Annotated in this window: 117 protein-coding genes and 3 pseudogenes (2 of these 120 only partly in view); 58 read left to right on the plus strand and 62 right to left on the minus strand. The window is 59.0% G+C overall.

Annotation, left to right across the window (positions count from 1 at the left end; all coding sequences use genetic code 11):
* Positions 1-342, minus strand: the 5' portion of a protein-coding gene (locus LG374_RS01940) for an SMI1/KNR4 family protein (RefSeq protein WP_225756126.1). Its footprint begins 243 nt before the window's first position; the window shows 342 of its 585 coding nt (coding positions 1-342); the start codon lies at positions 340-342; its stop codon lies off the left edge, out of view.
* Between the two features lie 14 nt (positions 343-356).
* The gene (locus LG374_RS01945; protein ID WP_225756127.1) at positions 357-965 is read right to left on the minus strand and encodes a hypothetical protein; all 609 of its coding nucleotides are present in this window, start codon (positions 963-965) and stop codon (positions 357-359) included.
* A gap of 306 nt (positions 966-1271) precedes the next feature.
* Here LG374_RS01945 and LG374_RS01950 point away from each other — a divergent pair, with 306 nt between their 5' ends.
* Positions 1272-2672, plus strand: coding sequence for an MBOAT family protein (locus LG374_RS01950; protein WP_225756128.1), 1401 nt, complete (start codon positions 1272-1274; stop codon positions 2670-2672).
* 347 nt (positions 2673-3019) lie between these two features.
* On the plus strand, positions 3020-4183 hold the full coding sequence (locus tag LG374_RS01955; RefSeq protein ID WP_225756129.1) for an SGNH family hydrolase: 1164 nt from the start codon (positions 3020-3022) through the stop codon (positions 4181-4183).
* A gap of 49 nt (positions 4184-4232) precedes the next feature.
* Here LG374_RS01955 and LG374_RS01960 read toward each other — a convergent pair whose 3' ends face one another.
* From LG374_RS01960 to LG374_RS01970, 3 genes are all read right to left on the minus strand, one after another.
* Entirely contained in the window at positions 4233-4583 is a 351-nt protein-coding gene (locus LG374_RS01960; protein ID WP_225756130.1) for a DUF4267 domain-containing protein, read from the minus strand.
* On the minus strand, positions 4580-5023 hold the full coding sequence (locus tag LG374_RS01965; protein WP_225756131.1) for a MarR family winged helix-turn-helix transcriptional regulator: 444 nt from the start codon (positions 5021-5023) through the stop codon (positions 4580-4582). Before LG374_RS01965 ends, LG374_RS01960 begins: the two co-directional genes overlap by 4 nt.
* A 136-nt stretch (positions 5024-5159) precedes the next feature.
* On the minus strand, positions 5160-5777 hold the full coding sequence (locus LG374_RS01970; protein ID WP_225756132.1) for a hypothetical protein: 618 nt from the start codon (positions 5775-5777) through the stop codon (positions 5160-5162).
* A gap of 249 nt (positions 5778-6026) precedes the next feature.
* Here LG374_RS01970 and putP point away from each other — a divergent pair, with 249 nt between their 5' ends.
* Both putP and putA read left to right on the plus strand, forming a co-directional pair.
* Positions 6027-7568, plus strand: coding sequence for a sodium/proline symporter PutP (gene putP / locus LG374_RS01975; protein WP_225756133.1), 1542 nt, complete (start codon positions 6027-6029; stop codon positions 7566-7568).
* A gap of 55 nt (positions 7569-7623) precedes the next feature.
* Positions 7624-11232: a bifunctional proline dehydrogenase/L-glutamate gamma-semialdehyde dehydrogenase PutA gene (gene putA, locus LG374_RS01980; RefSeq protein WP_225756134.1), complete on the plus strand. Its 3609-nt coding sequence runs from the start codon at positions 7624-7626 to the stop codon at positions 11230-11232.
* Positions 11233-11507: 275 nt separating this feature from the next.
* Here the strand turns inward: putA and LG374_RS01985 are convergent, their stop codons facing one another.
* A complete protein-coding gene (locus tag LG374_RS01985) occupies positions 11508-12371 on the minus strand; it encodes an HlyC/CorC family transporter (RefSeq protein WP_225756135.1) in 864 nt (287 codons plus the stop codon).
* A 77-nt stretch (positions 12372-12448) separates the two neighbouring features.
* On the minus strand, positions 12449-13471 hold the full coding sequence (gene bioB / locus LG374_RS01990; RefSeq protein ID WP_225756136.1) for a biotin synthase BioB: 1023 nt from the start codon (positions 13469-13471) through the stop codon (positions 12449-12451).
* Positions 13472-13559: 88 nt separating this feature from the next.
* Between bioB and LG374_RS01995 the strand changes: the two genes are divergently transcribed.
* Together LG374_RS01995 and fghA are read left to right on the plus strand one after the other, a co-directional pair.
* Positions 13560-14678 carry an S-(hydroxymethyl)glutathione dehydrogenase/class III alcohol dehydrogenase gene (locus LG374_RS01995; protein WP_048715003.1) on the plus strand — a complete coding sequence of 373 codons (1119 nt, stop codon included), beginning with the start codon at positions 13560-13562 and terminating at the stop codon, positions 14676-14678.
* 7 nt (positions 14679-14685) lie between these two features.
* Positions 14686-15531, plus strand: a complete 846-nt coding sequence (gene fghA, locus LG374_RS02000; protein WP_225756137.1) for an S-formylglutathione hydrolase — start codon at positions 14686-14688, stop codon at positions 15529-15531.
* 122 nt (positions 15532-15653) lie between these two features.
* Here fghA and LG374_RS02005 read toward each other — a convergent pair whose 3' ends face one another.
* Genes LG374_RS02005 through nhaC form a run of 3 tightly spaced genes read right to left on the minus strand, consistent with a single transcriptional unit; the run spans position 15654 to position 19467 of the window.
* Positions 15654-16895 (minus strand): FAD-binding oxidoreductase, encoded by a 1242-nt coding sequence (locus tag LG374_RS02005; RefSeq protein WP_225756138.1) that lies wholly within the window; start codon positions 16893-16895, stop codon positions 15654-15656.
* Positions 16896-16948: 53 nt separating this feature from the next.
* On the minus strand, positions 16949-17980 hold the full coding sequence (locus LG374_RS02010) for an Ldh family oxidoreductase (RefSeq protein WP_225756139.1): 1032 nt from the start codon (positions 17978-17980) through the stop codon (positions 16949-16951).
* Positions 17981-17997: 17 nt separating this feature from the next.
* Entirely contained in the window at positions 17998-19467 is a 1470-nt protein-coding gene (gene nhaC / locus LG374_RS02015; RefSeq protein ID WP_225756140.1) for a Na+/H+ antiporter NhaC, read from the minus strand.
* Positions 19468-19984: 517 nt separating this feature from the next.
* On the opposite strand from nhaC, the gene LG374_RS02020 reads away from it, so the two are divergent.
* The 5 genes and pseudogenes from LG374_RS02020 (at position 19985) to LG374_RS02040 (ending at position 25380) form a co-directional block, all read left to right on the plus strand.
* Complete coding sequence (locus tag LG374_RS02020) at positions 19985-20542, plus strand: hypothetical protein (RefSeq protein ID WP_225756141.1); 558 nt, start codon at positions 19985-19987, stop codon at positions 20540-20542.
* Between the two features lie 30 nt (positions 20543-20572).
* Positions 20573-20719: pseudogene (locus tag LG374_RS02025) on the plus strand (Tex-like N-terminal domain-containing protein); the annotation flags it as partial.
* A gap of 118 nt (positions 20720-20837) precedes the next feature.
* Positions 20838-21527 carry an SMI1/KNR4 family protein gene (locus LG374_RS02030; protein WP_225756143.1) on the plus strand — a complete coding sequence of 230 codons (690 nt, stop codon included), beginning with the start codon at positions 20838-20840 and terminating at the stop codon, positions 21525-21527.
* Positions 21528-21573: 46 nt separating this feature from the next.
* Positions 21574-23823, plus strand: coding sequence for a Tex family protein (locus LG374_RS02035; protein WP_225756144.1), 2250 nt, complete (start codon positions 21574-21576; stop codon positions 23821-23823).
* Positions 23824-24213: 390 nt separating this feature from the next.
* On the plus strand, positions 24214-25380 hold the full coding sequence (locus LG374_RS02040; RefSeq protein WP_225756145.1) for a putative phage abortive infection protein: 1167 nt from the start codon (positions 24214-24216) through the stop codon (positions 25378-25380).
* A 1195-nt stretch (positions 25381-26575) separates the two neighbouring features.
* Here LG374_RS02040 and LG374_RS02045 read toward each other — a convergent pair.
* Complete coding sequence (locus LG374_RS02045) at positions 26576-27430, minus strand: LysR family transcriptional regulator (RefSeq protein WP_225756146.1); 855 nt, start codon at positions 27428-27430, stop codon at positions 26576-26578.
* 125 nt (positions 27431-27555) lie between these two features.
* Complete coding sequence (locus tag LG374_RS02050) at positions 27556-28032, minus strand: hypothetical protein (RefSeq protein ID WP_225756147.1); 477 nt, start codon at positions 28030-28032, stop codon at positions 27556-27558.
* 237 nt (positions 28033-28269) lie between these two features.
* Here LG374_RS02050 and LG374_RS02055 point away from each other — a divergent pair, with 237 nt between their 5' ends.
* Both LG374_RS02055 and LG374_RS02060 read left to right on the plus strand, forming a co-directional pair.
* The gene (locus LG374_RS02055; protein WP_225756148.1) at positions 28270-28500 is read left to right on the plus strand and encodes a DUF2798 domain-containing protein; all 231 of its coding nucleotides are present in this window, start codon (positions 28270-28272) and stop codon (positions 28498-28500) included.
* Positions 28501-28902: 402 nt separating this feature from the next.
* Positions 28903-29478, plus strand: coding sequence for a tetratricopeptide repeat protein (locus LG374_RS02060; protein WP_225756149.1), 576 nt, complete (start codon positions 28903-28905; stop codon positions 29476-29478).
* A 14-nt stretch (positions 29479-29492) separates the two neighbouring features.
* Here the strand turns inward: LG374_RS02060 and LG374_RS02065 are convergent, their stop codons facing one another.
* Complete coding sequence (locus LG374_RS02065; protein ID WP_225756150.1) at positions 29493-29783, minus strand: hypothetical protein; 291 nt, start codon at positions 29781-29783, stop codon at positions 29493-29495.
* A gap of 169 nt (positions 29784-29952) precedes the next feature.
* Here LG374_RS02065 and LG374_RS02070 point away from each other — a divergent pair, with 169 nt between their 5' ends.
* Positions 29953-30231, plus strand: coding sequence for a hypothetical protein (locus tag LG374_RS02070; protein WP_225756151.1), 279 nt, complete (start codon positions 29953-29955; stop codon positions 30229-30231).
* 64 nt (positions 30232-30295) lie between these two features.
* Positions 30296-31621, plus strand: coding sequence for an MATE family efflux transporter (locus LG374_RS02075; RefSeq protein WP_225756152.1), 1326 nt, complete (start codon positions 30296-30298; stop codon positions 31619-31621).
* Between the two features lie 200 nt (positions 31622-31821).
* On the opposite strand, the gene LG374_RS02080 is transcribed toward LG374_RS02075, so the two are convergent.
* The 6 genes from LG374_RS02080 to LG374_RS02105 are packed head-to-tail and all read right to left on the minus strand — an operon-like array spanning position 31822 to position 37978.
* Positions 31822-32781: a prohibitin family protein gene (locus tag LG374_RS02080; RefSeq protein WP_225756153.1), complete on the minus strand. Its 960-nt coding sequence runs from the start codon at positions 32779-32781 to the stop codon at positions 31822-31824.
* A gap of 9 nt (positions 32782-32790) precedes the next feature.
* Entirely contained in the window at positions 32791-32961 is a 171-nt protein-coding gene (locus LG374_RS02085) for a hypothetical protein (protein WP_225756154.1), read from the minus strand.
* A 59-nt stretch (positions 32962-33020) separates the two neighbouring features.
* Positions 33021-34472: a decarboxylating NADP(+)-dependent phosphogluconate dehydrogenase gene (gnd, locus tag LG374_RS02090; RefSeq protein ID WP_225756155.1), complete on the minus strand. Its 1452-nt coding sequence runs from the start codon at positions 34470-34472 to the stop codon at positions 33021-33023.
* Positions 34473-34506: 34 nt separating this feature from the next.
* Positions 34507-35199: a 6-phosphogluconolactonase gene (pgl, locus tag LG374_RS02095; RefSeq protein WP_225756156.1), complete on the minus strand. Its 693-nt coding sequence runs from the start codon at positions 35197-35199 to the stop codon at positions 34507-34509.
* 17 nt (positions 35200-35216) lie between these two features.
* Positions 35217-36686 carry a glucose-6-phosphate dehydrogenase gene (zwf, locus tag LG374_RS02100; protein ID WP_225756157.1) on the minus strand — a complete coding sequence of 490 codons (1470 nt, stop codon included), beginning with the start codon at positions 36684-36686 and terminating at the stop codon, positions 35217-35219.
* Between the two features lie 53 nt (positions 36687-36739).
* Positions 36740-37978, minus strand: coding sequence for an MFS transporter (locus LG374_RS02105; protein ID WP_225756158.1), 1239 nt, complete (start codon positions 37976-37978; stop codon positions 36740-36742).
* A 235-nt stretch (positions 37979-38213) separates the two neighbouring features.
* On the opposite strand from LG374_RS02105, the gene LG374_RS02110 reads away from it, so the two are divergent.
* From LG374_RS02110 to LG374_RS02145, 8 genes are all read left to right on the plus strand, one after another.
* Positions 38214-38756, plus strand: a complete 543-nt coding sequence (locus tag LG374_RS02110) for a hypothetical protein (protein ID WP_225756159.1) — start codon at positions 38214-38216, stop codon at positions 38754-38756.
* A 421-nt stretch (positions 38757-39177) separates the two neighbouring features.
* Positions 39178-39495, plus strand: a complete 318-nt coding sequence (locus LG374_RS02115; RefSeq protein WP_225756160.1) for a hypothetical protein — start codon at positions 39178-39180, stop codon at positions 39493-39495.
* Between the two features lie 142 nt (positions 39496-39637).
* Positions 39638-39976, plus strand: coding sequence for a C39 family peptidase (locus LG374_RS02120; protein WP_225756161.1), 339 nt, complete (start codon positions 39638-39640; stop codon positions 39974-39976).
* Between the two features lie 222 nt (positions 39977-40198).
* A complete protein-coding gene (locus tag LG374_RS02125; RefSeq protein ID WP_225756162.1) occupies positions 40199-40495 on the plus strand; it encodes a hypothetical protein in 297 nt (98 codons plus the stop codon).
* 2 nt (positions 40496-40497) lie between these two features.
* Positions 40498-41184: a CPBP family intramembrane glutamic endopeptidase gene (locus tag LG374_RS02130; RefSeq protein WP_225756163.1), complete on the plus strand. Its 687-nt coding sequence runs from the start codon at positions 40498-40500 to the stop codon at positions 41182-41184.
* A gap of 195 nt (positions 41185-41379) precedes the next feature.
* On the plus strand, positions 41380-41544 hold the full coding sequence (locus LG374_RS02135; RefSeq protein ID WP_225756164.1) for a hypothetical protein: 165 nt from the start codon (positions 41380-41382) through the stop codon (positions 41542-41544).
* 13 nt (positions 41545-41557) lie between these two features.
* Complete coding sequence (locus LG374_RS02140; RefSeq protein WP_225756165.1) at positions 41558-42340, plus strand: hypothetical protein; 783 nt, start codon at positions 41558-41560, stop codon at positions 42338-42340.
* A gap of 42 nt (positions 42341-42382) precedes the next feature.
* Positions 42383-43042 (plus strand): NAD(P)H-dependent oxidoreductase, encoded by a 660-nt coding sequence (locus LG374_RS02145; RefSeq protein WP_225756166.1) that lies wholly within the window; start codon positions 42383-42385, stop codon positions 43040-43042.
* A gap of 191 nt (positions 43043-43233) precedes the next feature.
* Here the strand turns inward: LG374_RS02145 and LG374_RS02150 are convergent, their stop codons facing one another.
* From LG374_RS02150 to argH, 3 genes are all read right to left on the minus strand, one after another.
* The gene (locus LG374_RS02150; protein WP_225756167.1) at positions 43234-43539 is read right to left on the minus strand and encodes a flagellar biosynthesis protein FlgH; all 306 of its coding nucleotides are present in this window, start codon (positions 43537-43539) and stop codon (positions 43234-43236) included.
* 9 nt (positions 43540-43548) lie between these two features.
* Positions 43549-43908 (minus strand): glycine zipper 2TM domain-containing protein, encoded by a 360-nt coding sequence (locus tag LG374_RS02155; RefSeq protein WP_225756168.1) that lies wholly within the window; start codon positions 43906-43908, stop codon positions 43549-43551.
* A 70-nt stretch (positions 43909-43978) separates the two neighbouring features.
* Complete coding sequence (gene argH / locus LG374_RS02160; protein WP_225756169.1) at positions 43979-45370, minus strand: argininosuccinate lyase; 1392 nt, start codon at positions 45368-45370, stop codon at positions 43979-43981.
* A gap of 43 nt (positions 45371-45413) precedes the next feature.
* On the opposite strand from argH, the gene hemC reads away from it, so the two are divergent.
* The 5 genes from hemC to LG374_RS02185 all read left to right on the plus strand — a co-directional run bounded on the left by hemC (position 45414) and on the right by LG374_RS02185 (position 50378).
* Positions 45414-46346, plus strand: a complete 933-nt coding sequence (hemC, locus tag LG374_RS02165) for a hydroxymethylbilane synthase (protein WP_225756170.1) — start codon at positions 45414-45416, stop codon at positions 46344-46346.
* Positions 46339-47076, plus strand: coding sequence for a uroporphyrinogen-III synthase (locus LG374_RS02170; RefSeq protein ID WP_225756171.1), 738 nt, complete (start codon positions 46339-46341; stop codon positions 47074-47076). Before hemC ends, LG374_RS02170 begins: the two co-directional genes overlap by 8 nt.
* Positions 47073-48332 (plus strand): uroporphyrinogen-III C-methyltransferase, encoded by a 1260-nt coding sequence (locus LG374_RS02175; protein ID WP_225756172.1) that lies wholly within the window; start codon positions 47073-47075, stop codon positions 48330-48332. Before LG374_RS02170 ends, LG374_RS02175 begins: the two co-directional genes overlap by 4 nt.
* Positions 48333-48336: 4 nt before the next feature.
* Positions 48337-49662, plus strand: coding sequence for a heme biosynthesis HemY N-terminal domain-containing protein (locus LG374_RS02180; protein WP_225756173.1), 1326 nt, complete (start codon positions 48337-48339; stop codon positions 49660-49662).
* A gap of 77 nt (positions 49663-49739) precedes the next feature.
* Positions 49740-50378 (plus strand): SMI1/KNR4 family protein, encoded by a 639-nt coding sequence (locus LG374_RS02185; protein ID WP_225756174.1) that lies wholly within the window; start codon positions 49740-49742, stop codon positions 50376-50378.
* A 76-nt stretch (positions 50379-50454) separates the two neighbouring features.
* Here the strand turns inward: LG374_RS02185 and LG374_RS02190 are convergent, their stop codons facing one another.
* A complete protein-coding gene (locus LG374_RS02190; protein ID WP_225756175.1) occupies positions 50455-50877 on the minus strand; it encodes a diacylglycerol kinase in 423 nt (140 codons plus the stop codon).
* A gap of 60 nt (positions 50878-50937) precedes the next feature.
* Complete coding sequence (rpsT, locus tag LG374_RS02195; RefSeq protein ID WP_225756176.1) at positions 50938-51204, minus strand: 30S ribosomal protein S20; 267 nt, start codon at positions 51202-51204, stop codon at positions 50938-50940.
* A 175-nt stretch (positions 51205-51379) separates the two neighbouring features.
* Here rpsT and hemL point away from each other — a divergent pair, with 175 nt between their 5' ends.
* The 6 genes from hemL to tadA are packed head-to-tail and all read left to right on the plus strand — an operon-like array spanning position 51380 to position 55677.
* On the plus strand, positions 51380-52669 hold the full coding sequence (hemL, locus tag LG374_RS02200) for a glutamate-1-semialdehyde 2,1-aminomutase (protein WP_225756177.1): 1290 nt from the start codon (positions 51380-51382) through the stop codon (positions 52667-52669).
* A gap of 2 nt (positions 52670-52671) precedes the next feature.
* Complete coding sequence (gene pdxH / locus LG374_RS02205) at positions 52672-53310, plus strand: pyridoxamine 5'-phosphate oxidase (protein ID WP_225756178.1); 639 nt, start codon at positions 52672-52674, stop codon at positions 53308-53310.
* A 10-nt stretch (positions 53311-53320) separates the two neighbouring features.
* Positions 53321-54211, plus strand: coding sequence for a methylenetetrahydrofolate reductase (locus LG374_RS02210; RefSeq protein ID WP_225756179.1), 891 nt, complete (start codon positions 53321-53323; stop codon positions 54209-54211).
* A gap of 52 nt (positions 54212-54263) precedes the next feature.
* Positions 54264-54647, plus strand: a complete 384-nt coding sequence (locus LG374_RS02215; protein WP_225756180.1) for a hypothetical protein — start codon at positions 54264-54266, stop codon at positions 54645-54647.
* A 3-nt stretch (positions 54648-54650) separates the two neighbouring features.
* Positions 54651-55217, plus strand: coding sequence for a hypothetical protein (locus LG374_RS02220; RefSeq protein WP_225756181.1), 567 nt, complete (start codon positions 54651-54653; stop codon positions 55215-55217).
* 1 nt (position 55218) lies between these two features.
* Positions 55219-55677 carry a tRNA adenosine(34) deaminase TadA gene (gene tadA, locus LG374_RS02225; RefSeq protein ID WP_225756182.1) on the plus strand — a complete coding sequence of 153 codons (459 nt, stop codon included), beginning with the start codon at positions 55219-55221 and terminating at the stop codon, positions 55675-55677.
* 458 nt (positions 55678-56135) lie between these two features.
* On the opposite strand, the gene LG374_RS02230 is transcribed toward tadA, so the two are convergent.
* The 15 genes from LG374_RS02230 to surE all read right to left on the minus strand — a co-directional run bounded on the left by LG374_RS02230 (position 56136) and on the right by surE (position 72228).
* Positions 56136-57107 carry a hypothetical protein gene (locus LG374_RS02230; RefSeq protein WP_225756183.1) on the minus strand — a complete coding sequence of 324 codons (972 nt, stop codon included), beginning with the start codon at positions 57105-57107 and terminating at the stop codon, positions 56136-56138.
* A 45-nt stretch (positions 57108-57152) separates the two neighbouring features.
* Positions 57153-58403: a putative lipid II flippase FtsW gene (ftsW, locus tag LG374_RS02235; protein WP_225756184.1), complete on the minus strand. Its 1251-nt coding sequence runs from the start codon at positions 58401-58403 to the stop codon at positions 57153-57155.
* Entirely contained in the window at positions 58394-59704 is a 1311-nt protein-coding gene (gene murD / locus LG374_RS02240) for a UDP-N-acetylmuramoyl-L-alanine--D-glutamate ligase (protein WP_225756185.1), read from the minus strand. Before murD ends, ftsW begins: the two co-directional genes overlap by 10 nt.
* A 12-nt stretch (positions 59705-59716) precedes the next feature.
* A complete protein-coding gene (mraY, locus tag LG374_RS02245) occupies positions 59717-60799 on the minus strand; it encodes a phospho-N-acetylmuramoyl-pentapeptide-transferase (protein ID WP_225756186.1) in 1083 nt (360 codons plus the stop codon).
* 6 nt (positions 60800-60805) lie between these two features.
* Positions 60806-62242 (minus strand): UDP-N-acetylmuramoyl-tripeptide--D-alanyl-D-alanine ligase, encoded by a 1437-nt coding sequence (gene murF, locus LG374_RS02250; protein WP_225756187.1) that lies wholly within the window; start codon positions 62240-62242, stop codon positions 60806-60808.
* Complete coding sequence (locus tag LG374_RS02255; protein WP_225756188.1) at positions 62224-63711, minus strand: UDP-N-acetylmuramoyl-L-alanyl-D-glutamate--2,6-diaminopimelate ligase; 1488 nt, start codon at positions 63709-63711, stop codon at positions 62224-62226. The genes murF and LG374_RS02255 overlap by 19 nt, the downstream gene beginning before the upstream one ends.
* Positions 63683-65569 (minus strand): penicillin-binding protein 2, encoded by a 1887-nt coding sequence (locus tag LG374_RS02260; protein ID WP_225756189.1) that lies wholly within the window; start codon positions 65567-65569, stop codon positions 63683-63685. The genes LG374_RS02255 and LG374_RS02260 overlap by 29 nt, the downstream gene beginning before the upstream one ends.
* Positions 65570-65573: 4 nt before the next feature.
* Positions 65574-65831: a cell division protein FtsL gene (locus LG374_RS02265; RefSeq protein WP_225756190.1), complete on the minus strand. Its 258-nt coding sequence runs from the start codon at positions 65829-65831 to the stop codon at positions 65574-65576.
* Between the two features lie 5 nt (positions 65832-65836).
* Positions 65837-66757 (minus strand): 16S rRNA (cytosine(1402)-N(4))-methyltransferase RsmH, encoded by a 921-nt coding sequence (rsmH, locus tag LG374_RS02270; protein WP_225756191.1) that lies wholly within the window; start codon positions 66755-66757, stop codon positions 65837-65839.
* On the minus strand, positions 66754-67209 hold the full coding sequence (gene mraZ / locus LG374_RS02275) for a division/cell wall cluster transcriptional repressor MraZ (RefSeq protein ID WP_225756192.1): 456 nt from the start codon (positions 67207-67209) through the stop codon (positions 66754-66756). Before mraZ ends, rsmH begins: the two co-directional genes overlap by 4 nt.
* A 422-nt stretch (positions 67210-67631) precedes the next feature.
* Positions 67632-68480 (minus strand): SPFH domain-containing protein, encoded by an 849-nt coding sequence (locus LG374_RS02280; RefSeq protein WP_225756193.1) that lies wholly within the window; start codon positions 68478-68480, stop codon positions 67632-67634.
* Positions 68481-68508: 28 nt separating this feature from the next.
* Positions 68509-70158 carry an ankyrin repeat domain-containing protein gene (locus tag LG374_RS02285; RefSeq protein WP_225756194.1) on the minus strand — a complete coding sequence of 550 codons (1650 nt, stop codon included), beginning with the start codon at positions 70156-70158 and terminating at the stop codon, positions 68509-68511.
* A complete protein-coding gene (locus LG374_RS02290) occupies positions 70155-70775 on the minus strand; it encodes an NUDIX domain-containing protein (RefSeq protein ID WP_225756195.1) in 621 nt (206 codons plus the stop codon). Before LG374_RS02290 ends, LG374_RS02285 begins: the two co-directional genes overlap by 4 nt.
* 8 nt (positions 70776-70783) lie before the next feature.
* Complete coding sequence (locus tag LG374_RS02295) at positions 70784-71479, minus strand: peptidoglycan DD-metalloendopeptidase family protein (RefSeq protein ID WP_225756196.1); 696 nt, start codon at positions 71477-71479, stop codon at positions 70784-70786.
* Positions 71476-72228 (minus strand): 5'/3'-nucleotidase SurE, encoded by a 753-nt coding sequence (gene surE / locus LG374_RS02300; protein WP_225756197.1) that lies wholly within the window; start codon positions 72226-72228, stop codon positions 71476-71478. Before surE ends, LG374_RS02295 begins: the two co-directional genes overlap by 4 nt.
* Before the next feature lie 189 nt (positions 72229-72417).
* Here surE and alr point away from each other — a divergent pair, with 189 nt between their 5' ends.
* The 13 genes from alr to lpxC all read left to right on the plus strand — a co-directional run bounded on the left by alr (position 72418) and on the right by lpxC (position 87420).
* A complete protein-coding gene (alr, locus tag LG374_RS02305) occupies positions 72418-73479 on the plus strand; it encodes an alanine racemase (protein ID WP_225756198.1) in 1062 nt (353 codons plus the stop codon).
* Positions 73472-74848, plus strand: a complete 1377-nt coding sequence (gene radA / locus LG374_RS02310) for a DNA repair protein RadA (RefSeq protein WP_225756199.1) — start codon at positions 73472-73474, stop codon at positions 74846-74848. Before alr ends, radA begins: the two co-directional genes overlap by 8 nt.
* A 16-nt stretch (positions 74849-74864) precedes the next feature.
* Complete coding sequence (gene galU, locus LG374_RS02315; protein WP_225756200.1) at positions 74865-75743, plus strand: UTP--glucose-1-phosphate uridylyltransferase GalU; 879 nt, start codon at positions 74865-74867, stop codon at positions 75741-75743.
* Between the two features lie 103 nt (positions 75744-75846).
* A complete protein-coding gene (gene hemH / locus LG374_RS02320; RefSeq protein WP_225756201.1) occupies positions 75847-76836 on the plus strand; it encodes a ferrochelatase in 990 nt (329 codons plus the stop codon).
* 197 nt (positions 76837-77033) lie between these two features.
* Positions 77034-77900, plus strand: coding sequence for an SDR family NAD(P)-dependent oxidoreductase (locus LG374_RS02325; protein WP_225756202.1), 867 nt, complete (start codon positions 77034-77036; stop codon positions 77898-77900).
* A 314-nt stretch (positions 77901-78214) separates the two neighbouring features.
* A complete protein-coding gene (locus tag LG374_RS02330) occupies positions 78215-79150 on the plus strand; it encodes a hypothetical protein (RefSeq protein WP_225756203.1) in 936 nt (311 codons plus the stop codon).
* A 352-nt stretch (positions 79151-79502) separates the two neighbouring features.
* Complete coding sequence (gene murG, locus LG374_RS02335) at positions 79503-80630, plus strand: undecaprenyldiphospho-muramoylpentapeptide beta-N-acetylglucosaminyltransferase (protein WP_225756204.1); 1128 nt, start codon at positions 79503-79505, stop codon at positions 80628-80630.
* Between the two features lie 207 nt (positions 80631-80837).
* Positions 80838-82277 (plus strand): UDP-N-acetylmuramate--L-alanine ligase, encoded by a 1440-nt coding sequence (gene murC / locus LG374_RS02340; protein ID WP_225756205.1) that lies wholly within the window; start codon positions 80838-80840, stop codon positions 82275-82277.
* Positions 82274-83194: a D-alanine--D-alanine ligase gene (locus LG374_RS02345; protein WP_225756206.1), complete on the plus strand. Its 921-nt coding sequence runs from the start codon at positions 82274-82276 to the stop codon at positions 83192-83194. The genes murC and LG374_RS02345 overlap by 4 nt, the downstream gene beginning before the upstream one ends.
* Before the next feature lie 30 nt (positions 83195-83224).
* A complete protein-coding gene (locus tag LG374_RS02350) occupies positions 83225-84025 on the plus strand; it encodes a cell division protein FtsQ/DivIB (protein ID WP_225756207.1) in 801 nt (266 codons plus the stop codon).
* A complete protein-coding gene (ftsA, locus tag LG374_RS02355; RefSeq protein WP_225756208.1) occupies positions 84022-85248 on the plus strand; it encodes a cell division protein FtsA in 1227 nt (408 codons plus the stop codon). The genes LG374_RS02350 and ftsA overlap by 4 nt, the downstream gene beginning before the upstream one ends.
* A gap of 40 nt (positions 85249-85288) precedes the next feature.
* Positions 85289-86497, plus strand: a complete 1209-nt coding sequence (gene ftsZ, locus LG374_RS02360; RefSeq protein WP_225756209.1) for a cell division protein FtsZ — start codon at positions 85289-85291, stop codon at positions 86495-86497.
* Positions 86497-87420: a UDP-3-O-acyl-N-acetylglucosamine deacetylase gene (gene lpxC, locus LG374_RS02365; RefSeq protein ID WP_225756210.1), complete on the plus strand. Its 924-nt coding sequence runs from the start codon at positions 86497-86499 to the stop codon at positions 87418-87420. Before ftsZ ends, lpxC begins: the two co-directional genes overlap by 1 nt.
* A 184-nt stretch (positions 87421-87604) precedes the next feature.
* Here the strand turns inward: lpxC and LG374_RS02370 are convergent, their stop codons facing one another.
* Positions 87605-88444 (minus strand): type II CAAX prenyl endopeptidase Rce1 family protein, encoded by an 840-nt coding sequence (locus LG374_RS02370; RefSeq protein WP_225756211.1) that lies wholly within the window; start codon positions 88442-88444, stop codon positions 87605-87607.
* Between the two features lie 255 nt (positions 88445-88699).
* Between LG374_RS02370 and LG374_RS02375 the strand changes: the two are divergent.
* The 3 genes and pseudogenes from LG374_RS02375 to araD form a co-directional block, all read left to right on the plus strand.
* Positions 88700-88783, plus strand: a pseudogene (locus tag LG374_RS02375) (IS5/IS1182 family transposase); the annotation flags it as partial.
* Positions 88780-88953 (plus strand): annotated as a pseudogene (locus LG374_RS12480) (TIM barrel protein); the annotation flags it as partial. The pseudogenes LG374_RS02375 and LG374_RS12480, both read left to right, overlap by 4 nt.
* Positions 88947-89642: an L-ribulose-5-phosphate 4-epimerase gene (gene araD / locus LG374_RS02385; protein ID WP_225756212.1), complete on the plus strand. Its 696-nt coding sequence runs from the start codon at positions 88947-88949 to the stop codon at positions 89640-89642. The pseudogene LG374_RS12480 and the gene araD, both read left to right, overlap by 7 nt.
* Positions 89643-89741: 99 nt before the next feature.
* On the opposite strand, the gene LG374_RS02390 is transcribed toward araD, so the two are convergent.
* The 5 genes from LG374_RS02390 to LG374_RS02410 form a co-directional block, all read right to left on the minus strand.
* A protein-coding gene (locus LG374_RS02390; RefSeq protein ID WP_225756001.1) for an IS5 family transposase occupies positions 89742-90534 on the minus strand; the annotation gives its coding sequence in 2 pieces (ribosomal slippage) (positions 89742-90269 and positions 90271-90534; 792 coding nt in all).
* A gap of 84 nt (positions 90535-90618) precedes the next feature.
* Positions 90619-91368: an amino acid ABC transporter ATP-binding protein gene (locus LG374_RS02395; protein WP_225756213.1), complete on the minus strand. Its 750-nt coding sequence runs from the start codon at positions 91366-91368 to the stop codon at positions 90619-90621.
* A gap of 11 nt (positions 91369-91379) precedes the next feature.
* Entirely contained in the window at positions 91380-92096 is a 717-nt protein-coding gene (locus LG374_RS02400; protein ID WP_370639303.1) for an amino acid ABC transporter permease, read from the minus strand.
* The gene (locus LG374_RS02405) at positions 92086-92871 is read right to left on the minus strand and encodes an amino acid ABC transporter substrate-binding protein (RefSeq protein ID WP_225756215.1); all 786 of its coding nucleotides are present in this window, start codon (positions 92869-92871) and stop codon (positions 92086-92088) included. Before LG374_RS02405 ends, LG374_RS02400 begins: the two co-directional genes overlap by 11 nt.
* A 147-nt stretch (positions 92872-93018) precedes the next feature.
* Positions 93019-93387 (minus strand): helix-turn-helix domain-containing protein, encoded by a 369-nt coding sequence (locus LG374_RS02410; RefSeq protein WP_225756216.1) that lies wholly within the window; start codon positions 93385-93387, stop codon positions 93019-93021.
* Between the two features lie 87 nt (positions 93388-93474).
* Between LG374_RS02410 and LG374_RS02415 the strand changes: the two genes are divergently transcribed.
* Positions 93475-94026 carry an NAD(P)H-dependent oxidoreductase gene (locus LG374_RS02415; protein ID WP_225756217.1) on the plus strand — a complete coding sequence of 184 codons (552 nt, stop codon included), beginning with the start codon at positions 93475-93477 and terminating at the stop codon, positions 94024-94026.
* A 363-nt stretch (positions 94027-94389) separates the two neighbouring features.
* Here the strand turns inward: LG374_RS02415 and LG374_RS02420 are convergent, their stop codons facing one another.
* From LG374_RS02420 to LG374_RS02480, 13 genes are all read right to left on the minus strand, one after another.
* Positions 94390-95025: a bifunctional 4-hydroxy-2-oxoglutarate aldolase/2-dehydro-3-deoxy-phosphogluconate aldolase gene (locus tag LG374_RS02420; protein WP_225756218.1), complete on the minus strand. Its 636-nt coding sequence runs from the start codon at positions 95023-95025 to the stop codon at positions 94390-94392.
* 66 nt (positions 95026-95091) lie between these two features.
* Positions 95092-95884 (minus strand): IS5 family transposase gene (locus LG374_RS02425; protein WP_225756219.1). Its coding sequence is split into 2 segments (ribosomal slippage): positions 95092-95619 and positions 95621-95884, totalling 792 coding nucleotides; the frame shifts between segments, so codons are not numbered across the junction.
* 41 nt (positions 95885-95925) lie between these two features.
* Positions 95926-96840 (minus strand): sugar kinase, encoded by a 915-nt coding sequence (locus LG374_RS02430; protein ID WP_225756220.1) that lies wholly within the window; start codon positions 96838-96840, stop codon positions 95926-95928.
* A 26-nt stretch (positions 96841-96866) separates the two neighbouring features.
* On the minus strand, positions 96867-97739 hold the full coding sequence (locus LG374_RS02435; RefSeq protein ID WP_225756221.1) for a hypothetical protein: 873 nt from the start codon (positions 97737-97739) through the stop codon (positions 96867-96869).
* Positions 97740-97800: 61 nt separating this feature from the next.
* Positions 97801-98943 (minus strand): DUF1176 domain-containing protein, encoded by a 1143-nt coding sequence (locus tag LG374_RS02440; protein ID WP_225756222.1) that lies wholly within the window; start codon positions 98941-98943, stop codon positions 97801-97803.
* A gap of 268 nt (positions 98944-99211) precedes the next feature.
* Positions 99212-100795, minus strand: coding sequence for a mannitol dehydrogenase family protein (locus LG374_RS02445; RefSeq protein WP_225756223.1), 1584 nt, complete (start codon positions 100793-100795; stop codon positions 99212-99214).
* 27 nt (positions 100796-100822) lie between these two features.
* Complete coding sequence (locus tag LG374_RS02450; RefSeq protein ID WP_225756224.1) at positions 100823-101644, minus strand: hypothetical protein; 822 nt, start codon at positions 101642-101644, stop codon at positions 100823-100825.
* Between the two features lie 11 nt (positions 101645-101655).
* Positions 101656-101826, minus strand: a complete 171-nt coding sequence (locus LG374_RS02455) for a hypothetical protein (RefSeq protein WP_225756225.1) — start codon at positions 101824-101826, stop codon at positions 101656-101658.
* Positions 101827-101852: 26 nt separating this feature from the next.
* A complete protein-coding gene (locus LG374_RS02460; protein WP_225756226.1) occupies positions 101853-102668 on the minus strand; it encodes a hypothetical protein in 816 nt (271 codons plus the stop codon).
* 11 nt (positions 102669-102679) lie between these two features.
* On the minus strand, positions 102680-102850 hold the full coding sequence (locus LG374_RS02465) for a hypothetical protein (RefSeq protein WP_225756227.1): 171 nt from the start codon (positions 102848-102850) through the stop codon (positions 102680-102682).
* Positions 102851-102880: 30 nt separating this feature from the next.
* On the minus strand, positions 102881-103450 hold the full coding sequence (locus LG374_RS02470) for a hypothetical protein (protein WP_225756228.1): 570 nt from the start codon (positions 103448-103450) through the stop codon (positions 102881-102883).
* Between the two features lie 175 nt (positions 103451-103625).
* The gene (uxuA, locus tag LG374_RS02475) at positions 103626-104705 is read right to left on the minus strand and encodes a mannonate dehydratase (RefSeq protein WP_225756229.1); all 1080 of its coding nucleotides are present in this window, start codon (positions 104703-104705) and stop codon (positions 103626-103628) included.
* A gap of 178 nt (positions 104706-104883) precedes the next feature.
* Positions 104884-105432, minus strand: a complete 549-nt coding sequence (locus tag LG374_RS02480) for an NAD(P)H-dependent oxidoreductase (protein ID WP_225756230.1) — start codon at positions 105430-105432, stop codon at positions 104884-104886.
* Positions 105433-105531: 99 nt separating this feature from the next.
* Here LG374_RS02480 and LG374_RS02485 point away from each other — a divergent pair, with 99 nt between their 5' ends.
* The 7 genes from LG374_RS02485 to LG374_RS02515 all read left to right on the plus strand — a co-directional run bounded on the left by LG374_RS02485 (position 105532) and on the right by LG374_RS02515 (position 109716).
* Positions 105532-105879: a helix-turn-helix domain-containing protein gene (locus LG374_RS02485; protein ID WP_225756231.1), complete on the plus strand. Its 348-nt coding sequence runs from the start codon at positions 105532-105534 to the stop codon at positions 105877-105879.
* A 151-nt stretch (positions 105880-106030) separates the two neighbouring features.
* The gene (locus tag LG374_RS02490; protein WP_225756232.1) at positions 106031-106624 is read left to right on the plus strand and encodes a DUF2157 domain-containing protein; all 594 of its coding nucleotides are present in this window, start codon (positions 106031-106033) and stop codon (positions 106622-106624) included.
* Positions 106621-107413 (plus strand): IS5 family transposase gene (locus LG374_RS02495; RefSeq protein WP_225756001.1). Its coding sequence is split into 2 segments (ribosomal slippage): positions 106621-106884 and positions 106886-107413, totalling 792 coding nucleotides; the frame shifts between segments, so codons are not numbered across the junction. The genes LG374_RS02490 and LG374_RS02495 overlap by 4 nt, the downstream gene beginning before the upstream one ends.
* Positions 107410-108162: a hypothetical protein gene (locus LG374_RS02500; RefSeq protein WP_225756233.1), complete on the plus strand. Its 753-nt coding sequence runs from the start codon at positions 107410-107412 to the stop codon at positions 108160-108162. Before LG374_RS02495 ends, LG374_RS02500 begins: the two co-directional genes overlap by 4 nt.
* Positions 108159-108749 (plus strand): GDYXXLXY domain-containing protein, encoded by a 591-nt coding sequence (locus LG374_RS02505; RefSeq protein ID WP_225756234.1) that lies wholly within the window; start codon positions 108159-108161, stop codon positions 108747-108749. Before LG374_RS02500 ends, LG374_RS02505 begins: the two co-directional genes overlap by 4 nt.
* A gap of 16 nt (positions 108750-108765) precedes the next feature.
* The gene (locus LG374_RS02510; RefSeq protein ID WP_225756235.1) at positions 108766-109173 is read left to right on the plus strand and encodes an OsmC family protein; all 408 of its coding nucleotides are present in this window, start codon (positions 108766-108768) and stop codon (positions 109171-109173) included.
* 129 nt (positions 109174-109302) lie between these two features.
* Positions 109303-109716, plus strand: a complete 414-nt coding sequence (locus tag LG374_RS02515; RefSeq protein WP_225756236.1) for a nuclear transport factor 2 family protein — start codon at positions 109303-109305, stop codon at positions 109714-109716.
* Between the two features lie 120 nt (positions 109717-109836).
* Here LG374_RS02515 and LG374_RS02520 read toward each other — a convergent pair whose 3' ends face one another.
* From LG374_RS02520 to LG374_RS02535, 4 genes are all read right to left on the minus strand, one after another.
* Entirely contained in the window at positions 109837-110658 is an 822-nt protein-coding gene (locus tag LG374_RS02520; RefSeq protein ID WP_225756237.1) for a DUF2262 domain-containing protein, read from the minus strand.
* Between the two features lie 66 nt (positions 110659-110724).
* A complete protein-coding gene (locus LG374_RS02525; protein ID WP_225756238.1) occupies positions 110725-110961 on the minus strand; it encodes a hypothetical protein in 237 nt (78 codons plus the stop codon).
* 100 nt (positions 110962-111061) lie between these two features.
* A complete protein-coding gene (locus LG374_RS02530) occupies positions 111062-111928 on the minus strand; it encodes an alpha/beta fold hydrolase (RefSeq protein WP_225756239.1) in 867 nt (288 codons plus the stop codon).
* Positions 111929-111934: 6 nt separating this feature from the next.
* Positions 111935-112043 carry the end of a homoserine O-succinyltransferase gene (locus LG374_RS02535; protein WP_225756240.1) on the minus strand. Its footprint extends 944 nt past the window's final position, so the window shows 109 of its 1053 coding nt (coding positions 945-1053); its start codon lies beyond the right edge, outside the window — the gene reads right to left on this strand; the stop codon is at positions 111935-111937.

Below are 112043 nucleotides of genomic sequence, written 5' to 3' on the forward strand. Positions count from 1 at the left end.
GACGCCGTACACCGCATCACCGTCCTCGCAGTTTTCGTCATCCGTCAGCAGCCATTCATAGAGCGCTGCCTTTTCTTCTGCCATGTGCGCGAGCGGCAGGAAGAAAAAGCATTCGTCGCTATCAGCACGGTTGGCGAAAAGCTGCAAACCGTCACTTTCCCGATAGAGCGCGGGCAAGACCGTATCGCTGCCCTGCAAGGCGTCTTCCAGCGCGGCAACAGCGATTGCGGACGCAGGCGGGAAAGTGATGTGGCTAAGTGGGATGATGTCGCCGCCTGCTTCTGCACGGTTGACAAAATGCGGATTGGACGCGGCCAGCAGGGTGTTTAGGGGTTCAAGCATATTTAGAGACAGAGTTAATTATTGCCAAAAATCACTCTATTGTTGCCTGCCAATAGACGTTTTTTTGCGTCGTTTATATTGAACGGCCCAGATGACAATGGAATTAAAATAAATACGTAATAAAGTAGATAAAGTATAAAGAAGATATACATATTACTTATTTTAGAATATTCTAAATAATAAAGAAGATAAGCTAGAACTGGAATTGAAGCAATCCCTAAAGGAATTATTATTTTTTCCATAAACGGAACCTTTCTCTCTTCATAATGCTTATTGCTTTCATTCCATACAATGGCTGCTAAGTCTCTATTAAAGCCACCTTTAGCTATAATAACATCAAATATTCCATGAAGATCTATATTACTATCGATTAAAAAATCAAGTTCATATACCGTAATATCTCTAAGATAAGGTATTTTCATCTGCTCTATTTGCCTTAAAATAATACTTGAACCATTTGCGATCATTTTGGGACGAACAACTTCAATATAGTTTCCGATGAGTTTAAGCTCTTCTACATCAGGTTCTAATATCCCATTCAGATATTTTTTTAGACCTTTCCGGGAAAATAATGGTCTAACTAACTTTATAATTGCATTCAGAAAATTATCTATAGCATCCATATTTAATTCCATCACTGTTGCAAATACAGGAAAAACGTCCCCTGCGGCACGACAGGCCAATATTCCGGATAGGAATCCTGCCGGGTTTTATCCGGTTCAATCTGCGTCATAGCGAAAAAAACCAAATTCATCAACGACTTCAACATGCGTACTCCCACTAAAAACGCGGCGCATCATGCCGATCGAGAAGACTAATGTCAATAAATCTCATTTGGATGCGGGCCTCCATACAGGACGCAAAATGGCGTAAATCTTGCTGATGTTTTACAGATTGTTAATATTCGACCTTTCCGCGATAATAAGCCCATGAATTACCTCGCCCCCGAATTCATTGCCGCCTTCCTGCTTTTCCTTGCGCTGTACTGGAGCCAGCGCGAGCGCGTCGTCGTGCAAAACCGTCTGCTGCTCGCTGCCAGCTACCTGCTGGTCGCGACATACAGCTTCCTTTTTGTCCTCGAACTCGTCGCCTACTCCGCTTTCATCTACCTCGCCGCGCGTCACATCCAGCGCAGCCGCAACAAAAAACACCTCGCTGCCGCCATCGCCATTGCCGTTGCCCACCTCGCGCTGATGAAATACCTCGACTTCTTCCGCAGCGCCAGCCAGACCCTGCTGCACGTCGTCGGCATCCGCTGGAACCTGCCCGCCGCTGAAATCGCCCTGCCCATCGGCATCTCCTACTACACCTTCCAGTCCATCACCTACCTCGTCGCCGCCTGGCGCGTACAAATCGTTGTCGAAAAACCCGAACGCCTTGCCCTCTACCTCGCCTTCTTTCCCACCCTGCTGGCCGGCCCCATCTGCCGCGCTGGCGACATGCTGCCGCAATACGCCGCCACCGCGCCGCGCGCCGTCGGCGAGACCGGCCGCATCTTCATTCTCCTGATCAGCGCCCTCGTCAAACTGCTGTGGTTGAACGCCTGGCTGGAAGAAAACTGGACGACGCCCATCCTCGGCAACCCTGAGCAATACCAGCCCATCGAAGTCCTCGCCGGCCTCTACGCCTACACCCTCTACATCTACCTCAACTTTTCCGGCTACACCGAACTCGTCACCGCCTTTGCCCTGCTCCTCGGTATCCGCATCGCCGACAACTTCAACATGCCCTACGCCGCCACCAACCTGCGCGATTTCTGGCAGCGCTGGCACATCAGCCTCTCCACCTGGATACGCGACTACCTCTACATCCCGCTCGGCGGCAACCGCCACGGCTACCTGCGCACCCAAGCAAACCTCACCATCGCCATGCTGCTTTCGGGCCTGTGGCACGGCGCGAGCGGCAACTACCTCCTCTGGGGCGCGATGCACGCCGTCGGCATCATCGTGCTCAACAGCTGTGACCGCCTCATGGGCAAAAACGCCGTCGCCACCCTGAGCCCGGCGCTGGCGCGCTACGGCACCATCCACTACATCGTCCTCACCTGGGCCGTCTTCTACAAAAACGACGCCGACAACACCCGCGCCATCTTCCGCGCCCTCGGCGGCAACCTTACCCTGGACGCACCCGCGCGTGCGCTCACCTTCGTCCTCGCCTTCAACCTCATCCTCTACTTCTACCCGAAAAGCGCGGGCTGGCAGACACTCGCCGCCAACCTGTGGCGCCGCCTGCCGTGGTACAGTCAAGCGCTCACCTTCACCCTCATCCTCGTGACCATCGCCGCCTACGCCCCCGGCGGCATCCCGAATATCCTCTACGCCGATTACTGAGAAACGACCATGCCGATCCGCACCCTGAAAATCCTCGCCACCCTCTGCACCACCTTCATCCTTGCCTTGTGGCTGATGCAGCACGGCATCGAACAATACTGGCAACAAACCTACTACCGCGCCTCGCCGCTCGCCGGATTACAGCGCTTTGCCGTGTGGCGCAGCGGCGACCGCCTCAAAAACGCCCTCTACACCCTGCTGGGCGCGGGCAACAGCGCGCCACACGAACCCGTCACCATCCCGAAAACCATCGCTGCCCCCAAACCACAGCCTGCACCTGCCGTAGCGGCAGAGTCCGCAGCCCCAAAACCTGCCCCCGCCGCCCCATTACCCCGCCCGAACCCGACTTGCCCGCGCCGGAAGACAACCACCGCGCCCTGTGGGCGGCCGTTACCCCTGCCGAACTGCCCGCCATCACCACCGACACCTATACCCGCCAATACGACCCGCTCGCCCTGGCCCGCCTGCGCCCGTTGGCTGAAGAAAGCGTCGCAGAAGACGACGACACGCAAACCCTCATGGCAGACAGCGCCGAAACACCGGCAAAAGAAGAAGATGACGGCGACTGGCGCCACCGCCTCGCCACCGAACTCGCCCATACCCACCCCATCTATGCCCGCACCTACCTCGCCAACAACGACAGCTGGCACACCAACATCATCAACAGCACCCCAACACACGCCTTTGCCGCCACCACTACGCCCCCGGCACCCGCGCCCGGCCTGCTCGACCTCGTCATCCCTGGCGCCACCGCCGCGCCGACCCCGCCGCTGGCCTGGCAAGACGAAGATGACGACAGCAACGATGCCACCGATCCGCCCGCCGCAGACGACGACAACAAAACGACCGCCCCAACCGCCGCTCCTTCTGGCCCCATCCGGCTTGGTGCTGACGACCGCGTCCTGCTCATCGGCGACTCCATGATGAAATCACTCGCGCCGCACATCCAGCGCGAACTGCTCAGCCGCCACCACATCAAAAGCATGAACCACGGCAAACCCAGCAGCGGCCTGCGCTACCCCGATTACTACAACTGGCCGGAAAACCTCGCCACCCTGCTTGATGAAAACCCGGACGTGCGCCTCATCGTTGTCATGCTCGGCGCGAACGACCCGCAGAACACGCCGAACCCCGCCGCACCCGCAGAAAATCTGCACTTCGGCACCCCCGAATGGGAAACCTACTACCGTGGCGAAATCCGCAAAATCCTCACGATTGCCGCCGCGCACAACGTCAAAACCCTATGGATCGGCCCACCGCTGATGAAAAGTCCGAAATACAGCAACAAAATCAGCTACCTGGATGGCCTTATCGCCGATGAAGTCGAAAAAGCCAGCCAGCACTACCAAAACACCAACCGCCTCTTCGCCCAAGCGGACGGCAGCTACACCACCTACCTGCCGGACGAACGCGGCAAACCGGTAGCGGTGCGTAAAAGCGACGGCATTCACTTCACCACCCAGGGCGAAAAAATCCTCACGCAGCACGTTCTCGCCCGCATCAATCCCTGAACGCATACCGTCCGCAAGATAGCAGTTCCCCCGCTTGGCAGCCGTCCTTTCACACCATCACAAAATGAGCGGCAGCCAAGTGAACAGCCGCGCAAAAGCCGGGGAAAATCACCATGCCCCATTCGCGGCGACGCCAGCCGATCAGCGCGTCGCCGAGCTGAGTCAGGGCAAAGGCAATCAGCAACAGACGCACCGCGCCGTTATGGAAGAAAAACGGCGCCAGCGCTGCCGTCAAGCCGAAGGGGATGGCGCGGGCGGCATACATTTGTGCATAGAAACGGGCATCAGTACTGACGCTTTGCGCGCGCGGCATCAGCTCAGGGCGCATCAAGGCAAGCAGGGCGGCGGTTACGGCCAGCAGGGCGCAGAGGGTGTTGGCAATGAGCAGGACAGGATTCATGGCTGCTCCGGAGACTGGATTTGGCGGGACAGCGTTTCCAAGACGGTAAGCGCAGCGGCCAGTGCTTCGGGCGGGTAATCCTGCGCCCAAACGCTTGCCTGCGCGCGCCAGCGGGCGCTGATGTCATCCAGTAGCGCCTGACCGCTAGCGGTGAGGGTGTAGCAGGGCGAACGCTTGTGGGCGGCGTTGTCCTGGGCATTGACCAGTTGCTCCGCCAGCAACAGATTGAGCTGCTTTTGCACACCCTGGCGGCTGATACCCATGCGTTCAGCGATTTGTGGCGCGGTAGGCGGTGTTTCGTCACTGGCGATAGCGCCCAGCACTTGCCAGCGCGCGGTGGTGAGTTGACTGGCAGCGGCAAAACGATCGCCCCAAGCGGCAATTTGGCCGTTCAGGCGAAAAATGCCCAGCACCAGCTGGCTTACGGCTTGATGGTTCATAAGGTCTCCGGTAAGAAAATAGACAACCAGTTTTCATTATATGAAAACTGGTTGTCAAAAATACACCGCTATGTTCTCTGCGTGAGTGCCGGGCAGTTTGTAGAGAAACCCTGTGTTTATCCCGCTTGGCGGCGTTTTATTTTGCCGGATTCTGGCAGCCCGACTGTGGCTCTGCGGCGCAGGGCTGGCAGTTATCGCGTTCGTAGTAGCTGGCGGCAAGTTCGAGCAATGCCGCTTTGCCGGCGGTGCGATCAGCGTTTTTGCCCAGTTGCAGCACGAAGTAGTTGAGGGTCTGTTTGCCGGGGAAGTAGACAACCATTTCTTCGATGCCCGGGGTCGGGTAGCCGGTGTAATGCCACAGTTCACCGGGTGCGCCGTCTTTGCCCGTCACATCGGCTTCTTTGACGGCGCTGGGCTGCTTGGCTGCCTCTTTATAGAGGGCAATGGTGTCATCCACTTGTCGGCGGATGGCGCCCTGCGGATCGCTTGCATCACCGTCTCCGGGACGGGTGTAAATGCGTGCATTGCTCAAGCCAGGCTGCTCTACGGGCAGGAAGGTCATCGGTACCCCTTCGGCAGCCAGCGCGGTGTTATCCATTGTCCAGCCTTGCGGCGCGGTGAAGGCATAGCAATGGTTCGTGCCGTGAACGTAGCCTTCAAACGGATTATTGATGCCGCTATTGGTGAGTTCGTCGGCAGCGTGTGCGCCTGCGGCAAGGGCAAGCAAGGCGGCGGTGAGGAGGGTTTTGTGCATGGTTAGCTCCTGGTTGGGTTTACACGGATCAGCGTTTTTATGGCGTCAGCATCCAGTCGTTAAATTTTTCTTTCTTGTTTCGTGATTATAAACAATTTTTCGTATCTCTTTGTTTTATTTACGATTGACTCGCGTGTTTTTTCCTGTATAAATTGTGAAATGCACGTTATCTTCTGCGCAGGTTAACGTTGCTATTCGACACCCGCGCTATGGGTGATCAAAATACATCATTGATTGAGGGGCAGTTTTATGGGTAATTTCAATGCGATGCACGTGACTTTCGGCCTGTATCTGATTGTCGTGCTGTTGATTGGTATCGCGGCGTATTTTTCGACGCGTGATTTTGGCGACTATATTCTCGGCGGACGCAGTCTCGGCCCGTTCGTCACGGCGATGTCAGCGGGTGCTTCGGATATGTCCGGCTGGTTGTTGATGGGGCTGCCGGGCGCAGTATTTCTTTCCGGGATTAGTGAATCGTGGATTGCCATCGGTTTGATTATCGGCGCTTATTTGAACTGGCTATGGGTGGCGGGGCGTTTGCGCGTGCATACGGAATTCAATAACAATGCCCTGACTTTGCCGGATTATTTTTTCCACCGTTTCGGTTCTTTGGGCACGGTGATTAAAGTGGTCTCTGCCGCCATTATCCTGTTCTTTTTCACGATTTATTGCGCAGCCGGGATTGTTGCCGGGGCGCGTCTCTTTGAAAGTCTTTTCCATGTTTCTTATACGCAGGCGATGTGGCTGGGCGCGGGGGCAACAATTGTTTATACCTTCCTCGGCGGCTTCCTCGCGGTGAGCTGGACGGATACGGTGCAGGCGACGCTGATGATTTTCGCCCTGATTCTGACGCCCATCATGGTGCTGATTGTCGTCGGTGGCCCGGACGATGTGTCGCTGGCAATCGCGAATGTGGCACAGGAAACGGGCAAGTCTTATAGCGGTCTTTTTGTCGGCACGACTTTCCTTGGCATTGTTTCAACGGCGGCTTGGGGACTGGGTTATTTTGGTCAGCCACATATCCTTGCCCGCTTTATGGCCGCCGAGAATGTGCAGTCATTAAAAAGTGCGCGCCGCATTGGCATGACCTGGATGATTTTGTGTCTGGCCGGCGCGGTTGCCGTGGGCTATTTCGGCATTGCTTATGCGGGCATGTTTGGCGATAAGCTGAATGCTGAGTTGCAGGGTAATAATGAGCGGATTTTTATTGCCCTTTCGACGTTATTGTTTAATCCGTGGATTGCCGGGATTATTTTGTCCGCCATTCTTGCCGCCGTAATGTCCACATTGTCTTGCCAATTATTGGTGTGTTCGAGTGCGATTACCGAGGATTTTTATAAAGGCTTTTTGCGCCCGACGGCAGCACAGGGGGAATTGGTCTGGGTAGGCCGCTTGATGGTTTTGGCGGTCGCTGCCATTGCCATCATTATTGCCGCCGACCCGAATAGCCGCGTGCTGGGATTGGTGGCCTATGCCTGGGCAGGCTTTGGTGCCGCTTTCGGGCCGGTGGTGATTCTCTCGCTCTTCTGGAAGCGGATGACCGCCGCAGGCGCGCTGGCCGGAATGGTCGTCGGTGCAGTAGTCGTCGTTGCCTGGGCAGAAGCGGTCAATCCGTGGCTTGCCGCGCATGACTACGCCACGATGTATGAAATCGTCCCCGGTTTTATCGCTTGCGCACTCGCCATTGTGCTGGTGTCACTGCTTTCGCCTGCGCCTGCCCGCGCGGTTATTGACCGCTTTGAGCAGGCTGACCGCGAATACCACAATAAAAAACACGGTATATCCGCATAATTCCCCATACAATGTGTTTTAATGCACTTTCATTCACAATAAAGGAGTTTTCATCATGTTCGCATTTTCCCATCCTCAATCCGCCCTGCGCGATGCCATCACGACCGCTTATCGCCGCGACGAGGCCGAAGCCGTCGCCGATATGCTGGCGCGGGCGCAGTTAAGCGAGGATGAACGCCGCGAAGCGGAAGCGCTCGCCCGTCGTCTGGTCAAGCAGGTGCGCGACAGCCGCCGCAAGGCCAGTGGCGTGGACGCGCTGATGCACGAATTTTCCCTGTCCAGCGAAGAAGGCGTGGCACTCATGTGCCTTGCCGAAGCCCTGCTGCGCATTCCCGATGCGGATACGCGCAACAAGCTGATTCGGGACAAGATTGCCGGCGGCGACTGGAAAAGCCACTTGGGGCACAGCCCGTCCATGTTTGTGAACGCCTCCGCTTGGGGATTGCTCATCACCGGCAAGCTCACCGCCGCCAGTGACGAAAAATCCCTGGGCAGCGCGCTCACCCGCCTCATTGGCAAGGGTGGCGCGCCGCTTATCCGCCAGGGCGTGAACTACGCCATGCGGATGCTGGGCAAACAGTTTGTAACCGGACAAACCATTGAAGAAGCGCTGAAAAACGGCAAAGCGCGCGAAAAAATGGGCTACCGCTATTCCTTCGATATGCTCGGTGAAGCGGCGATGACCCAGGCCGATGCCGATCGCTACTTCAAGGATTATGTGGATGCCATCCACGCCATCGGCAAAGACGCAGCCGGCGCAGGCGTGTACGAAGGCAACGGCATCTCGGTGAAACTCTCTGCCATCCACCCGCGCTACTGGCGCGCGCAGCACGAACGCGTGATGACCGAACTCCTGCCGCGTCTGAAAGAACTCTTCCTGCTCGGCAAACAATACGACATCGGCATCAATATTGACGCCGAAGAAACGAACCGCCTCGAACTCTCGCTTGACCTCATGGAAGCGCTGGTATCCGACCCGGATTTGGCAGGCTACAAAGGCATCGGCTTCGTCGTGCAGGCTTACCAAAAACGCTGCCCGTTCGTCATTGACTACCTCATCGACCTTGCCCGCCGCAACAAACAAAAACTGATGATCCGCCTCGTCAAGGGCGCGTACTGGGACAGCGAAATCAAATGGGCGCAAGTGGATGGCATGGACGGCTACCCCGTCTATACCCGCAAAGTCCACACCGACGTATCCTACCTCGCCTGCGCGCGCAAACTGCTCGCCGCGCAAGACGCCATCTTCCCGCAATTTGCCACCCACAACGCCTACACCCTGGGCGCCATCTACCAGATGGGCAAAGACAAAGACTTCGAGCACCAATGCCTGCACGGCATGGGCGAGACCCTCTACGACCAGGTCGTCGGCCCACAAAACCTGGGCCGCCGCGTGCGCGTCTATGCCCCGGTCGGCACCCACGAAACCCTGCTCGCCTACCTCGTCCGCCGCCTGCTTGAAAACGGCGCGAACTCCTCCTTCGTCAACCAGATTGTGGACGAAAACATCAGCATCGACGACCTCGTCAAAAGCCCGCTTGATGCCGCCGCCGCGACCCAGGGCAAAATGCATGCCGCCCTGCCGCTGCCCAAAAACCTCTACGGCGACAAACGCCCTAACTCGCGCGGCTTTGACTTCAGCAACGAATTTACCCTGCAACAACTTGAACGCGACATGAACGCCGCTGCCGCGCGGCCCATCCAGGCGGCAAGCATCACTGCCGTGCCCGTAGAAAGCGCCGCGCCGCACGACATCCAAAACCCCGCCGACCACAGCGACACCCTCGGCAACGCTGCCTTCCTGCGCCCGGACGCCGTCGCCGACATCATCAGCACCGCCAAAGACGCCGAAAGCCGCTGGGCTGCCGTCGCCCCCGCTGCGCGCGCCGCCATCCTGCGCCGCATCGCCGACCTCTACGAAGCCCATGCCGCCGAACTCATGACGCTTGCCGTCAGAGAAGCCGGCAAAACCCTCGGCAACGCCGTCGCCGAAGTGCGCGAAGCCGTGGACTTCTGCCGCTACTACGCGAACGAATGCGAAACCACCTGTGCCACGCGCCAAGCCGTCGGCACCATCATCGCCATCAGCCCCTGGAACTTCCCGCTTGCCATCTTCACCGGCGAAGTCGTGGCCGCCCTTGCCGTGGGTAATACCGTCATCGCCAAACCCGCCGAACAGACCAGCCTTATCGCCTACCGCGCCGTGCAACTCATGCACCAGGCCGGTATCCCGCGCGAAGCCCTGCAACTCGCCCTCGGCGCAGGCGACATCGGCGCGGCGCTGACCGCCGATCCGCGTATCAACGGCGTCGTCTTCACCGGCTCGACCGAAGTCGCCAAAGCCATCAACCGCACCCTCGCCGCGCGCGACGACAACCCCGTGCTCATCGCCGAAACCGGCGGCCAGAACGCCATGATCATCGACAGCACCGCGCTCGCCGAACAAGTCTGTGCTGACGTCCTCACCTCGGCCTTCGACAGCGCCGGACAACGCTGCTCGGCACTGCGCATCCTCTGCGTCCAGGAAGACGTCGCCGACCGCACCATCACCATGACCAAAGGCGCGATGGACGAACTGCGCGTGGATAACCCCGCCAAACTCGCCACCGACATCGGCCCGGTCATCGACAAAGAAGCCCAGCAAAACCTGCTGGCGCACATCGAAAACATGAAAAAAGAAGCCAAAGCCTGGCACCAAACCAAACTATCCGCCGACATCGACCCCGAAAACAGCACCTTCGTGCCGCCGACCCTGCTCGAACTCGAAAAACTCGACCAGCTCACGCGCGAAAACTTCGGCCCCGTGCTGCACGTCCTGCGCTACAAAAGCGGCCAGCTTGACAGCCTCATCGAACAAATCAACAGCAAAGGCTACGCGCTGACCGGCGGCATCCACAGCCGCATTGACGGCGCTATCGAGCACATCAGCCAACGCCTCGAAGCAGGCAACCTCTACGTCAACCGCAACATCGTGGGCGCTGTCGTCGGTGTCCAACCCTTCGGCGGCCACAGCAAATCCGGTACCGGCCCCAAAGCCGGCGGACAAAACTACCTGCAACGCCTCACGCGCGGCGGCCACTGGCAGGCCCCCGCTACCACCACCGCAGGCAGCGCCGACGAAGCCGCCCTCAGCCAAATCCTTGACGCCGTCAAACAAAGCGACCTCACCGCTGACGCCAAAACCCGCCTGCAAAAAATCGCCGATGACGCCCGCAAGACCACCCTGCGCCACGCCATCGAACGCCTCGGTGGCCCGACCGGGGAAACCAACGAAAACCGCTGGCATATGCCCACGACCATCGCCCTCTACGGCGGCGACCTCGAACAAAGCCTTGCCGTGCTAATCCCCATCGCCGCTGCCGGAGGCCGCGCCGCCGTCAACAGTGGGCACCCGCTGGCCGCGTGGAAAAACCGGCTTGGCGGCATCATCCACATCAGCCACGGCAACATCTGCGGCAAAGCAACACACGTTATCGCCCTCAGCCCGCTGCCTGCCGAAGAAAGAACCGCGCTGGCCGCGCGCGACGGCGTCATCATCAAAATCCAGCCTGCCGACGCCGATGGCAACGTGGACATCCTGCCGCTCTACCACGAGAACAGCCGCAGCACCAACACCACAGCCGCCGGCGGCAACGCCAGCCTGATGGCGATGGCCGAAGTCTGAGGCCATCTCACCCAACAAAAACCCTTCCCAAGCGGAAGGGTTTTTTCATGAATGCCCGCCAAGCGGCGTAAATACTGTGTTCGCAGCGAGTGAAGGAGAACCCTTCCTCCGCTTGCGGGGGAAGGTGTCGCGCAGCGACGGAAGGGGGATAAAAAGCTACCAAGCGAGGGCCTCTGACATGATTTTTTCGCGTATGCAGCCTGTGTACAAAGCGCCTGCCGCACAAAAAAATCCTTCCCGGAGGAAGGATGGTCATACATGAATGAGGCGCGGTATCAGGCCTCTTCCGTCTCGGCAGCGGACGCCTGCGGGCGCAAATGCAGACTGATAATCTGGCGGCGGTTAGCTTTGCTCACGGTCGCGAGCCATGAACCGAGATCGGCGCTTTCGCCGATGTCCGGTACTTTGCCGAGGATGTGCTGGATGTAGCCGCCGATGGTATCGGCTTCGTCATCGGAGAGGTCGGTATTGAAGGTGTCGTTAAAGGTATCAATTGGGGTCAGCGCCTGTACCTGGTAGCTGCCGTCGCTGTTTTCGATGATGGGGGCAGCGGCGATTTCGTCGTGTTCGTCGTCGATTTCGCCGACGATTTCTTCGATGACGTCTTCAATAGTGACAAGGCCGGAGAGGTTGCCGTATTCGTCGATGACGATCGCCATGTGGTTGCGGTTGGTTTTGAAGTCGCGCAGCATCGCGTCCAGCGGTTTGCTTTCCGGGACGATGGTCGCTGGCCGCAGCATTTCCGGGATGGTCGCCGGTAGCGGGCGGCCGAAGGCGCAGGGCAGGAGGTCTTTGGAGAGCAGGATGCCGCGCACTTGTTCGTGGGTTTCATCCACCACCGGGTAGCGCGAATGGCCGGATTCGGTGATAACAGTGAAGATGTGTTCCAAGCTCCAGTTCTCTTCGAGGAAGATGATTTGCCCACGCGGCACCATGATGTCGCGCACGCGGGTATCGTCAATGGTGAGCAGGCGTTCGAGCATTTGCGCAGTGTCTTCGCCAATCTGTTTACCGGCACGCGCTTGGTGCAGAAGGTCGCGGATGGCTTCGGGGATGTTCTCGGATTCTTCGTTGTTGTTCCAGAGGGCGCTTAATCGGCTGAGAAGGGACTGTTTGGGTTCCTGGTTGTCTTCGCTCATGGGTGGGGGCGGGTGATTGGGATGCTGGCTATTGTAGTCAAATATCCGCCAAGCCGTAACGCCAGGCGGTGTGCCCGTTATTCTTCCGCGTGCATCATGCTTTGCCGCTTGTTCGGGTAATACTTCCCGACCGCTGCGGTCGCAGGCGCAGCTTCTGCCATCTGCCGCATTTCCGGGTTAAGGTCGAGTTTGGCGAAAAGGGCGGCATCGCGGTCTTCCGTCGGGTTCGGCGTGGTCAGCAGTTTGCAGCCGTAGAAGATGCTGTTCGCGCCTGCCATGAAGCACAGCGCCTGCATTTGTTCATTCATACTTTCCCGCCCGGCGGAAAGACGCACTGCACTCGCTGGCATCATGATGCGGGCGACGGCAATGACGCGGATGAAATCGAAGGGTTCGAGATCGTCCGCCTGCGCCAGCGGCGTGCCTTGAACGCGCACGAGCTGGTTGATGGGCACGCTTTCCGGCGGCGGGTTGAGGTTGGCGAGTTCGACCAGCATGGCGAGGCGGTCGTCGTCTTCTTCGCCCATGCCGAGGATGCCGCCTGAGCAGATTTTCATGCCGGCGTTGCGCACGTGTTGCAGGGTGTGCAGGCGGTCATCGTAGTTGCGCGTGGTGATGATTTCGCCGTAGTAGCGGCGACTGGTGTCGAGGTTGTGGTTGTAATAATCGAGCCCGGCGTCGGCGAGCGTCTGCGCCTTGTTTTCATCGAGCATGCCGAGGGTCATGCAGGTTTCCATACCCAGCGCCTTGACGCGGCGCACGACTTCGACGAGATACGGCATATCCTTCTCTTTCGGGTCACGCCACGCCGCGCCCATGCAGAAGCGGGTCGCTCCCTGGGCGCGGGCGCGTTCGGCGGCGCTGACGATGTCGTCAATTTTCAGCAGGGTTTCGCGGGCGACGCCCGTTTGATAGCGCGCACTTTGCGGACAGTATTTGCAATCTTCGGGACAGGCGCCGGTCTTGATGGAAAGCAGGGTGCTGATCTGGATATGCTGCGGGTCGTGGTAGGCGCGGTGTACGGTTTGCGCCTGATAGAGCAGTTCCATGAAGGGCAGTTGGTAGAGCGCTTGCGCGCGGGCGAGGGTCCAGCGGAGCATGGTTTTAACCTGTGGGGATGGGGCGCTAAGTGTACAATGCGGCTTCCCTGTTTTTCAGGGGTTTCCACCACTTCCAGCAAGGATTTTTATGGACTTTATCAAGACCCGCGCCGCCGTTGCCTGGGCGCCGAAGCAGCCGTTGGTTATCGAAGAACTGGATTTGATGCCGCCGCAGAAGGGCGAGGTGCTGGTGCGCATCGTCGCCAGCGGCGTCTGCCACACCGACGCCTACACCCTGGACGGGCTGGACGCGGAAGGCGTCTTCCCCTGCGTTCTCGGTCACGAGGGGGCGGGCATCGTCGTCGCGGTCGGCGAAGGCGTGAGTAGCGTCAAGCCCGGCGACCACGTCATCCCGCTTTACACCGCCGAATGCGGCGAATGCGAGATGTGCACCTCCGGCAAGACCAACCTCTGCTCGGCGGTGCGCGCCACCCAGGGCAAGGGCCTGATGCCGGACGGCACGGTGCGCTTCTTCAAGGACGGTCAGCCGATTTACCACTACATGGGCTGCTCGACCTTCTCCGAATACACCGTGGTCGCCGAAGTCAGCCTCGCCAAAATCCAGCCGGAAGCGGATTTGCACGAAATCTGCCTGCTCGGCTGCGGGGTGACGACCGGCATGGGCGCAGTCATCAAGACGGCGAAAGTGCAGGCGGGCGACAGCGTCGCCATCTTCGGCCTCGGCGGTATTGGTCTGGCGGCGGTCATCGGCGCGCGCATGGTCGGCGCGGGCCGCATCATCGGCATCGACACAAATCCGGACAAATTCGCGATGGCGCGCAAACTCGGCGCGACCGACTGCATCAACCCGCGCGACTACGACAAACCCATCCAGGACGTCATCATCGAACTCACCGGCGGCGGCGTGGATTACTCCTTCGAGTGCATCGGCAATGTCGACGTGATGCGTTCTGCGCTCGAATGCTGCCACAAAGGCTGGGGCGAATCCGTCATCATCGGCGTCGCCCCGGCGGGCGCGGAAATCCGCACGCGGCCGTTCCAGCTCGTTACCGGCCGTGTCTGGCGCGGCTCGGCCTTCGGCGGTGTCAAAGGGCGCAGCGAACTGCCCGGCATCGTGCAGCAATACCTCGACGGCAAATTCGCCCTCAGCGACTTCATCACCACCACCATGCCGCTCGACGACATCAACCGCGCCTTCGACCTGATGCACGAAGGCAAAGCCATCCGCAGCGTCATCCACTACTGAGGCCGCCATGCACATCCTGAGCGAACACAAATGCTTTGACGGCCTGCAACTGCGCGTCCGCCACCCGTCTGCCGCCAACCACTGCGAGATGACCTACTCGCTCTATCTGCCGCCGCAAGCGCTGGCGGGTGGGCGCGTGCCGCTGCTCTACTGGCTCTCCGGCCTCACCTGTACCGACGAAAACTTTACCCAGAAAGCCGGGGCGCAGCGCTACGCCGCCCAATACGGCCTCGCCCTCGTCATGCCCGACACCTCGCCGCGCGGCGAGGGCGTCCCCGACGATCCCGCCTACGACCTCGGCCAGGGCGCGGGCTTCTACCTCAACGCCACGCAAACCCCGTGGGCGCAGCACTACCACATGTACGACTACATCACGGCAGAACTGCCCGCCCACCTCGCCGCGCACTACCCGCTCGATGACCGCGCGGGTATCGCCGGGCACAGCATGGGCGGGCACGGCGCACTGCAAATCGCCCTGAAAAACCCCGCGCGCTACGCCGCCGTATCTGCCTTCGCGCCCATCGTCAACCCGGGCGACACCCCGTGGGGACAAAAAGCCTTCACCGCCTACCTCGGCGATGACAAACACGCCTGGCGCGATTGGGACAGCACCGCGCTGCTCGCCACCGCCCGCGCGCAACACCTGCCCATCCGCATTGACGCAGGCGACGCCGACGAATTCCGCCCGCGCGAAATCCGCTGCGAAACCTTCGTGGACGCTGCCCGGCAAGCGGGCTACCGCGTGGATTACTACCTGCACCCCGGCTACGACCACAGCTACTACACCATCGCCAGCTACATCGGCGCGCACATCGCCTTCCACGCCGAAGCATTGGGGCTGGGGAAACCGTAAGACGAACCGCCGCCCACCGCCTGGCGGCATCCACAACCACTGCCGCCCGGCGGGATAAACACCGGCTTCTCGGCCAACAACACAAATCGGTTTTTCCAGCACGACCCGGATGTCAACAGCCCCTAACCGAAGCGGGCCAGCCGGTAGGGGGTGAGGTCAAGGGCCGGGGTTTCGTCGTGGTACAGCGCGCTGACGAGTTCGGCGGTCAGGGCCGCCTGGGTCAGGCCAAGATGCTGGTGGCCGAAGGCGAGTAGCAGGCGATCTTGGCGGTCAATGACCGGCAGGCTGTCCGCTGTGGTTGGGCGGCAGCCCATCCACGGGGCGGCGTCGCGGTCATCGAGCGGGCGGCGCAGCAGTTTGTTGGCTAAAGGCAGCAGGTTGTGGGCGCGTGCCATGTTGGCCGGGGCGTTGAGTCCGGCGTATTCGACGGTGCCCGCGAGGCGCAGGCCGTGCTCCATCGGGGTCATGACGAAGCTGTGGTCGATGCTTGATATGGGGCGGCGCAGGCGGGTGTGTTCGTGCGGCAGCATGAGGTGGTAGCCGCGTTCGGTGTCGAGGGCGATTTTGCCCGCGCCGAGTTGCTGGATAAAGGGTTTGCTGTAGGCGCCGGTGCAGAGGATGAGGGTGGCGCCGTGGTGGGTGTTGCCGTTGTCGTCGTGCAGGGTGTAGCCGTCTTCTGTGCGGATGATGTGGCGGATGCGGCAGTGTTCGCGGATGTCGCCCCCGGCGGCGCGCAGGGCGTCAGCCAGTGTCCGGCCGATGGCGGCGAGGTCGCTGATGTGGGCGGATTCGGGGTAGTAGAGGCCGCCTTGCTGGTCTTCTGCCAGTGCAGGTTCGTAGTCAGGCAGCGCTGCGCGCGGGATGTGTTCGCAGGCCAGGCCGAGGGCACGGTTTTTGGCGGCCTGGTCGGCCAGTCCAGCGGCGGTTTTAGCGCGACTGGCGATGTGCAGGATGCCGTCACGGTGGATGTATTGCCGGAGGGGCACGCGCGCGGCGAGGCGTTCCCAGGCGTCCACGCTATCGCGGTTGAGGTTGTATAGGGCGCGGTGGATGTGCTGGTAGCGCGCGGGGGTCATGTTGGCGATCATGCGGCAGCCAAAGGGGATGAGGCGTGGCAGGTAGCGCCAGTCGATGCGCAGCGGGCCGAGCGGATTGAGCAGGATGGCAGGCAGGCGCGCGAGGGTGGCCAGGTTGGCGACGGGGTAGTTGTATTCGGCGGCGAGGTGTCCGGCGTTGCCGCTGGATGCGCCGCCGAGGATGGTGTCGGCATCGATAAGGGTGGTGGCAACGCCGCGTTGTTGCAGGTTGTAAGCGGTGGTGAGGCCGATTATGCCGCCGCCGAGGATGAGGGTGGGGTGGGTCATGGCGGTATCCTGGGGTTAGCTGGGGTAAGGCGTGGTTATCTCGCTTGGCAGGCTTAGTGCAGTTCTATGTCCAGTTCGCCTTTTTCCATGCGCCGCAGTTTGGCGAGGTTGTCCGCGCTGATGGGGATGCCCTGGGTAGCAGCGGCAGCACGGGCGGCATAGCGGCGTTGGGATGGCAGGCGTGCGCCCTGGTCACGGATGGCATCCAGCAGGACACGGGTGTGGATTTCGTGATCTGCCGCACCAAAGGCGGTGGGGTCGATGGCAATGATGAGTTCGCCGTGACGCGGGGCGAGGCCGCGTCCACCGTCGGCTTCGCTGCTTTCACTGCTGAGCAGGTCGCCTATCCAGACGGCGGCTAGCAGTTCGATCATGGTGGCAATGGCTGAACCTTTGTAGCCGCCGAAGGGCAGTAGTGCCCCGCCGTCGAGGACGGCGGCGGCGTCGTTGCTGGGTTGGCCGTCGCGGTCGATTCCCCAGCCGTCGGGCAGGGGTTTGTTGTCGAGGCGGTAGAGTTCGATTTCGCCGCGCGCGATGACGGAGGTGGCGAAGTCGAAGACGTAGGGGCGGCTGTCACCAGTCGGCCAGGCGAAGGCGAGCGGGTTGGTGCCGAAGAGTTTGCGGATGCCGCCAGCCGGGGCGACGTAGGCGTTGCTGGGACACATGGCCAGCGCGCCAAGTCCCTGGTTGGCGAGTGCTTCGACTTCGGGCCAAAGGGCAGCAAGGTGCAGGCAGTTGTTGATGGCAAGGGCGGCGATGCCGTAACGTCGTGCTTTGGCGGCCAGCAGTGGCAGACCTTGTTCGCTCGCAAGCGGGGCAAATTCGCCGCAAGCGTCGATTTTGGTGATGGGCTTATCGGCCGGATCGTGGATGACGGGGGCGTTGTTGCCATCCGCCAGTCCAGCGTGGCGGCTTTTGAGGACGCCCGCGAGACGGTAGATGCCGTGCGAGCGGCACTGGTCGCGTTCGGCTTTGCTCATGGTGTGGGCGATGGCGGCGGCGTGGGCGGCGTTGTAGCCGCCCGCTTGCAGGACACCCGCGAGCAGGGTATGCAGTTCGTCGTAGGTGAGGTAGGTGTCGGTCATGGCGGTTTCTCCGGTTATCAGACCATATAGTCATCCACGTCGTCGGCGATTTCTTCCATTTCTTCGTCGTCGATGGTTTGCGGGCCGCGTGGGTCTTTCGGCACGAACCAGCCGAGAGCGGCGAAGATGAGGCCAACCACCGGCGAGAGCCAGCAGAAGAGGGCAAACGGCGCGTAGATGAAGGTACTGAGGCCGAGGGTAGTGGTAACGAAGACGCCGCCGTTGTTCCAGGGTATGAGCGGCGAGACGATGGTGCCCCAGTCTTCGATGGTGCGCGAGAGGATGGCGCGGTCGTAGCCCATTTCGGCGTATTTGCTTTTCATCAGACGGCCGGGCAAGACAAGCGAGGTGTAGATTTCGCCCGCCACCATGCCGACGGTGAGGACAATCATGGCGGTCGTCGCCACCAGGCTGAAGCGTGATTTGATGAGGACTTTGAGCTTGCCGAGGATGGCGCGGAAGGTGCCGTAGGTTTCCAGGGCGCCGATGAAGGCCAGCGAGAGCATCATCATGGTGATAACCCAGGTCATGGACATGATGCCGCCCTTGGAAAGCAGTTTGTCCACGTATTCCTGGCCGGTCTGCGCCTTGTAGCCGTTCATGAGGATGTCGGACACACTGCTGATACTCACACCCTGGTAGCAGATGGCAATGAGCACGGCGAGGAAGATGCCGGTGCAGAGGGTGCCGGTCACGGAATATTTGCGAAAGCCCATGACAATGACGAACAGCGCCGGCACGAGGGTGATGAAGCCGGTTTTGTAATGCCCCGTGATCGCGGTCTGGAACATTTCGCGGGTCTGGTTGGCGACTGCGCCTGCATCCCCCTGGTAGTGGCGGCTGACCAGCGCATAGATGATGATGGTGAGGGCGTAGGCGACGGTGGTGTTCGGCAGCATGGATTTGATGTGCGACCACACGTCCGTGCCGGCGACGGCTGGGGTGAGGTTGGTGGTATCCGACAGCGGCGACATTTTGTCGCCAAAGAACGAGCCGGAACAGATTGCACCGATGGTCCAGTAATTCGGGATGCCGAGGGCGTCACCGATGCCGAGCATGGCGAGCCCGACCGTGCCGAGCGTACCCCAGGAGGTGCCAGTGGCCAGCGAGACAATGGTGGTCAGAACGCAGGTGGCTGGCAGGAAGATACTTGGGCTGATGATGTCGAGGCCGAATTTCAGCACGGTCTGCACGGTGCCGGCAGCGATGGAGGCGGCAATCATCATGCCGACGCAAAGGATGATGATGGTAGTGGGCAGCGCGACTTTCATCACGCGGTACATATTCTTTTCCATCTCCGCCCATTTGCGCCCTTTCAGCGCCATGAAAATGCCGGTGATGCAGATACCGATAATCAGCGGGACGTGCGGAGTGTAATCCTTGAAGATGAAGAACTGCACCATGAGGATGGCGACGCTGATGGACAGCGGCGCGACTTCAAAGCGGAAAGAATAGTCGCTGCGGTTTTTGTATTGACTGAACAGCATAAGCACTCCAGGTTGATGTTCACCTGCATACTGCTATAAGTCAGAGTGATAAGCAACAACTAGCAAATAAAAAAACACGGCCTTCCTCACACAATACACAAAAACACACGACAAACAGCAAGTTCTCACGAAAGATGACGCGTGCTTCCGCTTTTACCACCGATGGCCACCGCTCACGATAAAATTGCGACCACCAGACGGGACAACCGGGTGTTTCCCGTCAAAAAGCAGAAGTACTCACATGACCATTACCAGCACTCAGGACTTCAACCGGCACAAACCGCACCCGTCGTTGAATACCGCAAAGACGAAGCGCTTTGGCCTACCTGCTTGACACCAACAGCACCGCCAAAATGCGGACAATAGATAACCAGCGGGTGCATATCGGCGTAAACGCCCCCGCTGCCAAAACACCACCCTTTGCCCCAACGACATCACGGCTACTATCTACGCCGCCCTGCATACCCCTAACCACCCATGACTCAAAAAAACAAAACCCTGACCTGACAGCATCCACATGACAAACGGCAGCCTTGACCGCATCAAACGTATGCCCAGCACGGACCATAACGAACACCCTTCTCCCTACCCGCTTGCTGCGCCGCTGCCCGAACAAGACACCCATAACCTGATACTGGACCGCTGCCGCGATATCCCGTTCTATACCGACATGACCCGCATCATGAACATCCTCGGCTGGGATGACTGCCGTCACTATTCCTGGTTGGTAAACGACATCGATGGAGACTGGGAAGCGGCGCTGCCTGATCCGTACGCGTGTTCAGGTGCAGAATTAGCGCGGGTACTGGCAGAACATCCGCACGAACAATACATTTGGGCCGTCTTTTCCGCTTTCGCCTCCGACATTGCCCCGCAGCAAATAGACTTGCGCACCCTGCCCGACGCGGAAAGCGCTGATTTCTGGCAGGACAACCCCAAGCCGCAGCATCCACAAGCCTTGTTTGAAATCGTCTGCTGGGACAGCACATGTACCCTGTTTATCGGGCTGCCTGATAAATTGGCACGGCGGCTGGTGGCGGCCTTTCCCGATTGCCGCCGCTTGCAAGATCTTTAAATCCCACTTAACACAATCCGTGTTGTAACCATGAACATCACCCAAACCCTAGCCCAAGAACTCGCCGCCACCCCCGCGCAAATCACCGCCGCCGTCGCCCTGCTCGATGACGGCGCGACTGTGCCCTTCATCGCCCGCTACCGCAAAGAAGCGACGGGCGGACTGGACGACACCCAACCCCTCATCAAATCATCTCCATGATCAAACAACACAAACTCCAGCCACCTGTCGTCAAAAGCGGTAACAACCGCGACATCGTCGCCTGGGCGTATCATCCTGAATCACCCGCGACACCATGAACGCTCTCCACCACATCACCACCCTCTACCAACTTGGCCACACCCGCTGCGGCCTGCCTGAACAGCAAATCGCCGCTGCCGAACAGCGCCTGAACATCCGCTTCCCCGCCGTACTGCGCGCTTACCTGCTTGCATTGGGCGGCAGCGAAGCCATCAATCAATCCTGCAACCGCCTGTTGCCGTTGCACAAAATCAACATTACCGACGGCTATCTGGTACTGATAGAAGAAAACCAGGACGTATGCCGCTGGGGCATCGCCATCGCCGACCTGGCGCAGGACAATCCGCCCGCGCATATCGCGTTCTATACCGCTGCAAGCGGGGACTACCGCTGGCAGCCCCACCTGCCCGATACCTGCGCCCTGCTGCTGGAATTGGCCTGCATCAACGCCACTATGGGCGGTCTGCCGTATTGCGCCAACATCATGAATAAAGAGGTCATTGATGCCGCAGCCGTGCGGTTCATCCAGTACAACCGCACCGAAATCAAAACCTTGCACCAGGACAACCAACAGTTTTACAGCGATGACTTCCATGACATCACCCTGCTCTGCTTTGCCGACGACGGCAGCCCAAGCGGCGTATTTATCGGCTCTGCTGACCAAGACCGCTTCAACACCCTGCTAGAACACTTCGGCTGGGACAACTGGTCGTACACCACCTACGACGACGAAGACGACGAATAAACCGCCCCATTTTCAGACCACCCATCCTCATTTAGTAAGGAACCCCATGAACATCACCCAAACCCTCGCCCAAGAACTCGCCGCCACCCCCGCGCAAATCACCGCCGCCGTCGCCCTGCTCGATGACGGCGCGACCGTGCCCTTCATCGCCCGCTACCGCAAAGAAGCGACGGGCGGGCTGGACGACACCCAACTGCGCACCCTCGAAGAACGCCTGCACTACCTGCGCGAACTCGAAGCGCGCAAAGAAACCATCCTCGCCACCATCGACGAACAGGGCAAACTCAGCCCCGAACTGCGCGCCGCGATAGAAGCCGCCGACAACAAAACCGCGCTCGAAGACCTCTACCTGCCCTACAAACCCAAACGCCGCACCAAAGCACAAATCGCGCGGGAAAACGGCCTGCAACCGCTTGCCGACACCCTCCTCGCCGAACAGCCTGCCGACATCGAAACCCTCGCCGCCGCCTACCTGAGCGACACCGTCCCCGACAACAAAGCCGCGCTGGACGGCGCTCGCGCCATTCTCATCGAACAAATCGCGGAAAACGCCGAACTCATCGGTGCCCTGCGCGAAAAACTCTGGAGCGAAGGCGAACTGCACGCCGAGCGCAACCCCGACCAGGCAGACGAGGGCGAAAAATACCGCGACTACTACGACCACCGCGAACCCATCCGCACCATGCCCAGCCACCGCGCGCTGGCCGTACTGCGCGGCAGGAACGACGGCATCCTGCAACTCACCCTCAAATACCGCCCGGACGACGTCCCCACCACCGAAGCCAGCGACTACGAAAAAACCATCGCCGCGCACTACCACATCGGCGCGCACCGCTGGCTGCTCGACACCGTCCGCCTCGCCTGGCGCGCCAAAATCTACCTCAGCCTCGAACTCGACGCGCTCAACCGCCTCAAAGAAAACGCCGACCACGACGCCATCACCGTCTTCGCCGCCAACCTCAAAGACCTGCTTCTCGCCGCCCCCGCCGGCCGCCTCACCACCCTCGGCCTCGACCCCGGCTACCGCAACGGCGTCAAAAGCGCCGTGGTGGATGACACCGGCAAACTCATCGACACCGCCATCGTTTACCTGCACCAAGAGCAAAACATGCTCGCCACCCTCGCCGCCCTCATCAAAAAACACCGCGTGCAACTCATCGCCATCGGCAACGGCACCGCCAGCCGAGAAACCGACAAACTCGCCGGCGAACTCATCCGTGCCCTGCCCGAACCGCGCCCGCACAAAATCGTGGTCAGCGAAGCGGGCGCCTCCATCTACTCCGCCTCCGAACTTGCCGCACGCGAATTTCCCGACCTCGATGTCTCCCTGCGCGGCGCCGTCTCCATCGCCCGCCGCCTGCAAGACCCGCTCGCCGAACTCGTCAAAATCGACCCCAAATCCATCGGCGTCGGCCAATACCAGCACGACGTCAACCAAAACCAACTGGCAAAAAGCCTCGACGCCGTCGTCGAAGACTGCGTGAACGCCGTCGGCGTGGACGTGAACACCGCCTCCGCGCCGCTGCTCGCCCGCATCTCCGGCCTGAACCAAACGCTCGCGCAAAACATCGTCGCCTACCGCGACGAAAACGGCGCCTTCGACAGCCGCAAAAAACTGCTGAAAGTGCCGCGCCTCGGCGAAAAAACCTACGAACAAGCCGCCGGCTTCCTGCGCATCCACGGCGGCACAGAACCGCTGGACGAAAGCGCCGTGCACCCCGAAGCCTACCCCGTCGTCGCCAAAATGCTCGCCGACCGCCACCTCGCCGCCGCCGACCTCATCGGCAACCGCGAACAAATCGCCAAAATCAAACCCAGTGACTACACCACCGAACGTTTCGGCCTGCCGACCATCCTCGACATCCTCACCGAACTCGAAAAACCGGGCCGCGACCCGCGCGGCACCTTCCAGACCGCCACCTTCGCCGAAGGCGTGCACGAAATCAGCGACCTCAGCCCTGGCATGATCCTCGAAGGCGTCGTCTCCAACGTCGCCAACTTCGGCGCCTTCGTGGACATCGGCGTGCACCAGGACGGCCTCGTCCACATCTCGGCACTGGCCAACCGCTACGTCGCCGACCCGCGCGAAATCGTCAAAGCGGGCGACGTCGTCAAAGTCAAAGTGCTGGAAGTGGATGCCGAACGCAAACGCATCGCCCTCACCATGCGCCTTGACGACGACGCGATCGCAAGCAGCAAAAAAGACCGCCCGCGCGGCGACAAACGCCCGCCACAGAAACAGGAAAAAATGACCAACACGGCCATGGCGGATGCGTTTGCCAAATTGAAGCGGTAATTACCGTAAAAAAACAAGCCATTAAAACTTTCATGTAAACAAAAACCCGATTTTTTTACATATCCGCTGCGACATATCAAAAAAACGGGCTTTTCTTTACATCAAGAGCATGCCGTCACTTAGCCGAACACAAACGCATCGTCCTCCCCACGCTCTTCAATGACGCCAACAACGACTATAGCTAATCAGCTTATTTTTTCATACGACATTTACGCCAATCTTTCCGCATTTGCGCAATATTCAGGGAAGATCTGTATGAAGGATTAAGAGCATTGACTATAGCGGCAAAAAAAAGCGCTGCAGATGTAGAATAAAGTACTGAACACTGCACAATTAAGGATGAATTTGCTAAATTGAGGCAGAAATAAACTTAACATTAGGAGAAGTTGCATGAAAATTGGAAAATTTATTCTTCTATTGCTAATGATATTAGCATTATTTTCTATTTTTACTTTTCTAATTTTATTATTACTAAATAATAGTCCTCTCACTTTTATAGATATACCTGTAATAGATGCCTTTTATATAAAAAATAATAAAATAGATTTAGTAAATACATGTATTGCTTTAAGCACAACAATATCTGCTGCTGGTTTATGTTATTTTAGTTACCTAACTTATAGGAACCAGAAGAATCAAGAATTTGAAAGCCTATTTAATACTCTATTTCAAGAACACAACAAATTAATTAAAACAAATGATTTTATTGACGAGATCATTAAAACAAATATAAAAGTTATGGATAATTTTATATATATCTATTCAACAATTCCCTCTCTATCCAGCAACTATGAAGATATTAATATTTCACTTAATTGTGTTTTATCTTTGCTAAACGAGGAAAATAAAATTTCTAGCAACCAAAAAAATGAAATTAAATCTAAACTAGATAATATAAGTGAATTATTTCACATAATAATTAAAGTAGACCACAGTCTAGACAAAATAGTAAATAATATTGTACAAATGTCTGGTAATTTTAGAATAAGCAACAACATAGATTATTCCAATTTAGCTCAGTTAATTAAAGAAGCTATTGAAGCGATAAAATGCAAACTTGATATTAATGAAGATAAATCAAACATCTTCAACAAGGAAACAAAAGAAATTATTGATAATAATGCTTTATTAAAACCCTATTTAATAATATTATATAGATTACTAAAATATATAAACAATAATGCAAAAATATCTAATGAAAGCAAACACGAATATTTTGGATTGGTCAGAGCAACAATTCCTTCTAATGTTTTATTTTTACTGCTTTTTAATAGTATCGGCTGGACAATTTCTAATAATAAATTATATCCTTCTTATTCACAACTAATTATTAAATCAAGGCTGTTAGAGCACCTTAATATTGAACAAGAATTTACTAGTAATTTGCATATTAAAAAAGATGAAAATACATTTCGTAATCTATCAATTAATCACATAGATAATCTAAAAGATATTTTCAATAATTATATAATTAATGGCACAGCAATTGATATTAAAGCATTTGGTGATAATGTTCAGATCAGAAAGTTACAACAACACCAATCTATATCTAAATAATAATTTAGTAGTTATTTTGTTTTAAGGCTTTCACCAGTAATCTACAATAAAATTTATCTAAGTATTATGTGTCTAATAAAAACCATCACACTTGGGATCTAAATAAATTACGTATAATGCAAAAGGAATCTGAGAGGACAACATTCGCCTGCAAAATAAATCCCAGATTAGGCATCAACATTGATTTTTTCCCTAGCATTTACTCCTGTTTAGCGGCCATTCAACCGGTATAACTTCCATCCAAGATCTACCACCGCGCCGTGTTGGGTTCCTCTGCTCACAACGTCACAACCTGAAAGCTGTCGATAGGCGCAATAGCGAATTCGTTTACCAAATTGAAGCGGTAGTTGCGCATCAAAAATGGCCAAAAATGATAGACAACATATTTTGTGCATCACAAAAGAGTCGCAAAATTTTTGTGACACTTTTTGTTTTGAATCTGATGCACAAAATTGTGTATCGCTCGTGACATACAATTTCGATTAACGAGCCGGTGTTTTCGCCGCTTGACGAGTCCAGCATTTACGCCGCTTGGCGCAAAAAATCCCTCCCCCGCTTGTGGGGGAGGTGGCCGGAGGGGGGGGAATGAAAATCCAGTATTTATCCCGCTTGGCGGGCCCAGCATTGACGCCGCTTGGCGACTTTATCCCCCCTTCCGCCCTTCGGGCACCTTCCCCCGTAAACGGGGGAAGAAAAAAGTTCCCGCTTGGCGAGCCCAGTATCTACGCCGCTTGGCAGCTTTTGGAATAGCACGGCAGCGCTATGGCAGAAAGAAGAATGTAGAGACGTTGCCTGCAACGTCTCAAAAGCAAGAGAGGCAGCGGTAAAACCCAGCAACGACACTGCTTGGCAAATCCAGCGTTTACGTCGCTTGGCAACTTCATCCCCCCTTCCGCCCTTCGGGCACCTTCCCCCGTAAACGGGGGAAGGGAAAAATTCCCGCTTGACGAACCCAGCACTGACGCCGCTTGACGAACCCTGCATTTATCCCGCTTGGCGAGCATAGGGCGGGGCTTCAGCCCGCCGAGCGGGCGCAGCCTGCTTTTTGCATTTTGGGTAAGAACGACATTGCGCAGCGCAATACGGTTTTTCGTTTTTGAGACGTTGCAGGCAACGTCTCTACGAAATCCAGCAACCAAGCCGCTTGGCGGCATTCTCCCACCTCACTCAACCTCCTACCTCCATTCATCGCCGCTCATTCGCCCGCCAGCACTTCCCCGAAAAAATCTGCCACCGCGCGCACGACGGGGCTGCGGCGCACGTCTTCGTGCATTACCAGATACAGCGCCGCTGCGCAGGCGGGCGGGGGTTCGTCTGCGCGCAGTGCCACTGTCTGCAAGCCGTCTGCGGGTGAGACGGCGAAATCGGGCAGGATGCCGATGCCGATTTGTCCGGCAATCGCCTGTTTGACGGCGGCGAAGTCGTTGCTGGCAAAGACGATGTCCGCATCCTCGCCAATCTGCTCCATGAACCAGCGGCTGTGCTGCGCTTCCACCGCGAGTTGGACAAACTGCCAGTCAGCACGGTGGCGCGTGAGGTAATCGCGGTGCGCGTAGGGGCGGAAGGCGAAATCGCGCAGACGGCGCACGGCGAGGTCGTTTTGCGTCGGGCGGACGAGGCGCAGGGCGATATCCGCCTGTCGTCCATGCAAATCAGCCAGCGCCGCTTCCGCGAGCAGGTGCAGGCGGATATCGGCGTGTTTGCGGTAGAAATCGGTCAGATGCGGCATCAGCAGCAGGCGGGCGACAAACGGTGGCGCGGAGACGGTCACGCTGTGCCGCACCGCTGCCTGTTCGCGGGCGACGCGCTGTAACACGCTCATCTCTTTGCATAAATCGCAGGCATGGCGGTACAACCGTTCGCCGTCGGCGGTGAGCAGGTAGCGCTTGCCAATGCGGTCGAAGAGGCGCAGGCCGAGCGCCTGTTCCAGTTGGGCGATTTGCCGCGACACGGTGCTGTGTTGCACGTCCAGCGCGGCAGCGGCAGCGGTCAGCGTTTCTTTTTCCACCAGCGTGGCGAAGTAGCGGATGCCGTTCCAGTCGAGATTCATCGAGCCTGATTTCCTCAAGCGGGCTTTATAGTTGAATAGATAAAAAAGCGTAACAAGGCGCGTCGCCGCAGACAGTACAGGTAGTACGGCAAAGCGACGCAACGCCGTTACGATTTTTTAGATGTTTAACTATATTCTTCGTCTTCGTCCTCGTCGCGGCTGTTTCTGGGCAAGTAGAAACAGCCGACCAGCAGCCCCACAGCCAGTGCCATCATCGCGTAGGTAAAGGTTGCCAGCACGCTGTTGATGAACGCAGAAAGTGGCAGATGAAAGGTAAAGACGATAGCGAAGGTGATGACGCAAAACGTCATCCCGCCAAGTAGAGGGCCGATAAACACCCCAATCAGGATAAAGAGGACGATGCTGCCGATGTCGCGGCGCAGCTTCAGTTGATTGGCTAGCCAACCGATGGCACTGGCGGAAACCAGCCCGGCGCCGCCCAGCATGAAAACATAGAGCCATACCGGGCTGCCGCGATGCCCATAGATCAGCAGAAAGAGAATGCTGGGCACCAGGGACATTATGGTGATGAGCCAGCCGGTGGCAAAACGCGGGGGATATTGCTCACCTTGCGGCATTTGGGATGGGGTAGTGTTTGTCATGGTTTTTCCTCTTGTCTGGTGCGTGATGAACGGCGCTGCGGTGTTTGCTGCCGCTACTTGTCTTGACATTCTAGTGATGCCTGACCACGGAAGGAACACGCCGGAATGAAGAATTTTCTCTGCGGCAAATCGTCGTTTCACTGTGCAAATATCATCGAGCATTGCCAATTTATGCCGTTTTAGTGTTTATATAAACGGTTTAGACTGCCTGCCGTTATTTCACTCTTGAGGAATGCCATGAAAAAACTGCCTAAAAAATACGCCGGGGTGCTGTTTTCACTGTATGCCTCGGCGGTGATGGTGCTTATCGTCAGCGGTGTGCTGGTCGCGTTGAACACCGGCATCGACGCCGGCTATCCGCTGCGCCTGCTGAAAGCCTACCTCATCACCTGGCCAGTCGCCTTCGCCAGCCTGCTGCTGGTGCGGCCGCTGGTGGTGAAGTGGGTGGCCGCGTCGGTAGCGGATTGATTTACCGCTGATCGGGTCTGTATTGACGCCGTTTGGCGGCTATCCCCCCTTCCGCCCTGCGGGCACCTTCCCCCGTCAACGGGGGAAGGGAAAATTCCCGCTTGACGCACCCAGCATTGACGCCACTTGGCAACTTTATCCCCCCTTTCCGCCCTGCGGGCACCTTCCCCTGTAAACGGGGAAGGGAAAATTCCTGCTTGACGAGCCCAGTGTTTACGCCGCTTGGCGACTTTATCCCCTTCCGCCCTTCGGGCACCTTCCCCCGTAAACGGGGGGAAGGGAAAAATTCCCGCTTGGCGGACACGCCGTTTTTGTTGAAAGCATCGCAAACACCAAGCGGCGCTTGTGTGTTTTGCTGCCGCGTCTTATAAGTACGGCTGTTTTCCGCTACCGCCTGCCGCCATGACCACCCGCATCCCCACCCCTTTTTCTTATTTATCCGCCGCCCACGCCTATGCGCAGGGGGATGATGACGGTGAGCGGCAATGGCTGCTGCCGCTCGCTGAAGCGGGCGATGCAGCGGCGCAATGCAGGCTCGCTCTGCTGGCAACGGCCGCCCGGGATTATGCGGCGACGCAGGCGTGGTTCGAGCGCGCTGCCGCGCAAGGGCACAGCGAGGCGCAGTTCTTCCTCGGCCTGATTTACATCGACGGGCAGGGGGTGCCACGTGATTATGTGCAGGCGCGGGGCTGGTTTGAGCGCGCCGCTGCGCAGGGCGAGGCGCGAGCGCAGAGTTATCTCGGCTGGCTGTATGACAACGGCTATGGTGTGCGCCGTGATTTCGCCACGGCGCGGCTGTGGCTGGAGCGGGCGGCGGCGCAGGGCGACGCCGATGCGCAATTTAATCTCGGCAGTTTTTACCGCTATGGCAAAAGCGTGGCGCAGGATTTTGCCACCGCGCGCCTGTGGTATGAACGTGCCGCCGCGCAGGGCGACAGCGATGCCCGGCAGGCGTTGCGCGAGCTGGGGCGCGGTTGAAGGGATGATTGCCGTCAGCTGTTTTTCGGCAGGATGCGTATCAGCCGCCGCGCGCGACGCTGCGGTTCGTTATGCGTCATCTGCGGGTCGTCAATCACTTCTATGCTGCCGTTGATGCGCACCCGCCGCACGATGAATTGCACATGCCCGCCCCGGCTCTGCATTTGCTGCATGTGGGTGTAGGCCATTTTGGCGCCGAGGTGCAGACTGACCACCACCGGCTGTTCGTTGACGGCATCGGAATAGAGGGCCAGTACCGCGTAAGCGATGTTTTCCCGGCCAAAGATGAGGTCTTGCGTTTGCATGGCTGTCATCATGACGAAAAGATTGCGTGATGGTCAGGATAGCATGCCGGCCTTGCCTCCGCTTGGCTGCCGCAAGGATGAGCGTCCGCGCCAGCAGCAATCGGCGCCGCGATTGTGCAGTTCTGCCGCTGGAAGCGGATAATGCGCGCCTTTCAGGACAGGAAACCGCATGAAAAGCGTCCCCCTCGCCGCGCGGGTCTATGCCGATTTGGATAACGAGCGCCTCGCTCGCCATATCGTCGGCCTGACCCAGACAGATACCGTCCGCCGCTTCGATGGCAGCACGCAGACCGTCGGCAACGGCGATTTTCTCTACCTCTATATGGATTGCGGCGACGGGGAATACTGCATCAGCGCAGGCATCGTCATCGCCAGTCCGTTTCCGACGCGGCCATACAAATGGTGCTGCGTGCTGGATGAAGACATCCGCTACTGGCAGGATGACTAACGCCGCCAAGCGGCATAACCACGCGGTTTCCCCCTGCAACCCATAAACAAACACAAGGACTCCCATGACAGCCCGACACGAACTGGCGGCAACGCTGCGCCTCGCCCTGCCGCTGATACTGCTGCAACTCCTGAGCTACGCCCAGCCGGTCGTTGATACCGTCATGGCGGGGCGCCACAGCGACCTCACGCTCGCTTCGGTGGCACTCGCCGCGCAAATCTTCAGCTTCATCTACCTTTTCATGGCCGGTTGCGCGCTCGCCATCACCGCCGCCGTCTCGCAGGCGAACGGTCGCGACGACCGCGCGCAAATCCGCCGCAACTTCCAGCAAGGCATCTGGATGCTTGCTTTCCTTGCCGTCGTCACCGTCCTGCTGACCCTGCTCGGTGCCTACGTCCCTGCCCTGCTCGGCAGCACGCCGGACATCGCCCGCGAAGCGAAGCGCTACCTGCTCACTCTCGCGCCCGGCGCCGGCGTATGCATCATCGGCCTCGCCGGACGCTGCTTCCTCGAAGGCATGGCCTACCCGCGCACCACCGTCATCGTGCAGGCGCTCTTGATCCCGGCCAATATCCTCGGCAACTATGTACTGCTCTACGGTGCGGGCCCCATCCCCGCCCTCGGTGTGCCGGGCATGGCGCTCTCGACCGTCCTCTGCTACCTCTTCTTCACCGCTTTCGTCTTCACCGCCATCGCCCGCAACCCGCGCTGGCGGGCGTACCGCCCCTTCTACCGCTTCGCCGCGCCCGATTTCGCCGCCATCCGCCACTATTTCGCCGTCGGCCTGCCGATTGCGCTGGCGCTGGTGATGGAAATCGGCCTGTTCACCACCGTCGGCCTCATCGTCAGCCGCACCAACGAAGTGAACGCCGCCGCCAACCAAATTGCGCTCAACTACGCCGGGCTGTCCTTCATGATTCCGCTTGGTCTTGCCAGCGCGCTGACCATCCGCTGCGGCAACGCCTATGGACGCGGCGACTACGCCACCTTGCGCCTGCGCGCCCTGAGCGGTATGGCGGCAGTTGCGGTGGTGATGTGTTTCGTCGCGCTTGTGCCGCTCTTCCTGCGCCACGAAATCGCCGCGCTGTATAGCAACAGCGCCGACATCGTCGCCATCGCCGGCACCATCCTCGTGCTGGTCGGCATTTTTCAAATCAGCGACGGTATGCAGGTCTGCACGGCGGGTGTGCTGCGCGGCATCCATGACACCCGCATGCCGATGATCTACGCCTTCATCGGCTATTGGCTGGTCGGCTTCCCCGCTGCGCTTGCCGGCTACCACTGGCTCAACATCGGCGTCGCCGGATTGTGGGTCGGCATGGTGGCCGGCCTGACCCTGACCGCTGCTCTGGGCATACGTCGGGTGCTGTGGCAGGTGCGCAAACGCTGAGGGTTGTCGCCATTCCCAAGCGGCGTGATTGCTGGGTTTTGTAGAGACGTTGCAGGCAACGTCTCTACGTTTTTCTTCTTTCGTCGCGCCATCGTGCGGAGAAAAGCCGCCAAGCGGCGGTTTTGCTGGCCCCGCCAAGCGGTATCCATGCTGGGGTAATGGAAAAAAACGGGGCGGCTTGCCGCCGCCCCGTTCGTGCATCACTGCTGTTCTTCCGCCGGCAGTGCCAACATCGGCACGGTGCCACCCGGCAACATGGTGCGCGGCAGGACGCCGTTCCATCGTTCCGCCTGCATCAAGCGGATGATTTCCGGATTCTTGCGCAGGGCTTCGCCTTTGGTGTTGATGGAATCCGCTTCCGCTTTCGAGCGCAGTTCGATCGCCTTGGCCTCGGCTTCCGCCGCTTTGATCTGCGCATCGGCCAGACCCTGGGCGCGGGTGGCGGCGATTTGCGCTTCGATGCGTTCGCGTTCGAGGTTTTGTTTGTAGCGCTCGACTTCCACCTCCGCTTTCATGCGATCTTCAATCGTCTGCTCGTAAGCATCGGAGAAATCGACGTTTTCTATCTGCACACTGGCGATGCGCAGGTAGGGGTACTTGGCGAGCGCATTCACGATGGCATCCTTACTGCGGTTATTCAGCTCTTCGCGGTGCTGCACGGAGCGGATGGCGGTGAATTGACCGAAGACGGTTTTTAGTTCTTGTTTGACGATGGGGGTAATCGCCAGCTCGTAGAGGTTCTCGGTTTTGCCGAACTGGGTGTAGAGCGCTTCCACACCGTCTTCGGCGATGGAAAAAGTCACGGAAAGGGTAATGTGCGCCGGTTGCTGGTCGCTGGAATAGGCGAACACGTCTTTCATGCTGCCGGTGGTGGTGCGCACCGGGATACGCACGACACGGTCAATGTAGGGCATTTTGAAGTGCAGGCCGGGGTCGGCGACTTTGCTCACTTCGCCGTAATGCAGCACCACGCCGCGCTCGCCCTGATCCACGGTGTACATGCTGCCACCGGTCATCAGCAGCAGGATGAAGACGATGGCGGCGCTGAAGAACAGGATAAAGAGCGGGGCTCTGCTTTTTTTCGGGGGGAGGCTGTTATTGGTGTTCACGGGGGTTCCTTCGGGGGTAATGGGGGCGGTGTTTTGCTGACGGCGTGTCATGGAAAGATCCTATTTGCTGGCTTTGGCGCGAATACCAATGCTGCCGTACAACTCGGTGTCGCCGCTTTCGTTCGAGATGCCGATGTGGTTGCCGCGCGTGTCATGCCGGGCGGCGGTGGACGTTGGCTGTTGGGCGCAGGCGGTGAGCAGGAGGAGGCTGGTGAGGAGGAGGGTTTTCATGGTTCTTGGCAATGCCGGTAAAAGCCCCCGCTTGTTGCGGGGGTTGGTGTAATGCCTGTTCAGGCGTCGTAGGTGGTCGAAGCGGTGTCGCCGCCGGTGCCGGTCCAGTTGGTGTGGTGGTACTTCCCGCGCGGCTGGTCGGTGCGTTCGTAGGTGTGCGCGCCGAAGTAGTCGCGCTGGGCTTGCAGCAGGTTGGCAGGCAGTTGCGCGCTGGTGTAGCCGTCGAGGAAGGTCAGCGCCGAAGCCATGCATGGCACGGGGATACCGTAGCTGATGGCAGCAGCGACGACTTGGCGCCAGTCGGCGAGGTTTTGTTGCAGGATGTGGCGGAAGTAAGGCGCGGCGCCGAGGAAGTTGAGGTCGGGGTCTTGCGCATAGGCGTCGCGGATGTCGCCAAGGAAGCGGCTGCGGATGATGCAGCCTTCGCGCCACAGCATGGCGGTTGCGCCGTAGTTGATGTGCCAGCCGTGCTGTTCGGAGGCTTCGCGGATGAGCATGAAGCCCTGGGCGTAGGAGATGATTTTTGCCGCGAGCAGGGCTTTGCGCAGGGCTTCAATCCAGGTGGCGCTGTCGCCGTCGATGCGCGTAGCCGGGCGCGGGAAGTGAGCGGCGTTCGCCACGCGCGCGTCTTTGGCAGCGGAGATGGTGCGCGCGTACACGGCTTCGCTGATGAGGGTAAGCGGGATGCCGTAATCAAGGGCGTTGATGGCGGTCCATTTGCCGGTGCCTTTTTGTCCGGCAGTGTCGAGGATGTGCTCGACCAGCGGGCTGCCATCCGTGTCTTTGTAGGCGAGGATGGCGGCGGTGATCTGGATGAGGTAGCTGTCGAGCTCGGTCTTGTTCCATTCGCTGAAGACACGGTGCATGGCGTCGTGATCAAGGCCGAGGCCGTCTTTCATGATGTGGTAGGCCTCGCAGATGAGCTGCATGTCGCCGTATTCGATGCCGTTATGCACCATTTTCACGAAGTGGCCCGCGCCGTCGGCGCCGACCCAGTCGCAGCAGGGTTCGCCGTCCGGGGTTTTGGCGGCAATCGCTTGCAGGATGGGTTTGATGTGCGGCCAGGCCTCGATATCGCCGCCCGGCATGATGGAAGGGCCGTGGCGCGCGCCTTCTTCACCGCCGGAGACGCCGGCGCCGACGTAGCGGATGCCTTTGTCGCGCAGGGCGTGAACGCGGCGGGTGGTGTCGGGGTAATGGGAGTTGCCACCGTCGATGATGATGTCACCGGGGGCGAGGTGGGGGACAAGCTGGTCGATGAATTGGTCTACCACGTCGCCGGCGCGCACCATAAGCATGATGATGCGCGGACTTTTCAGTTTTTCCACGAGTTCCGGGATGCTGTGCGCACCGCTGATGTTGGTACCCTTGGCCGCGCCTTGCAGGAATTCGTCCACTTTGGCGGTGGTGCGGTTGTAGGCAACGACGTGGTAGCCGTGATCGTTCATGTTGAGGATGAGGTTTTGGCCCATGACGGCAAGGCCGATGACACCGATGTCTGCTTTTGGCATGTCTGCTCCTGTTGTGGATTGGTGGATGGGGTGGTTATGACTGTTGCGCGGCTGCGGCACGGTCGAGGTGGTATTCGGTCATGCCGTCTGTGGCGCGGATACGGGCGGCGGGGTAGTCCGCGCCAGCGGCGATTTGGCCGAGGATGGAAGCTTTGCCGCTGCCGGTTGCGAGGTAGCTGAGGCGTTTGCCGCGCATGATGAGCGGTGCGGTCAGGGTCAGGCGGGTTTGTCCGCTCTGCGGGTGGTGGGCGATAGCGACGTTTTCCCCGCTTGCGTAGTCGGTCGCGCCGGGAAAGAGCGAGGCGGTGTGGCCGTCGTCGCCGATGCCGAGGATGATCCAGTCGTAGCGACCATCCGGGATGTGGGCGGCGATATCGGCGGCGTAGCGGGCGCGTTCTGCGGTCGGGTCGGCTTCGCCGCGCATGCGGTGGATGTGGGCGGCGGGCACGGGAACGTAGGCGAGGAGCAGGCGCTCGGCTTCGCCATAGTTGCTTTCCGGGTCTTGCGGCGGGACGCAGCGTTCGTCCCCCCACCACAGGTGCAGGTTCGCCCAGTTGACGCGTCCGCGCCAGGCCTCGCTCGCGAGAAGGCGGTAGAGTTGTTTGGGCGTGCTGCCGCCAGAGAGGGCGATGTGCTGTACGCCCGGACGGTGGCTGATGGCAGCGAGTTCGGCGGCGATATGGGCGACGAGGGCGTCGCTGTCGGCGTGGATATGGATGTTTTGCATGGGGGAGGCCTCTTGTCTCAGGCTTTTCTCGGCTGCCGCCAGACGCGGCCACTGCGCGCAATCATTTTGTCCGCTTCTACCGGGCCCCAGCTGCCAGGTTCGTAGCTGGCGATGGCGCCCCGGTTCGCCTTGTAATCGAGGATGGGCTGGACGTATTTCCAGCAGGCATGCACGGCGTCGGTGCGCGCAAACAGGGTGGCATCGCCTTTCATCGCATCGAGCAGGAGGCGTTCGTAAGCGGTGAGGACGTTGTTCTCAGCGAGATCGGCGTAGCGGAAGTCCATCGCCACTTCTTCGGATTCGAAGCCCGCGCCCGGTTTTTTCAGGCCGAAGCGCATGGCGATGCCTTCGTCCGGCTGGATACGGAGGATAAGTTTGTTTTCCGGCGCGCGCTGGTTAAAGACGGGGTGTGGCGTACTTTTGAAGTGAATGACGACTTCGGTGAAGCGCAGCGGCAGGTATTTGCCGGTGCGGATGTAGAAGGGCACGCCGCTCCAGCGCCAGTTATCGATTTGCAGGCGCAGCGCCATGTAGGTTTCGGTGCTGCTGTCCGGGGCGACGCCTTTTTCCTGACGGTAGCCGGGAACCGCCCGGCCATTGATTTCGCCTTTGCCGTACTGGGCGAGGACGAGGTTGTTCTTCAGGTATTCGGCATCAAGCGGGTGCAGGCTGTGCAGGACTTTCGCCGCTTCGTCACGCATGGAATCGGCATCAATCAGCGCGGGCGGCTCCATCGCCACCATCGCCAGGATTTGCAGAAGGTGGTTCTGGAACATGTCGCGCACCGCGCCGGATCCGTCGTAGTAACCGCCCCGGTTTTCCACGCCGATGGTTTCGGCGGCGGTGATTTCCACGTAGTCAATGTAGTTCCGGTTCCAGAGCGGCTCGAACAGGCCGTTGGAGAAGCGCAGCACCAGCAGGTTCTGCACGGTTTCTTTGCCGAGGTAGTGGTCGATACGGTAAATCTGGTGTTCGAGGAAGTCGTGGTGGATGGTTGCGTCCAGCTCGCGCGCGGTTTGCGCATCGTAGCCAAAGGGTTTTTCCACGATGAGGCGTTTCCAGCCGTGATTTTCGCTGTTCAGGCCGTGCGCAGCGAGACAGGCGGGGATGATGCCGTAGAGACTGGGCGGGGTGGAAAGATAGTAGAGGGTATTGCCGCCGGTCTGGTATTCGGCGTGCAGGGCATCAAGACGTGGCACGAGCTTGCCGTAATCGTCGCGGTCGGCGGTGTTGAGCGACTGGTAATAGAGGCGGGTGCAGAAATCATCCAGTGTTGTTCCGCCTGCATTTTCCTTGTCGATGAGGTTCTGCCGCATGGCGTCACGGAAGGAGGCGTCATCCAGCTCGCTGCGGCTCACGCCGAGAACGGCGAATTTGTCCGGCAACTGGTTGTTTTTGTAGAGATGATAGAGGGCGGGGATGAGTTTGCGGCGGGTGAGATCGCCGGAGGCGCCGAAGATAACGATGATGTTGTTGGCGGGTTTCATGAAGGGTCCGTTGTGAAAATGGGAGGAACGGCAATGTATCACGGCGGGCGACGTTATTGCGTCACCGCCTGCGGGTGTTTTTTGAAGTAATGCGCCAGCAGCCAGGCGGTCGCAACGCCGACGGCGGCAAAAATGCACCACGGCAGGAGTGGCATTTGCCAGGCCTTGCCGAGGTCGTACAAATAGCCGCCGATGAAATTGCCGACACCGCCGCCGAAACCCATGCTGATAGCACCGAAGCCGACGTACAGCCCCAGCGCGCGCGGATGGGCGAGGTGGGCGACGAGGATGTCGAGCATCGGGCGGCTGACGAGGTAACCGAGGGTGTACACGCTCACCCAAAGCAGGAAGACGGCGAAACTCGGCGAGGTGCCGAGCAGGAATGTGCCGAGGGTCATCACCAGCGTACCAGCGATGAGCAGCTGGTGGCTGGCCCAATGGCGTTGCAGGCGGCGCACGAGGAAATATTGCAGGAGGAGGGTGAGGACGGAGCTGTAGGTGTAAAACAGCCCGGCGCTCGCTTTCGTGCCGGTGAGCGCTTCGGCAAGCAGCGGGAAGGTGATGTTGACCTGCATGACGATGAACCAGTAGCCGCACACGATGGCGACGAAGTGCAGATAGGTGCGGTCGCGCAGCAGACTGCGCAGATGCGGGGTGTCGCCTTCTGCCTCTGCCGCCTGTTTGCGCGTGTCCGGGAAATAGCGCAGCGCGACGAAGACGTTGGTGAGGAAGCAGCTGCCGGCAGCGATGCCCACCGCGTGAAAACCGATGGTGAGCAGGGCGATGGCGAGCAGCGGGCCGAAGGTAGAGGCAATGCCGGTGAGGTAGTTAGCAATCAGGTAAAACTGGCGGCGCTCATCCGGGCGGGTCATGGCGACGGTCGCCGCCTGAAATGGCGCATCAAACAGCGCCCCGCCGAGGCCGGTGAGCAGCAGGGCGAGGAAAAAGACCGGCAGCGTCGTCGCAAAGCCGAGCATAAAAAAACCGGTGGCGCGGATGATGAGGCCGGAGCAGAGTACCGGTTTCAGACCGTAGCGGTCGGCGAGCATCCCGCCGATGAAAGTCAGCCCCTGCTGGCTGATCTGCCGCAGGGCAAGCGCCATACCAACTGTCGCCGCCGCCATGCCGACATCACCGACAAAATGCACGGAAACGAGCGGGATGAGCAGGGTAAAACCAGTGGTGGTGATGGCCTGATAGATGAGCAGGGCGAAAAGCTGCGGACGGTCGCGATAGGCGAGGAGATCACGCAGCGGCGCGGTGAGGGCGGCAAGGGGGATGTGGACGTGCATAAGAAGAGCGGCTGTGATGGTGGGCGAATTGTCCGCCAATTCGCAGCGGGATGCACGCTTTGAGACATTGCAGGCAACGTCTCTACAAAACCCGCTATTTACGCCGCTTGGCGAATCCAGTAATGACACCGCTTGACAGCATTCGCTCTGCGGACGAGAGCCCTATCTCCCTCTTTCTTGAGTGAAGGGGGTAATTTCACTTGGCAAACTCGGTATTTGCGTCGCTTGGCTAACATTGGCGTTAGAAACCAGCGCATTAGACAAAATAAACGGGAAAAACGTTTATGGACGCTCTCGGTTCCTCGGCATAAACACCTGCAAAGCCGTTGATCCCATAGTGTTTTCCTTTACCGGCGGCTACCGCTTCAACCTCAACAATTCTACCGACCACAAAGTTGGTAACTACTGGCTGCTACGCGCCGACGTGTCTTTCGCAGCCAATGACCGTACCACCCTTAGCGCCAACCTGAAATGGGCGGGGAAAAATCCCGACCGCATCAAGGGGAAACGCATTGGTACGTTTGCAAGCGATACCTATGCCGACTTTGGCGTAGGTTATTCGTTTGTCATTACAGGAGTATCTGCTTTTGCAGATGACACCGCCAGGTTGGATTATAGTGTTAAGCATATGAAACCTGCGGTCAAACCCACAGTAGTGAATCTTTATGCCCGCAAAGGACAGGATGCAATAGCAAATAGGGATATTGGCAATCTCTTATTTCAAGAGCATGCGAAAGAACTCGCTATCTTATCGCAGGACGAAATGGAAAAGACGTAAGGGGCACGCATACCAGCAGCAGTATTAACTGCATTATTATGTGAGGATTTTAATGTATAGACTAGCCATGGGATAAGTCATTTGGAAATAGGACAGCCTGCAAGCATAGAATTAACAACAACCGCTTTAGCTATAGACGCAATTCCTACAGCTCGAGCAGCTTATCCCGCATTAGTTACAGGGAAAAAATTGCAGCATCTGTAGCAGACAAGATCAACCGGGCTTGTCTTTGATGATTTTGGAGTATCAATAGGGGTCGCTGCTTCTGTCAACGAACCTCAACAACGAGCAGCAGAGGAACAGAGAATATTTGCAAAATATAATAGCATGGACTATCATGATTACTGAAACATAAACAAGCCAAGGACGCCAACTCTTCCTTGGCCTTATGGGTATTAATTAAATATTTTTGGTGAAAGTCATGCATTGGCAAACTGTGAGTTATTTAGTCATATTGGGAATGGGTTTTATTGCTGCCAATATTGGGAGAGCAAAAAAACCTTATAAGACAAAGTGTATGTACTCTTTTATATTGGCAACTTTATTCTTTATAATAGCATCAATCTTACTAAAAAACATTAGATGGCCTTTATATTTAATGTTAATTGGAGGTGCTTTATTTCTAGTAAGCTCTATGCATTTTATTAATAATTATGCGGAAACCTATGGAAATCGTAGTATTTCTTCTTTTTTAAAAAAGACTAGAGAAACAGAAGTTAATAATGATAACAAAGAATAGCATATTTACGCTAAATTTAGCATGCTGTACTCTTATTTATGCTACCCCTTCTTTCCAAGAAAATAATGTTATTTATCTTTCATCTGTATTACAGGTAAAAGACTGGAAGACCATGCGTGACAACGGCATTATAAAATAGGATTTGGATTATTTCTGCGCCGCGGCTTCTATTGCTACTCTGCTTAACCGACAATATGGACAACAAGTTACGGAAGAAAAGATTTTATCCTTGTTCAAAAAAGTTGCCAAAAAAGAAGAACGAGCTCCTTATGCCGATATGCAGCAGATTTTGCCGGAACTGAGATTCCGTGCACAGGAATATGCCTTGTCATTTGCGCAACTGAAACAATTACACAGTCCAGTTATTGTTTATCTGCGTTACCGCAATAATGAACACTTTTCTGTACTTTACGGCATTGATGATAATACTGTCCTGCTTACTGAACCAGCATTAGGACATTTATCATTTAGTAGCGAATAATTCCTGAAAGCAGGGAATACGCGTGATGAAATATTGCAAGGAAAAATATTGGCTATTGTCCCCAATAGATCCCGTATAGACATTAAAACATCTACCCATTTCTTACGCGCATCCCCCAATGCCAAACACGGCATATTATGAATTTCTTGCATTTTCCCCAGCGTTATTAGCTGCCAAATACTGCCTGCTTTTTCATTCTTTGAAAAAGGATAAGGGGCGGTGATGATGGGCGAATTGTCCGCCAATTCGCAGCGGGATGCACGCATTACCCTCTCCATTCGTTCTTTCTTTGCCAAGCGGGATTTTTCTCTATGCCTCAACGTGCTGAGATCCGTAAAAGCGGTCTCCGTAGCAGCTTTTATTGACTCCTCTTCCCCTTGTCCTCTACTGACCGGAAAATTCACAGCCTGCAAGACTACAATTCGCAACTATGGCGATGAAAACGGCGTACCGGTGGCGGCACTGGCGCAGCCTTCATCCCAACTTCCATCTAATTCATTGTTTAATAAGGAGATTTAACCATGCATGACCATTCGCCACCGTCCATAGGCCATTGGGCCATGGTTCGGGCCCTGTTGGCAGTACTGCTCTTTAACGCGCTCGCCTTGGGCATTTTTATCGCTTCTTATCTGGCCTACGCCCGCCGCCCCCATCCGGCTAGTTTTATCCTTTGCATGGTTATGCCCCTGTTGTTACTGCTTTTACTGGCGCTGCAAAACCGTCAGCGACGCAGGCTGGGGCTGACCTGGGCCGACATCGGCTTTCATCAGCCGCAGCGTTCCATGTGGCAACTGCTCTGGCAAATTCCGGCGGCCCTATTACTGCTGGTGCTGGCCTACAAGGCCTGCCTGCTTATGATCGAACCGCTACCGGATGACCCGATCTTTAAGCCCCTGGCGCCCTGGTGGTTTTTTGCCGCCAGTGCTGCCCTGCTGATACCGCTGACGGAAGAAATCGCCTTCCGTGGCCTGTTTTTCTACTATCTGCAAGCGCGCTGCGGTTATTGGGGACTACTGGGCTGGTCGTCACTGCTATTTGCCCTCGGCCATATGGGACCCGGCCTTCTGCCGTTACTGCCCTATTACCTGCTCCTGGGTCTGCTCTTTGGTCTAATCCGTCTGCACCACCACAATCTGTGGGCATCGGTGGCTTTACATACGGCGGTTAATCTGGGCGTGGTGTTATTCACCCTGCTGGGCGTCTATTAGAATGGCAAAACCCCAGACAAGGGTTGAGCAACCCGCAAGGCGACTAACCCCGCTATGGATGCCGTTTAGCGAACCCAGTATTTGACGCAGGCGGCTTATCGACAGCAAGCGGTCATCACCACCGTACAATAGGCGCTTCCCCATGCTGCCCAGAATGGGGAACACTTTTTTCGCCCGTTCATTCAGGATACTGCCATGTCCACCGGAATCTGTATCATCCATACCATCAGCTGCCCGTATAGCTGGCACCACATCAGCACCACTCAAGACCCGAACCGTGCATCCGCCCTCGCCGCACTTCCCGATAGCAAGACCTGCTCCGTAGAGGAAGCGGACATAGCGGCACTATTTGGACGATAAGGCAAGGCAAGCCATGTCAACTATCGCCTGCCACAATGCCCCATTGCCAACCAATCCCCATGACGACGCTATCCGCCGCAAACGCCTTGCCGCTTTCCTCACCGCCTGGGACGACACACCCTCGCTGCGACAGTGGCAAGGGCGCGCGCTGCAGCGCAGCCGCCCTCTGGAATGGTTCGGCGCCGCGCAGTATCTGCACTACGAACAGTTGCAAACGCTGTTCTGCCGCGATGCCGCCGATACCGTCCGTCTCACCGCACTGTTGCTGGGTGAGGCACTGGTCGCCCATCTCGGCTTCGCCTGGTGCCGCAGCACCGTTTTCCCCGAAGAAGCGCTGCAAGTACGGCACTGCGAACGCACCCTCTTGTTGCATCTGCCCGCACTCGTCGCCAATGCCTTGAGTCAGCCGCAGGATGACGCCGATACTCTGGAAACGCTGTTCCTTACGCTGCTCTTTGACTGGCTGGTATGGTTCGGAGAATATCACTGGCTGGCCGCTCTCGGCGTCGCGGATTGGGAAGAAACTGCCTATATCGCCCGCTTCGGCGTCTGCCCGCCGCCGCCCCTGCGTCGGCGTCTGCGCTTGCTGCTGGAATGTGACGAGGAACGCGTCATCCGTAACTTCGGTAGCGCCATGCTGCTACCGCCTTTTGCCGTTCTGGAACAGAATGACTGGTCGGCACCGGAAAGTGCGGTTTTTGATCTGGAACGGCAATTCAGCCGTGATTACGGTGCTGATTGGCGCGCATCGGCGGCACAAAGCATGCAGGAACGCGGCATGAATCCCGGCGCATAAACCGCCCTATCTTTACCCTCCCAACACCACAGGAGATTCCTCATGATCTTGACCCCTTCTCAAACGCTCGACATTTTCCATCGCCGTGTTTCCACCCGCTATTACGACCCGGCACGCACCATCAGCGCCGACGATTTCGCTGCCATCCTCGAATGTGGCCGTCTCTCGCCCAGCTCGGTCGGTTCCGAGCCGTGGCGCTTCATCGTCGTGCAGAACCGCACCCTGCGCGACAAGCTCAAACCTGTCGCCTGGGGTATGCAGGCGACCCTCGATGACGCCAGCCACGTGGTCATCATCCTCGCCAAAAAGCACGCCCGCTACGACTCCGCCTTTTTTGATGCCATCGTCAAGAAGCGCAGCAGCAACGACACCGAAGCGCAACGCATCTATCAGCGCTACCGCGATTTTCAGACAAACGATCTGCGCATCGCCGACGATGAACGCGCCCTCTTTGACTGGGCCTGCAAACAGACCTATATCGCCCTCGCCAACATGATGACCGGCGCCGCCATGCTCGGCATCGATTCCTGCGCGATCGAGGGGATGCGCTACGACAGCGTCAACCGCATTCTCAGCGAGGAAGGGCTACTGGATGCGGAGGATTATGGTGTGTCCGTCGCCGTCACGTTCGGCTACCGCGCCCGCGATATTGCCGCAAAACCGCGCCGCCCACTGGCCGAGATCGTGCGCTGGGCGGAATAAATGCCGCTCGGATCACGACGCTATAGTTGAATAGATAAAAAAGCGTAACAAGGCGCGCCGCCGCGGACAGTACAGGTAGTACGGCAAGGCGGCGCAACGCCGTTACGATTATTTAGATGTTTAACTATAACGAAGCGTCCATAAAAAATCCCCGGCAATCTGCCGGGGATTTTGCTGTCTGCTATCGCGCTTTAGTAAAGAAAGCCGCTGTAATAACCGCCGAGGACACCGGCACCGAAGCCGTAAGCGGTGCTTTCGGTATCGTGTCCGGCCGCCTGACCAATGCCGGCTCCGATAGCGCCGCCCCAGAGGGCATTATTCACTTCGTTCGGCTGGCGGGCATAGCGGAGATGCTGCGCACCGATAATGTCCGCTTTACCGATACTGCTATTAAGCGGAGCGCCGGGCGCTTGTGCCTGCAAGGGCACGTCGTTGCGCGGGGCCGCGGTGCAGGCGGCAAGCAGCAGCGGCAGGGTGAGCGGCAATAGGGCTTTCATATGCGCTCCTTAGCGACGATAACCGCCGTTATAGTAGCCACCGTTGTTGTAACCGCCATTGTTGTAGGTCGGCTGCTGGTAGGTGGGTTGTTGGTACGTCGGCTGTTGGTAAGTCGGTTGCTGGTAGGTGCCGGTGCCGTCCGGGGTGCGGACTTGGCTGCCAATGAGGCCGCCAATCGCGGCGCCGGTCAGGGTGGATTCGGTGTCTTTACCCCACAGTTGGCCAATGCCAGCGCCAACGGCGGCACCGATGGCGGCGTTGCGAGCAGTGGTGGTGCCGGATTGGTTCGGCGGGGTAACGGTGCTGCACGCAGCAAGTCCGCCAATGATGGCAGCGAGCAGCGAGGTTTTGATAAGGGTGTTTTTCATGTGGTGTCTCCTGTGTTTGCCCGGATTCGGGATGGCAAAAGAGTAGTGCAATTCAGGGCGGGTGGTAATGTCAATCCTGCAAGGTTTCGCGGGCAGCGGCAATGCGCGCTTTGACTTGTGCGGGCGCGGTGCCGCCGAAGTGGTTGCGGGCGTTGACCGAGCCTTCCAGGGTGAGGCTTTGGTACACATCTGTGGCAATGGCGGGCGAGAGTTGTTGCAGGTCGGCAAGTGGCAGGGCATCCAGCGTGGTTTGGCGTTCGATAGCGAGATGCACGGCGCGACCGACAATTTCGTGGGCATCACGGAAGGGTACGCCGCGCCGCACGAGGTAGTCGGCCAGATCGGTCGCGGTGGAATAGCCTTCGCCGGCGGCGCGGTACATGGCATCGCGCTTGGCTTCGATGGCGGGAATCATGTCGGCAAAGGCGCGCAGGCAGGCGAGGACGGTGTCCAATGTGTCGAAAAGCGGTTCTTTGTCTTCCTGGTTGTCTTTGTTGTAGGCGAGCGGCTGGCTTTTCATCAGGGTGAGCAGGGCGATGAGGTGACCATAGACGCGGCCACTTTTGCCGCGCACGAGTTCGGGCACGTCAGGATTTTTTTTCTGCGGCATGATGGAAGAGCCGGTGCAGAAACGGTCGGGCAGGTCGATGAAGCGGTAGGCGGCGCTGTTCCAAAGGATGAGTTCTTCGGCAATGCGGCTGAGGTGCATCATCAGGGTAGCGGCGGCGGCGCAGGTTTCGATGGCAAAGTCACGGTCAGAGACAGCATCGAGCGAGTTGGCGCAGGGCGCGGCAAAGCCGAGCGTGGTCGCTGTCATGTGTCGATCGATAGGATAGGTGGTGCCGGCGAGCGCGGCGGCACCCAGCGGGGATTGGTTCAGGCGGGCACGGCTGTCGCGGAAGCGCCCGGCGTCGCGGTTGAGCATTTCGTACCACGCCATGAGGTGATGGCCGAAGGTGACGGGCTGGGCGACTTGCAGATGGGTGAAACCGGGCATGATGGTGTCTGCTTCTTGCTCGGCCAAGGTAACGATGGCGCGTTGCAGGCGGCGGATTTCACCGAGGACGCGGTCGATGGCGGTACGGGTATAGAGGCGGATATCGGTCGCAACTTGGTCGTTGCGCGAGCGGCCGGTGTGCAGACGTTTACCGGCGTCGCCGATGAGATCCGTCAGGCGTTTTTCGATGTTCATGTGCACGTCTTCCAGCGCCGTGTCCCAGACGAACTCGCCACGCGCGATTTCATCGGCAATGCTGTCCAATCCGCTGGCAATGGCATCACCATCGGCGGCGCTGAGGACGCCTTGTTGAACCAGCATCGCGGCGTGTGCTTTGGAGCCGGCGATGTCTTCGGCGGCAAGACGCTGGTCAAAGCCGACGGAGGCAGTGAAAGCGGCGACGAAGGCGTCGGTAGATTCCTGGAAGCGTCCGCCCCAGGCGCTGTTGGTTTTCGCTTTGTGCATACAGTAAACTCGCGGGTTGTTTCTTTCCGCGCATTGTAACCGCATGAATCTGTCTATCCCCGAAATCCGCATCGCCACCCGCGAAAGCAAACTTGCCCTGTGGCAAGCCGAACACGTCGCCACCCGCTTGCGCGAATGTTATCCGCAACTCACCGTCCGCCTAGTGCCGATGACAACACGCGGCGATCAGTTGCTGGACGCGCCGCTGGCAAAAATCGGCGGCAAGGGCCTGTTTATCAAGGAACTGGAACAGGCGCTGGCTCGCGACGAAGCGGATATTGCCGTGCATTCGATGAAGGATGTCGGTGTGCACCTGCCGGAGGGTTACGCTATCGCTGCCATCCTGCCGCGCGAAAATCCTTACGACGCTTTCGTCAGCAACCGCTTCGCCCGCTTCACCGATCTGCCTGCCGGGGCAGTGGTCGGAACGTGCAGCCTGCGCCGCCGCATGCAAATCGCCCGCGTCCGCCCCGATGTGGTATTGCGCGACCTGCGCGGCAATGTGCAAACCCGTCTCGCCAAACTCGACCGGGGCGATTTCGATGCCATCATCCTCGCCTGCGCCGGGCTGATCCGCCTCGACCTGCACGACCGCATCCGCGAAATTCTGCCTGTTGCCCTGTCGCTACCCGCTATCGGCCAGGGTGCCATCGGTATCGAATGCCGCCTGGACAGTCCCGTTTACCCGCTGCTTGCCGCCCTGAATGACGCCGACACCGCCCTGTGTGTGCAAACCGAGCGCATCATCAACCGCTATCTTGAAGGTTCCTGCCAGGTGCCACTCGCTGCCTTCGCTACCCTGCACGGCGAGCGTATTCACCTGGAAGCACGCATCGGTATGCCGGATGGCAGCGATTATCTCGCCGCAAGCGACGATGCCCCGCGTACCGATGCCGCCGCGCTGGGCGAGCGCATTGCCGCTCGCCTGATTGCCGGTGGTGCCCGCGATATCTTGCGCCGCCTCAGCCATGTCTGAACTTAGCGGCTGCATCATCCTCTACACCCGCGATAGTAGCCACTACCCTGCCTTCCGCACCCGCATCACCGCGTTGGGCGGCACTACCTACCATCTGCCGCTGATGACAACCGTCCCACAACCGCTCAGTGCCGCTGACCGCACCATCCTTGATAGCAGCGACACCCTCATCTTCACCAGCGCTGCCGCTGTGCAACACCTGCTCGCCCAATATCCCCTGCACGGACAACAAACCATCGCTATCGGTACCGCCACCGCTGCCGCCCTGCCCTGCCCGCCCAACCGCTGCGCCCCGCCGCCCTATAACAGCGAAGCACTACTCGCTGACTGGCAACCGCATGGCGCGTGCATCGCCCTTATCGCCGCACCGGAAGGCAGACAGATGCTTGCGGAAACCCTCAGTCAAAACAATACCGTGCACACCATCTATCCCTACCGCCGCACCAACCCAAGCACACACTATCCATCCGCCCTGCCAATCCCGCACATCATCACCATTGCCAGCCAGCAAACCCTTGATCACCTGCTCGCAATAGTCCCGCAAGAAAAACGAAAACTGCTAAAATGCCGCACCTGTATTGCTGCCATCAGCGAACGAGTGGCGCAATATGCGGAAAAACAAGGCTTTCATACGCATATCCATGCCGAAAAAGCCGGTGAAACAGAGCAAATCGCAGCCATCTGCCGCTGGTGGCAGACGGTGGAATCCAACTCAGGAGCAACTCCATGACTGACCCGAACCAACCCGAAAATCAGCAAGAAACACTCCCCGTAACACAGCACGGCCATGACGAACAAAAAACGCCACAGAGCGGCAGCGGGCGCGGGCTAGCGTTCCTTTCCCTCGTGGTCAGCCTTGCCATTGTCGGCGGTGGTACCTTCGCCCTGAATAAAATTACCACCCATTACAACGACGCTATCGCCAAACTGAATCTCAACCTGAACGACACCGCGCCAAAAACCTACGCCACCATCAGCAAAATGGACGAGCTGGAACAACAAGTCTCCCAACTCGACCAGCAAACCAAAAATATCGACAGCGCCATCAACACCGCTGTGAATGCCGCCGTCGCCGCGAACCAAGTCAGCGACGATCAAATCGCCGCCATCGCCGCACAACACAGCATCAGCCGCGAACAAGTCGAAAGCCTTATCAAGCAAGAGCTGGCAAGCTTCGCCCAAGGCGAAACCAAAATCGACCTCAGCAAAGAAATCGCCGCCGTACAACAAAGCGAAGCCGCCGCTAAAGCTGCTGTGCAGCAAATTGACGAAAAACGCGTCCTTATCGAACACGCCTTGGCACAGAACAACAGCAGTGCCAACCCCTACCCGCTGCTGAACGCGCTGAAAATGGCAAAAATCGCTGCCAGTGACGGCAACTACAGCGCTGCCAAAGCCTACCTCGACCAAGCCGGCGAAACCTACACCCTCTTCAACCTGAACGGCACCGTATACGCCAAATACCAAAATGCGCTGACCGAACTGCGCACCGAATACGGCATCCTTGCCGCCAAACCTGCCCCGGCTGCCCAAATAGAGGCCATCATCGCCACCCTGCCGAAATGGCCGTACAAAAACGTCAACGCCGTCAATCTGCTTGCAGCAAAAGAACAAACCGCTCCGGCTGACTGGCAAGATAAACTCAAAGATGCCGGGCAAAACCTTCTCGAAAAAACCATCACCGTCGTCAAAATAGACGACGCTGGCAATGCTTGGATACAAGCCAACGACGCCCTGCAAATCATCCACAAAGACAACCTGCGCTTGAACCTCGCTTTTGCTCGTAACGCCCTGCAACTGCGGGATCAAGCGGGCTACAACCACATCGCCAAAGAACTCTACGCACAAATCGAGCGCCTCTTTGACACTGCAAACAGCGACGTTGCCGCTGCACTGGCTACCCTCGAAAGGCTTGAAACTAGCGACGATAAAATTCCAGACATCGGCGCTCTGATTGAGCAAATCGAAAAAGCGGCGAAGGAGTAAACCCATGGTACGCATCATTCTCATCCTGCTCGCCCTCTGCCTATGCGGCGTGGCAGGTTACGCAGTCAACCTGCTCCCACAACAACGCGTTTACGTCTTCGCAGCCGGCTACTACGTCGAAACCTCGCTCATCGTCTGGCTTATCCTCTCACTTATCGCCTCCGGCATCATCTTCTACTGCCTGCGCATACTCTGCGTTCTCTGGCACAGCCCGCAAATCCTCAGCCGTAGCAGCAGTGTGCGCCGCCGTCACAAAGCCGAGCGCCTGCTAAAAAGCGGCCTCGCTGCCATGCTGTCTGGCCACTATGGTCGTGCCGAACGCGATCTTGAGCACGGTGGACGCCTGATGACCGCACTTGGTCAAGACGCCGTTATCTACTACGAAAACGCTGCCATTGCCGCCGACCGGCAAAACGCCAAAGACCGCCGTGATCACTACCTGCTACGTGCCCGTGAAGGTGCCCGCCAGCAACAAAGCAACCTGACCCGCTTGACCGAGGCCGAAATCCACGTCCAGAACGGCGCTTACGAGCAGGCACTCAAGCTGCTGGAACAACTGCACAACGAAGAACCGCGCAACAGCAAAATCATCGCTCTGCTTGATCAAACCTATGCCGGACAGCAAGCCTGGGATAAAGCCTGGAGCAACCTCTCCGCCCTGCGCCCACAACTGGACACTGCCGCCTACGACAGCCGTCGCAAGACTTACGCCCAAGGCATCCTGCACGATGGTGCCAAAGGCGACATCCAGGCGCTCGAAGCAGCGTGGAAACGCCTGCCGTCTGACCTGCGCCGCGACAAAGCCCTCATCCTGCAATACGCCGGCGCACTGGCGGCGAACGACCACCCGGAAGAAGCCGAAAAACTGCTCGCCGGCGAAATCCGCCAAAGCCAGGACCTCGAACTCATCCAGGCATACAGCCAACTGCGCCGCGCCGACTTCCGTGCCCAGCTTGAACACATGAAGCAGTGGGAAAGCAAACACGCGAATGACGCCATCTTCCTCTACGCCAAAGCGCTCATCGCCTACAAAGCGAAAGACCTTGATACCGCGCTGCAAGCCATCGAAGAAGCCGTCAAACGTGGCCAGGCGCCAGAAGCCTTCGCCCTCTACGCGCAAATCCTCGACGCAAAAAACCGCCCGGAAGCCGCGTTGCTTGCCTATCGACAAAGCGTCGCCCCGGCTCACCCGGAACAAGCACTGGAAGGCGACCTGCTACCGGCAGCGCCTACCCCGCCAGCGGTCGAACTCAATAAAGAAGCTGTCGAACCGCCTGCCGTTGCAGACCAAAGCGGTGACGATAAGCCTAACGAAGAAAACAAAGCCTAAACCACGACACCCGCGCAAGCGGGTGTTTTTTCATTGATAACGTTTGAAAAATAGAAAAGATACAGAGTTGACGCACCTTGCCATACTCATTGTGTACTGGCTGCGACACATCACCTCGTCTCTTTCCTGTTTACAGGCGTTCTACGCATCCGTCCATCACGCTCTTTCCCGCCTACCTCAATGCCCTGCACATCCTCTATCGCGACTATAGCCTTGAACCCCTGCGCACCTATCCCCCGGCGAGTGCGGCTAACCTCGCTGCTGCCGAAGCCGCACTTGGTTTTGCCCTTGATCCTGCGCTCAAAGCTACCTGGCAAAGCGCAAACGGCAGCGATGAATGGCAAACCGTTTTTGCCCGCCCCGGCTACATTACCGGCTACAGCTTCCTCTCCCTGGCAGACTCCCTGCGCGAGCGTGAGTATATGGCGCACCGCGCGCCACAATACGACGGCTACGAACAGGAACAACCACGCGACCCGCGCATCTGCAGTGGCTGGTACCAAGCGGGCTGGCTGCCCTTTGCTGCCTTTTCCGCCCCCGATCTGCTGCTGATTGCTGACCACAGTCCCACCGCCAGCGGACAATGCGGGCAAATCATTGCTTTTAGCCACGACCCGGATACCATCAGCTACGTCTGTACCGATTTCGCAACGCTGCTCGAACAATCCCTCGCCACCATCCGCGAACACCCAGAAGACTGTCTGCCGGAAGAATGAGCAGCGCTACCCGCCAAACCTACATGAGCGGACAAAAAAACCGCGACCCGTGTCGCGGTTCTTTATCTCCTCACCCTCAGGCAAGAAATGCCCCATATAACGCCATTGCCCACAGGGTAAAGACGAAGGCCAAGCAGGTGTATTGCGCCGCTGAACCCGCGTCTTTGGCCCGTTTGGCAAGCGGGTGGATGGCAGTTGAGGTATGGTCAACCGCTGCTTCCAGCGCGGTGTTGAGCAGTTCGGTGACAAGCGATGCGCCTGAGGCGAAGACGAGCAGCATTTTCTGCGTCAGCGGGAAAGGCAGGAAAATCAGCAGGATAAGCAGTACCGTATGCAGCATCAGCAGTTCGCGGAAGCCCGCTTCTTCGATGGCGGCCTTAATGCCGTCCAGCGAGTAGCGCAGGGCGTTAAAAAGGCGGCCGAGGCCACTTTTCGTGCCTTTGAAGGCGGAGGCGGGATTCTCTGGTGTGAGGGAGGAAGGTTCTTTTTTGTCCTGCATGGCAATATCTCGGCAAATAAAAACCCGCCGTAGGAGCGGGTTTGGGGAAAGCGGTAGCAATCAGGCGGCAACAGCCTTGATGCGGGCGCTCAGACGGCTTTTCAGGCGGGCCGCTTTATTTTTGTGGATGAGGCCCTTGCGTGCAGCGCGATCCAGCGCGGAAGAAGCTTCGATGAAAACGGTCTGCATGGCGCTCTTGTCGCCACCTTCGATGGTGCGCAGCAATTTTTTCACGGCAGTACGCATGGCGGAACGCTGGCTGGCGTTATGGGCGCGGGCTTTTTCGGACTGGCGGACGCGTTTTTTTGCTTGTGCTGTATTAGCCAAGATATTTCTCCTAAATAATCAATGAAAAAGGGGTAAAAGAGGGCGCGGATATTGCCCTTTTTCTTTAATTTTGTCAATGACTTTTCCCCTGTGACAAGCCCTTCCGGGCCTGTGGTTGTAATCCCCCTGCCGTGCTTCCATAATGCCGCCCTTTCCTGTTTTTGAGGTACTTTCCATGTCGTCGCAAGATGCTTTTCTCGCCGCGCAAAAGGTTATTCCGGGCGGGGTCAATTCGCCCGTCCGCGCTTTCCGCAGTGTCGGCGGCACGCCGCGCTTTATCGCCCGTGCTGAGGGGCCTTATATTTTTGATGTGGACGGCAAACGCTATATCGACTACGTCGGCTCGTATGGTCCGGCCATTGTCGGTCATGCCCACCCGGCCATTGTCCGTGCGGTACAGGAAGCGGCGACACGCGGTTTCGGCTTTGGCGCACCGACGGAAGCGGAAACGGCGCTTGCCGAAGCCATCGTTGCCCGTGTGCCGGCGGTGGAGATGGTGCGCCTGTGCAATTCCGGCACGGAAGCGACGATGAGCGCCATTCGCCTTGCGCGCGGCTACACTGGCCGCAGTGATTTTTTGAAATTCGCCGGTTGCTATCACGGTCACAGCGACGGCCTGCTCGTCGCCGCCGGTTCCGGTGCACTCACCCTCGGCGTGCCGGATTCGCCCGGTGTCCCCGCTGCCTACGCACAACACACCTTGACCGCGCCGTATAACGACATCCCCGCACTGGAACAGGTATTTGCCGACTACGGCGACCGCCTCGCCGCTGTCATCGTCGAACCCGTCGCCGGCAACATGAGCTGCGTCCCGCCCGACCCTGCCTTTTTGCATACCCTGCGCCGCCTGTGCAGCGCACACGGCGTCGTGCTGATTTTTGACGAAGTGATGACCGGTTTCCGCGTCGCCCGCAGCGGCGCGCAAGAGTATTACGGCATTGAGGCCGACCTCGTCACCCTCGGCAAAATCATCGGTGGCGGGATGCCGGTGGGTGCCTTCGGCGGGCGGCGCGCCATTATGGAACAGCTTGCCCCGCTTGGCGGCGTCTATCAGGCCGGAACGCTGTCCGGCAACCCCGTATCCGTCGCCGCCGGTATCGCCAGCCTCCGCCTCACCGACGACCCTGCGTTTTACCAACGTCTCAGCGAACACACCACGGCACTGGCCGACGGCCTGCTTGACCGCGCCCGTGCGCACGGCATCCCGCTCGTCGTTAATCACCTTTGCGGCATGCTCGGCCTCTTTTTCAGCAGCGAAGAACGCATCGACAACCTCGAAGCCGTCAAACGCAGCGACACCGCCCGCTTCGCCCGCTTTTTCCACCATATGCTCGATGCCGGTGTGAACCTCGCGCCGTCTGCCTTTGAAGCCATCTTCACCGGCAGCCAGCACAATGCCGCCGTGATAGACGCAACCCTTACCGCCGCAGACCAAGCCTTTGCCAAACTCGCCAAGGGGGAGTGAACATGGACATCGGCAACATCCGCAAAGACTTCGCCGACCACCCGCCGCTCGAACGCGCTGACCTGCATGACGACCCCATCCGGCAATTCGAGCGCTGGTTCAGCGAAGCCCTTGCCAGCGGCATCGCCGAAGCCAACGGCTTCGTCCTCAGCACCGTATCCGCCGACGGCCAGCCCTCGCAGCGCGCCGTCCTGCTCAAATACTTCGACGCCGACGGCTTCGTCTTCTACACCAACTACGACAGCCGCAAAGCGCAGGAAATCGCCGCCAACCCGCGCGTTTCCATGCACTTCCCCTGGTTCGCCCTGCAACGCCAGGTAAAAATCGAAGGCAGCGTCGAAAAAGTCTCACGCGAACAAACCCTCAAATACTTCCTCTCGCGCCCCAAAGGCAGCCAGCTTGGCGCCTGGACCTCGCCACAAAGCCAGGTCATCAGCTCGCGCCAACTGCTCATGCAACAATGGGAGCGCATGAAAGCCAAATTCGCCCACGGCGACATCCCGCTGCCCGACTTCTGGGGCGGCTACCGCATCCGCCCGCATGCCATCGAATACTGGCAGGGACAACCCAACCGCCTGCACGACCGCTTCCTTTACACCTTGGGCGACAGCGGCTGGACCATTGACCGCCTCGCCCCCTGAGTCCGCGCCTATGAACATCGACAAAACCGACCTGCAACAACTCATCCACCAATACAGCATCGAAATCGTCCCCAAAACCCTGCGCCAAATCGGCGACATCCGTCCCTGGCTCGCTCCCGGCACCGAAGTGTACGTCCCCAACCTGCGCGGCCACAAAATCAGCGACACCATTGACGCCTGCGCCCAACTACAAAGCCAGCATATGCAGGCCGTGCCACACCTCGCCCTACGTAACATCGCAAGCGAAGACGAACTGCGCCACACCCTCGACCGCATCACCGCCCTCGGCATCCGCCGCATCCTCGTCCTCGCCGGCGGTGCCAAAGAGCCGCTCGGCCCTTACGGCAGCGTCAAAGACCTGATGAAAACCGGCATCCTGCAAACCTACCCCTTCGAGCACATCAGTTTCGCCGGCCACCCCGAAGGCTCACCCGACATCCCCCCAGACGAACAAGAAGCCGCCGAAGCCCAAAAACAGGGCTACGCCCTCACCTACCCGCACGACTACTACCTCACCACCCAATTCTGCTTCCAGATCGCGCCCATCATCACCTGGCTTGACCGTCTGCGCGCGCGCGACATCACCTTGCCCGTACACCTCGGCATCCCCGGCGTCGCCAGCACCACCTCGCTCATCCGCCACGCCCAGGCCTGCGGCATCGGCCAATCCATCAACTTCCTGTGGAGAAACGGGCGCAACATCCGCCGCCTGATGGGCCTCAGCACCCCGGACAAACTACTCACCGACCTCGCCATCTACCGCAAAACCCAGCCGGAGAACGCCATCCGCAAACTGCATTTCTACCCGCTCGGCGGCTTCGAAACCACCATCAACTGGCTGCGCGCCATAGAAGCGGGCAACATCACCCTGACGGACGAAGGATTCACCGCCAACACCTGATGCCCGCCAAGCGGGACAACCACGCGCATTTCCATCACAACACACCCATCTTATGAACAAAACTCTGACCCTGACCACCGCCCTGCTCCTTGCCGCCTGCGCAAACAGCACCGCCACCTTCCTCGAAGGCACCCCGCCACTCGCCGACGGCGACAACGAGTTCTGGATGTACTACTGCACCGATGGCAACGACAAAGGACAAGAACTGCAAGTGGACTACGCCAACATGGGCGGCGAATACAGCGCCACCCCCAAGCTCGCCAGTGGCAAACGCGTCCTGTCGCGCCAAAGCGCCTACGACTTCAGCGACGGCGAATACCGCTGGCACAGCGACGATGGTGGCCGCTACTTCCGCCTGAGCCACCACGACCAAACCGAATACAGCCACTGCGGTGCACGGCGCAAACTGGACAAAGATGCCGTGTACCTGCGCTGAACCATGACCCTCCTCAGCCCCGAAACCCGTGCCATCCTCGCCGCCCGGCATTTCACCCTGCACGAAACCCCGCCCCGGCACATGACCATCTCCGATATCCTCCACAACCCCTACGGCCTGCTGCACGACATCCCCTACAGCTACATCAACCTGCGCTGCATCCGCTACCCCGACCAGCTCATTACCCTCAGCCGCGATGGCGAAAACTGGCGCTGCTTCGCCACCTACGGCGAAAACGGCTGCCTGCTGCTGGATGATGCTGGCCGCATCCGTGCCCTGCACGACGACGGCAGCATCACCCCCGTCAACCATAACTTGGGCGACTTCACCTGCTGCCTCGCCTGGTACCAGTCCGCGCTCTACGCCATCCAGGCCAGCGGCCACCAAACCGGCAACAAGCACTTTGGCGCCGCCTGCGAACGTGCCGCCCGTTTCGCCCGCCGCCGCATCGCCCCGCTCGCCGATACCCGTACCGGCAGCTTCTGGGACGACATGCTCTTCTACCTTGAAGACTGGCTGGGCGGCTTCAACCCCACCATCAACGACTACATCCAGGATGGCCGCGCCTGACATGAACGACGAACACTACATCCGCCTCGCCATCGCCCAAGCCGCGCAAGCCGAAGCCCTCGGCGAAGTCCCCATCGGCGCGCTCATCGTCGTCAAAGGCGAAATCATCGCTGCCGCGCATAACCGCACCATCACCGAGCACGACCCCGCCGCCCACGCTGAAATCCTCGCCCTGCGCGCAGCGGGACAGACACTCGCCAACCACCGCCTGGGCGGCGCCACCCTCTACGTCACCCTCGAACCCTGCACCATGTGCACCGGCGCACTGGTACAAGCCCGCATTGACCGCCTCGTCTTCGGTGCCTACGACCTGCGCGCCGGCGCCTGCGGCAGCGCCCTTGACCTCGCCCGCCACCCGCAGCACAACCACCACATCCGCGAAGTCAAGGGCGGCGTATTGGAAGACGAGTGCCGCGCGCAACTGCAACAGTTCTTCCAAAAACGCCGCACGGCAGGATGATGGCTACCCGCCAAGCGGGATGGATGCTGGGTTTGCCGCCAAGCGAGGTAAACGCTGGGTTTTTATTCCGGCCTTCGGCTATCTTCCCCCGCAAGCGGTGCGGATGCTGGGTTTTTATTCCCTCCCTTCCGGCCTTCGGCCACTTTCCCCCGCAAGCGGGGGAAGGGATTTTTTGCGGAATGCGGAATTAGGTAGCTGTCAAGCGGGATGGATGCTGGGTTTGCCGCCAAGCGGCGAAAATACTGGGCTCGTCAAACGGGATAGATATTAGGTTTATAGGAAACGAGGTAAACGCTGGTTTTTTATTCCCCCTTCCGGCCTTCGGCCACCTTCCCCCGCAAGCGGGGGAAGGGATTTTTTTGTGCGAAATTTGGAATTAGGCGAACTCCAAGCGGGATAAATGCCAGGTTTGTGGCCGTCATCAAGCGGGAGTTCTATTATTTCCCCATACTTATGGACTATTTCTGTTGAGATGCTCCATCGGAATTTCCCGAAGCTCTATCCATCATTCGCGTGAATAGTTCTTCCATTGGTATTTTCTCGGCTGTTGACTTATCCAATAAAAGTGCTGGATTTAATCCCATAGATTCAACAGCAATTCGAGAAAGAATTTTTCGTACTTTTCCATCATCATCTAAATATGGTTCCTTATTGAGCATCTCTAGAAAGTTTAGATATGTCCTTGTAACCACCTCCTTATGTTTATAGGTTTGTTCTATTTTTCTATCTTCCCTTATATTCTTTATGGTAAATAAAATCATCCAGACCAACGGAATTATAGCTAATAATTTCGCAAGATAGGAACTTACAGATTCGCTATTCATTCCTAATTTTAATGTAAACCAATGCATAACGATATGTACAACAGGAATGGCAAAAAGGAGAAATATTAATGTTCGTATGTTTGTGCTGATTCTTTTACTTACTTCATCTACCTGTTTTTTATACTCACTATAAAGATATACTTCATTAGCTTCACCAAGCAATTCTGCAATTTTTTTATCATATCTTTCCTTGGCTTCCTTAATAACTCTATCACCTCTACTGTAGAGATCTATGTAAATATTAATATATTCTATTTGCTGAAAGACACTCTTTAATTCATTTAGTTTCTGCTGATATTCTTCTTTAGATTCTGGAGCAAATTCACGTCTGCTATACACCCCGGAAATGTTTTTTAAAATCCTATCTGCATTGTCACGAATATATTTATGAAATTCAGACAACTTCATTTCCAAATATTCTATTGCATCTAACTCCAGTAATTCTAAAATTGCAGGATTAAAACAGTTTTTTAAATATGATATATCATTTTTAAATTCCTCAGGTGAAAAAAATGGCGGGTCAGGTTGAAAGCTACTAATTGGTAGATAACATTTTTTTTCCCAGGTTTTTAAGATATCATTGATTCTTTCCTGTTTATTATTCATGCGTCATTTCCTATATATAAAACTTATTTTTGCTTAGAAGGCCTTTCAGATAATCCCTTCGCGTTTGGCCTGGTAGCGGCTTTCCGCATCGATGCGGGCGAGTATGCCGAGCGAGACGCAGACGATGACCACGGAGCTGCCGCCGTAGCTGACAAGCGGCAGGGTCAGGCCTTTGGTCGGCAGGAGGCCGGTGGTCACGCCGATGTTGACCAGTGCCTGAATGGCGATGGTGAGGCCGATGCCGTAGGCAAGGAGGCTTGCGAAGCGGCGGCGGACGCGGTCGGCAAGATAGCCAATGGTAAATGCTCGCCAGACAAGCAGCACAAAAAGGGCAATGACGACCAGGGCGCCGATGAGGCCGAGTTCTTCGGCGATGATGGCGAAGATGAAGTCGGTGTGGGCTTCGGGCAGGTAGTCGTGTTTTTGTACGCTCTGGCCGAGGCCGCTGCCGAAGAGGCCGCCGCTGCCGATGGCAATCAGCGAGTTCACCAGTTGGTAGCCTTCGTCGTATTGGTGTTCCCAGGGGTCGAGGAAGGTGAGCAGGCGTTTGACACGGTAGGGCGCGGCGACAAGCACGGCGGTCATGAGGCCGATAACGGCGAGGAAGAAGAAGGTGAAGCGTTTGGCGTTCACGCCCGCCATGTACATCATGCCGAGGACGACGGCGACCATGACCATGGTGGTGCCGAAGTCGGGCTGTTTGATGAGGATGGCGGCGAAGATGGTGGTGATGGCGAGGAGTTCGATCATCGGCCGCCAGCTGCGGTCAAGGAATTGGTTGTTGCGCTGCAGGAAGGCAGCGGCGTAGATGGTGATGGCGAGTTTGACGATTTCGCCGACTTGCAGTTTGAAGAGTTGCAGGTTGATCCAGCGACGCGCGCCGTTGACGGAGACACCAACGCCGGGGATGTAGATGATGCCGAGGAGGATGAGCGAGATGACGAGCAGGCGGCCGCTGTTCTGGTAGTAGTAGTGGGTCGGCATGCTGTAGCAGATGTAGGCGGCAAAGAGGCCGCAGAGGTAGTAGGTCGCCTGGCGCGTGGTGTAGTGGTACATGTCGCTGTTGTGGCCGACGGCTTCGCTCATGGAGGCGGAGGTGACCATGATCATGCCGATGGCCATCAGCGCCAGCCAGGCGAAAAGCAGCCAGATGTCGGGAAATTCGAGTCCCTGCCAGCGCGAGATGTGCTGTTTCTGGCTGTGGTGGAAGGCGTTGATGTGGGTCGCAGCGTTTTCTTTGCGGGTGAGGGTCGGCTCGATACGCTGGGCTTGTTTGCCGGGTTCGTTTAGCGGCATATGCTGGTGACCTCGTAGGCGAAGGCATTGCCGCGCGCATCGTAGCCGCTGTATTGGTCGAAGCTGGCGGTGGCCGGGGCGAGGAGGACGGTGTCACCCGCTTGGGCGAGGCTGCGGGCGCGCTCGACGGCTTTGTCCATGCTGCCGCAGTCTTCGTAAGCGACGTTGGCAGCGTTGAAGGCGACCTGCATGGCGCGGTTGTCCACGCCGATGAGCAGGACGTGGCGGACGCTGCTGGTTTTGATGATGGCGGCGAGTTGGGCGAAGTCCTGGTTTTTGCCAACGCCGCCCGCGATGAGGATGACCGGGCCGTTAATGCCTGCCAGTGATGCGGCAGCGGCACCGATATTGGTCGCTTTGGAGTCGTCCACCCAGTGGACGCCGCCTTCTGTGGACACGGTTTGCATGCGGTGCGGCAGGCCGGCGAATGTTTCGATGGCGGGCAGGGCCTGGCTGGGGCTCACGCCGTAGGCTTCGAGCATGAGCAGGGTGCAGAGGATGTTGCTGTGGTTGTGCGCGCCGTGCAGGTTGAGGCGGGCGGTGTCGAGAACACTGTGGCCGTGCAGGATGATTTTGCCGTTTTCGACGCGGTTCGGCAGGGTCGGCGCGTTGCCGTAGTAGATGATGTTTTGTCCTTGTTCGGCGGCGGCGACGCAGTTTTCGTCGTCGCCATTGACGATGGTGATGCTGGCCTGGCGCACGAGGTTGGTTTTGGCGGCAGCGTAAGCGGCGAAGTCGTCGTAGCGGTCGAGGTGATCGGGGGTGATGTTGAGGATGGCGGCGACGCGCGGGTAGAGCGAGGGGCAGAGTTCGAGCTGGTAGCTGGAGAGTTCGAGGACATAGCAGTCAGCAGGTTCGCCGTCAAAGAGGGCATCGAGCACGGGGCGGCCGATGTTGCCGCAGAGTTTGGCGCGTTGTCCTGCATGGTTGAGGGCGGCGGCAAGCAGGGTGACGACGGTGCTTTTGCCGTTGCTGCCGGTCACGGCCAGCACGGGTTTGTCGTTTAGGAGGGCGAAGAGTTCGATGTCGTTGATTTGTCGCGCGTAGTTGTGGGTGAAGGCGGCACGGCGGCGGTCCACACCGGGGCTGACGACGAGGGTGGCGGCACCGGCAAAGGCGTCCGGGTCGTCGAAGTTGCGTCTTTCGATGCGGCGTTCGTCCAGGCGTTCGTCTAATCCGATGGCGTTGTAGCCCGCTTCGCGCAGGAGGTCGAGGGTGACGTGGCCGGATGCGCCCATGCCGACGACGTAGATGGGTTCGGCGAGCGCGAGGGCGCGCAGTTTGCTGGTCAGGGTATCCATGGTGTGCTCCGGTTAGCGTAGTTTGAGGGCGGACAGGCCGATGAGGACGAGGACGACGGTGATGATCCAGAAGCGGATGGTCACGCGCGATTCGGGCCAGCCCGAAAGTTCGAAGTGGTGATGCAGGGGGGCCATGCGGAAGACGCGTTTGCCACGTGTTTTGTAGGAGATGACCTGGATCATCACCGAAAGGGCTTCGGCGACAAAGATGCCGCCCATTAGGGCGAAGACGAGTTCCTGGCGGATGGCAACGGCGATAGTGGCGAGTGCCGCACCGAGGGCGAGGGCACCGACGTCGCCCATGAAGACGAGGGCGGGGTGGGCGTTGTACCAGAGGAAGCCGAGTCCCGCGCCGGCGATGGCGGCGGCGAAGACGGCCATTTCGCCTGCGCCGGGAATGGCGGGCTGGTGCAGGTAGTTGGCGAAGTAGGGGTTACCAGAGATGTAGGCGAAGACAGCAAGGCCGCCAGCGACGAGGACGACAGGCATGATGGCGAGGCCGTCGAGGCCGTCGGTGAGGTTGACGGCGTTGCTCGCGCCGGTGAGGACGAAGTAAACGAAGGGGATGAAGATCCAGCCCATGTTCCAGCTGAGGTCTTTGAGGAAGGGGACAATGAGGGTGGTTTCTACCGGGCTGGCAGCGCTCAGGTAGAGCCAGACGGCGGTGAGGAAGGAGACGAGCGAGAGCAGGGCGTATTTGTGTTTGGCGCGCAGGCCTTGCGGGTCTTTGAGGATGAGTTTGCGGTAGTCGTCGATCCAGCCGACGGCGCCGAAGCCGAGCATGACGAAAAGGGCGATCCAGGTGTATTTGATGCGCAGGTCCGCCCAGAGCAGCATGGCGATGCAGACGCTGAGGATGATGAGCGCGCCACCCATGGTGGGCGTACCGGCTTTTTTCAGGTGGGTTTGCGGGCCGTCGTCGCGGACGTACTGCCCCATTTGCAGGCGTTTGAGGAGCCGTATCATCGGGCCGCCGCAGCCAAGCGAGAGAAACAGGGCGGTGAGGGCACCGAGGATGATGCGCGAGGTGAGGTAGGTAAAGGCGTTGAGCGGGGTGATGTAGCCGCTGAGCCATTCGGCGAGGGCGTAGAGCATGGTCGTTTAGTCCTGGGGGTGGGTTCTGTCGATGGCGGCGGTGTCGAGGACGCCTTCCATTTTCGCTGCGCGCGAGCCTTTGACGAGGACGGTAGTCGGCGGTGTCGCCGGGTCGGCGAGCAGTTGTTTGAGGGCAGCGCCTGCGGCAGCGGTGTCGAGGTAGTGGCGGGTGGTCTGGTCGTCGCTCAGGGTGTCGTCATCAGCCCAGTCGCCATCGCTTTGTTTGGCGGCGAGGTAGGTGGCGGGGTATTCGCGGGCGAGGCCGTCGCCGACCGCCCAGAAGGCGCCGATGGCTTTTTCGGCAGCATAAGCGGCGACTTCGCGGTGCATGGCGGCGGCGCGTTCACCCAGTTCACCCATGGCTCCGGCGATGACGAGGCTGTGCGGCGCGCTGGCGATGACATCTATGCCCGCTTTGAAGGAGGCGGGGTTGGCGTTGTAGGTGTCGTCATAGATGGTATGCGGGCCAACGCGGTAGGCGGTGAGGCGCGATTGGTGCAGGACGAGGCCGTTCAGCGCGGCCTGTATTTGTGCGCCGCTGATGCCGGCAAGGGTGGCGGCAGCGGCAGCGGCCAAGGCATTGGCGATGTTGTGGCGGCCAACGAGCTGCCAGGCGACGGGATAGGCAGCGTCGTCAATGTGCAGGGTGAAGCGGCGGCCATCGTCGCTGATGTCGCTGGCGTAGAGGTCAGCACCTTTCAGCGGGTCCAGCGCGAATTTTTTTTGCGGGCGGTGCTGGTATTCGTCGCGCCAGCGTCTGCCCGCCGGGGCGTTGAGGTTGATCACCAGCGCGCCGCTGCTTGCTGCGTAAATTTCGCTTTTTGCGGTGATGACGCCTTCCAGCGAGCCGAAGCCGGCGAGGTGCGCCGCTGAGGTGTTGGTGATGACGGCAATGTCGGGGCGAACAAGGGCGGTGAGCGGGGCGATTTCGCCAGGGTGGTTCGCGCCGATTTCAATGACGGCGTAGCGGTCTTCGTCGGTCAGGCGTAGCAGGGTAAGCGGCACGCCGATGTCGTTATTGAGGTTGCCCTGGGTGGCCAGGGTTTGTCCTTGTTGTTGCAGGAGGCGTTGCAGGATTTCTTTGCTGGTGGTTTTGCCATTGGTGCCGGTGATGGCAATGAAGGTGGCACGGCTACGTTCGCGGCGGTCACGAGCCAGGGCGGTGAGCGCTGCGAGGCTGTCTTTGACGACGATTTGCGGCAGGTCGATGTCGCGTCGTGCTTCGACGATAGCGGCAACGGCACCGCGCGCTTTGGCGGCTTCCAGATAGTCCGCACCGTCGAAGTTTTTGCCTTTGAGGGCAACAAAGAGCGCGCCCGGCGGCAGCTTGCGGCTGTCGGTGCTGATGTTGAGGGCGCGGAAATCGGCGCCGTGGTGTTCGCCGTCGCAGAGGGCGGCGATGCGGGCAGCGTCAAGCGGGGCGTTTAGGGACTGGTAAGCCATGTGCGGACGGTTTCCTGGTCTGAGTAGTGGTGTTTGGTCGTGCCGATAATCTGGTAGTCCTCGTGGCCTTTACCGGCGATGACGACGGCGTCACCCGCCTGCAACTGCGGCAGCACCCAGCGGATGGCTTCTTCTCGCGGTCGCTTGACCCAGATGTTTTCCCGCTTACCCGTACCGCGCAGGGCATCGGCGATGATGTCGGCGGGGTTTTCTGTGCGCGGGTTATCGTCGGTGATGACGGTGGCATCGGCGTAGTGTTCTGCCGCTTGCGCCATCAGCGGGCGTTTGCCGTGGTCGCGGTCGCCGCCGCAGCCAAAGATGCACCACAGTTTGCCGGGAACGTGCGGACGGATGCCTTGCAGGATGTTGACCAGTGCTGCCGGGGTGTGGGCGTAATCGACGATGGCGGCAGCGCCGTTAGGCAGGCGGATGCGTTCGGCGCGGCCAGGAACGCCGTGCAGGGTAGCGAGGATGGCGGGAATATCGGTAAACGGGGTGTCAAGGGCGAGCAGGCAGGCGGCGGTATTCAAGAGGTTATCAACGTTGAATCTTGCCAACAGGTGCGAAGTAACGGGGGCGCTATGGCTGGAAACCGCGTGGTTATCTCGCTTGGCGTCTTCGTATTGCAGGGTGAAATGGATGCCGTCGGCGTCCAGCGAGATATTCCCGGCGCTGACGGTCGCAGCGGCGCGCGGGTGGTGGTTGCCTGCGCTGCTGACAGCGATGATGCGCGTCGCGGGGTGGACAAGGTTGTCGTCAAGCAGGCGGCGGCCATGGGCGTCGTCGATGTTGATGACGGCACACGGCAGCGGGCGCGCAAACAGGCGGGCTTTGGCCTGGAAGTAGTCTTCGAGGTCGCGGTGGTAGTCGAGGTGGTCGCGGCTGAGGTTGGTGAAGACGCCAATGGCAAAATCCACTCCGGCGACGCGGTGCTGGGCGAGGGCGTGTGAGGAAACTTCCATCGCGACGGTCTTGATGCCGCGTTCGCGCCAGGCAGCGAGGTGTTGCTGGATGCGTAGCGGGTCAGGGGTGGTGTGGCTGGCGACTTCGAGTGCGTCCAGCGGGCCGTAGCCGATGGTGCCCAGCATGGCACCGCCCGTCGCCTGGGCGAGAAAGTGAACCAGCGAGCTTTTGCCGTCGGTGCCGGTAACGCCGATGACGGTCATGGCGCGCGCGGGATGGTCGTAGTAATGGGCGGCGATGTCGCCGAGGTGCGCGCCAAGATCAGGGCAAGGCAGGGCGCCTGCCGGTGGCGCCGGATAAGGCGGTTCGTAAACGATGGCGGCGGCGGGTTCGCCGTGGTAGTAGTCGAGGGCGTGATGGCTGACGCCGCGTGCGGCAAGCCACAGGGTATCGGCATCAAGCTGGCGGTTGTCGGTAGTGATGGCGCCGATCATTCGTTCGGCGGCGGGGTCAAGGGTGAGGTAAGGAGCGAGGAGGCTACTGAGTGATTTCTTTGGCTGGGACATCGGGGGCTCCGACTGTGTCGTTGTCTTCAAAGGGTTCGCCGTTATCGTTGACCAGCGCAATGTCGCCGGTCTTGGTGATTTTATCCGGCAGGACGTTGAGCATTTTCAGCGAGGCTTCGGCGATTTTCGCAAAAGGCGGCGCGGCGACGAGGCCGCCATAGTAGTCGCTGCCTTTGGGATCGTCCACGACGACGACCATAGCGATGCGCGGTTCGTGTGCCGGAGCGTACCCGGCGAAGATGCCGCGATAGTTTTTTTCAGCGTAACCGCCGCTGGCGCGGACTTTGTGCGAGGTGCCGGTCTTGCCCGCCACGGTGTAGGTGTCGGTGTTGGCGCGGCGTCCGGTGCCGCCGTCGCCGACTACGGCTTCGAGCATTTTGCGCACACTACTGGCGGTTTTTGCTGACATCACCCGCTTGCCTTCCGGCGGGGTGTGGACTTTCAGCAGCGACAGCGGCATGGCGACACCGTCGTTGGCAATGGTGGCGTAGGCATGGGCCAGTTGCAGGGCACTGGTGCTGACGCCGTAGCCGTAGAAGATGGTGGCGTATTCAAAGTTGCCCAGTTTTTCGGTGCGCGGGAAGTGGCCGCGCTGTTCGCCGGGGAAGTTGATGCCGCTGGCCTGACCGAAACCGAGTTCGTGCATGAAGGCGCGGTATTTTTTGCGCGGGGTGCGCTCGCTGATCATCGCCATGCCGACGTTTGAGGATTTGCGGATGATGCCGACAGTGTCCTGTGTGCCGTAGTTATGCGTGTCGCGCACGGTGTTTTTGCCCATCTGGTAGGTCATGCTCTTTTTGAAGCGCGTGTTGGGCGAGATGGCACCAAGTTCGATAGCAGCGGCAACGGCCAGCGGTTTCATGGTTGAGCCGGGCTCAAAGGTGTCGGTGACGGCACGGTTTTTCAGCAGTTCAGCGCGTCGCTCGGCGGATACGTTCGGGTTGCCCGCCGGCAGCGACACCATTGAAAGAATTTCGCCGCTCTTGATGTCGATGACGACGGCAGTCACAGAAGCGGCGCGGTACTGGTTCATGGTGTCCTGCAACACCTGATGGGTGATGAACTGGATGCGCTTGTCGATGGAGAGTTGCAGTTGTGCCCCGCTAGCGGCGGGCGCGACTTCTTCCACCACGCGCAAGGCGCGTCCGGCCCGGTCTTGCAGGACTTTGACCTTGCCGGGACGGCCGGCGAGGGTATTTTCGTAGAGTTTTTCCAGCCCTTCCTGGCCTTTGTCTTCCACATCGGTGTAGCCGATGATTTGCCCCATAATTTCGCCGGAGGGATAGAAGCGTTTGTAGCCGTTTTCGCTGCGCAGACCGGGGATTTTCAAGTCCAGCGCTTCTTTGCCAAGATTGGGCGGAATCTGCCGCCCAAGGTACATGAACTGGCTGTCGCTGCGCTTGATGAGCTCTTCGTAAAAACGGGCGAGATCTTCATCCAGAAGACCGGCCAGCGGACGCAGGATTTCGTAGTGATAGCGCAGGCGGGTTTCGTCTTCGTCGGGGCCGTTCACCCAGGAACAGTCTTCGCTGTATTTTTTATCGCTGAGGCAAGCCTCGCGCAGGCGGTCAAAGTCGCCATTCAGCGTCGCCCACAGGCGGGTCGGGTCGGCGATCAGGGTGCTGACCGGGGTCGAGATGGCCAGCGGCTCGCCTTCGCGGTCGAGGATCATGCCACGCAGCGCATCTTCGGTCTGGATGCGCAGACTGCGGTCATAGCCGCGCGCGGTGAGTTCACGCGCGGTGGTTACTTGCAGGCGGATAAGCTGGCCGATGAGCAGCGCCGTCATCAAGACCAGCGCGGCAATGACCACGTTACGCCGGGTCGTGGCTCCGTAGCGGGAAGCGGAACGCGCCACTGGCTCAGTCCAGATAGACGACTTGCGTCGCTTGCGGCATGTGCATATCCAGTCCGTTACGCACTGCGTGGTCAATAACGCTGTCATCCACCAGCATTTTTTGCTCCAGGAGCAGTTGCGTCCATTCGGCGTTAATCTGGTCGCGCGTCTTTTTCAGCGATTGCACTTCGTTGACGAGGTCGCTTTGCTCATGCGCGAATTTCGCCGCCTGCACCCCGCTGAAACACACACCGCCAAGCAGCGCCGTCAGAATTAACATCATGATTTTCATATCTTTACTGCCTTTCTCAGTCTTGCACTGCGACTTCTGGGATTATCCGCCACTTCCCCGGCGGACGGCTTGATCACGGGCGGTACCAGTCGCAGCAAAGGGTTCACCCGGTCATGCGCCGACGGGATTTCCGCCGGCAAAGGCGCGCCCTCGCAGGCGCGGATAAAACGTTTAACGAGCGCGTCTTCCAGACCGTGAAAAGTAATCACGGTCAGCACTCCGCCACTCGCCAATAAATCCGTTGCGGCACGCAAGCCGCGCTCAATCTCGCCGACCTCGTCATTAACCGCGATGCGGATTGCCTGAAAGGTCTGTGTCGCCGGATGAAAACCGGCACGGTGCAACTTGCGCGGCACAGCGTCAGCAACCACCGCAGCAAGATCCAGTGTCGAATGCAGGCGCGGACGGGCAGCCATCACGGCGCGGGCGATGCGGCGCGCCACCGTATGCGGCTCGCCGCCCCAGTCGCGGATCACGCGGGCAAGCGTCGCTTCATCGGTTGCGGCCAGCCAGTCAGCGGCGGTCATACCGCTTTCATTGTCCATGCGCATATCGAGCGGGCCTTCCTTGTTAAAAGAAAAACCGCGTTCCGCCTGATCAAGTTGTGGGGAGGACACACCGAGATCAAGCAATACGCCATCCAGACTGCCCGCGCCAACCTCGGCAAAAGCCGTCGCCATCTGCGAAAAAGGACAGCGGGCGAAAGAAAAACGGGCGTCGTTCCAAGCAGCGGCGGTAGCAGCCGCCTGCGGATCGCGATCGAGGGCGAACAAATGGCCGTCGGTACCAAGCCGGTCGAGAATGGCACGACTGTGCCCGCCGCGTCCGAAGGTGCCGTCGAGATAACACCCCGCTGGCCGGATAGCGAGCGCATCCACCGCTTCTTGCAGCAATACCGTGGTATGCACACCGTTCATAGCGCCAGCGTCTCCAATGCGCCCGTGAGATCCAGGCCATCGGCGCGCAATTCATCGGCATCTTGCGCATTGATCGCGTCCCACGCCTCTTGCGCCCACAGTTCGAACTTGTTACCCATGCCGCTCAGCACCACCTTTTTGTCGAGACCAGCACGCTGCCGCAGCGGTGGCGGAATCAGGACGCGCCCGGTAGAATCCAGTTCGCATTCGGCGGCGTTGCCCATATACAGCCGCTTCAAGCGGCGGATTTGCGGGTCGAAGCTCGGCAGTTTGACCAGCTTTTCTTCCACCTTTTCCCACTCCGGCAGGGTGTAAAGCAAAAGCTGCCCTTCCAGCTCGGCGGTCAGAATCAGTCCATCCGCACTTTCCGCTTCAAATTGCGCCCGCACTTTGGCCGGAACGGATAACCGACCCTTGGTATCAAGCGTAATGTGATAAATCCCGCGAAACATGTGTGTGAGCGATCCTGCGCTATTCGTTGCACTTTTTCCCACATTATAAAGCGTTCATGAATTTCAACAATAAATTCAGGGGGTAAAAATAACAAGCACCTTAAAAAGCAGTAAAAATTTTTTCATCTGCCTGCCGTTTTTGGCAGCTTTTGTCGAAATGGTGCAAGAAAGTGGGAGAAGCAGGGCAAACCTCCCGTACGCTTCTGTGAGGAAGCGCACACGTATGGCTCAAGGGTTTTGGTCATGTTGCGGCAATATAGTTGAATAGATAAAAAAGCGTAACAAGGCGCGTCGCCGCAGACAGTACAGGTAGTACGGCAAGGCGACGCAACGCCGTTACGATTTTTTAGATGTTTAACTATAAAAAAACCCTGCATAAAGCAGGGCTTGGGTAAGTAAGGTGTGTGTCGCTGTCTGATCGCTTACGACCCCGCGTTAATCGTCGGCTGGCTGCCGCGTTCCGAGCACAGCACCACCAATAGATTGCCGACGATTGCCGCTTTTTGCGCGTCGTCAAGTTTGACCGTGCCATGCGCCTGCAACTGCGCCAACGCCGCTTCCACCATGCTGACGGCGCCCTTAACGATGCGGCTGCGCGCAGCGATGACCGCATTGGCCTGCTGCCGTTGCAGCATCGCCTGGGCGATTTCCGGCGCGTAGGCGAGGTGGCTGATGCGCGCATCAAGCACAGCGACGCCCGCATCGGCAAGGCGGTCAGTCAATTCGCTTTGTAGATGCGCCGAGATTTCGGCGGCGTGACTGCGCAACGAGAGTTGCCCCTCTTCGTGCTGGTCGTAGGGATAGCTGGTCGCCATTGCACGCAGCGCCGCTTCGGACTGGATATGCACAAAACTCTCGTAATCGTCCACGTTGTACACCGCCTCAGCAGCGCCCTCGACCTGCCAGACGATGACGGCGGCGATTTCAATCGGCGAACCGTCCAGCTCGTTTACCTTCAAGCGACCGCTCTCGAAATTGCGCACACGCAGCGAAATTTTCTTCTTTTGATACAGCGGGTTGTTCCAGCGAAGACCAGTATCGCGCACCGTACCGCTGTATTTGCCAAAGAAGCTCAGCACCGCCGCCTGATTCGGTTCTAGCTTATAGCAGCCGCTCATAACAAAAATCACCAGAGCCAGCAGCGGGAATCCGAGGATGATGCTCGCTTCATTTTTTGCATCAATGGACGCAATGAAATAAAAACCGAGGAAAAGCACTGCCGCAATCAGCACAGGGAGGCCGGAGAATGAAGCCTTGGGTTTTTCTGTCATTTATGCTCCTTTGCGAGGAAGCTGGCCGTTATTTACAGGTGAGCGAGACAACGATTCCGCTGTTGCTGATGACGGCACTGCATTGCCGCCCATCACCATCCGGGTAGTACTGCTGGCACCAGCCGATATCAATGCTGCGTCCGCCGACGCTGCAACTGCTGAGGACGCCGCCGCTCGTGCCGAGGCTGAGAATGCCGTTGGCACGGGTGAAGCCTTTGTTGCCGCGCGGTTTGGCGGCGGGTCTGCCGGCGCTTTGCGCGAGGATGGGATCGCTGGCGGTACGCAGGGCGTTTTGGGCTTCGACGCGGGCTTGAGCGGCGCTGCGTGCAGCAGTCTGTGCCTGTTGCCGCGCCTGTTCTTCAGCGCGGCGCGCCGCTTCGGCTTGCTGGCGGGCGCGTTCGGCTTGAGCCGCCGCAGCGGCGCGGCGGGCGGCGCGTTCTTCGTTGAGGCGGCGCTGTTCGACTTCGCCGGGGTTGGCGTTACTGATGTTTTGTGCCTGAGCGCGCAGTTGTTGGGCCTCGCGGGTTGCCGCTTCGGTTTGCTGACGGGCGGCGGCAAGTTCGGCGGCGTTACGGGCAGCGCGTTGTTCGTCTTCGATGCGTTCTTGTTCGGCGATGCGGCGTTCTTCTTCAGCGGCTTCTCTGGCGGCGGCTTCGGCGCGGGCGCGGGCTTCGGCGGCCTTACGCTGGTTTTCCGCGCTGCGTTGCGCTTCTTCCTGTTGTTGCGCTGCGTTTTGCGCGGCAAGACGTGCACGACGATCGGCGCCTTTGCGTTTGTCGGTTTTTTTGCCCGCTTCGTTTTCGGCCAGCATGAGCTGGTAGATGAGCTGGTCATCGAGATAGCTGCCGCTTTTGGCCATTTTGCGCTCTTGGCGGAAGGCCTGGATGGCGGTGCTGATGCCGGTGTTTTTGCCGGTTTTGTAGCCGAGGTTTTTCAGGGTGTTTTGCGTCTTTTTGCCAAGTTCTTTGTTGAAGGCGGGTAGCCAGGCGGCATCGATTTTGCCGCTTTGACTCAGGTGGTTTGCTCTTTGGAAGGCTTTGATCGCTTTAGCGGTGGCAGCGGTCTGTTTGCCGTTCGCCGCACCGGCGTCATGGCCGAGGTAGCGTAGGCCGGTTTGCACGAGTTTAACGAGCGCGCTGCTGTATTGGTTTTTCTGTGCGATTTTGTTAGCGACGAGCCAGTCAGTGATGTTCTTGCGACCGTTTAATGTGGCGATGTCGTAAAGCGTGAAGCCGCGCGGGTCGGTTTTTTTCAGGTCGCATTTGTTGTTTTTGTGTTGTTTTAAGGCATCAAGACGGCCTTCAGCGGCAGCCTGGAAGACAGCACTTTGTGCTTTGCCACAGGGTGTCTGCACGGTTTTGGCCGGTGCGGCGGCTTTGCCATTTGCGGCGGGCTTGGCGGTTTTGCCGACAGCGGCAGCTTTGCTGTTTTTGCCATTGGCAGCGGGCTTGGCCGCCGGGGCGGTTTTACTGTTTTTGGCGGTACTTTTACCGCTGGTGGTTGGTTTGCTGACGGCTTTATTTGTATTTTTTGCAGCGGGTTTGCTCGTTTTACCTGCCTTGGCGGTCGCAACAGCTTTGTTGGCGGCGGGTTTGGCCGGAGCAGCGTCGGTAATGGGAACAGCAAGGGCAAGGATGGTGCTCAGGATGAGGCGGCGGAAGGTGGTGGTGTGGATCATAGGGTTGCCTGTGAATGTTGTTGTGCCGCGAGATGCGGATGGCGCAGCAGGAAAGCCTGCATGGCGATAAGGGTGTTTGCGTTGTCGAGTTTGCCGGCGGCGAGCCAGTCCAGGGCTTCGCGGTAACTGAGACGGTGCACGGCGATGTCTTCGCCTTCAGCGGCAATACCGCTGTAAGCGACGGTTTGGCTGCTGTCGATTTCGGCGAGGTAGAGGTGAACCTGCCCAGCGCTGCCGCCGGGGCTGCCGAAGTAGCCGGCAACGTATTCGAGGCGGCGGGCGCGGGTGCCGATTTCTTCTTCGAGCTCGCGCTGAATGGCGGCTTCGGGGGTAGTGTCTTTTTCGTCCATGAAGCCGGCAACGATTTCGCGCTGCCACGGATTGACGCCTGCCACCATCGCGCCGATTCGGAATTGTTCAACGAAGATGAGTTCGCCGCGTTCGGGGTCGTAAGGCAGGGCAGCAACGACGGCGCTGCCCGCCCGACCCAGGCATTCACGTTCGACTGGCTCGCCCATGCCACCGCGATAGCGTTCGTAAGCGACGGTGTAGCGACGCACACGGAAGAAGCCGCGATAGGTTTCGGTGTCGTTTTCGACGCGGTAGCGGTAATCCATGCGGTTTCTCAATAGCGGGGGGTGGTGCCGATGTAGGCGTAAGGGTTGACGGATTGGCCCTGTTTGCGGGTCTCGAAGTGCAGGGCGGGGATGTTCTGCGGGCTGATGCCCATGGTGGCGATTTGCTGGCCGCGCTGTACGCGTTGTTTCTCACTAACCTGAACATCGGCAAGATAGCCGTAAGCGGAAAGGACTTTGTCTTCGTGACGCAGGATGATCATGCGGCCAAAACCGGAGAGGCCGGAGCCGACGTAAGCGACTTCGCCATCGCGGGCAGCACGGATGGCCTGCCCCCGGCTACCGGTAATTTTCAGGCCCTGCCCGCCTGGGGTAGCAGGATCGTATTCACGCACGACGCGCCCCTGGGTCGGCCAACTCCAACCGGGCTGCCCGGCACTAGAGATTTGCGGGGTATAGACTGGGGTGCGCATGACACCACGCGGCGGCTGGGTATGCAGACGCTGGCCAACGAGGATGCGGTTGGGATCGCTGATGCCGTTCCAGCGGGCGAATTCCTGCATATCAAGGCCGTAGCGCCAAGAAATGCCAAAGAGGGTATCGCCGGGGCGGACGATGTAGTCGGCGCCGGGACGCAACGCGCCGCGCTGTCCGTGCAATTCGGCGGCGGTCGGGCCGTGACGGTAATGGGTGCCGCAGGCGCTGAGAAGCAGGGCAAACAGGGTAAGGGTGGTGAGGCGTTTCATCGGGCATCCTCCAGCCAAGTGCCAAGATCGTGCAGCTGATCGTGCGCGGTGAGATCAAATTGCAGCGGGGTGACGGAAACGTAGCCAGCCTCGACTGCGTGGAAATCGGTGTTGTCGCCACCACCGGCGAAATTACCCGCCGAACCGATCCAGTAGAGGATTTTGTCGCGCGGATTTTTAATCTGTTGCAAGGGTCCTGCGGGATGGCGCGCGCCGAGAACGGTAGCGCGGATGCCTTTGATGTCCTTATAGGGCAGGTCGGGGATGTTGATGTTGAGAAAGAGGTTGCGTGGCAAGGGACTTTCACTCATATGGCGGTAGAGATCGGTGGTGATTTTCACGGCACTGTCGAGGTGGGCTGGGTTGCGCGCCGCGATGGAGACGGCGATAGCGGGCAGACCGAGGTTGTGCCCTTCGAAGGCGGCGGCGACGGTACCGGAATAGAGCACGTCTTCGCCCATGTTGGCGCCGTGGTTGATGCCGGAGATGACCATGTCGGGACGGATGTCGAGGTAGCCGGTCAGGGCGAGGTGGACACAGTCGGAGGGGGTGCCGTCCACGCTCCAGATGTTGGCGCCGTGTTCGGTGATACTGAGCGGGCGTTTTAGGGTAAGAGAATGGCTGGCCCCGCTGCAATCGCGGTCAGGGGCGATAACGGCGAGGCGATTCACTTCATGGTGCAGGGCATCGGCCAGGCGGCGCAATCCCGGAGCAAGATAGCCGTCGTCGTTGGACAATAAAAGGAACATGACGCTTCCGGATGGTGAGTTGGGCGCAGTTTATAACGGTGCCCGCCGTGTTTTCAATTGGCGGGGCAGTGGTAAAAATGAGACGCGGCGGGCATGGTGACGCTGTTTTTCGGGAAGTTACCGCCGGTTTTTGCGCTTGGGCAGCGGCGTATAATCCGCCCGTCTTTACTATTTGTTATGAGGTGTGTGATGCGTCCTTTGTGGAAATCCGTGGATTTGGCGGCGTTGCGGCACAACGTGCGGGTGCTGGCCACGCAGGCGGGGGCGGCGCAGGTGGTCGCGGTGGTCAAGGCCGATGCTTATGGGCACGGGGTGGCGGCGCTGTTGCCGGTGTTGCGCGAGATGCCGTGTTTTGCCGTCGCCTGCATGGAGGAGGCATTGGCATTGCGCGCGCTGGGGCTGACGCAGCCGGTGCTGCTGCTGGAAGGGGTGTTTGCCGCCGATGAGCTGGATGTGTGTGCCGCCGAGGGGTTTGAGCCGTGGCTGCATGACGGGCGGCAGCTGGCCTGGTATCGCCACGCGGTAGCCAAACCCGCCTGCTGGCTGAAGGTCGATAGCGGGATGCACCGCTTGGGATTTGCGCCAAGCGAGGTGCCGCAAGCGGTGGCGGCGTTGCAGGGTCTGCCCTGCCGTGGGCTTGCCACACACTTTGCCTGCGCCGATGAAGCGGATTTGTCCCACGCCGAGGCGCAGTGGTGCGCGTTTGATGCGTTGCCGTTGCCGCCCGGCTGGTTGCGCACGGCGGCCAATTCGGCGGCGCTGTTTGCCCTGCCGCAGGCGCGCGCGGATTGGGTGCGGCCCGGTTTGGCGCTGTACGGGATGTCACCGTTTGCTGACCGCACAGCGGCGGATTTGGGGCTGCGTCCGGTGCTCGGTCTGCATTCGGCGGTGCTGGCGACGCATTTTCTTGCGCGCGGCGAGGGCGCAGGGTATGGCTGCGGTTTTGTCGCCGCTGAGGATGGTTATTTGGCGACGATTGCGCTGGGTTATGGCGATGGTTTTCCGCGCGCGATTGCGAGCGGCGCAGTGCGGGTGCGCATTGGTGCGGCGACGTTCCCACTGGTCGGGCGGGTGGCGATGGATATGGCGCTGGTCTGGCTGGGGCGCGAGGCGCTTCCCGTCGGCAGCCCGGTGCTGGTGTTTGGCGACGTGCATCCGGTGGAAGTAGTTGCCGCGCAGGCAGGGACGATTCCTTATACGTTAACAACGATGTTGTCGCCGCGTGTGCACACGGTGGTGAAAAATGGCTAAAGCGAAGTCGCAGTTCGTCTGCCGCGAGTGCGGCGCGGTCTATCCGAAGTGGCAGGGGCAGTGCCGCGATTGTGGCGCCTGGAATGCGCTGGATGAGGAAGCGGTGCAGGCGACGCCGTCGCGCGGCAACAAAGGCGGCGGTTATGCGGGCGTTGCCGCCGGCAAGGTGCAACGGCTGGATGCGGTGGAACTGGTTGAGGAAGCGCTCCTGCCCAGCGGCATCAGCGAGTTTGACCGTGTTCTCGGCGGCGGCCTGGTCAGCGGCGGCGTGGTGCTGATTGGCGGCGATCCAGGCATTGGTAAATCAACGTTGTTGTTGCAGACAGTGCATCACATCGCTGCCACGCGCCGCTGTCTGTATGTGAGCGGCGAGGAATCGCCCCGGCAAATCGGGCTGCGCGCCGAGCGGCTCGGTCTGGCGCGCGAGCGGATTTTGTTGTTCAGCGAAACGCAGGTGGAGAAGATTCTGGCAACGGCGCTGGCGGAGAAGCCGGAGGTGCTGGTGGTCGATTCGATTCAGACGCTGTACAGCGAGGCACTATCTGCCGCGCCGGGGGCGGTGAGCCAGTTGCGCGAATGCACGGCACAGTTGGTGCGTTTTGCCAAGAGCACCGGCACGACGGTGTTCCTGATTGGCCATGTGACAAAAGAGGGCTCGATTGCCGGGCCGCGTGTGCTGGAACATATGGTGGACACGGTGCTGTATTTCGAAAGCGAGGCGGGCAGCCGCTTCCGCATGCTGCGCGCGGTGAAAAACCGCTTCGGGCCGGTGAACGAGCTGGGGATGTTCGCCATGCTGGAAGGCGGCCTGAAGCCGGTCGCCAATCCGTCGGCGATTTTCCTCTCGCGGCCGGACGGGCAGCAGCCGGGCAGCGCGGTGGTGCCGGTGTGGGAAGGGACGCGCGCGCTGCTCGTTGAGGTGCAGGCGCTGGTGGACGGCGGCGGGGGTGGCTATCCGCGCCGCGTCACCCTGGGGCTGGACGGTGGCCGTCTCGCCATGCTGCTTGCGGTGCTGCACCGCCACGGCGGCGTTGCCCTGCACGATATGGATGTGTACGTGAATGTCGTCGGCGGTCTGAAAATCAGCGAGACCGCAGCAGATCTGGCGGTGCTGGCGGCGGTCTGGTCCAGCCTGCGCGAACGCGCCCTGCCGCGCGAACTGGTGCTGATGGGCGAGGTGGGGTTGTCCGGCGAACTGCGTCCCGTCGCCAACGGCGAAGCGCGCATCAAGGCGGCGCAGCAGCACGGCTTCAAACAGGTCATCCTGCCCGAAGCTAACCGCCCGCGCGCCTCTGCTACAATGCGCGGCCTGAGTATCCACCCGGCCGCGACCCTCGCCGCCGCGCTGGATGTCCTCACATCCCTGTAACAAGAGGTATAAAACAATGAGTGAACCCGTCAGACTCGCCGTCTTCCCCGTTGCCGGATTCGGTACCCGCTTCCTGCCTGCGACCAAGGCCACCCCGAAAGAAATGCTGCCCGTCGTGGATAAACCACTGATCCAGTACGCCGTCGAAGAGGCCTACGAAGCGGGCATCCGTAACATGATCTTCGTTACCGGCCGCAACAAATGGGCGATCACCGAACACTACGACATCGCCTACGAACTCGAAAACGAACTCGAACAGCGCGGCAAAAAAGAATTCCTGCAACTCGTGCGCCGCATCAAGCCGCGCGACATGAGCGTCACCTACATCCGTCAGGAAATGGCAATGGGCCTCGGCCACGCCGTGCTCTGCGCCCAGCCCATCGTGCGTGACCGCCCCTTCGCCATCCTGCTTGCCGATGACCTCGTCATGAACGAAGGCAAACCCGTGATGAGACAAATGGTGGAAGTCTTTGAAAAACACCAGCAGGGCGTACTGGGTGTGATGGACGTGCCACGCGAAGACACCAAACGCTACGGCATCATCACCGAAGGCGCGGCACTGTCTGAACAAATCGTCACCGTGGACGCCATCGTCGAAAAACCCGAAGCAGCAGAAGCGCCTTCCACCCTCGCTGTTATCGGCCGCTACATCCTGCCGGGCTACATCATGCAGCTCCTGCAAAACACGCCGAAAGGCGCAGGCGGTGAAATCCAGCTCACGGATGCCATCAGCGCGCTGATCAAAGAACGCACCGTGCTTGCCTACCGCTTCGAAGGCAAACGCTACGACTGCGGCGACAAACTCGGCTATCTCGAAGCCAACGTCGAACTCGGCCTGCGCCACCCTGAACTGGGCGAAGGCTTCCGCGAGTATCTGAGAAATCTTGAACTCTAAGCCGGACGCAACGACCACAGGGCTGCGCGCCGCGCAGCCCTTTTTTTACCGTCCGCCGCCAAGCGAGACAACTACGCACCATTTCCCCTCACACCGATCCTTTATGACCTCACCAACTGCCGCCGTCCTCCTTATCAACCTCGGCTCGCCCGATGCTCCAACCCGTCAGGCTCTACGCCCCTACCTCAGCGAATTTCTCTCCGACCCGCGCGTCGTTGACCTGCCGCGCTGGAAATGGCTGCCCATCCTGCACGGCATCGTCCTCAATACCCGCCCCCAGCGCAGCGCCCATGCCTACCGGCAAATCTGGCAGGAAGATGGCGCACCGCTGATTACCATCAGTGCGCGGCAGACTGTCGCCCTGCGCCATGCCCTTGCCGCACGCGGGCAGCACATTGCCGTCGAATACGCCATGCGCTACGGCCGCCCCAGCATCGGCGATGCCCTGCAACGCCTCGCTTCCGCCAACATCGACAAACTGCTCGTCATCCCGATGTACCCGCAATACAGCGACGCCACCACCGCCAGCGTCTTCGACGGCGTCGCACAAGCACTCACCAAACGACGCGGCATCCCCGAACTGCGTTTCGTGCGCGACTGGCACCGACACCCCGCTTACATCGACGCCCTGGCCGCCAGCATCCGCCGCCACTTCCTCGCCCACGGCCAGGCGGAAAAACTGCTCTTCTCCTTCCACGGTGTGCCGGAACGCTACGTCCGCGAAGGAGACCCCTACCGGCAACATTGCGAAGCGACCACAGCCGCTGTCGTCCAAGCCCTCAACTTGCCCGCCGAACGCTACCAGCTCGTCTATCAATCCCGCTTCGGCAAAGAACCCTGGCTGCAACCCTACGCCGACGAGACCATCCGCGCACTCGCTGAGGCAGGCTGCGACAGTGTGAGCGTCATCTGCCCCGGCTTTACCGCCGACTGCCTCGAAACCCTGGAAGAAATGGCGATGACCAACCGCGACCTTTTCCTGCAACACGGCGGCAAACACTACGATTACATCCCGGCTCTGAACGATGATCCCGCCCACATTGCCCTGCTTGCCGATCTGGTCACCCAGCACACCCAGGGCTGGGGCGGGTGAAGAACGCGCCACAGCAGCGCCTGGCGGATCGCACCAATAGCACCGCCCCGCGCTTTCCCTTACCATGTAGGCGTTTCAAACAGGACTGAGACCAGGCGGCGAGCCGAAGACAGTACAAACTGGTACGGCGGGCTCGCCAACACCGTATCCGTTCTATTTGGGACGACTACAACGCCACCCACCCACCGGAAACCCCCATGGCAGAGAACAAACCCAAAAGCATCCTTATCACCGGCTGTTCTAGCGGCATCGGCTATACGGCGGCGCACATGCTGCACAAACGCGGCTGGCAAGTCTTCGCCAGCGCACGCGATGCCGCCGCTGTCGAACGCCTGAAACAGGAAGGCCTGAACGCGGTGCAGCTCGATTTGAACGAAACCGACAGCATCCGCATGGCGCTGGACTGGGTGCTAAAACAGACCGGCGGCACCCTCGATGCCCTTTTCAATAACGGTGCCTTTGCCATCCCCGCCGCCCTCGAAGACCTGAGTCGTGTCGCGCTCGCCTACCAAATTGATACCGGCCTGCTCGGCTGGCATGAACTCACCATGGCCGTGTTGCCCGTCATGCGCGCGCAGGGACATGGCCGCATCGTCAATACCGGCTCGGTGATGGGACTCTCGGCCATGCGCTTTCGCGGCGCCTACTGCACCACCAAACACGCGCTCGAAGGCTGGAGCGACGTACTGCGCCTCGAACTCGCCGGCACGGGGATTTACGTCAGCCTGCTTGAAGCCGGCCCGATCAAAACGGCCTTTCGCGGCAACTCCTTCCAGCAATTCAAACAGTGGATCGACATCGAAAATAGCCCGCACAAAGAGCGCTACCTCGCCATGCAAAACCGCCTGCAAAGCGACAAACCGATCCCTTTCACCCTGCCGCCGGAAGCCGTGGTCGCCAAACTCATCCACGCAATTGAATCACCACGCCCGAAAGCGCGCTACTACATCACCGCCCTCACCTGGCTGATGGCGGGCGCCAAACGCCTGCTACCGACCTTCCTTATGGATAAGTTCATCCTCTGGCTGGCCACGCGCGAAAGCAAACGCTACCAGAACAGCTAACCTTCACCCCGCCCGCAGCAGCGGGCTTTTTCATAGACAATTCACGGACCGCCTACAGGGCCCGCAATGACGCCGCTTGACGAGCCAGTAGCCACAACACTTGACGTCTTTTGAAGTGGCACGGCAGCGCTACGGCAGAAAGGAAAACGTAGAGACGTTGCCTGCAACGTCTCAAAAGCAAAAGGCGCAACAACAAAGCCCGCTAGCCACGCCGCTTGGTGGCGTCATTTCCGAGCCGGATACTGATTAACTGCTTTCTGTCGGCAAATGTACAATTTTTCCACACCTTCATCAAAATCAGGCAAAAATTCTCAATGAAATTCACCCGCACCCTTTTGACAGTCTCTGTATTGAGCACGGCACAGCTGGTATCCGCACAGGGGAATAAACCGGATACGCTTGTGCAGCAGTTATTGGAGACGCATTATCCGGACAATCAAAAAGCACTGGAGGCCTTTAATAAAGGCAGGAATGCTGAAGAGGCCATCAGACAATGTCATTTCAGGAATGATAAAGAACGGGACGATAAAGAAGAAATCATCGCAGGTTATTGCATGGATTTTATTGGCGAGAAGATGGTTGATACTGCACAAGGCAGGCGGCGCTACCTCTTTTTTTCCGGCGAGAACCTGAATCACGCACACGCGATGTCAGGTCTGGACAGCCTGTTTGTGTTTGATTCCGTTAATGGCAGGGACTGGCGGCTATTAACTCGTAAAGAGACAGATGCTATGGGTGGCTGGGGTTGGGGGCAGGCAACCCGTAGCATTCAGTGGCTGGAAATCGGACCCGGTTTATGGGCTGTCATGAGCAAAAGTGGTTTTAGAACGGGTGGGGAAACGGACAGTTCTGCACGGATTTTGTATGAAGATGACGGGAACATCCGCCACACTGCGATTCCCATAGCGTTCAATATCCACGACGATTTTTGCGACCCGGCAGTCACGGATTTTTGCGATAACGATTGGCAGGATGAAGCGGGGGCTGCGCGAGAACTGGCGGAAAGTGCCGCCTTGCGCGGGGTGTTGTCAGTGCGTCGTGATTTGCCGCCGGAGGCTGGTTTTTATCCGCTGCAAGTGACGGTTGACGGCTATCGTGGCCGGAAAATCACCGACCGGCGGGATAATGGCGCCTTTGTCATCACACCAGTACAGGCATTCCAGCGGCAACCCTATCTTTTTCACTATGATGCCGCGCAGCAGGATTATGTGATGCCTACCGATTTTCCCATTCGTTTCACCACTGATTGACCACCATTTGGCTGTAAGCGTTTTATTCTGCTTGGCGGCGAAGCCAGTATTTGTCTCGCTTGGCAGTCAGCCCAGTGTTTCTCTCGCTTGGCGACGAACCCCGTATTTATCTGGCTTGGCAACGAACCCCGTGCTTGTCTCGCTTGGCGGCGAACCCCGTATTTATCTCGCTTGGCGGCGAACCCCGCATTTATCTCGCTTGGCGGATGATTCAGACGCGGCAACTGTGAGATTTATTGGTTTGTCCGCTATCAGGCGATACCGGTGGCGTCGTTTTCCTCTATCCTATTGCACTTTCACTCACACATTTTCGAGAGTTTTCATGCCTATTGCTGCAAGTGATTTGAATGTTATGGACAAGCTCGATCCCGCCCGCTGGCAGGGCAAGCGGGTGTTGATGATGGCCGGTGGGACCGGCGGGCACGTGTTTCCCGCCCTCGCTGTGGCCAGTGCCGCCCGTGATTTGGGCGCTGAGGTGCATTGGCTCGGCAATGCCAAGGGGTTTGAGGGGCAGAAGGTGCCTGCAGCGGGTTTTGTTTTGCATGACATCGCGGTGCGCGGACTGCGCGGCAAGGGTCTGCTCGGCTGGTTGCAGGCACCGTTTATGCTCGCTCGCGCGTTTTGGCGGGCAAACGCGGTGTTGCGTCGCCTGCGTCCTGATGTGGTCATCGGTATGGGCGGGTTTGCTTCCGGCCCCGGCGGTCTGGTCGCGCACTGGCGGCGGGTGCCGCTGGTGGTGCATGAGCAGAATGCAGTAGCGGGTTTGACTAACCGCCGTCTGGCGAAGGTTGCCGACCGGGTGCTGCTCGCCGATGATCGCGCGGCAGCAGGGATGGGGCTGGCCGAGGGGCAGTTTGTGGTTACGGGTAATCCGGTGCGCCCCGAAATTGCCGCGATGCCTGCACCTGCGCAGCGTTTTTTAGGGCATCGCGGGCCGGTTCGTTTGCTGGTGCTGGGCGGTTCGCAGGGGGCAAAGGCACTGAATGCGCTGCTGCCGCAGGCGCTTTCGTTGTTGCCGGCGGAATCCCGCCCCGCTGTCACGCATCAGGTCGGCGAGCGCTGGCTGGATGAGGCGCGCGCGGCGTATGCGGCTGCGGGTGTCGAGGCCGAGGTGGTGCCGTTTATTGTGGATATGGCGGCGGCGTATGGTGCGGCGGATTGGGTGATTGCCCGTTCGGGTGCACTCACGGTTGCCGAGGTGGCCTCTGCCGGGCTGGCAGCGCTGTTTGTGCCGTTCCCGTTTGCGGTTGATGATCATCAGACGGCAAATGCGCAGGCGCTGGTGGATGCCGGCGCAGCGGTGGTGGTGCAGCAGCGGGATTTGTCGGCAGAGTCACTGGCCGCGCTGATCGCTGCCCGTCAGGATCGCGGCGCGCTGTTGATGCAAGCCGACCGTGCCCGCAGCCGTTCGCATGCGAAGGCGCTGGGGCAGATTCTGGCCGAGGTTGAAACGCTGTTGGCGGGCAAGGCGGCACGCTAGTTCTTGTTATGTTCACTCTTTTTTCGCTGGCGCGGGGCTTCCCCGCCCTGCCCTTCCCCGCGTTTTTTCGCGTGGTTGTCGCGCTTGGCGGGGGCTATCCGAACTCGTCATGCGCGTTTTCTGCTTCCCCCAACCCTTCTTCGCGGGGTTTTGTCGCGGGGTTTGTTTTTTTGTTGTTAACTCACTTTTCAGGTTTAGGTTTTTCAGATGAGTGCTGATATTCATTTTGGGCGGATTGAACGCCGCCAGATGCGCCGTGTGCGTAATGTGTTTTTTGTCGGAATCGGCGGGGTCGGCATGAGTGCCATCGCCGAGGTGTTGATTACGCTGGGTTATGCGGTGAGCGGTTCGGATTTGAAGGCGTCCGCCAATACGGAGCGTTTGCAGGCAAAGGGCGCCACGGTGTTTTTCGGCCATAGTGCGGAGAATGTGGGTGATGCGTCGGTGGTGGTCACGTCTTCGGCGATTGACCCCGCCAATCCGGAAGTGCTGCGCGCGCGCGAGCTGGGGATTCCGGTCATCCGCCGCGCCGAGATGCTGGCCGAGCTGATGCGTTTCCGTTTCGGGATTGCGGTCGCGGGTACGCACGGCAAGACGACGACGACGAGTTTGATTGCCTCCATCCTCGCCGATGCCGGGCTGGATCCGACGTTTGTCATCGGTGGGGTGCTCACGGCAGCGGGCAGTAATGCACGTCTGGGCGACGGGCAGTATTTGGTCGCGGAGGCGGATGAGTCGGATGCGTCGTTTTTGTTTTTGCAGCCGATGATTTCGGTGGTAACGAATATTGATGCGGATCATCTGGAGAATTACGGCGGCAGTTTCGATAATTTGAAGCAGGGTTTTGTGCGCTTTTTGCATAATTTGCCGTTCTACGGGCTGGCGGTGATGTGTGTGGATGATGAGGGGGTGCGCTCGGTGTTGTCTGAGGTCGGGCGGCCGGTGCGCACGTATGGTTTTTCGGAGCAGGCGGATTTGCGCGCGGTGAATGTGCGTCAGGTCGGCCTGGATATGCTGTTTGATGTGGTCGATAAGGCGCGCGGCGAGACGTTCCCGCTGTCGCTGTCCATGCCCGGCAAGCATAATGTGCTGAACGCGCTCGCGGCGCTGATTGTGTGCAGCGAGCTGGGGTTGCCGCATGAGGATATTGTCGCCGGGCTGCGCCAGTTCAAAGGCGTCGGGCGGCGTTTTACGTATCACGGTGTGATTGCGCATGAACACGGCACGGCCGAGGTGTTCGAGGATTATGGGCATCACCCGAACGAGATTCGCGCGGTGCTGGCAGCGGCGAAGGAAGGCTTTGCCGGACGGCGAATTTTTGCGGTGTTCCAGCCGCACCGCTTTACCCGCACCCGCGATTGTCTGGATGATTTTGCCGAGGTGCTGGCGAATTGTGAGGCGCTGGTGCTCACGGATGTGTACAGCGCGGGCGAAGCGCCGATTGCCGGTGCGGACAGCCGGGCGCTGGCGCGCGCCATCCGCGCACATGGCAAGGTCGAACCGGTGCTGATTGCCGACAAGGGCGCAATTAATCAGCAGTTGTACGATAATTTGTTGCAAGACGGTGATGTCGTGATTTATTTCGGCGCGGGCGATATTGGCCGCGTCGCCAAAGATATGGCTACGGAACATGGGGTAACGCAATGAGTATGGATTTTGGCAAGGTCGCCGTCCTGTATGGCGGGACGTCGGCGGAACGCGAGGTATCGCTGGTCAGCGGCGCGGCGGTGCACGAGGCGCTATGTGCGGCGGGCGTGGATGCGCATTTGGTCGATACGCTGGATATGCAGGCGCTGTTTTCTTTGCGGGAACGCGGTTTTGCGCGCGCTTTTGTGATTTTGCACGGGCGCGGCGGCGAGGATGGGCAGACGCAGGCGATTCTGGATGCGTTGACCATTCCCTACACGGGCGCGGGCGTCGCCGCTTGCGCGATTGCCATGGATAAGGTGTTGACCAAGCGGCTGTGGGCGGCAGACGGACTGCCGGTGCAGCCGGATATGGTGATTGACGAATCGACGTCGTTCGACACGCTGGCCACCCGCTTGTGCGCATCGTCGTTTGCGGTCAAACCCGCGCTGGAAGGTTCAAGCGTCGGCATCAGCCGCGTCTCCAGCCAGGCGGATTTGGTCGCGGCGTATGCCAAGGCAGGCGGTGCCAGCGAGAAGGTCATGGTGGAACCGTGGGTGGTCGGTCGTGAGCTGACCTGCGCCATCATCGGCAACGAGACCCTGCCAGTGGTGGAAATCCGCCCCGCCAACAGTCATCAGTTCTACGATTATGACGCCAAGTACCGCGACGACAACACCCGCTATCTCTGCCCTGCCCCGCTGGATGCGGCGTTAGGCGGGGAAATTCAGGCACTCACCAGACGCGCGTTTGCCAGCATCGGCGCGAAAGGCTGGGCACGCGTCGATTTTATTCTCGATGAAGCGGACCGCCCGTGGCTGCTGGAAATCAATATGGCACCCGGCATGACCTCGCATTCACTGGTGCCACTGGCGGGCAAGGCGGCGGGACTCGATTTTCAGGCAGTCGTGCTGAAAATCCTCGCGCAGACGTTGTAAGTCATGGCCACGCCCCCGAAAAATCGCTATTTGACCCGTTCCTCGGTCAGCGTACCGCGCGAGGAACGCACGCTGTGGCAAATCGCCTGGCTGATTGGCGAATGCACATTGGCTGTCCTGCTCTTGATCGGCATCGCTTACGGGATTTATGTGACCTATCAGCGCCTGACGCAGCAGGCGTTTTTCCCGCTGAAACGGGTCATCATCGCCGAACCGCTGCGCTACGGCGACATGGCCGACATCAGCGACATCATCCGCCATCACCACCAGAAAGATTTGCTGCATATGGATGTGTCGCTGCTCGCCGGCGAAATCCAGCAGCTTGACTGGATTGCCAAGGCAGGCGTTTACAAGCGCTGGCCGGATGCGGTGGAAATCAAACTCGTCGAACGCGTCCCCATCGTGCGCTGGGGCAAGGAAGGCTTCCTTGACGCCAGCGGCACACCGTTCACCGTGCCGGACAGCGACAAGCTGCGCGGCTTGTTCAAACTGCAAGGGCCGGACGGTTACGAGCAGCAGGTGCTGCAATATTACGAAGACATCGCACCGTGGCTTGCCGCACGCCATCTTGATGTCGCCCGCCTTACCCTCGACCCGCGCCTCGTCTGGCATGTCGAACTGAGCGGCGGCACCGACATCATCCTCGGTCGTGATCAACTAAACGAACGTCTGAAAAAACTCGTTGTGGTCAACGACAAAGTCATCAAGCCCTACCATCCGTACATTGACGCCATCGACCTGCGCTATCATGACGGCTTCTCCGTGCGCTGGAAAGCCGGCGTCAGACCCGTGACCACAGAAGCAAAAGACAAGACAAAAGAGAAAAAATGAACGAACAGGCCATCAAAGTCGTCATCGACCTCGGCAGCTCACGCACACGGGTGACCATCGCTGAAATCGGCAGCAACCACAGCTACTTTGAAGTGCTGGGCTGCGGCATTGCCGCCGGTAGCGCCGTCAAGGCAGGCATCGTCACCAACATCTCCGCCGCCACCGCCGCCATCCGTCAGGCGGTCGCCATCGCCGAACAAGAAGCCGGCGTCAAAATCAACAGCGCCATCGTCAGCATCAGCGGCCAACACATCCTCGGCGTCAACAGCGACGGCCAGACCCATATCCGAAACCGCCGCATCCGCAATAACGACATCGTCCACGCCGTCATGCGCGCGCGCAACCTCGCTCACAAAGGCGGGCAAACCCTGCTGCACGTCCTCGAACAACAATTCATCGTCGATGGTCACAAAGGCATCACCGACCCCAAAGGCATGACCGCTGACGAACTCGACGCCCGCGTCCACGTCATCAGCGCCCGCAGCGCCGCCGTGGACAACCTCAGCCAGTGCGTGCGCGAAGCCGGCATCGAAATCGAACAAATCGTCTATGCCGGCCTCGCCTCCGCCTACGCCGCCAGCAGCACGGACGAACGCGAACTCGGCGTCTGCACCGTTGACCTCGGCGCCGGCACCGCCGACATCATGCTGTGGCTGCACAACCAGCCCATGCACGCCGCCACCCTGCCCATCGGCGGCGAACAAATCTCCAGCGAAATCGCCACCGCCCTGCGTACCCCGCGCTCCGCCGCCGAAACCCTCAAATGCCGTTACGGGGCGCTGCGCAACAAATACAGCCAGCAACATCGCATCCCGCTGCCCAGTACCGGCCACCTGCCCGACCGCCAGCTCGCCGGCAACGACATGGTCGAGCTGCTCGCCATGTGCTACCAAAACCACTTCACCCACATCAACAAAGAACTGCACCGTGTCGGCCTGCGCAAAATGCTCGACGGCGGCATCATCTTCACCGGCGGCGCCGTGCAAATCCCCGGCCTCGCCGAAGCCGCCGGCGAACACTTTGAATGCCCGGTACGCGTTTTCATCCCCCCGCCCATCGAGGGCCTGCCCGAACACCTGCAACGCGACGCGGGCATGGTCACCACCCTTGGCCTCTTCTACCTGCAACAAGTTCCGCTCTCGGACTACGTTTGGGCCAAAGAAGAAAACGACGGTATAATCCAAAACGTTACAAACTTTTTAAAGCGTTACCTGTCACCCTAACGCATCACACATTGGCTCACTGGCACACAAGAGGTAAAACATGGCCTTCACAATACAAATGGACGAGACCGATAACACATCCCCCGTCATGATCAAAGTCATCGGCATCGGCGGCGGCGGATGCAACGCCTTGAAACAAATGATGGATTTCGACCTGCAAGGCGTAGAACTCATCGTGGCCAACACCGACAAACAAGTCCTGCAAGAAAACCCCATCCAGAACAAACTGCAACTCGGCGTCAAAACCACACGCGGCATGGGTGCAGGCTCCAAACCCGAAGTTGGCCGTCAGGCCGCCGAAGAAGACCGTGACAAAATCCGTGACGCCTTAAACGGCGCCGACATGGTCTTCATCGCTGCCGGCATGGGCGGTGGCACCGGCACCGGTGCCGCTCCTGTCATCGCCAACGTCGCCCGCGACATGGGTATCCTCACCGTCGCCATCGTCACCAAACCCTTCACCTTCGAAGGCATGCCGCGTATGCGCAAAGCCGAAGCGGGCATCGAAGTGCTGAAAAGCGAAGTGGACTGCCTTGTCGTCATCCCCAACGACCGCATCACCTCCGTCATGGGCGAAGACGCCACCCTCATCGGCTCCTTCAAAGCCGTGGACAACGTCCTGCGTGATGCCGTGTACAGCATCGCCACCATCATCCAGAAACTCGGCGTCATCAACACCGACCTCGAAGACGTCAAAACCATCATGAGCGAACGCGGTATTGCCATGATGGGTTCGGGCGAAGCGAAAGGCGAAGACCGCGCCCGTGCCGCTACCGAACGTGCCATATCCTCGCCGCTCCTGGAAAACATCGACCTCGCCTCGGCACGCGGCCTGCTCGTCAACGTCAGCGCCAGCTCCAGCGTCAAAACCGCCGAATACCACATGGTCGGCCACGTCATCTACGACATCATCGACCCCGAACAAGTCAACCTCAAAATCGGCCTCATCGTTGATGACAACATGGGCGACACCCTGCGCGTTACCGTCGTTGCAACCGGTATCGAAAGCAGCGACGACAACGGCTACTTCGGCGACACCTTCGGCACCTACGCCAACAGCAACAACAGCAGCAGCGGCAGCCGCAACGCCGGCGGTTACACCGACCTGAGCGATCTCGGCTTTGGCGTGCGTGCCAACAGCGACAACAACACCTATGACGACAGCGCCGACGATCGCAGCGACTACCGCAACGACAACGACAGCGGTGGCTTCAGCCTCAGCAAAATCCTGCGCCGCCGTACCCACTGATGGCCAGACAACGCAGCATCCGCGAGCCCATTGCGGGCTCCGGTATCGGCGTACACAGCGGCAGACGGGTGGACATCCGCCTGCTGCCCGCACCTGCCGATAGCGGCATCCGCTTCCGCCGTACCGACCTTGACCCCGTTGTCGAACTCCCTGCCCGCGCCGACCTCGTGCGCGATACCCAGCTCTGCACCGCACTTGCCAACGAAGACGGCGTGCGCGTCGCTACCATCGAGCACCTCATGTCCGCCCTCGCAGGCCTCGGCATCGACAACCTCACCATCGAACTGAACGCGCCGGAAGTCCCCATCATGGACGGCAGCGCCGCCCCCTTCGTTTACCTCCTGCAACAGGCGGGCATCCGCGAACTGGATGCGCTGAAAACCTTCATCCACATCAACGACACCATCGAAGTGCGCGAAGGCGACAAATGGGCTCGTCTCAGCCCGCACAACGGCTGCTGCTTCGACTTCACCATCGAATTTGACCACCCCGTCTTCCGCCACCGCAACAACCACACCCGCCTCGACTTCACCAGCCGCCGCTACATCCGCGACATCAGCCGCGCCCGCACCTTCGGTTTCCTGCGCGACATCGAATACCTGCAAAGCCACGGCCTGACCTTGGGTGGCGGCCTCGACAACGCGGTTGTCGTGGACGACTACCGCGTCCTGAACGAACACGGCCTGCGTTTTGATGACGAATTCGTGCGCCACAAACTGCTGGACGCCGTCGGCGACCTCTACCTGCTCGGCGCACCACTCATCGGCCACTACCAGGGCTACAAATCCGGACACGACCTCAACAACAAACTGTGCCTGGCCCTGCTCGCCAGCCCGCAAAGCTGGCAACGCATCCAGCTTGATCGCGACAGCGACATCCAGATTGACTACGGCGAAAACCTGCCGCTACCACAGGCCAGTTGAACGCTCTGCCCCGCTTATCCGCGATATAGAAAAGAGACGCCGCCAGGCGTCTCTTTTCTATAAACATCTGTACGGCCTTCGGCTTGCCTTTGCTATCCATGCCTTTGTGGCTTTACTTCATCCGGAATGGCAGCGAGGGAACGCGACAAGGTTTGCGGCGATAAGCGCGGTAAAGGGGTATTTTTCACGGATTCTCCCCGCTTTGTTGGGAAAGATGACGCAAGAAAAGGGTTTTTTCTTTGCCGATAAGCCAAACGAGGATGAGGACAAAGAGGCCGGTTTGGATAATTTTGCTGTCCGGATGGGTCGCAAAGATTTCGTTACCGAGATTGGCACAGAGGTGAAAGACGACGGCAATCCAGATGTTGCGCGCGTTTTTGAGATAAAGCCAATTCATGATGAAGACGAAGCAGATCATGCTCACCATGAAGTTGACGCCGTGTTGCCAGCCTTCAGCGACGAGGTTCGCCTGGTAGTAACCTTTGATGCTGGCAAGCGGGAGGTGCCAGAGAAACCAATAGGCGAAGAAGATGAGGTTGGCAGTGATGAGGCGAAAGCGGGCGAGCAACACGTCGGTACCGTAGCTGTGCCAGGCAAGTTCTTCGAGCAAGGGCGCAAGGGCAAGCAGCAGCCACGGCGAGAAAAGGGCGCTGGTGAAGCTGGGGTGACCGGTGATGCGGAATTGCCCGGCGCTGTAACCGAAGGCAAGCGAGATAAGCTGGGCGAGAACGAGGGTAACGGGGCCGATAAACACGGCGGCGAGCAGGTAGCGCAGACGGATGGTGCGCAGGCTGAGGCGAGGTTTGAGGTCGGCGAGCAGTACCGGTTTTTGCAGGAATAGCCAAGCGGCGACGACAGTCGGCGCAGCCAAACCTATGATGCCGAGGGCACCTTGCAGGGTGGTGTGGATATCAAGACCAGGGGTGTGGCTAATATAGCCCGCTGCCAGCCAGCAGACGCAAGGGATGAGGAAGGACCAGAGGTAGAAGAAGCCGGGGCGGTCGTAGGCATTAAGATTGTTCATGGAGATACTTCCTGATTGTAAGTTCGGCGGAATTGTACGGGGTTTGCAGGTGATGGGTGTTAAGCGGTGCGGTTACCGGAGTTTGCCGCGATCGCGATTTGCCGCCGCTCTACAAAAGTTTTCCCCAATGGGGCTTTCTGCGCTAAGCGGGATAAAACCTGGGTTCGCAAGAGGACGCGTTAAAAAACAGGTGACCGCAATACTTTGCAAGCAGGGACGCCATGAAGAAAACACTTTCCGATTATTGATGCGTAGAGCGTGAAAAACACGGATATAGCCATGGGAAAAGGCTACGATGCCAGCAAGAAAGTTAGCGGTATCAAGCGGCATATATCGGTGAAGGCTGCATTGATTTCCCCGCTGTCTTTGCCACCCTGCAACGCCTGAATTATCGTGGTGCCTTCCTGATCGAAATGTGGACAGAAAAAGCCGCCGAACCTGTCGCCGAAATCATCCATGCCCGCCGCTGGATCGAAGAACAAATGCAAAAAGGAGGATTCACATGTTAGAAGCACTCAAAGCCGACGTGCTCAAAGCCAACCTCGATTTACCGCGCCACGGCCTCGTCGTCTTCACCTGGGGCAATGTCAGCGGCATTGACCGCGAAAAAGGCCTCGTCGTCATTAAACCCTCCGGCGTGGACTATGACACCATGACCGCAGACGATATGGTTGTGGTTGACCTCAAAAGCGGCAAAACCGTCGAAGGCAGCAAAAAGCCTTCCTCCGATACCCCAACCCATCTTGAACTCTACCGCCAGTTCCCTGACATCGGCGGCATTGTCCACACCCACTCACGCCATGCCACCATCTGGTCGCAGGCAGGGCGCGATTTGTCGGTGCTCGGCACCACCCACGCCGACTATTTCTATGGCCCCATCCCCGCCACCCGCCGCATGACGGCTGCGGAAATCGCGGGCGAATACGAACTCGAAACCGGCAAAGTCATCGTCGAGACCTTCCGCGAACGCGGCATTGCACCCAATGACGTGCCCGCCGTCCTCGTTCACTCGCATGGCCCCTTTGCCTGGGGCAAAGACGCACACAACGCGGTGCATAATGCCGTCGTCCTCGAAGAAATCGCCTACATGAATCTCTTTACCTACCAGGTAAACCCGAATGCACCCGATATACAGCAGGAACTGCTCGATAAACACTACCTGCGCAAACACGGTAAAAACGCCTACTACGGGCAATAAAGCGGTAGCGCGTCTGACCGGGGACCATAAAATTTGCGCCGTGGTCCGCATACTGCCCGCGTCACACCATCTCCTCGGCTTGATAGCCTAAGAGCGTGTTCATAGTCTTCGTAGCAGGACTCCCAAGAAAGCCAAAGCTACCATTTGCAGACTGGTACTCAACTTACGCTCGCAGTTTTTCCAAAGCCGTCTGTTCTTTTCCAACCAGGAAAAACTGCGCTCGACTACCCATCGCTTTGGCAATACCGCAAAGCGGTGTAATTCGTTTCGTTTGGCAATCTCTACCTCCGCACCAATCAACTCCTGTACTGACGAAGCAAATGCCTTACCCGTGTAACCACCGTCAGCAAGGATTTTTTGTACCGCCCCAAGATTATCCCGCCCACGTTCCAATGCTAGCAGGCAGCCTTTTCTATCCGTAACATCCGCCGTCGTTACCGCAAGCGCATGCGGCAAACCCTGCGTGTCAACCGCTATATGCCGCTTGATACCGCTAACCTTCTTGCCCGCATCGTAGCCTTTTTCCATGGCGGTATCCGTGTTCTTCACACTCTGCGCATCAATAATCAGGAAAGTGGTTGCTTCATGATGCCCCTGCTTGCGGCGCTCCGCAACTACCTGATTTTTTTAATGCTTCCTCAAGGATGCTGATGCCACTCTCGCGTGGCTCAGTCCATCTCTGGAAGTAGGAATGCACGGTGCGCCATTTGGGGAAATCGCCCGGCAAAGCGCGCCAGGAGCAGCCAGTGCGTTGCAGGTAGAGAATGGCACAAAAGACATCGTACAAGTCCACCTGACGTGGCGCTGTGCGTTTACGGGCACTTTCCAGCAGGGGGAGGAGAGGCGCAAATTGCTCGCGACTGATATCGCTTGGGTAGGTTTTTCTGTTCATGCCGATAGTTTACAGCAGAGGCTGAGACAATGAACACGTTCTAAGCAAGACCCCCGCTCTCGCGGGGTCTTCTTTTGCGCTACCTCAATGCGAGCGCAGGCGTTGCAGGAAGGCTTTGGTGCGCGCGTGTTGCGGGTTGTCGAAGAGTTGCTGCGGCGAGCCCTGTTCGGCGATCCGACCTTCGTCCATCACAATCACCACGTCCGCCACATCGAGGGCAAATTTGATTTCGTGGGTGACGACGACCATCGTCCACCCTTCCCCCGCCAGGGCGCGCATGGTGTCAAGCACGTCCTGTACCAGTTCCGGGTCGAGCGCCGAGGTCGGTTCGTCAAAGAGCATCAAATCCGGCTGGATGGCGAGTGCGCGGGCGATGCCTACCCGCTGCTGCTGCCCGCCGGAAAGTTGGTACGGATAGAGATCCGCCTTATCGGCCAGCCCGACTTTATCCAGCAGTTGCAGGGCTTCTTTGCGCGCCTGCGGCAGCGGTTTGCGCTGCACGTAAACCGGGCCTTCGGTCACGTTTTCTAGCGCGGTTTTGTGCGGAAAGAGGTTGTATTGCTGGAAGACCATGCCGGATTTGCGCCGCAGGGCGAGGACGGATTTTTTCGCCGCCGGATCGGCGAAATCCATGTGCAGTGGCGGTTCGCCAGCGAAGGTGATGGTGCCCTGCTCCGGCCATTCCAGGGCATTGAGGCAGCGCAGCAGCGTTGTTTTCCCCGAACCGGAAGGGCCAAGGATGACGACCACTTCGCCTTTATTGATGTCAAGATCGATGCCACGTAAGACGGTGTGCGCGCCGAAGGTTTTATGAAGATTTCTAACGCTGATCATGATTTCCCCGCTTAATGCACAACGTAGCGCGCCATGCGTTTTTCCACTTTCGCCTGAATCAGGAACAGCACCCAGCAGAAGCACCAGTAGATCATGCCCGCTTCGATGTAAATCGGCAGGAAGTCATAGGACATGTTCGCCATTTGCTGCGCGACGCGGAACATTTCCGTCACCGTGACCACGGAGGCGAGCGAAGTGTCCTTGAACAGGCCGATGAAGGTGTTACTGAGCGGCGGCACGGCGACGCGGAAAGCCTGCGGTGCGATGATGCGGCGGAAGGTCTGCATATAAGTCATGCCGACGGTATAGCCCGCCTCCCATTGCCCTTTCGGCACGGAGGCAATCGCCGCACGCACAGTTTCCGAGGCATAAGCGCCGATATTGAGGGAAAAGCCGATGATGGCGGCGGGAATCGGGTCGATAAAGATACCGATGGCGGGCAGGCCGTAGAACACCACGGAAATCTGCACCAGCATCGGCGTGCCGCGAATGATGGAGATGTAAAAGCGGACGAAAAAGAGCAAGAGGCGGTGACCGAAGCCGCGCACCGGCGTGACGCGGACAAGCGCCACCGCAACCGCTATCACCATGCCGATCAGGAAGGAAAACAGGGCGAGCGGGACGGAAACCAGCACCGCCGCCTTGACCATCGGCCAGAATGCCTCGATGACCAAAGCCGCGCGGGCTTCGGTCATGAACGGCAGCGAGAGAAGGAGACTATTTAACACTGATGTCCTTGCCGAAGAACTGTTCGCCCAGCTTTTTCAACGTGCCATCCTCGCGCAATTCGACAATCGCCGCGCTGATTTTTGCCAGCGCTTCATCGTTGCCCTTATTGGCAATCAGCCCCGCGCCCAGCTTTTCATCCGCCGGCGCTTCCCAGGCGGTTTTCAGCCCCGCATCCGGATTCTTTTTCAAATAATCCAGCAGGGCGAGGCTGTCGTTAAAAGTCAGCTCGGCACGTTTTTGCCGGATCAGGAGCAGCCCCTGCGCCATGCCGTCAATCGGCACGATTTCCGCCTGCAATTTCGTCGCCAGCTCACCGTAGTTACTGCTCAACGTTTGCGCCGCCTTGCGACCCTTCACATCTTCCAGGGATTTGATGTCGTCATTATCCGCGCGCACCAGCATCATCGCGCCCGACCAGCTATACGGCTCGGATTTGTCGAACGTCGCCTGCCGCTCCGGCGTGGTCAGCGCCACCTGATTCGCGACGAGGTCAAAACGTCCCGCTTTCAGACCCGCCAGCATCGCGTCCCACTGCGTTTCCTTGAATTCGACGGTCACGCCTAGTTTGCGGGCGATGGCGCGGGTCACTTCCACGTCATAACCGGTCAGGGTGCCGTCCGTTTCATGATAAGTAAACGGCGCATAAGTACCTTCGGTGCCGACGGTAATCGTGCCTTTCGCATTGATGCGATCCAGCAGCGAGTCGGCCGCCATCGCGGGGGAAACACCTGCCGCCCAGGCACAAGCGGCGAGTAAAGCCAGTTTTTTCAACATAGAGATTCCAGTCTGTGGGTAAAAGAAAAGGGTGGCTATTGTCGGGGAAAAAGCAGACGGTGGGAAATGGCGGAAAACGATAGCGGTATCACGACAAGTTATAAGGGCGAGCCAAGCGGGATAAACACTGGATTTGTGCCTGCCACCTCAATCCACAAATTGCCCGCGCTCTATCACCACATGATTACCCCATTGCAGCAGGGCATTGAGGGCAGGCAGCGCGCTGCGACCAAAATCCGTCAGCGCATATTCCGTTTTAAGCGGTGGTTTTTCGCCGAACACCTGCCGCGACAGCAAGCCGTCCTGTTCCAGCTGTTGCAGGCGACGGCTCAATACCGCTTCCGTCGCCCCCGGCAACAGGCGGCGCAGAACGGTGAAGCGTTGTGGACCGTCCTGCAAGTGATAGAGGATGACTGCCTTCCATTTGCCGCCGAGCAAATCCATCGCCACGCTGAGTGGGCAGGGGTAAATCTTGTCATGCAGAGCAAAGCGCTCGCTGCGGCATTCCGTCTTCATCGTTTCCACCTATGCAAAAGGATAGTTATTGAGCACCTGCAAGCGGCTTTCTACAATCCGCCGCCCGTTCATCATTCAGGAGCATTCATGGCACTCGTCATCTTAGCCCATCCCGATTTCAGCCGGTCTATTGCCAACAAGGCCGTCATCACGCGCTTGCAACACAGCGGCCTTTCGCTGGAAATCCGCGATCTGGCCGCACTGTATCCTGATTACCGCATTGACCCCACCGCCGAACAGCAGGCCTTGCTGCGCCATCACACGGTGCTTTTCCAGTTTCCGCTCTACTGGTACAACGTTCCCGCCATCCTCAAACAATACTTTGACTGCGTGCTGACCTATGGCTTCGCCTACGGCACGGGCGGTGACCAACTGCGCGGCAAAAATTTTGTCGCCAGCATCACGATCGGCGCCCCTGCTGAAGATTACCGCGCCGACGGTGCTGCGCATTTTCGCGTACAGGAATTGTGCAAACCCCTCGAACAGACCGCTTACTACACGCAGATGCGCTATGTAGACCCGTTTTATTTCCACGGCACTTCCCCCGCGCTCTATAGCGCAGACGAAATCCGGCAACGCGCGGAGCACTGCGCGCAGGAACTGGTGACGCTGTTGCAGCGGTTAGAGACTGAGAAATAACCCAAGAATCCGCCGTCGGGACAACCGGCGGATTCCTGGATAACTACCAAGCGGGATAAACACTGGATTTGTGCACCAGCGAAAAAGCCCCTCACCTGATCGGCAAGGGGCTTTTTTGTGTGCGGTTTTGTGTTGGGTTCGCCGCCAAGCGGGATAAACGCTGGGTTTGTATTCCCCCCTTCCGGCCTTCGGCCACCTTCCCGGGTACCCATGAAAAAAATGCGAGCATTTTTTTCATGGGTACCCCGTCCCCCGCAAGCGGGGGAAGGGATTTTTTCCGTACAAGGTTCGGGATTTGGCGCGCGCCAAGCGGGATAAATGCTGGGTTTGCGGGCAGCCGCCAAGCGGGACGAATGCCGGGTTCTATTCCTGCACCAGTGCCACCGCTTCTTTGCCGAGGCGTTCGACTTCCGCCCAGTTTTGCGCAGCGAGCAGGCTTTTTTCCACCATCCACGAGCCGCCGCAGGCGATGACGTTTTTGATGGCGAGGTAGTCGCGGATATTTTTTGCGTTGATGCCGCCGGTCGGCATGATTTTCAGCATGGCGTAGGGTGCGAGCAGGGCTTTGAGCATGGGGATGCCGCCGCTGGCTTCCGCTGGGAAGTATTTGACGGTATCGATGCCGTGTTCGAGCGCCGCTTCGATGGCGGTCGGGTTGTTGATGCCGGGGGTGATGGGGATGTGCATATCCTGGCAGGCTTTGACGGTGTTCGGGTTGAAACCGGGGCTGACGATGAAGTCCGCGCCCGCCTGTTGGGCGGCTTTGGCCTGGGCAGCGTTGAGGACGGTGCCGGCGGCAATCAGGATGTCCGGGTCGGCATCGCGCAGGCGGCGGATGGCTTCGGCGGCAGCGGGGGAGCGGAAGGTGATTTCGGCGACGGGGATGCCGCTTTCCCGCAGGGCGGCACCAAGCGGGACGGCGTCGGTGGCGTTATCCAGCGCAATGACGGGGACGATTTTGATGGTGCGCAGTTTTTCAGTGAGGGTGGTGATGTTCATGTGGGTTCCTTTCGGGTTGGCTATTGGGGCAGCAGGCTGAAGCCCGCCCTACGGCTTAGAACGTGTTCATAGTCTTCGTAGCAGGACTCCCAAGAAAGCCAAAGCTACCATTTGCAGACTGGTACTCAACTTACGCTCGCAGTTTTTCCAAAGCCGCCTATTCTTTTCCAACCAGGAAAAACTGCGCTCTACTACCCATCGCTTCGGCAATACTGCAAAACGGTGCAATTCGTTTCGTTTGGCAATCTCTACCTCCGCACCCATCAACTCCTGTACCGACGAAGCAAATGCTTTACCTGTGTAACCACCGTCAGCAAGGATTTTTTGTATCGCACCAAGATTATCCAGCTCGCGTTTTAATGCCAAAAGACAACCTTTTCTATCCGTAACATCCGCCGTCGTCACCGCAAGGGCATGCGGCAAACCCTGCGTGTCAACCGCTATATGCCGCTTGATACCGCTAACCTTCTTGCCCGCATCGTAGCCTTTTTCCATGGCGGTATCCGTGTTCTTCACACTCTGCGCATCAATAATCAGGAAAGTGGTTGCTTCATGGCGCCCCTGCTTGCGACGCTCCGCAACTACCTGATTTTTTTAATGCTTCCTCAAGGATGCTGATGCCACTCTCGCGTGGCTCAGTCCATCTCTGGAAGTAGGAATGCACGGTGCGCCATTTGGGGAAATCGCCCGGCAAAGCGCGCCAGGAGCAGCCAGTGCGTTGCAGGTAGAGAATGGCACAAAAGACATCGTACAAGTCCACCTGGCGTGGCGCTGTGCGTTTACGGGCACTTTCCAGCAGGGGGAGGAGAGGCGCAAATTGCTCGCGACTGATATCGCTTGGGTAGGTTTTTCTGTTCATGCCGATAGTTTACAGCAGAGGCTGAGATTATGAACACGTTCTTAGTTCAGGCGGCTGTGTTCTGCCGCGATGATGGCGCCTTTGTGCTGGATGACGCGGGCGGCGAGGCGGTTGCCATTTTTGCAGCTGGTGACGGGGTCGGCACCTTGCAGGCGCGCGGCGAGGTAGCCGGCGTTGAAGGCGTCGCCGGCGGCGGTGGTGTCCACGATGTGTTCGACGCGTTCAGCGGGGATGTGGTGGCGGGTGTCGCCCGTGGCGTAGGTCGCCCCCGCTGCGCCGTTTTTGAGGACAATTTCGCGGACGCCCGCTTGTTGCAGGCGGCGGATGGCGGCTTCCGGATTGGCGTCGCCCCACAGGGCCTGTTCGTCGTCCCAGGTCATCAGCGCCAGTTGCACGTGCGGCAGCAGGCGGGCGTAGGCGGTGCGGGTCTCGGCGGGGTCTTTCCACAGTGCCGGGCGGTAGTTGCCGTCAAAAGTGATGGGGACGCGGCTGGTGTTGAGGATATCGATAAGGTGTTCGCGGTCGGCAGGCGGCAGGATGGCGAGGCTGATTCCGCTCAGGTAGAGGTGGTCGTAGTTGGCGAGCGCGGCGGCGGTCTGCGGCCAGACAGGCTGTTGCAGCAGGTGGCGCGCGGCGCTGTTGTTGCGCCAGTAGAGGAAGGTGCGTTCGCCGTCGGCATCGAGCTGGATCAGGTAGAGGCCGGGCGAGTGCGCGGGGTCGGTATGGACGTGGCGGGTGTCGATACCGTCTGCTTCCCAGCGCACGCGCATTTCGCGGCTGAGCGGGTCGGTGCCGAGCGCGCTGATGTAGTCCACGCGCAGGGTGTCGCGGGCGGTGTTACGGGCGAGGTAGGTGGCGGTGTTCAGGGTGTCGCCGCCGTAGGTTTGTTGCATGGTGCCGAAGGGGGTGCCGTTCAGTTCGATCATGCATTCGCCGATGATTGCGATGGTTTTCATGGGTGTTGTGCTCTGGGTTGTCGGGTTCAGTGGTGGCGGCCGGTTTTTTTCGGCAGGGCGCAGTGGTATTTCTGTCCTTTGTACCCTGTGACGGGCGGGGCGGCGCAGGTGCGCGGGTTGACGGCGGGATCGCTGCGGCAGCGCTCGAGTGCATCGGCTATCGGCGCTTCGACCATTGTCTCGGCGGTACTCCATTCTTCGGGGTCGGTGTGATAGTAAGCGCCTTCGCCGTAAGCGTTGCCGCCGTAGGCGCGGCGGGCGGTGTAGATGCGCACGCCGCTGTAATCGGTGAGCCAGCCGACGGCGTAGGCGTTGCAGGTGTTGCGGTAAACGCTCGCCAGCACACAGGGTTTGCCGTCACATTCTTTCGGCATGTCTGCAACGACACTTTCAGGGTGGTCATAGTAGGTGTCGCGGAATTGGCCAATGGCGCGGATTTCGTAAGGGAGGTAGTCGCCGTTGATGGGGTCAAGCTCTTTTTCCATGTCGATCTCGGCGGGGTTGTTTTTGCCGTTGATGTCGTGTTGGTTGAGGTAGGCTTCCCAGCTGAAGGGCATTGGTTCGTGGTTGTTGTCAACGAGGGCATCGTCGCGGTACATCACCGCCAGGCCGCCGTGGTTGTCGCGCAGTCCCGTCATGTGCCACTGGATGTATTCGCCGCCCCCGGCGGGCGCGGGGGGTTGGCAGCCGTGGCCGTGGGCGTCGCCGCAGCGGGCGATGTTGCTGTGGATGTGTCCCATCAGGGCTTGTTGCTGTTGTTGTTGCTGCTGGTAGGTGGCGGCAGCGCTCTGCCGCATCATTTGCGCTGGTGTGGGGGCCTGGGCGAAGGCGGCGGGGACGGCGGCAAGACTCAGGGCGAGGAGCAACGCGGGAATGGGGCGGTTTTTTGTCGCGGTCACGCGCGCAATGCGTCCCCATCCCGAGTGGGGATGGGGAGCGCTGGTTATGCCGCTTGGCGGTTTAGTGGGCGGCTTTTTCATTGGCTTCGCGGATGTTGCTGGTGTAGTTCGGCAGGCTGTTCCAAGCGCCGCTGGGGAAGCCTTTGCCGCACAGGCCGTTGCTGTTTTTGCTCGCAAGGACGAAGTCGGTGCCGTTCCAGAGGTAGAGATCGTTGATGCCGCAGCCTTTGTCGTCTAGCTGGCGCGCGCCGAGGATTTCGCCGTAGCCGTTGTAACCGGTGCTGATCGGGCCGCCAACGGTTTTTTCGACTTTTTTGAGGTCGGCGCTGAGGATGGCAAAGAGGTAGAAGCCTTTTTCTTCGCCGTACTGGCAGATGGTTTCGGCCAGGGTTTGTTTGTCGTTCAGCGGGTAAAGGGTGATGTTTTGTCCGCGCTTGTCGGGGGCGCTGCTGCTGAAGGCGCAGTTTTTTTCTTGGCCGTAGGGTTGGAGCAGTTTCAGCAGGGCAGCGTGTTTTTTGTTCTCCGGGGTAATGGTGTCGCCACCGCTGTCTTCTTTGACGGCGGCCGCGCTGATCTCGGGCGCGGGGGCGGGTGGTGGCACGGCTTTGTCGCTTGTGCCCGGGTTGAGCAGTGCCGATGGTGTGCCGCTGCGTCCCTGGTATTCGTCCATTTTGGCGAGGATGGCAAGGTGTTCGCGGTTGCTGTATGGCGTCCAGTAGGGGGCGTTGTCGCTGCCGTCGTCCGCGATGAATTTGATGCTCGGCTCCGGGGTGCGTAGGTGGGCAAGCAGGGCGGCAGTTTGGCTGTCGCTGAGGGTGGCGATGCCTTCGTCGTCTGTCTGGATGGGGCCGTAGTCCACCGGTTTGGCGTTTTTTTGGCTCCAGTCGGTGAGTTGCAGGGTGATGCCGCCTATTTTTTGTTCTTGCCCGGCTGCGGGCAGGAGGCGCACTTGCGCTTTGACTTTGGCGTCCGCCCCGGCCTGGCGGGTGAGCAGCAGCGATACGGGCAGGAAGGTTTGGTGTTCGGTGTTGTTGTGCTGGTAGCCGGCGGCGCGGCAGGTGCCGGTGTTGTCGCAGACGAGTATCCAGTGCGGCGGCTGCATTCCGGCGCCGGTTTCGATGGGGCCGCCGTCGTAGGTGAGGCCGTCAAAGGCGTAGGCAGCGGGGGCAGCGGCAAGCATGAAGGAAAGGAGGTTTTTTTTCATGGGTGTCTCCGGTTGGGTGAGGACGGGGGCTGGGCGGCAGCGCGGGGAAATGCGTGTTTGCTCCGCTTCTGCGCATCAAGCCGTGGGGTGATCTTGGTCACGATGGGATTTTAGGGTGTTTTTGCGGCAGGCCAAGTTCACTCTGCGCTTGTGTACAGGCGGATGTTGCTGCAAGCGGCGCGGTTACGCGTTTTGTCGCTACGCGAACGCTGCAAGTCCTCAGTCCCTCCCCCGCTGGGGGAGGGTTTTTTGTCCCGCTGGGCGGCTGTTATTCCGGCAGGTATTTTTGCAGGGTGGCGCGCACGGCCCCGTTGCCGGCGAGCATGTCGCGCAGGTAGCCCTCCACTTTTTCGCCGAGGCCGACGTCGTAGAGGTTGACGCCGAAGATGTCCGCATCGCTCAACAGGGCGCGGACGTCGCCGAGGTGGGTGCTGCCGATGTGTACGTCTTTGAGTTTGCCCTGGGCTTCGGCGAGGCGCGGGTCGGGGCTGCAGGTGAAGGGTTTGCCGTTGTCGTCCACGCCAAGCAGGTAGCGGCACCAGCCGGCCAGCACCAGCGGGATGGCGGTGAGGTGGGCGGCGTTTATGCCGTGCGCCTTGATGGTGTGGCCGAAGCGGATGGCGAGTTTTTGCGAGGTGTCGGTGGCGATGCGCTGCGGGGTGTCCGGGATGTAGGGGTTGGGCAGGCGGATGTTGACGACTTCGTCGATGAATTGTTGCGGGTTCAGGATGCCGGGATCGACCACAACGGGCAGGCCTTCGCGGTAGCCGACGGCGCGCGCGAGGCGGACGAGGTCTTTGTCCTGCATTTCGGCGTGGATGCTGGTGTAGCCGAGCAGGCAGCCGTAGATGGCAAGCGCGGTGTGGATGGGGTTCAGGCAGGTGGTGACTTTCATGGTCTCGACTTTGTTTACGGTGTCGCGGTCGGTGAAGTGCACGCCTGCTTTTTCCAGCGCGGGCCGGCCATTCGGGAAGTCGTCTTCGATGACGAGGTATTCGAGTTCTTCGGCGTTGACGTAGGGCGCGGTGTAGCTGTGTTTGCCGGTTTCCAGCGGGGCGATGTCTTTAAGGCCGTCGGCGGCAAGCAGCGCGGCAACGCTGGCATCGGGGCGCGGGGTGATTTTGTCGATCATGGTCCAGGGGTAGCTGACGTGTTTGCTTTCCAGCCAGGCGACGAATTCGGGCGGGACGTGGCCGGTCTGCTGCCAGCCGTGCGCAAATTCGAGCACGGTGGCGCGCAGTTTTTCGCCGTTATGTGACATGTTGTCCATGCTAACCAGTGCCAGCGGGGCGGCGCCTTTTTGCCAGCGGGTGTAGAGCAGGGTGACGAGGTTGCCGATGTAGCTTTGCGGGCGGGCGGTGCCGTTGGCAAGGTCGTTCGCGACGGCCGGGTAGTAGTGGCCGTCCCGATCTTTGATGTGGTAGCCCTTTTCGGTGATGGTGAGGCTGACCATTTGCAGGCTGGGGTTGGCGGCGATGTCGCGCAGGCGGTCAAGGTCGTCCTGCATGGTCAGCGATTCAATAACGCTGGCGAGGATGATTTTGTCGAGGCTGCGGTCGCCTTTGAGGCGGACGTAGATGCTGAGGTTGTCGTAGGGGCGGTAGGCTTTCTGGATGATTTCGTCGTCGTAGCCTTCGGCGACGATGATGCCGGTCTCGGCGTCGCGCTGGTCAAGCAGCCGCTGTTGCAGGTTGGCCAGGAAGGCGCGGAAGATGTTGCCGGCACCGAGGTGCAGCCAGCGTGGCGCGGTGAGGGTGGCGGCGCGCACGCGCGGGATGTCATAAAGCGGCAGTTGGTAGCCGCGTTCTTGCCAGTAGGCTTTGTTGAGCAGGCCGTTGTAGGTGAGTTTCATGGTGTGTGTCCGTTGTTAAGGGTTGGGTTAGCGGAATTCGCCGAGGTTGCCCGGCAGGGCGCAGTAATATGCCTGCTCTTTGGCGGAGCGGGCAGAGCAGCTCGCCGCCAGGACAGCGGGATCGCTCTGGCAGCGGCTGAGGGCATCCGCGATAGGGGCGGCCACCATGGCACGGGCGGTATCCCAGTCTTCGGCGTCGGTGTGGCCGTGATAGCCTTTGCCGTAGGCGGTGTTGCCGTGATGCGCCTGGCGCGCGGTGTAGATGCGCACGCCGCTGTAATCGGTGAGCCAGCCGACGGCCACGGCGTTGCAGGTGTTGCGGTACACGGCGGCGGTGGTGCAGGCATCTTCCCCGCATTCTTCGCGCAGTTTGGCGTGAACGTCCGCTTCGCTGCCGGGCTGATTGCGGAAGTTTCCCGCGCTGAACACGACATACGGCAAGTAGGAGCCACTGCCGATGGGGCTGACTTCGTTCATCGCCATGCCGTCAATTTCGGCGGTTTGGTCGCGGTAGGCCTCCCAGCTGAACGGCAGTGGATTGGCGTAGTTGTCGCGGATGATGTCGTTTTTATAGGCGATGGCGATGCCGCCGTAGCTGTCTACGAGACCGGTCATCGTCCATTCGGCGGGGCGCGAGTTATCGACCGCCTGCTGCGGTTGCCGGCAGCCATAGCCGTGGGCGTCGCCGCAGTGGGTCAGGTTGTGCTGTATCTGGTTCATCAGCTGTTGCTGCTGGAATTGCTGCTGCTGGTAGGTGGCAGCAGCGCTTTGCTGCATCAGCTGCTCCGGGGTTTGCGCGCAGGCGGCGCCACCGAGCAGGGCGAGAAAGAGGCGGGAATATCGCGGCATGGTGGTACTCCTCAGGGTTGCGGGACGCTGTAACAGCCGACGTTGTATTTGCATTCGACGATGCTGTCGGCTCCGTAAAGGATTTCGCCAGGCGTAGCCTGGAAGGTGCCGCGTCCGTCGGCGCCGAGGGACTGGCAGCCGCTGAGGAGCAGCATGACGGAAAGGCAGAGGATGATTTTCATGGCGCGTGTCCGTTCTTGAGATGGGTTTAGCGGTATTCGCCGCGTTTATTCGGCAGGGCGCAGTCCTCTGCTTGATCAGGCGGCGCGGTACAGCTTGCCGTCAAGACGGCAGGATCGCTCTGGCAGCGCTTGAGGGCATCCGCAACGGAGGCTGCCACCATGGTGCGGGCGGTATCCCAGTCTTCGGCGTCCGTGTGGCCGTGCCAGCCGTGACCATAGGCAGCATTGCCGTGGTGCGCCTGACGCGCGGTGTAGATGCGCACGCCGCTGTAATCGGGCAACCAGCCGACGGCCAGGGCATTGCAGGTGTTGCGGTACACGGTGGCGACGGTGCAAGGGGCTTCCCCGCATTCTTCGCGCAGTTTGGCGCGGACGTCTGCCTCGCTGCCGGCCTGGTGACGGAAGGCGCCTGCGCTGTGCACGTTGAACGGCGAGTAGGGGCCGATGGGGCTGACTTCGTTCATCGCCATGCCGTCAAGTAAAGAGGTGTGGTCGCGATAGGCTTCCCAGCTGAACGGCTGCGGCTTGCCGTAATTGTCGCGGATGATGTCGTCGTTATAAGCGATGGCGATGCCGCCATAGCTGTCTTCAAGGCCGGTCATCGTCCATTCGGCAGGGCGCGAGTTATCGACCACTTGCTGCGGTTGCCGGCAGCCATGACCGTAGGCATCGCCGCAGCGGGCGAGGTTGTCGTAGATGTGTCCCATCAGTTGCTGCTGCTGGAATTGCTGCTGCTGGACGGCAGCGGCAGCGCTTTGCTCCATCATCTGCGTAGGCGTGAGAGCTTGAGCGCAGGCAGCGCCACCGAACAGGGCGAGAAAGAGGCAGGAATATCGCGGCATGGTGGTGATCCTCAGGGTTGCGGGACGCTGTAACAGCCGACGTTGTATTTGCATTCGACGATGCTGTCGGCCCCGTAAAGGATTTCGCCGGGCGTAGCCTGGAAGGTGCCGCGTCCGTCAGAACCGAGGGACTGGCAGCCGCTAAGCAGCAGCATAACGGGAAGGCAGAGGATGATTTTCATGGTGTCTCCCTTTGTTGGTAAGTATCTGGCTTAACGGCTATCCGGGCAGCGCAGGGTCGCGAGGATTTGCGCCGCTTGCGGCTGGAAGTCTTGTTGCGCGCTTTCTGCGGCGGTAAAGAGGTGCGCACCGTCGGCGGTCGCGGGATGCTGTTCGCCGTATTGCAGTCCGGCGAAGCCGCAAGGCAGCGGCTGGTAGCGCATCAGGTTGCTTTCGTAGCCGGCAAAGTGCGGATGTCTGGGCTGGGGCGGGTAGAGCATGGTGAGTTGCAGGGCGCCATCCTGTTTATCCAGACGGTAGCGGACGTTTTCCTGTTTGAGCAGACGCTCCATGTTGGCGGCAAAGTCGTCAAAGGTTTTTCCTTCGGTCACAAACATCAGGGTGAGCAGCTTGCTCCAGTCGTAGTCCCGTTCACCGCGCAGGTAGTATTCGCCGCTTTCGCCGTCCCAATGTTGCAAGCGATAGGTTTGCCCGTTGTATTGCAGGCTTTGCGGGACGCCGGCAGGCAGTTGCGCAGCGGGCGAATCCTGGACGCTACTGCTGTTGCCACGCAGGCAGCCGCCGAGCAGCAGGGCGAAGGTCAGACAGAGGATGGTTTTCATGGGCTTCTCCGGTGGGGCATTGAGCGGTGCATTATCACGGTGCGGCGTTGTGTACGGCAAACTTTTGCCGCTGGCGGCAGAAACGGTTTACCAACTGCTGCCAAGCGGCGTGGTTACCGCGATTTGCCGCTGTCGTGCGTTATCCCGATACCGCCCCAGGCGGGGCGGTTGCTGCTCAGGCCTTACCCTTGCGTTTCTCGCATTCGTCCCACACGCCCTGCACATACATGACGCCGAGGGCGCGGTCGTAAAGACCATAGCCGGGACGGCACTGTTCCCCCCAGATGTGGCGACCGTGGTCGGGGCGCCAGTAGCCGGTGAAGCCCACATCGTGATAAGTGCGCACAATTTCGGCGATATCGAGCGAGCCGTCGCTGCTCAGGTGCGAAGTTTCGATGAAGTCGCCGTTGTCAAAACGCTTGATGTTGCGGATGTGGGCGAAGGGGATGCGGTCGTGGAAATCACGAATCATCTGCGGAAGATCGTTATCCGGATTCGGGCCGAGCGCGCCGCTGCACAGGGTCAGGCCATTGCTGGGGCTGTCCACCATTTCCACGATGGCTTTGAGGTCGGCGTAATTTTTGACGATGCGCGGCAGGCCGAAGATGGAAAACGGCGGATCGTCGGGGTGGATACCCATCTTGATGCCGGCAGCTTCGGCGGTCGGGATGATGGCTTCGAGGAAATATTTGAGGTTTTTGCGCAAATCGTCTTCGCTTACGTTTTTATAAGCGTCAAAAAGCTTGTCGAGATGCGCGAGCCGCTCCGGTTCCCAGCCGGGCAGGGTCAGCCCTTGCGAACCTTCAGCGACGCTTTTCACCAGTTGCTTCGGATCAAGGTCTTTCATTGCGCCATGATCGTAGAAAAGCGCGGTCGAGCCGTCGCCGTTGAAACTGGGGTGGAAAAGGTCGGTGCGCATCCAGTCGAAAACGGGCATGAAGTTGTAGCAGACGACCTTCACCCCGTGCTTGCCGAGATTTTTCAGGCTTTCTTTATAGTTTTCAATGTACTGCTCGCGTTCCGGCAGGCCGAGCTTGATCGCTTCGTGGACGTTGACGCTTTCCACGACGTCGATATTGAGGCCGTATTTCGCCGCCTGTTCTTTGACTTCGATGATGCGGTTTTCCGGCCAGACTTCACCGGCAGCCATATCGTGCAGCGCCCAGACGACGCCGGTCATGCTGGGAATTTGCCGGATGGCTTCGAGGGATACGGTGTCGTTGCCTTCGCCGTACCAGCGGAATGTGGTTTTCATAGTGGCTCCTGTATGGGAAGTGTTAAACCAATTTTGTTTGCCCGCTCCGCTTTTTGATGATGGGCATCGCAGGATTTTTAATTTTGAGCGGTGCTATATTGCCATTAAATAGATAGATGGCGCAATAAATGGTTAACCAATATGCTGATGGCGTTTGACCGGCGTTTGTTGCAGTCGCTCAGGGATAGTAGTGCACCAGATGGGCGAGGTAGTCCTGCGCACTTTGCGCTACGGCAGCACGGGCGGTGTCGTCATAGGCGGCGTTGCTGTCAATGCCGTGCCAGTGAAAGAGCGGCTGCCAGGCGGCACGACAGTAGCGTAAGGTCAGCTCGAAGGAACGCAGCACTTCAGCGACGGTGCAGCCGATGGCACCGTCAGCAGTGTAATCAGCCGCTGGCGCACCAAGCGAGACGGCGATACCCGCTTTTTTGCCAACAAGGGCGGTGGCGCGTGAACCGTAGGCCCAGCCGTGGGTAAGCACGTCATCCAGCCATTGCTTCAGGAGCGGTGGACAGTTAAACCAGTACACGGGGAATTGCAGGATGAAGGCAGCATGCGCATCCACCAATGCCTGTTCAGCGGCAACGTCAATGCGCCCGCCGGGATAGCGACGGTAGAGCTCATGCACGGTGTAGCGCTCAGGTTGCTGCGCCAGCGCATCCGCCCAGGCGCGGTTCACGGTGGATTGGTCGAGGTTGGGATGGGCGAGAATGACGAGGGTTTTCATGGGTGTCCTTTGATACAAGTGTGGGGTGCAGCTTACAATCCCGCGCCTTCCGCGCCCAGTACGCACGCCTGCGTAAGCCACTAACCCCAAGGAAAGTCCATGCTGCACACCCCCTGCCAAAAAGAAGCACAATTGCTCGTCGATACTGGCTTCGGCCATACCCTGTCGCTCATTGGCGGCAAATACAAAATGGTGGTTCTCTACTGGCTGGGCAAGGAATCGCCGACCCGCTTCAACACTTTGCAGCGGCGCATCGGCGGCATCTCTTATAAGACGCTGGCTGCCACCCTGAAAGCACTGGAGCGCGACGGTCTCATCTCGCGCACGGAATATCCGCAAATCCCGCCGAAAGTTGAATATGCCCTGACCGCGCGTGGCCGATCGCTGCTGCCAGTGCTGGATGCGATGTGCGCCTGGGGGCGGGCGCACCGCGAAGCGTCCTGGTGAAGCGTGTTTGTCTGTCGTCGGCAGACCTCATTTATGCGGCGATAAAACCGTCACGAAATCGCTGTGATAACCGGGGTAGATAGCGGGTTTTGTCATGATTGCCCGCAGTGCTTTTGCGTATCATGGCGCTGTTTTCTTCCAGGAGAGTCGTATGAACCGGCGCGTGGCGTTTTCCCGTGAATTGTTGGCCGAACTGCCCCAGTGGGAGGCAAGCGGCTGGATTTCCCCCGAACAAGCGGCACTGTTGCGGGCGCGTTATGCGCTGCCCGTGCAGCATCGGGGACAGTGGTGGCAAATGGTGCTGTCGCTTTTTGCCGCGCTCTGTGTCGGCGCGGGGGTTATCGCGCTTTTCGCCGCCAACTGGGCCAGTTTGTCGCGCCCGCTGCGGGTGGTGCTGTCGCTAACGCCGCTTGTCCTCTCGCAGGCGGCGCTCTTTTTTGCCTGCTGGCGTCGCCCGGCGAGTACGGTATGGCGCGAAGGCAGTGCGCTCCTGGTTACGCTGTCGGTCGGCGCGGCGATTGGCCTGATCGCGCAGACGTATCATGTGGAAGAAAATCTGCCCGCGTTTTTGCGCGTCTGGTTGCTGCTGACGCTGCCGCTGGTCTATGTCGCGCGCAGTTGGGCGGTGGCGTTTTTCGCGGCGTTTCTAGCGCATGTGTTCGGTTCGCATGGTGGTCATACCTTGTCCGCCTTTGTCTTAGAACGTGTTCATTGTCTCAGCCTCTGCTGTAAACTATCGGCATGAACAGAAAAACCTACCCAAGCGATATCAGTCGCGAGCAATTTGCGCCTCTCCTCCCCCTGCTGGAAAGTGCCCGTAAACGCACAGCGCCACGTCAGGTGGACTTGTACGATGTCTTTTGTGCCATTCTCTACCTGCAACGCACTGGCTGCTCCTGGCGCGCTTTGCCGGGCGATTTCCCCAAATGGCGCACCGTGCATTCCTACTTCCAGAGATGGACTGAGCCACGCGAGAGTGGCATCAGCATCCTTGAGGAAGCATTAAAAAAATCAGGTAGTTGCGGAGCGCCGCAAGCAGGGGCATCATGAAGCAACCACTTTCCTGATTATTGATGCGCAGAGTGTGAAGAACACGGATACCGCCATGGAAAAAGGCTACGATGCGGGCAAGAAGGTTAGCGGTATCAAGCGGCATATAGCGGTTGACACGCAGGGTTTGCCGCATGCGCTTGCGGTAACGACGGCGGATGTTACGGATAGAAAAGGCTGCCTGCTAGCATTGGAACGTGGGCGGGATAATCTTGGGGCGGTACAAAAAATCCTTGCTGACGGTGGTTACACGGGTAAGGCATTTGCTTCGTCAGTACAGGAGTTGATTGGTGCGGAGGTAGAGATTGCCAAACGAAACGAATTACACCGCTTTGCGGTATTGCCAAAGCGATGGGTAGTCGAGCGCAGTTTTTCCTGGTTGGAAAAGAACAGACGGCTTTGGAAAAACTGCGAGCGTAAGTTGAGTACCAGTCTGCAAATGGTAGCTTTGGCTTTCTTGGGAGTCCTGCTACGAAGACTATGAACACGCTCTTAGGAGAGTGGGAATATCTGGGCTATGTCGCCGCGTTTTTGCCGTGGCTCTTCTGGCAGCGGCAATGGCTGCAGCCTTATGGCGCCCAAGCGGGCGTGTGGCGCACGTTTGCCGCGCTGCATAGTGTCGTCTTTATCCTGATTCTCTGCGCCAACAGCCACAACCTTGGCTCCTTGTCCGCCTGGGTCTGCCTGTCCGCTTTCTACCTTGCCAGCCGCACCCTGTTGCCCGCCTGGCGCAATGTGATGGTACTGCTCAGTAAAATCGCCCTCGCCTTGCTGCTTCTGTTCAGTGCGGATTTCTTGATGTACAACAACTTTATCGACTCACTGCTGGCCGATCTGCGGCTGCTGACGGTAAGCGGCGTGTTGCTGCTCTTTGCCGCCTGCCGCTGGCGACGGCTGGAATGGTGGGATGTGCTGTTCGTGGCAAGCGGTATCGCGGTGCATCTCCTCGCCTCGCAGGGGATGCCTATCCGTTACGGCGATGCCTGGCCGTGGCTGCCGACCGTCTTCATTATCGTCCTCGGTCTGTGGCGGGCACGGCTTGATCTTGACCGCAGCCTCTTTGCCGTCAATTCAGCGCTCATCTGGGTACTGATGGCGCTGTTCCTGCGCTTCGTCGGCGATAACATGCCGCTGTGGATCAAGGGGCTGGTCTTCATTATCGCCGGTCTTGCCTTCTTCATCGTCAACCTGCACCTCGCCCGCCGCCCACGTCCGAACGGAGTATCCGCATGAAAAACCGTCTCGTCTTATTGTTGCTACCCCTGGTTTTTGCCCTGCAATGGGCTGTGCCCCTGATGCAGGTGGTGCGTGGTGAGGGCATTCTGCGTGAAGGCGTCGCACTGCGTCTGGAATTGCAGCCGGTTGACCCGCTTGATGTGCTGCGCGGCCGCTATCTGGCGTTAGCCTTCCCGGAAGAGGAGAAAGAGCACACCCTGCCCCCCGGCGTACAAGGCGGCGACACCATCTACGTTGTGCTGGAAGCGGGAAAAGACGGCCTCGCCCACATCACCCGCCTGAGCCATAGCGCGCAAGACGGCGCCTTTGCCTACACTATCCCGGACGGATACAAGGCGGGCGACTCCATCCGCATCAACATCCCGCTCACCCGCTACTACCTGCCGGAAGAAGATGCGGTGAAAATCGACGAACTGTTCCGCTTCCGCAACAACGAAAGCCCGCACAGCAACGCCACCCTCGGCGTACGCATCAAGGACGGGCAAATTGTCGCCGAAAGCCTGTGGCTCGACGGCCAGCCTTACCGCGACTGGCTGCGCAACTACCAGAGTACGCAGAGCAAAGCCGCCGCGCAAACACCCTGAAGAGGAAGTACTTGCCATGCACACCATCCACGTTGAACATTTGGGCGCCCTGCATAACCGCGCCACCCGTTATGACAACCAAAGCAGTGTCGCCAGCGATGCGCCAGCGGGCAGCGGCGGCAAAGGCGAGCACTTCTCGCCGCTGGATTACTTCGCCGCAGCGTTGGCCTTCTGCTGCCTGACGCAAATGGCAAAAAAAGCGGCGGCGCAAGGTATCGACAACCTGGCCGTCAGCGCGGACGTCGGTAAAAACATGGCCAACGACCCGCTACGCGTCAGCGAAATCATCATCGATTTCCATCTCAGCCGGACACTGGACGCCGATACCCGCAGCATCATCGAAGCCGCCGCCCGCCATTGCCCGGTCGCGAACAGCCTGTCCGCCGAACTCAAACAGACCATGCGCTTTCATTACGATGCCTGATCTGTCCCGAAACAGACAACACAATATAGGTGGCCTACTGCCGCCTGTATTGATTTCGACCGCCCATAACCACATGACCAAAGCGTGCACCTGGGCTTTTCTCAAACTCAACGGAGTATCAAAACCACGATGAATACCGCAAATCACCTCTATCACGCTTGGCATGAGGCGGCCAAAAACCGCGACACCGATGCCCTTATCGCCCTCTACCACGATGACGCCGAACTAGAATCGCCGCTGGTGCCTATCATCCTGCAACGTGAAGACGGTACTCTGCGTGGCAAAGCCGAAATCCGAGCCTTCCTCGAAGAAGGTACACGCCGTCGCCCGAATGAATGGGTACGCTGGTACCGCGACGCCAACTACTACACTGGTGGCGACATCCTTATCTGGGAATATCCACGGCAAACTCCGGACGGTAACCAAGTCGACATCCTCGAACTCATGCAGCACCGCGACGGCAAAATCTACCGCCACCGTATCTACTGGGGCTGGTTCGGCACACAAATGCTGATTCACTCCGCGTTAGCCAAACAGGCATAGGCATCAGCCTGTCTTGGCAAGCGGAAAATCTCTAATCCGCAAAGAAGCATCGCCTCCCTCGCTGAACGAGGCAATGCTTACGCTGCTTGGCAGCGAACCTGTATTTATCCCGCCCAATGGCTATCCGGCAAACTCGGCATCTTCGTATTCACCGTCGGCGTTGATGCTGACCATGATGACGTGGCCCCAGAAGATGTTGTCGTCGTCAAACCAGGCGGTAAAGCCGCCTTCTTCACTAATGGTGATTTCTTCCAGGCGGATGCGGCGGGCAAATTCGGCTTCGCTGAGGTTAGGGTTACCGTTTTCTGCGTCTTCCTGCCATTCGCGGGCGGTTGTAATGAGTGCGCGCGCGGCGTGAGCGGTGAGGCGGTCGTGCCAATCCTGTGGCGCGGCGTAGAGGCGGTGCAGGGTGGCGATAGCGGCGGCGGTGGGGCTTTCTTGCTCGTCGTCGCTATCAAGCGCGAGGCGGATGGTATGCCCCAGCCATTCGACTTCGCCGTTGTAGGTGTTGAATTTTTTGTTCAGCACGAAGGGGGCAAACGGCGCTTCTTGCCAGGTGATGGCTTGCTGATAAGCGCTGCGGATGGTTTCCAGCTCACGATCGGCGGTATCTGCCGCGAGTATATCCAGCAGCCGGAAGTAGTGCGGCGCGGTTTTGTGCGGGCAGACACGCAAGCGGTAAAGGGTGAGGTCGCGGAAGCGAGGGCGATCGTCGCTTTCGAGTTCGGCATCGTTTGCCGGCCAGGAGACACTGCCTTCTTCGTGGTGCAGTTGGTCACCGTCTTTGTAGGCGATGATGTCGCAATTGGCAGACCAGATAAGCGCTTTGCCCGCTCTGCCTGCCCCTTCGCAGTCTTCACCGCTGAGGATGGTGATTTCCCGGGCTTCGTCATGGTAAAGGGCGGCGAAGGCGGCGCGTTCGCTCTTTTCTTGGGCGTTCATGGTTGTCCTGGCTGGTGTGGTTTGTTTGGACAGAGCCCGTGTTTATCCCGCTTGGCGGCGCGTCGCTCAGAACCAGATGACTTTGCGGCGGTTGCGCGGGGAGAAGGTGCCGCCGACCATTTCGCAGTTGCTTTGCGTCATTTCTTCGCGGTATTCGCGGCCATCCGCGCGGATGCCGCGACAGTCGCCTTTGGAGAGGTTATGTTTGCCGACGGCGGCGGTGGTATCGCCACGGGCGCAAGCGGTAAGGGTGAGGGCGGCAGCCAGGCCGAGGATGAGCAGGGTTTTGTTCATGGGATTCATGGGGTTTGTGTGGGTGGGTTATATCCATTCCAGGTTTTAAGCTGGGAAGGCGGCGCGCGAAGTCCGTGTATGTTTGATACGGCGAGACGCGCTAACACGCTCAGGTTTTTTCCCGGGATGGGTCTTGCTGTTTGTGAAAGGTTTGGATGGCCGCCCAGAGGATGTCCGGCTGGGCTTTGATGGCTTCGTGGCCGGCGAAGGGGATGTGCAGCAGGTGCGCGGCAGGGTTTTGTTCGCGCAGCGCTGCCCAGTCGGGCAGGTTCAGCAGGAAATCGTCTTCGCCGCGTACTGCCAGGATGGGTTGTTTGATGGCGGCGACGCGTTCGTTGGGGTAGCCCGTCGCGCTGTTGTCCAGCCACAGGCGGCGCAGGTCGGCGGTCAGGGTGGTGAGGTCGGGTTGCGGGTTTTGTTGTTCGTAAGCGGCGACTTGGGCGGACATGTGTTCGCGGAGGAAGTCGGGGGTGAGGCTTTCGTACATGTCGCGCGCGGGTTCGATTTGGCTGCTGTGCCAGTGGGCGCCGATGGTCAGCACGCTTTGTGCGCGTTCGTCGTTGAGGGCGAGGTGGTAGGCAGCGGTGCCGCCATCGCTGAAGCCGAGGATGTGGTAAGTGTTGAGGCGGAGGGTGTCGATGAGGTGTTTGGCGTCAGCGGCGATTTGCGCGTAGGTGAGGGGAACGCTGCCGCGCGTGGATTGGCCGTGGCCACGCGTGTCGTTTTCGATGACGCGGTAGTGTGGGTGCAGGCGCGGCAGGAGCGGGGCGAAGTCGTCTGCCGCTGTACCCAGTCCGCCGTGCAGGAGGAGGAGCGCAGGGGCGTCGGTTTTGCCGTTATCGCGGTAGTGGAGGATGGCGTCGTGGTAGGTGTGGCTGGTCATGGTTTTTTTCGGTTGGGGTTGGGCGGTGCTAAGGCGTGGGGTGAGGGCGGCGAGAGCGGCGGCAGTGAGCAGGGTGCGACGGCTGGTCTTCATGAGGAATCAGCGGCGCAGACGGCCCAGCGGGTCGGCGGGGTCGATGCCGTCCATGAATTGCAGCCGTCTGTCCTGGTGGGTGAGTTGGTAAACGAGGCCGAGCCAGTTGGCGAAG

The sequence above is a fragment of the Cardiobacterium sp. Marseille-Q4385 genome (assembly GCF_916618745.1).
Lineage (GTDB): Bacteria > Pseudomonadota > Gammaproteobacteria > Cardiobacteriales > Cardiobacteriaceae > Cardiobacterium.

Bases quoted from the DNA above. Each gene is read 5' to 3' on its own strand.
- LG374_RS01945 (WP_225756127.1), bottom strand. From the start codon at position 965: ATGGATGCTATAGATAATTTTCTGAATGCAATTATAAAGTTAGTTAGA.
- LG374_RS01950 (WP_225756128.1), top strand. From the start codon at position 1,272: ATGAATTACCTCGCCCCCGAATTCATTGCCGCCTTCCTGCTTTTCCTT.
- LG374_RS01960 (WP_225756130.1), bottom strand. From the start codon at position 4,583: ATGAATCCTGTCCTGCTCATTGCCAACACCCTCTGCGCCCTGCTGGCC.
- LG374_RS01965 (WP_225756131.1), bottom strand. From the start codon at position 5,023: ATGAACCATCAAGCCGTAAGCCAGCTGGTGCTGGGCATTTTTCGCCTG.
- LG374_RS01970 (WP_225756132.1), bottom strand. From the start codon at position 5,777: ATGCACAAAACCCTCCTCACCGCCGCCTTGCTTGCCCTTGCCGCAGGC.
- putP (WP_225756133.1), top strand. From the start codon at position 6,027: ATGGGTAATTTCAATGCGATGCACGTGACTTTCGGCCTGTATCTGATT.
- putA (WP_225756134.1), top strand. From the start codon at position 7,624: ATGTTCGCATTTTCCCATCCTCAATCCGCCCTGCGCGATGCCATCACG.
- LG374_RS01985 (WP_225756135.1), bottom strand. From the start codon at position 12,371: ATGAGCGAAGACAACCAGGAACCCAAACAGTCCCTTCTCAGCCGATTA.
- bioB (WP_225756136.1), bottom strand. From the start codon at position 13,471: ATGCTCCGCTGGACCCTCGCCCGCGCGCAAGCGCTCTACCAACTGCCC.
- LG374_RS01995 (WP_048715003.1), top strand. From the start codon at position 13,560: ATGGACTTTATCAAGACCCGCGCCGCCGTTGCCTGGGCGCCGAAGCAG.
- fghA (WP_225756137.1), top strand. From the start codon at position 14,686: ATGCACATCCTGAGCGAACACAAATGCTTTGACGGCCTGCAACTGCGC.
- LG374_RS02005 (WP_225756138.1), bottom strand. From the start codon at position 16,895: ATGACCCACCCCACCCTCATCCTCGGCGGCGGCATAATCGGCCTCACC.
- LG374_RS02010 (WP_225756139.1), bottom strand. From the start codon at position 17,980: ATGACCGACACCTACCTCACCTACGACGAACTGCATACCCTGCTCGCG.
- nhaC (WP_225756140.1), bottom strand. From the start codon at position 19,467: ATGCTGTTCAGTCAATACAAAAACCGCAGCGACTATTCTTTCCGCTTT.
- LG374_RS02020 (WP_225756141.1), top strand. From the start codon at position 19,985: ATGACAAACGGCAGCCTTGACCGCATCAAACGTATGCCCAGCACGGAC.
- LG374_RS02030 (WP_225756143.1), top strand. From the start codon at position 20,838: ATGAACGCTCTCCACCACATCACCACCCTCTACCAACTTGGCCACACC.
- LG374_RS02035 (WP_225756144.1), top strand. From the start codon at position 21,574: ATGAACATCACCCAAACCCTCGCCCAAGAACTCGCCGCCACCCCCGCG.
- LG374_RS02040 (WP_225756145.1), top strand. From the start codon at position 24,214: ATGAAAATTGGAAAATTTATTCTTCTATTGCTAATGATATTAGCATTA.
- LG374_RS02045 (WP_225756146.1), bottom strand. From the start codon at position 27,430: ATGAATCTCGACTGGAACGGCATCCGCTACTTCGCCACGCTGGTGGAA.
- LG374_RS02050 (WP_225756147.1), bottom strand. From the start codon at position 28,032: ATGACAAACACTACCCCATCCCAAATGCCGCAAGGTGAGCAATATCCC.
- LG374_RS02055 (WP_225756148.1), top strand. From the start codon at position 28,270: ATGAAAAAACTGCCTAAAAAATACGCCGGGGTGCTGTTTTCACTGTAT.
- LG374_RS02060 (WP_225756149.1), top strand. From the start codon at position 28,903: ATGACCACCCGCATCCCCACCCCTTTTTCTTATTTATCCGCCGCCCAC.
- LG374_RS02065 (WP_225756150.1), bottom strand. From the start codon at position 29,783: ATGCAAACGCAAGACCTCATCTTTGGCCGGGAAAACATCGCTTACGCG.
- LG374_RS02070 (WP_225756151.1), top strand. From the start codon at position 29,953: ATGAAAAGCGTCCCCCTCGCCGCGCGGGTCTATGCCGATTTGGATAAC.
- LG374_RS02075 (WP_225756152.1), top strand. From the start codon at position 30,296: ATGACAGCCCGACACGAACTGGCGGCAACGCTGCGCCTCGCCCTGCCG.
- LG374_RS02080 (WP_225756153.1), bottom strand. From the start codon at position 32,781: ATGACACGCCGTCAGCAAAACACCGCCCCCATTACCCCCGAAGGAACC.
- LG374_RS02085 (WP_225756154.1), bottom strand. From the start codon at position 32,961: ATGAAAACCCTCCTCCTCACCAGCCTCCTCCTGCTCACCGCCTGCGCC.
- gnd (WP_225756155.1), bottom strand. From the start codon at position 34,472: ATGCCAAAAGCAGACATCGGTGTCATCGGCCTTGCCGTCATGGGCCAA.
- pgl (WP_225756156.1), bottom strand. From the start codon at position 35,199: ATGCAAAACATCCATATCCACGCCGACAGCGACGCCCTCGTCGCCCAT.
- zwf (WP_225756157.1), bottom strand. From the start codon at position 36,686: ATGAAACCCGCCAACAACATCATCGTTATCTTCGGCGCCTCCGGCGAT.
- LG374_RS02105 (WP_225756158.1), bottom strand. From the start codon at position 37,978: ATGCACGTCCACATCCCCCTTGCCGCCCTCACCGCGCCGCTGCGTGAT.
- LG374_RS02115 (WP_225756160.1), top strand. From the start codon at position 39,178: ATGCATTGGCAAACTGTGAGTTATTTAGTCATATTGGGAATGGGTTTT.
- LG374_RS02125 (WP_225756162.1), top strand. From the start codon at position 40,199: ATGATGGGCGAATTGTCCGCCAATTCGCAGCGGGATGCACGCATTACC.
- LG374_RS02130 (WP_225756163.1), top strand. From the start codon at position 40,498: ATGCATGACCATTCGCCACCGTCCATAGGCCATTGGGCCATGGTTCGG.
- LG374_RS02135 (WP_225756164.1), top strand. From the start codon at position 41,380: ATGTCCACCGGAATCTGTATCATCCATACCATCAGCTGCCCGTATAGC.
- LG374_RS02140 (WP_225756165.1), top strand. From the start codon at position 41,558: ATGTCAACTATCGCCTGCCACAATGCCCCATTGCCAACCAATCCCCAT.
- LG374_RS02145 (WP_225756166.1), top strand. From the start codon at position 42,383: ATGATCTTGACCCCTTCTCAAACGCTCGACATTTTCCATCGCCGTGTT.
- LG374_RS02150 (WP_225756167.1), bottom strand. From the start codon at position 43,539: ATGAAAGCCCTATTGCCGCTCACCCTGCCGCTGCTGCTTGCCGCCTGC.
- LG374_RS02155 (WP_225756168.1), bottom strand. From the start codon at position 43,908: ATGAAAAACACCCTTATCAAAACCTCGCTGCTCGCTGCCATCATTGGC.
- argH (WP_225756169.1), bottom strand. From the start codon at position 45,370: ATGCACAAAGCGAAAACCAACAGCGCCTGGGGCGGACGCTTCCAGGAA.
- hemC (WP_225756170.1), top strand. From the start codon at position 45,414: ATGAATCTGTCTATCCCCGAAATCCGCATCGCCACCCGCGAAAGCAAA.
- LG374_RS02170 (WP_225756171.1), top strand. From the start codon at position 46,339: ATGTCTGAACTTAGCGGCTGCATCATCCTCTACACCCGCGATAGTAGC.
- LG374_RS02175 (WP_225756172.1), top strand. From the start codon at position 47,073: ATGACTGACCCGAACCAACCCGAAAATCAGCAAGAAACACTCCCCGTA.
- LG374_RS02180 (WP_225756173.1), top strand. From the start codon at position 48,337: ATGGTACGCATCATTCTCATCCTGCTCGCCCTCTGCCTATGCGGCGTG.
- LG374_RS02190 (WP_225756175.1), bottom strand. From the start codon at position 50,877: ATGCAGGACAAAAAAGAACCTTCCTCCCTCACACCAGAGAATCCCGCC.
- hemL (WP_225756177.1), top strand. From the start codon at position 51,380: ATGTCGTCGCAAGATGCTTTTCTCGCCGCGCAAAAGGTTATTCCGGGC.
- pdxH (WP_225756178.1), top strand. From the start codon at position 52,672: ATGGACATCGGCAACATCCGCAAAGACTTCGCCGACCACCCGCCGCTC.
- LG374_RS02210 (WP_225756179.1), top strand. From the start codon at position 53,321: ATGAACATCGACAAAACCGACCTGCAACAACTCATCCACCAATACAGC.
- LG374_RS02215 (WP_225756180.1), top strand. From the start codon at position 54,264: ATGAACAAAACTCTGACCCTGACCACCGCCCTGCTCCTTGCCGCCTGC.
- LG374_RS02220 (WP_225756181.1), top strand. From the start codon at position 54,651: ATGACCCTCCTCAGCCCCGAAACCCGTGCCATCCTCGCCGCCCGGCAT.
- tadA (WP_225756182.1), top strand. From the start codon at position 55,219: ATGAACGACGAACACTACATCCGCCTCGCCATCGCCCAAGCCGCGCAA.
- LG374_RS02230 (WP_225756183.1), bottom strand. From the start codon at position 57,107: ATGAATAATAAACAGGAAAGAATCAATGATATCTTAAAAACCTGGGAA.
- ftsW (WP_225756184.1), bottom strand. From the start codon at position 58,403: ATGCCGCTAAACGAACCCGGCAAACAAGCCCAGCGTATCGAGCCGACC.
- murD (WP_225756185.1), bottom strand. From the start codon at position 59,704: ATGGATACCCTGACCAGCAAACTGCGCGCCCTCGCGCTCGCCGAACCC.
- mraY (WP_225756186.1), bottom strand. From the start codon at position 60,799: ATGCTCTACGCCCTCGCCGAATGGCTCAGCGGCTACATCACCCCGCTC.
- murF (WP_225756187.1), bottom strand. From the start codon at position 62,242: ATGGCTTACCAGTCCCTAAACGCCCCGCTTGACGCTGCCCGCATCGCC.
- LG374_RS02255 (WP_225756188.1), bottom strand. From the start codon at position 63,711: ATGTCCCAGCCAAAGAAATCACTCAGTAGCCTCCTCGCTCCTTACCTC.
- LG374_RS02265 (WP_225756190.1), bottom strand. From the start codon at position 65,831: ATGATGTTAATTCTGACGGCGCTGCTTGGCGGTGTGTGTTTCAGCGGG.
- rsmH (WP_225756191.1), bottom strand. From the start codon at position 66,757: ATGAACGGTGTGCATACCACGGTATTGCTGCAAGAAGCGGTGGATGCG.
- mraZ (WP_225756192.1), bottom strand. From the start codon at position 67,209: ATGTTTCGCGGGATTTATCACATTACGCTTGATACCAAGGGTCGGTTA.
- LG374_RS02280 (WP_225756193.1), bottom strand. From the start codon at position 68,480: ATGACAGAAAAACCCAAGGCTTCATTCTCCGGCCTCCCTGTGCTGATT.
- LG374_RS02285 (WP_225756194.1), bottom strand. From the start codon at position 70,158: ATGATCCACACCACCACCTTCCGCCGCCTCATCCTGAGCACCATCCTT.
- LG374_RS02290 (WP_225756195.1), bottom strand. From the start codon at position 70,775: ATGGATTACCGCTACCGCGTCGAAAACGACACCGAAACCTATCGCGGC.
- LG374_RS02295 (WP_225756196.1), bottom strand. From the start codon at position 71,479: ATGAAACGCCTCACCACCCTTACCCTGTTTGCCCTGCTTCTCAGCGCC.
- surE (WP_225756197.1), bottom strand. From the start codon at position 72,228: ATGTTCCTTTTATTGTCCAACGACGACGGCTATCTTGCTCCGGGATTG.
- alr (WP_225756198.1), top strand. From the start codon at position 72,418: ATGCGTCCTTTGTGGAAATCCGTGGATTTGGCGGCGTTGCGGCACAAC.
- radA (WP_225756199.1), top strand. From the start codon at position 73,472: ATGGCTAAAGCGAAGTCGCAGTTCGTCTGCCGCGAGTGCGGCGCGGTC.
- galU (WP_225756200.1), top strand. From the start codon at position 74,865: ATGAGTGAACCCGTCAGACTCGCCGTCTTCCCCGTTGCCGGATTCGGT.
- hemH (WP_225756201.1), top strand. From the start codon at position 75,847: ATGACCTCACCAACTGCCGCCGTCCTCCTTATCAACCTCGGCTCGCCC.
- LG374_RS02325 (WP_225756202.1), top strand. From the start codon at position 77,034: ATGGCAGAGAACAAACCCAAAAGCATCCTTATCACCGGCTGTTCTAGC.
- LG374_RS02330 (WP_225756203.1), top strand. From the start codon at position 78,215: ATGAAATTCACCCGCACCCTTTTGACAGTCTCTGTATTGAGCACGGCA.
- murG (WP_225756204.1), top strand. From the start codon at position 79,503: ATGGACAAGCTCGATCCCGCCCGCTGGCAGGGCAAGCGGGTGTTGATG.
- murC (WP_225756205.1), top strand. From the start codon at position 80,838: ATGAGTGCTGATATTCATTTTGGGCGGATTGAACGCCGCCAGATGCGC.
- LG374_RS02345 (WP_225756206.1), top strand. From the start codon at position 82,274: ATGAGTATGGATTTTGGCAAGGTCGCCGTCCTGTATGGCGGGACGTCG.
- ftsA (WP_225756208.1), top strand. From the start codon at position 84,022: ATGAACGAACAGGCCATCAAAGTCGTCATCGACCTCGGCAGCTCACGC.
- ftsZ (WP_225756209.1), top strand. From the start codon at position 85,289: ATGGCCTTCACAATACAAATGGACGAGACCGATAACACATCCCCCGTC.
- lpxC (WP_225756210.1), top strand. From the start codon at position 86,497: ATGGCCAGACAACGCAGCATCCGCGAGCCCATTGCGGGCTCCGGTATC.
- LG374_RS02370 (WP_225756211.1), bottom strand. From the start codon at position 88,444: ATGAACAATCTTAATGCCTACGACCGCCCCGGCTTCTTCTACCTCTGG.
- araD (WP_225756212.1), top strand. From the start codon at position 88,947: ATGTTAGAAGCACTCAAAGCCGACGTGCTCAAAGCCAACCTCGATTTA.
- LG374_RS02395 (WP_225756213.1), bottom strand. From the start codon at position 91,368: ATGATCAGCGTTAGAAATCTTCATAAAACCTTCGGCGCGCACACCGTC.
- LG374_RS02405 (WP_225756215.1), bottom strand. From the start codon at position 92,871: ATGTTGAAAAAACTGGCTTTACTCGCCGCTTGTGCCTGGGCGGCAGGT.
- LG374_RS02410 (WP_225756216.1), bottom strand. From the start codon at position 93,387: ATGAAGACGGAATGCCGCAGCGAGCGCTTTGCTCTGCATGACAAGATT.
- LG374_RS02415 (WP_225756217.1), top strand. From the start codon at position 93,475: ATGGCACTCGTCATCTTAGCCCATCCCGATTTCAGCCGGTCTATTGCC.
- LG374_RS02420 (WP_225756218.1), bottom strand. From the start codon at position 95,025: ATGAACATCACCACCCTCACTGAAAAACTGCGCACCATCAAAATCGTC.
- LG374_RS02430 (WP_225756220.1), bottom strand. From the start codon at position 96,840: ATGAAAACCATCGCAATCATCGGCGAATGCATGATCGAACTGAACGGC.
- LG374_RS02440 (WP_225756222.1), bottom strand. From the start codon at position 98,943: ATGAAAAAAAACCTCCTTTCCTTCATGCTTGCCGCTGCCCCCGCTGCC.
- LG374_RS02445 (WP_225756223.1), bottom strand. From the start codon at position 100,795: ATGAAACTCACCTACAACGGCCTGCTCAACAAAGCCTACTGGCAAGAA.
- LG374_RS02450 (WP_225756224.1), bottom strand. From the start codon at position 101,644: ATGCCGCGATATTCCCGCCTCTTTCTCGCCCTGCTCGGTGGCGCCGCC.
- LG374_RS02455 (WP_225756225.1), bottom strand. From the start codon at position 101,826: ATGAAAATCATCCTCTGCCTTTCCGTCATGCTGCTCCTCAGCGGCTGC.
- LG374_RS02460 (WP_225756226.1), bottom strand. From the start codon at position 102,668: ATGCCGCGATATTCCTGCCTCTTTCTCGCCCTGTTCGGTGGCGCTGCC.
- LG374_RS02465 (WP_225756227.1), bottom strand. From the start codon at position 102,850: ATGAAAATCATCCTCTGCCTTCCCGTTATGCTGCTGCTTAGCGGCTGC.
- LG374_RS02470 (WP_225756228.1), bottom strand. From the start codon at position 103,450: ATGAAAACCATCCTCTGTCTGACCTTCGCCCTGCTGCTCGGCGGCTGC.
- uxuA (WP_225756229.1), bottom strand. From the start codon at position 104,705: ATGAAAACCACATTCCGCTGGTACGGCGAAGGCAACGACACCGTATCC.
- LG374_RS02480 (WP_225756230.1), bottom strand. From the start codon at position 105,432: ATGAAAACCCTCGTCATTCTCGCCCATCCCAACCTCGACCAATCCACC.
- LG374_RS02485 (WP_225756231.1), top strand. From the start codon at position 105,532: ATGCTGCACACCCCCTGCCAAAAAGAAGCACAATTGCTCGTCGATACT.
- LG374_RS02490 (WP_225756232.1), top strand. From the start codon at position 106,031: ATGAACCGGCGCGTGGCGTTTTCCCGTGAATTGTTGGCCGAACTGCCC.
- LG374_RS02500 (WP_225756233.1), top strand. From the start codon at position 107,410: ATGAACACGCTCTTAGGAGAGTGGGAATATCTGGGCTATGTCGCCGCG.
- LG374_RS02505 (WP_225756234.1), top strand. From the start codon at position 108,159: ATGAAAAACCGTCTCGTCTTATTGTTGCTACCCCTGGTTTTTGCCCTG.
- LG374_RS02510 (WP_225756235.1), top strand. From the start codon at position 108,766: ATGCACACCATCCACGTTGAACATTTGGGCGCCCTGCATAACCGCGCC.
- LG374_RS02515 (WP_225756236.1), top strand. From the start codon at position 109,303: ATGAATACCGCAAATCACCTCTATCACGCTTGGCATGAGGCGGCCAAA.
- LG374_RS02520 (WP_225756237.1), bottom strand. From the start codon at position 110,658: ATGAACGCCCAAGAAAAGAGCGAACGCGCCGCCTTCGCCGCCCTTTAC.
- LG374_RS02525 (WP_225756238.1), bottom strand. From the start codon at position 110,961: ATGAATCCCATGAACAAAACCCTGCTCATCCTCGGCCTGGCTGCCGCC.
- LG374_RS02530 (WP_225756239.1), bottom strand. From the start codon at position 111,928: ATGAAGACCAGCCGTCGCACCCTGCTCACTGCCGCCGCTCTCGCCGCC.